98 protein-coding genes and 1 tRNA gene (2 of these 99 only partly in view) are annotated in these 115343 nt (G+C 63.4%); 56 read left to right on the forward strand and 43 right to left on the reverse strand.

Annotated features, from left to right (window positions below):
• Together PI93_RS12065 and PI93_RS12070 are read right to left on the reverse strand one after the other, a co-directional pair.
• On the reverse strand, positions 1 to 608 hold the 5' portion of the coding sequence (locus PI93_RS12065; RefSeq protein WP_039371202.1) for a DMT family transporter. It extends 247 nt beyond the left edge of the window; only the first 608 of its 855 coding nucleotides appear in the window; its start codon is at positions 606 to 608; its stop codon lies off the left edge, out of view.
• A gap of 261 nt (positions 609 to 869) precedes the next feature.
• Positions 870 to 1985: an aromatic ring-hydroxylating oxygenase subunit alpha gene (locus PI93_RS12070; RefSeq protein WP_039371206.1), complete on the reverse strand. Its 1116-nt coding sequence runs from the start codon at positions 1983 to 1985 to the stop codon at positions 870 to 872.
• 227 nt (positions 1986 to 2212) lie between these two features.
• Here PI93_RS12070 and PI93_RS12075 point away from each other — a divergent pair, with 227 nt between their 5' ends.
• The 4 genes from PI93_RS12075 (at position 2213) to folE2 (ending at position 6630) form a co-directional block, all read left to right on the forward strand.
• The gene (locus PI93_RS12075; RefSeq protein ID WP_010806286.1) at positions 2213 to 2482 is read left to right on the forward strand and encodes an exodeoxyribonuclease VII small subunit; all 270 of its coding nucleotides are present in this window, start codon (positions 2213 to 2215) and stop codon (positions 2480 to 2482) included.
• Between the two features lie 118 nt (positions 2483 to 2600).
• The gene (locus PI93_RS12080; RefSeq protein ID WP_144400254.1) at positions 2601 to 3506 is read left to right on the forward strand and encodes a polyprenyl synthetase family protein; all 906 of its coding nucleotides are present in this window, start codon (positions 2601 to 2603) and stop codon (positions 3504 to 3506) included.
• 198 nt (positions 3507 to 3704) lie between these two features.
• Entirely contained in the window at positions 3705 to 5621 is a 1917-nt protein-coding gene (gene dxs, locus PI93_RS12085) for a 1-deoxy-D-xylulose-5-phosphate synthase (protein WP_039371211.1), read from the forward strand.
• Between the two features lie 199 nt (positions 5622 to 5820).
• Positions 5821 to 6630 (forward strand): GTP cyclohydrolase FolE2, encoded by an 810-nt coding sequence (folE2, locus tag PI93_RS12090; protein ID WP_039371213.1) that lies wholly within the window; start codon positions 5821 to 5823, stop codon positions 6628 to 6630.
• An 87-nt stretch (positions 6631 to 6717) separates the two neighbouring features.
• On the opposite strand, the gene tsaD is transcribed toward folE2, so the two are convergent.
• Positions 6718 to 7749 carry a tRNA (adenosine(37)-N6)-threonylcarbamoyltransferase complex transferase subunit TsaD gene (gene tsaD / locus PI93_RS12095; protein ID WP_039371216.1) on the reverse strand — a complete coding sequence of 344 codons (1032 nt, stop codon included), beginning with the start codon at positions 7747 to 7749 and terminating at the stop codon, positions 6718 to 6720.
• A gap of 89 nt (positions 7750 to 7838) precedes the next feature.
• On the opposite strand from tsaD, the gene PI93_RS12100 reads away from it, so the two are divergent.
• The 3 genes from PI93_RS12100 to dnaG all read left to right on the forward strand — a co-directional run bounded on the left by PI93_RS12100 (position 7839) and on the right by dnaG (position 11864).
• Positions 7839 to 9089, forward strand: coding sequence for a BaiN/RdsA family NAD(P)/FAD-dependent oxidoreductase (locus PI93_RS12100; protein ID WP_039371593.1), 1251 nt, complete (start codon positions 7839 to 7841; stop codon positions 9087 to 9089).
• A gap of 372 nt (positions 9090 to 9461) precedes the next feature.
• On the forward strand, positions 9462 to 9911 hold the full coding sequence (locus PI93_RS12105) for a GatB/YqeY domain-containing protein (protein WP_010806280.1): 450 nt from the start codon (positions 9462 to 9464) through the stop codon (positions 9909 to 9911).
• Between the two features lie 69 nt (positions 9912 to 9980).
• Positions 9981 to 11864, forward strand: a complete 1884-nt coding sequence (gene dnaG, locus PI93_RS12110; RefSeq protein ID WP_039371595.1) for a DNA primase — start codon at positions 9981 to 9983, stop codon at positions 11862 to 11864.
• Positions 11865 to 11878: 14 nt separating this feature from the next.
• Here dnaG and PI93_RS25080 read toward each other — a convergent pair whose 3' ends face one another.
• The gene (locus PI93_RS25080; RefSeq protein ID WP_191623420.1) at positions 11879 to 12376 is read right to left on the reverse strand and encodes a hypothetical protein; all 498 of its coding nucleotides are present in this window, start codon (positions 12374 to 12376) and stop codon (positions 11879 to 11881) included.
• Between the two features lie 193 nt (positions 12377 to 12569).
• Here PI93_RS25080 and rpoD point away from each other — a divergent pair, with 193 nt between their 5' ends.
• On the forward strand, positions 12570 to 14552 hold the full coding sequence (rpoD, locus tag PI93_RS12115; RefSeq protein WP_236105587.1) for an RNA polymerase sigma factor RpoD: 1983 nt from the start codon (positions 12570 to 12572) through the stop codon (positions 14550 to 14552).
• Positions 14553 to 14580: 28 nt separating this feature from the next.
• Positions 14581 to 14656: transfer RNA gene (locus tag PI93_RS12120), tRNA-Ile, on the forward strand.
• Positions 14657 to 14741: 85 nt separating this feature from the next.
• Here the strand turns inward: PI93_RS12120 and PI93_RS12125 are convergent.
• Positions 14742 to 15875 carry an agmatine deiminase family protein gene (locus PI93_RS12125; protein ID WP_039371223.1) on the reverse strand — a complete coding sequence of 378 codons (1134 nt, stop codon included), beginning with the start codon at positions 15873 to 15875 and terminating at the stop codon, positions 14742 to 14744.
• Between the two features lie 158 nt (positions 15876 to 16033).
• On the opposite strand from PI93_RS12125, the gene PI93_RS12130 reads away from it, so the two are divergent.
• Positions 16034 to 16918 (forward strand): LysR family transcriptional regulator, encoded by an 885-nt coding sequence (locus tag PI93_RS12130; RefSeq protein ID WP_039371226.1) that lies wholly within the window; start codon positions 16034 to 16036, stop codon positions 16916 to 16918.
• Positions 16919 to 16936: 18 nt separating this feature from the next.
• On the opposite strand, the gene PI93_RS12135 is transcribed toward PI93_RS12130, so the two are convergent.
• Positions 16937 to 18292, reverse strand: coding sequence for an MFS transporter (locus PI93_RS12135; RefSeq protein WP_052240709.1), 1356 nt, complete (start codon positions 18290 to 18292; stop codon positions 16937 to 16939).
• A 113-nt stretch (positions 18293 to 18405) separates the two neighbouring features.
• Between PI93_RS12135 and PI93_RS12140 the strand changes: the two genes are divergently transcribed.
• From PI93_RS12140 to PI93_RS24990, 5 genes are all read left to right on the forward strand, one after another.
• Positions 18406 to 19416 (forward strand): asparaginase, encoded by a 1011-nt coding sequence (locus PI93_RS12140; protein ID WP_052240710.1) that lies wholly within the window; start codon positions 18406 to 18408, stop codon positions 19414 to 19416.
• Between the two features lie 27 nt (positions 19417 to 19443).
• Positions 19444 to 20154, forward strand: coding sequence for a GntR family transcriptional regulator (locus PI93_RS12145; RefSeq protein WP_052240711.1), 711 nt, complete (start codon positions 19444 to 19446; stop codon positions 20152 to 20154).
• Between the two features lie 226 nt (positions 20155 to 20380).
• A complete protein-coding gene (locus PI93_RS12150; protein WP_080759216.1) occupies positions 20381 to 22267 on the forward strand; it encodes a methyl-accepting chemotaxis protein in 1887 nt (628 codons plus the stop codon).
• Positions 22268 to 22462: 195 nt separating this feature from the next.
• Complete coding sequence (locus PI93_RS12155; protein WP_039371229.1) at positions 22463 to 22819, forward strand: GFA family protein; 357 nt, start codon at positions 22463 to 22465, stop codon at positions 22817 to 22819.
• Between the two features lie 308 nt (positions 22820 to 23127).
• Positions 23128 to 24723: a methyl-accepting chemotaxis protein gene (locus tag PI93_RS24990; protein WP_052240712.1), complete on the forward strand. Its 1596-nt coding sequence runs from the start codon at positions 23128 to 23130 to the stop codon at positions 24721 to 24723.
• A 210-nt stretch (positions 24724 to 24933) separates the two neighbouring features.
• On the opposite strand, the gene PI93_RS12165 is transcribed toward PI93_RS24990, so the two are convergent.
• Positions 24934 to 26430, reverse strand: coding sequence for an acetyl-CoA hydrolase/transferase family protein (locus PI93_RS12165; RefSeq protein WP_039371232.1), 1497 nt, complete (start codon positions 26428 to 26430; stop codon positions 24934 to 24936).
• 195 nt (positions 26431 to 26625) lie between these two features.
• Between PI93_RS12165 and PI93_RS12170 the strand changes: the two genes are divergently transcribed.
• Complete coding sequence (locus tag PI93_RS12170) at positions 26626 to 27543, forward strand: LysR substrate-binding domain-containing protein (RefSeq protein WP_039371236.1); 918 nt, start codon at positions 26626 to 26628, stop codon at positions 27541 to 27543.
• On the opposite strand, the gene PI93_RS12175 is transcribed toward PI93_RS12170, so the two are convergent.
• Positions 27482 to 28039, reverse strand: a complete 558-nt coding sequence (locus PI93_RS12175) for a hypothetical protein (RefSeq protein ID WP_039371239.1) — start codon at positions 28037 to 28039, stop codon at positions 27482 to 27484. The genes PI93_RS12170 and PI93_RS12175 overlap by 62 nt on opposite strands.
• Positions 28040 to 28339: 300 nt before the next feature.
• Here PI93_RS12175 and PI93_RS12180 point away from each other — a divergent pair, with 300 nt between their 5' ends.
• Together PI93_RS12180 and PI93_RS12185 are read left to right on the forward strand one after the other, a co-directional pair.
• Complete coding sequence (locus PI93_RS12180) at positions 28340 to 29893, forward strand: EAL domain-containing protein (protein ID WP_158453266.1); 1554 nt, start codon at positions 28340 to 28342, stop codon at positions 29891 to 29893.
• 330 nt (positions 29894 to 30223) lie between these two features.
• Complete coding sequence (locus PI93_RS12185; protein ID WP_039371246.1) at positions 30224 to 30490, forward strand: hypothetical protein; 267 nt, start codon at positions 30224 to 30226, stop codon at positions 30488 to 30490.
• Between the two features lie 129 nt (positions 30491 to 30619).
• On the opposite strand, the gene PI93_RS12190 is transcribed toward PI93_RS12185, so the two are convergent.
• Positions 30620 to 31246, reverse strand: coding sequence for a hypothetical protein (locus PI93_RS12190; RefSeq protein WP_039371249.1), 627 nt, complete (start codon positions 31244 to 31246; stop codon positions 30620 to 30622).
• A gap of 680 nt (positions 31247 to 31926) precedes the next feature.
• Between PI93_RS12190 and PI93_RS12195 the strand changes: the two genes are divergently transcribed.
• Together PI93_RS12195 and PI93_RS12200 are read left to right on the forward strand one after the other, a co-directional pair.
• Positions 31927 to 33282 carry an MFS transporter gene (locus PI93_RS12195; protein WP_039371253.1) on the forward strand — a complete coding sequence of 452 codons (1356 nt, stop codon included), beginning with the start codon at positions 31927 to 31929 and terminating at the stop codon, positions 33280 to 33282.
• A 175-nt stretch (positions 33283 to 33457) separates the two neighbouring features.
• On the forward strand, positions 33458 to 34666 hold the full coding sequence (locus PI93_RS12200) for a multidrug effflux MFS transporter (RefSeq protein WP_039371610.1): 1209 nt from the start codon (positions 33458 to 33460) through the stop codon (positions 34664 to 34666).
• 62 nt (positions 34667 to 34728) lie between these two features.
• Here the strand turns inward: PI93_RS12200 and PI93_RS12205 are convergent, their stop codons facing one another.
• A complete protein-coding gene (locus PI93_RS12205) occupies positions 34729 to 37089 on the reverse strand; it encodes a cytochrome P450/oxidoreductase (RefSeq protein ID WP_039371255.1) in 2361 nt (786 codons plus the stop codon).
• A gap of 432 nt (positions 37090 to 37521) precedes the next feature.
• Between PI93_RS12205 and PI93_RS12210 the strand changes: the two genes are divergently transcribed.
• The 3 genes from PI93_RS12210 (at position 37522) to PI93_RS12220 (ending at position 41159) form a co-directional block, all read left to right on the forward strand.
• Positions 37522 to 38325, forward strand: a complete 804-nt coding sequence (locus tag PI93_RS12210; protein ID WP_039371614.1) for an IclR family transcriptional regulator — start codon at positions 37522 to 37524, stop codon at positions 38323 to 38325.
• 237 nt (positions 38326 to 38562) lie between these two features.
• On the forward strand, positions 38563 to 39426 hold the full coding sequence (locus tag PI93_RS12215; protein WP_039371258.1) for a 4'-phosphopantetheinyl transferase family protein: 864 nt from the start codon (positions 38563 to 38565) through the stop codon (positions 39424 to 39426).
• 128 nt (positions 39427 to 39554) lie between these two features.
• A complete protein-coding gene (locus tag PI93_RS12220) occupies positions 39555 to 41159 on the forward strand; it encodes an ABC transporter substrate-binding protein (RefSeq protein ID WP_052240713.1) in 1605 nt (534 codons plus the stop codon).
• Between the two features lie 57 nt (positions 41160 to 41216).
• On the opposite strand, the gene PI93_RS12225 is transcribed toward PI93_RS12220, so the two are convergent.
• The 4 genes from PI93_RS12225 to PI93_RS12240 are packed head-to-tail and all read right to left on the reverse strand — an operon-like array spanning position 41217 to position 46002.
• Entirely contained in the window at positions 41217 to 42107 is an 891-nt protein-coding gene (locus tag PI93_RS12225; protein WP_039371262.1) for an NAD(P)-dependent oxidoreductase, read from the reverse strand.
• Positions 42104 to 43849, reverse strand: a complete 1746-nt coding sequence (ilvD, locus tag PI93_RS12230) for a dihydroxy-acid dehydratase (RefSeq protein WP_039371265.1) — start codon at positions 43847 to 43849, stop codon at positions 42104 to 42106. The genes PI93_RS12225 and ilvD overlap by 4 nt, the downstream gene beginning before the upstream one ends.
• 48 nt (positions 43850 to 43897) lie before the next feature.
• On the reverse strand, positions 43898 to 44677 hold the full coding sequence (locus tag PI93_RS12235; protein ID WP_039371267.1) for an SDR family NAD(P)-dependent oxidoreductase: 780 nt from the start codon (positions 44675 to 44677) through the stop codon (positions 43898 to 43900).
• Positions 44674 to 46002: an MFS transporter gene (locus tag PI93_RS12240; protein ID WP_039371271.1), complete on the reverse strand. Its 1329-nt coding sequence runs from the start codon at positions 46000 to 46002 to the stop codon at positions 44674 to 44676. Before PI93_RS12240 ends, PI93_RS12235 begins: the two co-directional genes overlap by 4 nt.
• Positions 46003 to 46282: 280 nt before the next feature.
• Here PI93_RS12240 and PI93_RS12245 point away from each other — a divergent pair, with 280 nt between their 5' ends.
• The 4 genes from PI93_RS12245 (at position 46283) to PI93_RS12260 (ending at position 49773) form a co-directional block, all read left to right on the forward strand.
• Complete coding sequence (locus PI93_RS12245; protein ID WP_039371273.1) at positions 46283 to 47248, forward strand: LysR family transcriptional regulator; 966 nt, start codon at positions 46283 to 46285, stop codon at positions 47246 to 47248.
• Between the two features lie 397 nt (positions 47249 to 47645).
• Complete coding sequence (locus tag PI93_RS12250) at positions 47646 to 48227, forward strand: hypothetical protein (RefSeq protein ID WP_158453267.1); 582 nt, start codon at positions 47646 to 47648, stop codon at positions 48225 to 48227.
• Positions 48228 to 48641: 414 nt separating this feature from the next.
• The gene (locus PI93_RS12255; protein WP_039371276.1) at positions 48642 to 49445 is read left to right on the forward strand and encodes a MetQ/NlpA family ABC transporter substrate-binding protein; all 804 of its coding nucleotides are present in this window, start codon (positions 48642 to 48644) and stop codon (positions 49443 to 49445) included.
• 166 nt (positions 49446 to 49611) lie between these two features.
• Complete coding sequence (locus tag PI93_RS12260; RefSeq protein WP_158453268.1) at positions 49612 to 49773, forward strand: hypothetical protein; 162 nt, start codon at positions 49612 to 49614, stop codon at positions 49771 to 49773.
• A 28-nt stretch (positions 49774 to 49801) separates the two neighbouring features.
• Here the strand turns inward: PI93_RS12260 and prpR are convergent, their stop codons facing one another.
• Positions 49802 to 51898: a propionate catabolism operon regulatory protein PrpR gene (prpR, locus tag PI93_RS12265; RefSeq protein ID WP_236109290.1), complete on the reverse strand. Its 2097-nt coding sequence runs from the start codon at positions 51896 to 51898 to the stop codon at positions 49802 to 49804.
• A 341-nt stretch (positions 51899 to 52239) separates the two neighbouring features.
• On the opposite strand from prpR, the gene prpB reads away from it, so the two are divergent.
• From prpB to PI93_RS12295, 6 genes are all read left to right on the forward strand, one after another.
• Positions 52240 to 53130, forward strand: coding sequence for a methylisocitrate lyase (gene prpB / locus PI93_RS12270; protein ID WP_039371279.1), 891 nt, complete (start codon positions 52240 to 52242; stop codon positions 53128 to 53130).
• Between the two features lie 28 nt (positions 53131 to 53158).
• Positions 53159 to 54310 (forward strand): bifunctional 2-methylcitrate synthase/citrate synthase, encoded by a 1152-nt coding sequence (prpC, locus tag PI93_RS12275; protein ID WP_039371282.1) that lies wholly within the window; start codon positions 53159 to 53161, stop codon positions 54308 to 54310.
• A gap of 130 nt (positions 54311 to 54440) precedes the next feature.
• Positions 54441 to 57053 carry a Fe/S-dependent 2-methylisocitrate dehydratase AcnD gene (gene acnD, locus PI93_RS12280; protein WP_039371284.1) on the forward strand — a complete coding sequence of 871 codons (2613 nt, stop codon included), beginning with the start codon at positions 54441 to 54443 and terminating at the stop codon, positions 57051 to 57053.
• Between the two features lie 11 nt (positions 57054 to 57064).
• Complete coding sequence (prpF, locus tag PI93_RS12285) at positions 57065 to 58255, forward strand: 2-methylaconitate cis-trans isomerase PrpF (protein ID WP_039371287.1); 1191 nt, start codon at positions 57065 to 57067, stop codon at positions 58253 to 58255.
• A gap of 24 nt (positions 58256 to 58279) precedes the next feature.
• On the forward strand, positions 58280 to 59728 hold the full coding sequence (locus PI93_RS12290; RefSeq protein WP_039371291.1) for a bifunctional 2-methylcitrate dehydratase/aconitate hydratase: 1449 nt from the start codon (positions 58280 to 58282) through the stop codon (positions 59726 to 59728).
• Positions 59729 to 59818: 90 nt separating this feature from the next.
• Complete coding sequence (locus PI93_RS12295; RefSeq protein ID WP_080759240.1) at positions 59819 to 60619, forward strand: aminoglycoside phosphotransferase family protein; 801 nt, start codon at positions 59819 to 59821, stop codon at positions 60617 to 60619.
• A 32-nt stretch (positions 60620 to 60651) separates the two neighbouring features.
• Here PI93_RS12295 and PI93_RS12300 read toward each other — a convergent pair whose 3' ends face one another.
• The gene (locus PI93_RS12300; protein ID WP_039371296.1) at positions 60652 to 61803 is read right to left on the reverse strand and encodes a glycerate kinase; all 1152 of its coding nucleotides are present in this window, start codon (positions 61801 to 61803) and stop codon (positions 60652 to 60654) included.
• Positions 61804 to 62355: 552 nt separating this feature from the next.
• Between PI93_RS12300 and PI93_RS12305 the strand changes: the two genes are divergently transcribed.
• The 4 genes from PI93_RS12305 to glpK all read left to right on the forward strand — a co-directional run bounded on the left by PI93_RS12305 (position 62356) and on the right by glpK (position 67103).
• Positions 62356 to 62859 carry a hypothetical protein gene (locus tag PI93_RS12305; protein ID WP_039371297.1) on the forward strand — a complete coding sequence of 168 codons (504 nt, stop codon included), beginning with the start codon at positions 62356 to 62358 and terminating at the stop codon, positions 62857 to 62859.
• Positions 62860 to 62989: 130 nt separating this feature from the next.
• Positions 62990 to 63853, forward strand: a complete 864-nt coding sequence (locus PI93_RS12310; RefSeq protein WP_236105583.1) for a DeoR/GlpR family DNA-binding transcription regulator — start codon at positions 62990 to 62992, stop codon at positions 63851 to 63853.
• A gap of 179 nt (positions 63854 to 64032) precedes the next feature.
• Positions 64033 to 65571 (forward strand): glycerol-3-phosphate dehydrogenase, encoded by a 1539-nt coding sequence (glpD, locus tag PI93_RS12315; RefSeq protein ID WP_052240714.1) that lies wholly within the window; start codon positions 64033 to 64035, stop codon positions 65569 to 65571.
• A 29-nt stretch (positions 65572 to 65600) separates the two neighbouring features.
• Positions 65601 to 67103 carry a glycerol kinase GlpK gene (gene glpK / locus PI93_RS12320; RefSeq protein WP_039371300.1) on the forward strand — a complete coding sequence of 501 codons (1503 nt, stop codon included), beginning with the start codon at positions 65601 to 65603 and terminating at the stop codon, positions 67101 to 67103.
• Between the two features lie 745 nt (positions 67104 to 67848).
• Here glpK and PI93_RS12325 read toward each other — a convergent pair.
• The gene (locus PI93_RS12325; RefSeq protein WP_039371303.1) at positions 67849 to 68553 is read right to left on the reverse strand and encodes a fumarylacetoacetate hydrolase family protein; all 705 of its coding nucleotides are present in this window, start codon (positions 68551 to 68553) and stop codon (positions 67849 to 67851) included.
• 76 nt (positions 68554 to 68629) lie between these two features.
• Positions 68630 to 69049 (reverse strand): VOC family protein, encoded by a 420-nt coding sequence (locus PI93_RS12330; protein WP_039371306.1) that lies wholly within the window; start codon positions 69047 to 69049, stop codon positions 68630 to 68632.
• Between the two features lie 189 nt (positions 69050 to 69238).
• Between PI93_RS12330 and PI93_RS12335 the strand changes: the two genes are divergently transcribed.
• Complete coding sequence (locus tag PI93_RS12335) at positions 69239 to 70174, forward strand: LysR family transcriptional regulator (RefSeq protein WP_039371310.1); 936 nt, start codon at positions 69239 to 69241, stop codon at positions 70172 to 70174.
• Here the strand turns inward: PI93_RS12335 and PI93_RS12340 are convergent.
• From PI93_RS12340 to PI93_RS12355, 4 genes are read right to left on the reverse strand one after another with little or no spacing between them, the layout of a single operon-like run.
• Positions 70159 to 71688, reverse strand: coding sequence for an efflux transporter outer membrane subunit (locus PI93_RS12340; RefSeq protein WP_052240715.1), 1530 nt, complete (start codon positions 71686 to 71688; stop codon positions 70159 to 70161). The genes PI93_RS12335 and PI93_RS12340 overlap by 16 nt on opposite strands.
• Before the next feature lie 7 nt (positions 71689 to 71695).
• Positions 71696 to 72838: an ABC transporter permease gene (locus tag PI93_RS12345; RefSeq protein WP_039371314.1), complete on the reverse strand. Its 1143-nt coding sequence runs from the start codon at positions 72836 to 72838 to the stop codon at positions 71696 to 71698.
• Positions 72835 to 73827 carry an ABC transporter ATP-binding protein gene (locus PI93_RS12350; RefSeq protein WP_039371317.1) on the reverse strand — a complete coding sequence of 331 codons (993 nt, stop codon included), beginning with the start codon at positions 73825 to 73827 and terminating at the stop codon, positions 72835 to 72837. The genes PI93_RS12345 and PI93_RS12350 overlap by 4 nt, the downstream gene beginning before the upstream one ends.
• Positions 73824 to 74765, reverse strand: a complete 942-nt coding sequence (locus PI93_RS12355) for an HlyD family secretion protein (protein ID WP_224786227.1) — start codon at positions 74763 to 74765, stop codon at positions 73824 to 73826. The genes PI93_RS12350 and PI93_RS12355 overlap by 4 nt, the downstream gene beginning before the upstream one ends.
• A gap of 240 nt (positions 74766 to 75005) precedes the next feature.
• On the opposite strand from PI93_RS12355, the gene folE reads away from it, so the two are divergent.
• Positions 75006 to 75572: a GTP cyclohydrolase I FolE gene (gene folE / locus PI93_RS12360; protein WP_039371320.1), complete on the forward strand. Its 567-nt coding sequence runs from the start codon at positions 75006 to 75008 to the stop codon at positions 75570 to 75572.
• Between the two features lie 78 nt (positions 75573 to 75650).
• Here folE and PI93_RS12365 read toward each other — a convergent pair whose 3' ends face one another.
• The 5 genes from PI93_RS12365 to PI93_RS12385 form a co-directional block, all read right to left on the reverse strand.
• Entirely contained in the window at positions 75651 to 76214 is a 564-nt protein-coding gene (locus tag PI93_RS12365) for a YbhB/YbcL family Raf kinase inhibitor-like protein (RefSeq protein ID WP_039371323.1), read from the reverse strand.
• Positions 76215 to 76225: 11 nt separating this feature from the next.
• On the reverse strand, positions 76226 to 76414 hold the full coding sequence (locus PI93_RS12370; RefSeq protein WP_144400259.1) for a hypothetical protein: 189 nt from the start codon (positions 76412 to 76414) through the stop codon (positions 76226 to 76228).
• On the reverse strand, positions 76398 to 77396 hold the full coding sequence (gene cydB, locus PI93_RS12375) for a cytochrome d ubiquinol oxidase subunit II (RefSeq protein ID WP_039371326.1): 999 nt from the start codon (positions 77394 to 77396) through the stop codon (positions 76398 to 76400). Before cydB ends, PI93_RS12370 begins: the two co-directional genes overlap by 17 nt.
• 40 nt (positions 77397 to 77436) lie before the next feature.
• On the reverse strand, positions 77437 to 78891 hold the full coding sequence (locus PI93_RS12380) for a cytochrome ubiquinol oxidase subunit I (protein ID WP_039371328.1): 1455 nt from the start codon (positions 78889 to 78891) through the stop codon (positions 77437 to 77439).
• A gap of 254 nt (positions 78892 to 79145) precedes the next feature.
• Positions 79146 to 79817 (reverse strand): DUF1345 domain-containing protein, encoded by a 672-nt coding sequence (locus PI93_RS12385; protein ID WP_039371331.1) that lies wholly within the window; start codon positions 79815 to 79817, stop codon positions 79146 to 79148.
• 584 nt (positions 79818 to 80401) lie between these two features.
• Here PI93_RS12385 and PI93_RS12390 point away from each other — a divergent pair.
• Complete coding sequence (locus PI93_RS12390) at positions 80402 to 81790, forward strand: MFS transporter (RefSeq protein ID WP_039371334.1); 1389 nt, start codon at positions 80402 to 80404, stop codon at positions 81788 to 81790.
• 259 nt (positions 81791 to 82049) lie between these two features.
• On the opposite strand, the gene PI93_RS12395 is transcribed toward PI93_RS12390, so the two are convergent.
• Positions 82050 to 82748, reverse strand: a complete 699-nt coding sequence (locus PI93_RS12395) for a TetR/AcrR family transcriptional regulator (protein WP_039371336.1) — start codon at positions 82746 to 82748, stop codon at positions 82050 to 82052.
• A gap of 226 nt (positions 82749 to 82974) precedes the next feature.
• On the opposite strand from PI93_RS12395, the gene PI93_RS12400 reads away from it, so the two are divergent.
• The 6 genes from PI93_RS12400 to PI93_RS12425 all read left to right on the forward strand — a co-directional run bounded on the left by PI93_RS12400 (position 82975) and on the right by PI93_RS12425 (position 88906).
• Positions 82975 to 83427 carry a VOC family protein gene (locus tag PI93_RS12400; protein ID WP_236105581.1) on the forward strand — a complete coding sequence of 151 codons (453 nt, stop codon included), beginning with the start codon at positions 82975 to 82977 and terminating at the stop codon, positions 83425 to 83427.
• A gap of 52 nt (positions 83428 to 83479) precedes the next feature.
• Positions 83480 to 84583 (forward strand): alkene reductase, encoded by a 1104-nt coding sequence (locus PI93_RS12405; protein WP_039371339.1) that lies wholly within the window; start codon positions 83480 to 83482, stop codon positions 84581 to 84583.
• A 114-nt stretch (positions 84584 to 84697) separates the two neighbouring features.
• A complete protein-coding gene (locus tag PI93_RS12410; protein WP_039371340.1) occupies positions 84698 to 85450 on the forward strand; it encodes an SDR family NAD(P)-dependent oxidoreductase in 753 nt (250 codons plus the stop codon).
• An 87-nt stretch (positions 85451 to 85537) separates the two neighbouring features.
• Positions 85538 to 86860: an MFS transporter gene (locus tag PI93_RS12415; RefSeq protein ID WP_080759220.1), complete on the forward strand. Its 1323-nt coding sequence runs from the start codon at positions 85538 to 85540 to the stop codon at positions 86858 to 86860.
• A gap of 81 nt (positions 86861 to 86941) precedes the next feature.
• The gene (locus PI93_RS12420; RefSeq protein WP_039371640.1) at positions 86942 to 87826 is read left to right on the forward strand and encodes an NAD(P)-dependent oxidoreductase; all 885 of its coding nucleotides are present in this window, start codon (positions 86942 to 86944) and stop codon (positions 87824 to 87826) included.
• Between the two features lie 117 nt (positions 87827 to 87943).
• Complete coding sequence (locus PI93_RS12425; RefSeq protein WP_039371343.1) at positions 87944 to 88906, forward strand: LysR substrate-binding domain-containing protein; 963 nt, start codon at positions 87944 to 87946, stop codon at positions 88904 to 88906.
• Here PI93_RS12425 and PI93_RS12430 read toward each other — a convergent pair.
• Both PI93_RS12430 and PI93_RS12435 read right to left on the reverse strand, forming a co-directional pair.
• Positions 88852 to 89658 (reverse strand): class II aldolase/adducin family protein, encoded by an 807-nt coding sequence (locus tag PI93_RS12430; protein WP_039371346.1) that lies wholly within the window; start codon positions 89656 to 89658, stop codon positions 88852 to 88854. The genes PI93_RS12425 and PI93_RS12430 overlap by 55 nt on opposite strands.
• A gap of 190 nt (positions 89659 to 89848) precedes the next feature.
• Positions 89849 to 90673, reverse strand: coding sequence for an isocitrate lyase/PEP mutase family protein (locus PI93_RS12435; RefSeq protein WP_039371348.1), 825 nt, complete (start codon positions 90671 to 90673; stop codon positions 89849 to 89851).
• Between the two features lie 356 nt (positions 90674 to 91029).
• Between PI93_RS12435 and PI93_RS12440 the strand changes: the two genes are divergently transcribed.
• The 4 genes from PI93_RS12440 to mnmH are packed head-to-tail and all read left to right on the forward strand — an operon-like array spanning position 91030 to position 94852.
• The gene (locus PI93_RS12440; RefSeq protein ID WP_236105870.1) at positions 91030 to 91572 is read left to right on the forward strand and encodes a cytochrome b; all 543 of its coding nucleotides are present in this window, start codon (positions 91030 to 91032) and stop codon (positions 91570 to 91572) included.
• Positions 91573 to 91580: 8 nt separating this feature from the next.
• The gene (locus PI93_RS12445; RefSeq protein ID WP_201278448.1) at positions 91581 to 93074 is read left to right on the forward strand and encodes a glycosyltransferase family 2 protein; all 1494 of its coding nucleotides are present in this window, start codon (positions 91581 to 91583) and stop codon (positions 93072 to 93074) included.
• A 24-nt stretch (positions 93075 to 93098) separates the two neighbouring features.
• Positions 93099 to 93752 carry a tetratricopeptide repeat protein gene (locus PI93_RS12450; RefSeq protein WP_052240717.1) on the forward strand — a complete coding sequence of 218 codons (654 nt, stop codon included), beginning with the start codon at positions 93099 to 93101 and terminating at the stop codon, positions 93750 to 93752.
• Positions 93749 to 94852, forward strand: coding sequence for a tRNA 2-selenouridine(34) synthase MnmH (mnmH, locus tag PI93_RS12455; RefSeq protein ID WP_039371356.1), 1104 nt, complete (start codon positions 93749 to 93751; stop codon positions 94850 to 94852). The genes PI93_RS12450 and mnmH overlap by 4 nt, the downstream gene beginning before the upstream one ends.
• On the opposite strand, the gene PI93_RS12460 is transcribed toward mnmH, so the two are convergent.
• From PI93_RS12460 to PI93_RS12510, 11 genes are all read right to left on the reverse strand, one after another.
• A complete protein-coding gene (locus PI93_RS12460) occupies positions 94788 to 94961 on the reverse strand; it encodes a GyrI-like domain-containing protein (protein WP_080759221.1) in 174 nt (57 codons plus the stop codon). The two genes, mnmH and PI93_RS12460, sit on opposite strands and share 65 nt — an antisense overlap.
• Before the next feature lie 91 nt (positions 94962 to 95052).
• A complete protein-coding gene (locus PI93_RS12465) occupies positions 95053 to 97419 on the reverse strand; it encodes an acetamidase/formamidase family protein (RefSeq protein ID WP_039371359.1) in 2367 nt (788 codons plus the stop codon).
• Positions 97420 to 97524: 105 nt separating this feature from the next.
• Complete coding sequence (locus PI93_RS12470; protein ID WP_039371363.1) at positions 97525 to 97716, reverse strand: DUF1427 family protein; 192 nt, start codon at positions 97714 to 97716, stop codon at positions 97525 to 97527.
• A gap of 10 nt (positions 97717 to 97726) precedes the next feature.
• Positions 97727 to 97966 (reverse strand): XapX domain-containing protein, encoded by a 240-nt coding sequence (locus PI93_RS12475; protein ID WP_052240718.1) that lies wholly within the window; start codon positions 97964 to 97966, stop codon positions 97727 to 97729.
• Between the two features lie 36 nt (positions 97967 to 98002).
• Positions 98003 to 99031, reverse strand: coding sequence for an acetamidase/formamidase family protein (locus PI93_RS12480; RefSeq protein WP_039371366.1), 1029 nt, complete (start codon positions 99029 to 99031; stop codon positions 98003 to 98005).
• Between the two features lie 276 nt (positions 99032 to 99307).
• On the reverse strand, positions 99308 to 100621 hold the full coding sequence (locus PI93_RS12485) for an MFS transporter (RefSeq protein ID WP_407945363.1): 1314 nt from the start codon (positions 100619 to 100621) through the stop codon (positions 99308 to 99310).
• A 136-nt stretch (positions 100622 to 100757) separates the two neighbouring features.
• A complete protein-coding gene (locus PI93_RS12490; protein WP_052240719.1) occupies positions 100758 to 102170 on the reverse strand; it encodes a UbiD family decarboxylase in 1413 nt (470 codons plus the stop codon).
• A gap of 1 nt (position 102171) precedes the next feature.
• On the reverse strand, positions 102172 to 103215 hold the full coding sequence (locus tag PI93_RS12495; RefSeq protein WP_039371372.1) for a porin: 1044 nt from the start codon (positions 103213 to 103215) through the stop codon (positions 102172 to 102174).
• 102 nt (positions 103216 to 103317) lie between these two features.
• Positions 103318 to 104982, reverse strand: coding sequence for a urocanate hydratase (locus PI93_RS12500; RefSeq protein ID WP_039371375.1), 1665 nt, complete (start codon positions 104980 to 104982; stop codon positions 103318 to 103320).
• Positions 104983 to 104990: 8 nt separating this feature from the next.
• A complete protein-coding gene (locus tag PI93_RS12505) occupies positions 104991 to 106082 on the reverse strand; it encodes a DUF917 domain-containing protein (protein ID WP_039371379.1) in 1092 nt (363 codons plus the stop codon).
• Positions 106083 to 106329: 247 nt separating this feature from the next.
• The gene (locus tag PI93_RS12510; RefSeq protein WP_080759222.1) at positions 106330 to 107289 is read right to left on the reverse strand and encodes a LysR family transcriptional regulator; all 960 of its coding nucleotides are present in this window, start codon (positions 107287 to 107289) and stop codon (positions 106330 to 106332) included.
• Between the two features lie 113 nt (positions 107290 to 107402).
• Between PI93_RS12510 and PI93_RS12515 the strand changes: the two genes are divergently transcribed.
• Together PI93_RS12515 and PI93_RS12520 are read left to right on the forward strand one after the other, a co-directional pair.
• Positions 107403 to 108758, forward strand: a complete 1356-nt coding sequence (locus PI93_RS12515) for a dihydroorotase (protein ID WP_039371382.1) — start codon at positions 107403 to 107405, stop codon at positions 108756 to 108758.
• Positions 108759 to 108777: 19 nt separating this feature from the next.
• Positions 108778 to 110088 carry a Zn-dependent hydrolase gene (locus PI93_RS12520; protein WP_052240720.1) on the forward strand — a complete coding sequence of 437 codons (1311 nt, stop codon included), beginning with the start codon at positions 108778 to 108780 and terminating at the stop codon, positions 110086 to 110088.
• A gap of 10 nt (positions 110089 to 110098) precedes the next feature.
• On the opposite strand, the gene PI93_RS12525 is transcribed toward PI93_RS12520, so the two are convergent.
• Together PI93_RS12525 and PI93_RS12530 are read right to left on the reverse strand one after the other, a co-directional pair.
• Complete coding sequence (locus PI93_RS12525) at positions 110099 to 110596, reverse strand: cupin domain-containing protein (protein ID WP_236105580.1); 498 nt, start codon at positions 110594 to 110596, stop codon at positions 110099 to 110101.
• Positions 110597 to 110722: 126 nt separating this feature from the next.
• Positions 110723 to 111613, reverse strand: a complete 891-nt coding sequence (locus tag PI93_RS12530) for a LysR substrate-binding domain-containing protein (RefSeq protein ID WP_224786225.1) — start codon at positions 111611 to 111613, stop codon at positions 110723 to 110725.
• A gap of 173 nt (positions 111614 to 111786) precedes the next feature.
• Here PI93_RS12530 and PI93_RS12535 point away from each other — a divergent pair, with 173 nt between their 5' ends.
• The 4 genes in view from PI93_RS12535 to PI93_RS12550 are tightly spaced (at most 22 nt apart) and all read left to right on the forward strand, a layout consistent with a single transcriptional unit that may run on beyond the window.
• On the forward strand, positions 111787 to 112854 hold the full coding sequence (locus tag PI93_RS12535) for an ABC transporter substrate-binding protein (protein ID WP_039371390.1): 1068 nt from the start codon (positions 111787 to 111789) through the stop codon (positions 112852 to 112854).
• Between the two features lie 22 nt (positions 112855 to 112876).
• Positions 112877 to 113956 carry an ABC transporter ATP-binding protein gene (locus PI93_RS12540; protein WP_039371392.1) on the forward strand — a complete coding sequence of 360 codons (1080 nt, stop codon included), beginning with the start codon at positions 112877 to 112879 and terminating at the stop codon, positions 113954 to 113956.
• Positions 113953 to 114891, forward strand: a complete 939-nt coding sequence (locus tag PI93_RS12545; RefSeq protein WP_236105578.1) for an ABC transporter permease — start codon at positions 113953 to 113955, stop codon at positions 114889 to 114891. The genes PI93_RS12540 and PI93_RS12545 overlap by 4 nt, the downstream gene beginning before the upstream one ends.
• Positions 114892 to 114903: 12 nt before the next feature.
• On the forward strand, positions 114904 to 115343 hold the 5' portion of the coding sequence (locus PI93_RS12550) for an ABC transporter permease (RefSeq protein ID WP_039371393.1). Its footprint extends 376 nt past the window's final position; the window shows 440 of its 816 coding nt (coding positions 1-440); its start codon is at positions 114904 to 114906; its stop codon lies beyond the right edge, outside the window.

The following is a 115343-nucleotide window of genomic DNA, read 5'->3' on the forward strand; positions in this document are numbered from 1 at the left end:
CAGGATAGCGGATGCATGCCTTCGATGGCGACCCAGCCGAGACCCAGCAGCACGCCGCCGAGCGAGAAATAGAAGACGATGCGCCAGTCGGGTTCGCCTGCCGCGCCAAGCTCCTTGACCTGCATGTAGGCGACTGCGGAGAACACACCCGAGACAACGCCTGCGACACCGCCACCCCAAGCCTGACTGTCGATGGTCGGCTGGAGCAGCAGCGCCACCCCGACGAATCCGGCAAAGATCGCGGCGACCAGGCGGAAATCGGTCCGCAGGCTGCCCCGCATGGCGGCAGTCGCCATGACGATCAGCGAAATCCAGATCGGCGACATGTAATTGAGCGTCATCGCCGTTGATAGCGGCAATTGCGTGAGCGAATAGAACCAGAGGCCGAGCGAGATGACGCCGGCCGTGCTGCGTTTGACGTGCGACCCAAGGTGTCGGGTACGGATCGTCTGACCTCGCAGGCCCGCGATCGCCAGCAAGACGATGACGCCGATAAGGCTGCGGTAGAGAACGATTTCGCCGGTGTTGTATTCGTTTGCCGCCAGCTTGATGAAGAGCCCCATCAACGTGAACATGAAGGCGGAGACCAACATCCAGAGCGATTGCATGGCGAATTGTGGCCGATGGACGGCGAAGAAGCGCGTTTTGTGCGGAACGCGGGCGACTCGTGCGGCATCAGTGGTTGCCGTGCGGTCATATCTGAAGCATGGCAACGATTCTAACGAAAACGGCGGACCGATGGTCCGCCGTTCCGTGAAAATTCGGCAAATATTTAATTCAGTCTCGCCGCCGCCACATCGTCGCCGGACAGGACTTCAGCCGGACGTTTCTGCATTCTCACTCGGTGAGAGGCTTCTGGGCCGAAGCGTTCAGAAGTCGCCCATCTGCCGACGCAGGAACTCGTGGAAATGTTGCATGCCGTCTTCCATCGGGCTCTGATAAGGGCCAACCTCAGACACGCCGCGCTCGAACAGGGCGCGACGCCCGGCGTCCATGCGCTCGGCGATCTCGTCGTCCTCGCGGGCCGTCTCCATGTACGCGGCACGCTCCGCTTCGATGAATTCGCGTTCAAAGAGCGCAATTTCCTCGGGGTAATAGAATTCGACGATGTTCGTCGTCTTCTGCGGACCGCGCGGAATGAGCCACGACACCACGAGCACATGCGGATACCACTCGATCATCAGATGCGGGTAGTACACCATCCAGATCGCGCCGAAGTCGGGGGGGACCCCTTCGCGGTAACGTAGCAGCACGTCGTGCCAGTCCCGATAGATCGGGCTGCCCGGCTTGGCGAGGCCTTCGTGCACGCCGACCGTCTGGACACTGTACCAGTCGCCGAACTCCCAGCTCAGGTCTTCGCACGAGACGAAGCTGCCCAGTCCCGGATGGAACGGCACGACATGGTAGTCCTCGAGATAAACCTCGATGAACGTCTTCCAGTTGTAGTTACATTCGTGCACTTCGACGTGATCGAACATGAAGTTCGAAAAGTCGAGATGGTGCTTCACGCCCAGGCGGGCGAGATCGGCTTGCACGTCGCGGCCTTCGGCTTCGAACAGCAGCCCGTTCCAGCGTTGCAGCGGGAACTTGCCGAGGTTCAGGCACGGCTTCTCCGGGAAATGCGGCGCGCCGAGCAGTTCGCCCGTCGTGTCGTAAGTCCAGCGATGGAGCGGGCACACGATGTTGCGTGCTTTTCCGCGCCCATTGAGCATGACCGCCTGGCGATGACGGCAGACGTTCGAGAGCAGTTCAATGCCGCTGTGCTCGCCCGCGCCATTGCGGACCAGCATGCGGCCTTCCTGCTCAGCCGGCAGGGCGAAATAGTCGCCCGTTTCCGGCACCATCAGTTCGTGACCTACGTAACGAGGCCCGTGTTTGAATAGGACTTCACGTTCGCGTGCGAGGAGCGCCTCGTCGAAATACGTGTAGACCGGCAATTGGCTCGAGGCCGGTTTCAATTGCAAAGCGCTGCTTAGATTGGACATTCCCACTCCCGTCGAGCTTGAAAGCAGTGAACAACCCAACCATCGAAAAATCGATTTAGGGAACCGACGATTATACCCGGTATGCACTGTCGGGGGCTGCTAAGTCCATGATTTGCGTTAAATATTGTCCGAAATTTGTCATCGCGAACGGTTTTCAGGCAATTTACGCTCTGCGAGCTGGCGCGCTTTTGCCGTAAAATGGAACATTCGACCTGAATTTTGCGTTTATGGCCAAGACTGCAAAGTCGCAAGACGCGGCGCCCGAGGTGCCGCAGGACCTGCCCGAGACCTACGAAGCTGCGCTCGCCGAGCTGGAAAAGCTTGTAGGGCGTATGGAGGGCGGTGAGCTGGGGCTGGAGGAGTCGCTCGGCGCCTACCGGCGCGGTGCTGTGCTCGTGAAGTACTGCCAGGGCCTGCTCGAGAAGGTGGAGCAGCAGGTCAAGGTGCTCGAAGGCGAAACGCTCAAACCGCTGGAGGCGGCGCGCGACGACTTCTGAACGACGTCTGGCCATAGGGCAATATGGCGACACGATAGCGCGACCTACGACCCAAAGCGTTCCAGGTTGGCCCCCGGGGCGACTCAATAACACGCACGGCCTGAAGGGCACGTGCAGGATGAAGACGATGGCGGATCAGAATATCAAGGCCTGGATGCAGGCCGTGCAGGCCCGTGTGGAACAGGCGCTCGACGCCGCGCTGCCCAAGGCAGCCGATGGCGGCTCGGCGCGACTCAACGAATCGATGCGTTATGCGGTGCTCGGTGGCGGCAAGCGGGTGCGCCCGCTGCTGTGCTTTGCCGCCGGCGAAGTGACGCAGGCCAGCGAGACGGCCCTCGATCGTGCGGCTTGCGCCGTGGAAATGATCCACGCCTATTCGTTGGTGCATGACGATCTGCCGTGCATGGACGACGACGATCTGCGCCGTGGCAAGCCAACGGTACACGTGCAATATGACGAAGCGACCGGCCTGCTCGCAGGGGACGGTCTGCAAACGCAGGCGTTTGCATTGCTTGGCGAAGCCACGGCCGATCTGAGCGCTGCGCAATCGCTTGCCCTGGTGCGCGAACTGGCGCTGGCTTCGGGGGCGCTTGGCATGGCTGGTGGTCAGGCTATCGATCTGGAGAGCGTCGGCATCAAGCTCACGCAGTCGCAGCTGGAAAACATGCATCGCCTGAAGACGGGGGCATTGTTGCGCGCCTCGCTGCGTATGGGAGCGATCTGCGGCCGTGCATTGTCTGACGACGAAACGGTGGCGCTGGATGCCTATGCCGCAGCCGTGGGGCTGGCCTTCCAGGTTGTGGACGATATTCTCGATACCACGGCCGATTCGGCCACGCTCGGCAAGACGGCGGGCAAGGATGCCGCCAATGACAAGCCGACCTACGTGTCGCTGATGGGCCTCGACGGCGCGCGTGCCTACGCAGAAAAGCTGCGTGCCGACGCGCACGCGGCGAGTGTGTCGCTTGGCAATGCGGACCGGTTGCGCGCTTTGGCCGATTACGTGGTCGATCGCATCAACTGACCGGCAGATTGGCCGGACTGGCAAGTTTCGAGGCGGCCTCCGAGCAGGACAGGATCACGGGATCCGGGGGCGGTTGCAGTAAACATAAGTAAGGGGCAAGGAGGGTCGGCGCGATCTCCCCACAGAACGCACCGGCAGGAGATCGGATCCGCTCACTGGGGGAGCTGCCCGATAAAAACGCCTATCTATGGAACGACGATGTACGAACTTCTAAATACCATCGATGACCCGGCCGCGTTGCGGCGTCTGGAGCGTCGCCAACTTGCGCCGTTGGCCGAAGAGCTGCGTGCCTTCGTGCTCGAAAGTGTGTCGCGCACGGGCGGCCACCTCTCGTCCAACCTCGGCACGGTCGAGCTGACGATTGCGCTGCACTACGTGTTCAACACGCCGGAGGATCGCATCGTCTGGGACGTGGGCCACCAGAGCTACCCGCACAAGATCCTGACCGGCCGTCGCGATGCGATGGGGTCGCTGCGTCAGCTCGGCGGTATTTCGGGATTCCCGAAGCGCGACGAATCGCCGTATGACACGTTCGGCACGGCGCACTCGAGCACGTCGATTTCGGCGGCGCTCGGTATGGCGCTGGGGGCGCGCACGAAGGGTGAGAACCGCTTCGGCATCGCCGTGATCGGCGATGGTGCCATGACGGCCGGTATGGCGTTCGAGGCGATGAACAACGCGGGTGTCCACGAAGACGTGCCGCTGCTGGTCATCCTGAACGACAACGACATGTCGATTTCGCCTCCGGTGGGCGCGCTCAACCGCTACCTCGCCCGTTTGATGTCGGGTCGATTCTATGCGGCGGCAAAGAAGGGCGTGGAGAAGGTGCTGAGCGTGGCGCCGCCGGTGCTGGAACTGGCGCGCAAGTTCGAAGAGCATGCGAAGGGCATGGTTGTTCCCGCCACGATGTTCGAGGAGTTCGGCTTCAACTACATCGGTCCGATCGACGGACACGATCTCGAATCGCTGATTCCGACGCTCGAAAACATCAAGAATCTGAAAGGCCCGCAATTCCTGCACGTCGTCACGCGCAAGGGGTACGGCTACAAGCTGGCCGAGGCCGATCCGGTGCTGTATCACGGCCCCGGCAAGTTCAATCCGGCTGAAGGTATCAAGCCGAGCACGAGCAGCAAGAAGACGTACACGCAAGTGTTCGGCGACTGGCTGTGCGACATGGCGGCCGCAGATAAGCGCGTCGTGGGGATTACCCCGGCCATGCGCGAAGGCTCGGGGATGGTCGAGTTCGAGAAGCGCTTCCCGGATCGGTATTACGACGTCGGTATCGCCGAGCAGCACGCGGTGACGTTCGCGGGCGGTATGGCGACCGAAGGCCTCAAGCCGGTCGTGGCCATCTACTCGACGTTCCTGCAACGTGGCTATGATCAGTTGATTCACGACGTCGCGCTGCAAAATCTGCCGGTCGTCTTCGCACTGGATCGCTCGGGTCTTGTTGGTGCGGACGGTGCAACGCACGCGGGTGCCTACGACATCGCTTATCTGCGCTGTATCCCGAACATGGTGGTGATGGCGCCGTCCGACGAAAACGAATGCCGCCAGATGCTCTATACCGGCGTGCAGATCGACGGCCCGTCGGCGGTGCGTTATCCGCGGGGTGCGGGCACGGGCGCGGCCATCGAGCAAACGATGACGGCATTGCCGATCGGCAAGGGCATTGTGCGTCGTGAAGGTCAGGCGCAAGCCGGGCGTCGTGTGGCGATTCTGGCGTTCGGCAGCATGGTGGCGCCGGCGCTTGCCGCGGCCGCGCAACTGGACGCCACCGTGGCCGACATGCGCTTCGTCAAGCCGATCGACGATGAGTTGATCGCACGTCTGGCTCAGACGCACGACTACCTCGTGACGGTGGAAGAGGGCAGCATCATGGGGGGCGCAGGTTCGGCGGTTGCCGAATCCCTGCTCGCCGGTGGGGTTACTCGACCCGTACTACAATTGGGCCTGCCCGATCGCTTCATCGATCATGGCGACCCGGCGGCGCTGCTCTCGGGCGTGGGGCTCGACGCGGTGGGCATCGCGAAGTCGATCTGTGCACGCTTCGACCTGCAGCCGCTGGAGGCCTCTCAGGCCGCCGGCAAGGTCGCGACGAAGCTCGTCGCCTGAACGTCCGGTAGTCCTGAATAGTCGAACGATCCGGCTTGCACGCCGGATCGTTTCGTTTTGCGTTACGTATTTTCCATCCCGTGCCGGGGCTCTCCGGCACGTTCCCGATGACTCTCGCCGGGGGCTTGCGAGCCGTGCGTCGGATACGTTTGCCCATTGCCTCCCCCCAAGTCGGCTTGCCGGCAAAGAAGGAAACTAGATGAATCAGATGAACCCCGCTTTCGTCATGCCGGACGTGCAGAGCACCGTCGATACCCGGCAGATTCCGATTCAACGCGTTGGTGTGCGCGGTGTGCGTCACCCGCTGTCGGTGCGTCTGGCCGATGGCGACGCGCAAGCCACTGTGGGCTTGTTCAATCTCGACGTGCATCTGCCGGCCGATCAGAAGGGCACGCACATGTCGCGTTTCGTGGCGCTGCTCGAAGCGCATCGTGCGCCGATGGACGTCGCAGGTTTTCGCGCGATGCTCGGCAGCATGCTCGATAAGCTCGAAGCCGAGGCTGGCCGAATCGAAGTGACGTTCCCGTACTTCATCAACAAGACAGCGCCGGTCTCGGGCGTGCAGAGCCTGATGGACTACGAGGTGACGCTCACCGGCGATGTGCGCAACGGGCAGACGCGTGTATGGCTCAAGGTGCTCGTGCCGGTCACCAGCCTGTGCCCTTGCTCGAAGAAGATCTCCCAATACGGTGCGCATAACCAGCGGTCGCATATCACCATCGACGCTGAAATTGCGGGCGATATCGCCGTTGAGGATCTGGTGCGCATGGCTGAAGAGGAAGCGTCCTGTGAATTGTGGGGGCTGCTCAAGCGTCCGGACGAGAAGTACGTGACGGAGCGTGCCTACGAGAATCCGAAGTTCGTCGAGGATCTGGTGCGTGATGTGGCAACACGCCTGAACGATGAGTCCCGTGTTGTGGCGTATGTGCTCCAGGCGGAGAACTTCGAGTCGATCCACAATCACAGCGCTTACGCCGTGATCGAACGCGACAAGCGCGTGGCGGCTTGACGTTATCACGTCGCCCTTGTGGCGACGTAACATGAAAAAACCGCTCTTCGGAGCGGTTTTTTTATTGGGCGTTTGCCGTGCGAGGCATTAGACGTTTCGCACGATATCGGCGAGATCCCAGCGCGGGCGAACGGTGTAAGCGTATTCGCTGTCGGCCTCGTCCGGCCAATGCTTGAGGCGCATGGCGCCAGCGAAGGCAATCATGGCACCGTTGTCCGTGCAGAACGCCAGGTCGGGGTAATGCACGCGATAGCCGCGCCGACGCGCGGCTTCGTTGAGTCCGGCGCGCAATTGCGCATTGGCCCCGACACCGCCGGCGACGACCAGCGTCTTCATGCCGGTCTGCTTGAGAGCGGCCATCGACTTGGCGACAAGTACGTCGACGATCGCGTCGACAAATCCTCGTGCGAGATCGGCCTTTTCCTGCTCGCAGACATTGCCTGCGAGGTTGCGAACTTGCGTGAGCACAGCCGTTTTCAAGCCGCTAAAGCTGAAATCGAGATTGCCGGAGTGCTTCATCGGGCGCGGCAGGTCGTAGCGGCCTGGTGTACCGAACTCGGCCAGGCGTGAAACTGCCGGGCCGCCGGGATAGCCAAGTCCCAACAGTTTGGCCGTCTTGTCGAAGGCTTCGCCTGCGGCGTCGTCCAGCGTTTCGCCCAGCATGGCGTATTGGCCGAAGGCGCGCACTTCCATCAACTGCGTGTGCCCGCCGGAGACCAGCAGTGCGATGAATGGGAAGTCGGGGGCGTCGGGAGCCAGCAGGGGGGAAAGCAGGTGGCCTTCCAGATGATGCACGCCGACCACCGGGCGATCGAGCGCGAAGGCGAGGGCGTTGGCGACACTGGCGCCGACCAGCAGCGCGCCGGCGAGTCCGGGGCCTTGCGTGTAGGCGATGGCGTCGACGGCGCCGAGCGTCTTGCCCGCCTGGGCGAGCACTTCCTCGGCGAGGGGCAGCGCGCGACGAATATGGTCGCGAGAGGCCAGTTCGGGCACCACGCCACCGTATTCGCGGTGCATGGCAATCTGCGAATGCAGTGCGTGCGAGAGCAGGCCGGCCTCGGTGTCGTAGAGGGCGAGACCAGTTTCGTCGCAGGAGCTTTCAATGCCTAGAACCAGCATGGCGAGAGGGAGTACGCGGAGCGTCAATAGAAGGGATAACCCTGAAGTATACCAGTCGACCTCTTCCCCCGCCGGTTACAATGCGCGCCATGGAAAAGTTCGATGTAGCGATTGTGGGTGCTGGCGCGGCCGGCCTGATGTGCGCGGCGGTGGCCGGGCAGTTGGGGCTGCGCGTGGTGCTCATCGATCATGCGACGCGCCTGGCGGAGAAGATTCGGATCTCGGGCGGCGGACGCTGCAATTTCACCAATATCAACGCCGGGCCAGCCAATTACTTGTCCGAGAATCCGCGTTTCTGCCGCTCGGCGCTGGCCCGCTATACGCCGCGCGACTTTCTGGATTTGCTGGGACGTCACCGTATCGCCTGGCACGAGAAGCATCGTGGGCAGCTGTTTTGCGACGAAAGTGCGGAAGACGTCATCGAAATGCTCCGCAAGGAGTGCGCGGCAGGTCATGTGCACTGGCGAATGCCCTGCGCAGTCCATACGGTTGCGTACACAGAGGCCGGCGGGGCACATCGCTATCATTTGACGACCGATGCAGGGCATATCGCGGCTAAAAGGCTTGTGATTGCGACCGGCGGCCTGTCGATTCCGAAAATCGGCGCGACGGATTGGGGGTACCGCATGGCCCGTCAATTCGGGCTGGAGATCGTCGAGCCGCGTCCTGCGCTGGTGCCGCTCATGTTCGACGCGTCGACATGGGCACCCTTTGCGGGTCTGTCGGGTCTGTCGCTGGAGGTCGAAGTCGGCACAGGTAAGGGGAAGGACGCCGGGAGTTTTGTCGAGGATCTGCTGTTCACGCACCGCGGGTTGTCGGGGCCGGCCATCCTTCAGATCTCCAGCTTCTGGACGCCGGGACAGCCAATTACCCTGAATCTGGCGCCAACGTCGGACATCGAGGCGGCATTATTCGAGGCGAAGGCTGCGTCGAAACGTCAATTGGCCAACTTGCTGGCGCAATGGGTGCCGGCGCGACTGGCTGACGCGTGGGTCGCCAATAGCGGACTTTCGCCGCAGGCGCGCGTACAGGAGCTGCCGGACAAGGCGTTGCGCTCGCTGGCTCAGGCTTTTTCGGGCTGGACGCTCAAGCCATGCGGGTCCGAAGGCTGGCGCAAGGCCGAAGTCACGCGAGGCGGGGTTGATACGCGGGGGCTATCGTCCGCAACGATGGAAGCCCGCAGTCAGCCGGGGCTGCATTTCGTCGGCGAAGTCGTGGACGTGACGGGGTGGCTCGGCGGCTACAACTTCCAGTGGGCCTGGGCGTCGGCAGTGGCTTGTGCCCGGGCGATGTCCGAAAGCGTCAAGGCCGGACGCGCGGGAGAGGACGCGCTGTCATAGACGGCCACTCTCGCGCTGTGATACGCTCTCACCTTCGTGGAGACGACGCATCAGTGGTTGTTTTCGGGACGTTTGTGACGACAGTTCAGGACGCCTCCGAAGTATTTGCCGGTGGTTTGCGTCTGACACGTCACCAGCCGAATGGGTGTCGAGCCCTGGGCCGGGGGCGGGTCCAGGTCTCCGGCGAGCCCGCTTGTGATCGCGTCCGTGATCGTCTCCCCAAGCGGGTTTTTGTGCTTTCTGCGCCCCGTTCGTCGCTGCGCCAGTTCATCGGCTGCGGTCGCATACGGTGAGCGCCTGATGGCGGTCGTCCTTTTCTTTGGGGCGGCATGCACTACACTGAAACGTATTCGAATTCCGGAACCCCTGCTCATGAGTCTGAAAGAACGCATCAACGAAGACATGAAGACGGCCATGCGCGCCAAGGCCGCCGACAAACTGGGGACCATCCGGCTGCTGCTCGCGGCAATCAAACAAAAGGAAGTCGACGAGCGTATCTCTCTTGACGATGACGCGGCGGTTGTCGCCATCGTCGACAAGCTGATCAAACAACGCAAGGATTCCATCAGCCAGTTCCAGGCTGCCGGCCGTACCGATCTGGCCGACAAGGAGGCTGCCGAACTCGAAGTGCTCCAGGTCTACATGCCGCAGCAGCTTTCGGCGGACGAAGTCGCGCAGGCGGTCAAGGCCGCCGTGGCGCAAACCGGCGCTGCCGGTCCGCAGGACATGGGCAAGGTCATGGGTGTGCTCAAGGGCCTGTTGGCCGGTCGTGCCGACATGACGGCCGTGTCCGCGCAAGTGAAGGCGGCGTTGGCTGCGTAATCCGGTGGTGCGGCAACTTGCCGTCGCTTGGGCGACGGTGCAGCACCGCATCGCGATGGCATCGATCCAGTGATTCCCCAGTCGTTCCTGCAGGACCTGCTCAACCGCGTCGATATCGTCGAGGTGGTGGGTCGCTACGTTCAGTTGAAGAAGGGGGGCGCGAACTTCATGGGGCTGTGCCCCTTTCATAACGAGAAGTCGCCCTCATTTACGGTAAGTCCCACCAAGCAGTTCTATCACTGCTTCGGGTGTGGCGCGCACGGCAGCGCGATCAGCTTCCTGATGGAGCATGCCGGACTCGGATTTGTCGAAGCTGTCGAGGAGTTGGCCCGCAACGTCGGGCTGGATGTGCCGCGTGAGGCGCCGCTGCCCGGCGCGCCGGCACCTGCTGCGCAACGTGCGCAAACCCTCGGTCTGGTCGACGTGATGACGCGGGCCTGCGACTATTACCGCAAGCAGTTGCGGGGTGCGCCGGTCGCCATCGAATATTTGAAGCGACGTGGCTTGACGGGCGAAATCGCCGCGCATTTTGGCCTGGGCTACGCCCCGGATGGCTGGCAGAACCTTGAGGCCGCATTTCAGGATTACCGCGACGACCAGTTGCTCGATGCCGGCCTTGTCATCGAGAGCGAGAAGGGCGAAGCGGGCGGCGCAAAGCGACGTTATGACCGTTTTCGCGACCGGATCATGTTCCCGATCCGAAACACGAAAGGGCAAGTGATCGCTTTCGGCGGACGGGTGCTGGACAAAGGCGAGCCGAAATATCTGAACTCGCCGGAAACACCGCTTTTCAGCAAGGGCAGTGAGCTGTACGGATTGTTCGAGGCACGCATCGGTATTCGCGATGCGGGCTATGTGCTGGTGGTGGAAGGCTATATGGACGTGGTCGCGCTGGCGCAGCTTGGCTTCCCGCAGGCGGTGGCCACATTGGGGACGGCATGTACGCCGATGCACGTTCAGAAGCTGTTGCGCCAGACCGAGACGGTGGTGTTCAGCTTCGACGGTGATGCCGCAGGCCGCCGCGCGGCACGCCGCGCGCTGGAAGCCTGTTTGCCGCATGCAGACGACAACCGGAGCTTCAAGTTCCTGTTCTTGCCGAGCGAGCACGATCCAGACAGCTACGTGCGTGAGCACGGCGCGGACGCGTTTGCCGACGAAGTGTCGCGCGCCATGCCGCTGTCGCAGTTCCTGATCGGCGAGGTGACGGCCGGCAAAGAGATGCATCAGCCCGAGGGCCGGGCGCGCGCGTTGTTCGAGGCGAAGCCGCTGTTGCAACAAATGCCGGCAAACGCGTTGCGGGGACAGATCCTGCATGCGCTGGCCGAGCGGGTGGGCAGTTCGATCGAAGAAGTCGCTGAGTTGTGCGAGTTGCAGATCGGCGCCGCGCGCCGTCAGAACACGTGGGACAAGGCGCCGGCCAAGCGCGAGAAGCGTCGCGTGGTGGGCACCGAGCATCGGGCATTGCAGAATCTGCTGATGTTTCCGGTGCTTGGGAATGAATTGACGGAAGAAGAGACCAAGATTTTGCTGGATGGGCGTCAACATGCCGAGATCTTCTCGGAAGTGCTGGCGCATTGCCGCGAGATGGGGGCGCAGGCCGAGTTTCGTTTCATGTCAGACCGGCTGCGGACGTCACCCAATTGGGCAAGCTTCGACGACATCATCCGCGAAATCCTGGCCTTCGAAGAGAATGCCCGTGACCTGTTGTTGTTCGACCCTGCCGATGAGGCGCAGGCCGAGCGTCGCGAGGAGCAGATTGCACTGCGGCTCACCGAGCTGCGAAGCGCGATTCGGCGCTTGCAGTACGACGGGCTGTGCGAGGCATTGGAGACGATTTTCAAGCGGCCGTCATTGACGTCCGATGAATTGCGCCACGCTCAGGCGCTGTCGCGGCAACGCGACGAATTGAAGCGGCTGCTGGCTCCGGTCGGCACAGGAGGCGCGCGAAGTTGAGGTAAGCCCGCGTGCTATAATGGAAAGTTTTCAGTGGGCTGTTTTCTGGCAAGCGAGATCGCTATGGCAAAGATGACAACGACCAGCGGAAAAAAGACGGTTATCCCTGCACCGAAGGCAAAGCGCGCCACAAGCGCGGCGGCGGCATCAGGTGGGAAGGGGGCGTCTCGTTCTGCGAAAGCTGGCGTTGCCGTAAAAGCGGGCGCGGTTGCGCAAGCCACGAAGAAGACAGCCAGCCAGGCAAGTTCGGCGAAGCGTACTACGCAAGTAAAGGCAGCCGCCGGCGCAAATAAGACGACCGGCAAGACGGCTGCGAAGGTGACCGATGTCACCAAACGCAAGAGTGCGACCGCCGCGAAGGTGGGGGCTGCGAAAGCGGCCAAGCCGACGGTGAAGTCCGAGCCGCCCGTCAAAGCGACGAAGACGGCAACGACCGCGAAGGCGACGGCAGGCGGGAAACCGCAGGCCCGACAACCCGCTGAAAAAAGCGCAAAGAGCGCAACTACCGCCAAGGCGTCGACCTTGGCGGGCCGCAGTACACCTGCAACGCGAGCCCCACGCAAGACCGGGGCTTCACGCAAACCCGAGGCAGTGGATGTCACGCCGGCAACAGTGGAACCGCCCGTCTCCAAGACGCGTGGCAAGGCCGCGAAGACCGCCGCTCCGGGAGTGCAAAACGTTGCAGCGAATACTAATGATCAACCCGTGAACGAAGATCAGACCAAAGTGGAAAAGCAGAAGGCGCGTGATCGCCGGGCAAAAGAGAAAGCACTGCTCAAGGACGCATTTTCCTCGCACCAGCCCGGTACGGCCGAGGAACTTGAGGAACGTCGCGGCAAACTGAGGACACTGATCAAGCTGGGCAAGGAACGTGGCTTCCTGACCTTTGCAGAGATCAACGACCACCTGCCCGACGACGTGGTGGAGGGCGACGCGCTGGAAGGCGTGATCGCAACGTTTAACGACATGGGCGTGGCCGTCTACGAGCAGGCGCCGGATGCTGAAACGCTGTTGCTCAACGACAATGCGCCGAACGCTGCAACGGACGACGAAGTCGAGGAGCAAGCGGAAGCGGCCCTGTCGACGGTCGATTCCGAGTTCGGTCGCACGACCGACCCGGTGCGTATGTACATGCGCGAAATGGGGACCGTCGAGCTGCTCACGCGCGAAGGTGAAATCGAGATCGCCAAGCGGATCGAGGAAGGCCTGAAGCACATGGTGCAGGCGATTTCTGCGTGCCCGACGACGATCGCCGAGATCCTGGCCATGGCCGAGAAGGTCGAGCGCGAAGAAATGCGCATCGACGAAGTGGTTGACGGCCTGATCGATCCGAATGCGGATGCCGTTGCGGCAGCCGCCTCCGAAGACGAAGATTTCGACGCGGATGCGGACGCAGACGCGGAAGAAGAGGAAGAAGAGTCGGACGAGGAAGACGACAGCAACAGCGGTGGCGGTGCTTCGGCTGCGCAGGTCGAGCAGCTCAAGCGCGACGCGCTCGCCAAGTTCTCCGTGATCGCCGAGTGGTTCGGCAAGATGCGCCGTGCGTTCGAGAAGGAAGGTTATCAGTCGAAGCCGTATGTGAAGGCTGGCGAAGCCATCCAGATGGAACTGATGACGATTCGCTTCACAGCACGCACGGTCGAGCGTCTGTGCGACACGCTGCGTTCGCAGGTGGACGAAGTGCGTAACATCGAGCGTGCGATCCTGAACATCGTGGTCGACAAGTGCGGCATGCCGCGCGCGGATTTCGTGCAGCGTTTCCCGGGCAACGAAACCAATGTCGACTGGATCTACACCGTGGTGGCCGATAACAAGGCCTACAGCTCGGTGGTGGAACGTAACGTGCCGGCCGTGCGAGAACTTCAGCAGAAGTTGATCGACTTGCAGGCACGCGTGGTGTTGCCGCTCACGGAACTCAAGGACGTCAATCGCAAGATGGCGGAAGGTGAGCGTCGTGCCCGCAAGGCCAAGCGTGAGATGACCGAAGCGAACTTGCGTCTGGTGATCTCGATCGCGAAGAAGTACACGAACCGTGGTCTGCAGTTCCTGGATCTGATTCAGGAAGGCAACATCGGCCTGATGAAGGCGGTGGACAAGTTCGAATATCGTCGCGGTTACAAGTTCTCGACGTATGCCACGTGGTGGATTCGTCAGGCGATTACGCGTTCGATTGCGGATCAGGCACGTACCATCCGTATTCCGGTGCACATGATCGAAACGATCAACAAGATGAACCGGATTTCGCGTCAGATTCTGCAGGAGACCGGTGTTGAGCCGGATCCGGCAACGCTGGCCGAGAAGATGGAAATGCCGGAAGACAAGATCCGCAAGATCATGAAGATCGCGAAGGAACCTATCTCCATGGAAACGCCGATCGGTGACGACGACGATTCGCATTTGGGCGATTTCATCGAAGATACTGGCACGGTAGCGCCTGCTGACGCCGCATTGCATGGTAGTATGCGCGACGTCGTGAAGGACGTGCTTGATTCGCTGACGCCGCGCGAGGCCAAGGTGCTGCGCATGCGGTTCGGTATCGAGATGAGCACGGACCATACGCTTGAGGAAGTGGGCAAACAGTTTGACGTGACGCGCGAGCGTATTCGTCAGATCGAAGCCAAGGCGCTGCGCAAGCTGCGTCACCCGAGCCGTTCCGACAAGCTCAAGTCGTTCCTCGAAGGCAATTGATTGCTGCTGAGCGAGCGCCGGTAGTTAAGGGCCGTTAGCTCAGCGGTTAGAGCAGGGGACTCATAATCCCTTGGTCGCTGGTTCGAACCCAGCACGGCCTACCAAGAAGTAAAGAAAAGCCCTTGACGGTGACGTCAAGGGCTTTTTTATATCGACTCCCACCGAGCGCCCGCCTCTACGCGTGGCGCATCAAACCGGTTGCTGCTGCGTCGTGCAGTGAATGCCGCCGCCACCATTGGCAATCCCATCGATGTTGAGCTGCACGATTTCGTGTTTGGGAAACAGATCGCGTAGCTTGTCTCGCGTACTCCTGTCGGTCTGCGTGTCGCCGAATTGCGGCGCGATGATCGCACCGTTGCACACGTAGAAGTTGATGTACCCGGCGGCAAACGTCTCCGACGCGTAGGCGCTGCGCACATGGTTCGGCCCAGGTAATACGACCACTTGTAGCTTGCGGCCGGTAGCATCCGTCGCCTGCCGCAAAATCTCAAGATGGCGAACCGTCACCGCGTGGTCATAGGAGGCGGTATCGTTCTCGAGGTGAGCGACGACGACCCCGGGCCGCACGAACCGCGCGTAGAAATCGGTGTGACCGTCGGTGATGTCCTTGCCGGCAATGCCCGGTAGCCAGATGATCTTGCGCACGCCGAGAAGACGTTTCAATTCCGTCTCGCACGCCGACTTGCTGACACCCGGATTGCGATTCCGGTTAAGTACGCAGCTCTCCGTGATGATGGCCGTGCCTTCGCCGTCGACTTCGATGGCACCGCCCTCGAGCACGAGCGGCGTGTTGAGCAAACGCTCGCCGACGTTTCGGACAACGAACCTGGCCACCATGGCGTCGTCCCTGTGTGCCTGCTTTGCTCCCCAGCCGTTGAAGTTGAAGTCGACACCCGCCTTTTCGCCATTGCGCGAGCGAACGAAGACGGGCCCCGTATCCCGTATCCACAGATCGTCGATGGGCTGCACGATCAGGTTGACGGTGCTGCCGCACATGCGCTGGGCGTCGTCGTAGTCCTTCTCGCCTACCAGCATATTGACCGGCTCGAAGCTGCCGATGCTTTTCGCAATACGGGTCAAGCTTTCGCGCGCCGCCCGTTGCAGACGACGACCCCAGAGGGCTTCGGGGGCCCCGAATGCCATCCATGTGGCGGCATGACGTTCGCCCTCATCAGGCATGATCCATTCGATCTCATTACCGTCCGAATTGCCCTTGGGGCCCACCTTCGCCGACCCGGCCAGACTGCCGCCCGCCGTCCCGGCGAAGAGCGTCGCGCCCGACGCTGCGATGCCTCGTTTCAAAAAAACACGTCTCGTTTGCATGGCCCATTCTCTGACGATTGCCGCACGGCTTTGCCATCGAGTGACCGCTTGTGCGCAGGCGAGTCTGGCAGTTCACGCAGTTTGAAGCCCATCACCAATAAAGAAAAACGAGATTTCTTGCTATTATCAATTAATTTTTCTCATATCTTGAGGCGGCAATGGCTCACCAGCGAATTCCGTCGCTCAAGTTGCTCATGGGGTTTGAGGCGGCTGCTCGCCATGGCAACTTCTCGCGCGCGGCGGACGAGTTGCATGTCACCCAATCGGCGATCAGTCATCAGGTGCAGCAATTGGAGGAAGAGGTCGGGCAGCCACTGTTCCGCCGGGTGGGGCGTGGCGTGGAGTTGACCGTGGCGGGCGAGGTGCTCCGGCGAAGCGTCCAGCGCTCGGTGGGGACGCTGCGCAGCGGCCTCGATCGCATCGCCACTTATCTGGACCCGGGGCTCGTCGTGATCGCCGCTCCCGCCGAGTTATTGCACGGCTGGCTGAGTCCACGCATCGATCAGCTACTGGTGCGGCATCCGGCGCTTTGCCCGATGTTATCGACTGACGAATCGGCGCGATTCATCGACGAGACCGACATCGACATCGCGATTGCCGATCGGCCGCTGCAACAAGCCGGTCTGATGGAAGTGCCGTTTCTGAAAGATGAGTGGGTGGTGGTCGCCAACGATGGGCTGGCTGCACGATTGGCGGACCTCCCGGCAGCCAGGCATCCCGAGCATGCGTCGCTGATTTGCCTCGAAGAGAGTTTCACGCGGGACGATACGGCTGCGCTCTTTCGCCATCAACTCGCACCGTTTCGCAAACACGTCATTTATGACGACGAACGTCTCCTGCTCGATGCGGCCTTGCGCGGTCGTGGCATCGCGTGCGTCTCACGTCTGGTGGCCGACGAAAGCCTGACGCAGGGACGGCTGCGCGTCCTTGCCGACTATCCGCGCATCGAGGGCACCACGTGGTGGGTGTCCCGGGTCGCCGGCGAGCCCCGCTCGCCGGTGGTGACCGATGTGTTCGAGTGGTTGATCGCGAGCGCGCAGTAAGTCAGCGCGCAAGCCTCATCAAGCCGACACCGGCTTCGTATCTCGGCGGCCGGTATCCGGCCCAACGCCTGGGCGTACCTGAAGCATCGCAAACACGCCGACGGCGGTGGCCACGGCGGTCGCCACGAACATCGACGAGTAGCCGTACTTGGCCGACAGAATGCCGGCGAGCGTCGGCGCGAGCACGGCTGCGATATTCGCGATGAAGTGCATCAAACCACTGAACGTACCCACGCGCGTGGGCGCCGTGTCGATCACCACAGCCCAGTACACCGAGTTCGGCAGCGCGTTCAGCGCATTACCGAGCGTCATCAATGCAATCACGGCCCACACGCTGGTCGCCTGCGAGACCATCAGGAAGCACAACGTCGTGCAGGTCAGCGCGGCCGCAGCGAACCAGCTACGTGCGATGACCAACTTGCCCGTCTTGCGATACAGCCAGTCGGAAATGCGTCCGCCGAGCAGCACCGTAATGCACGCGCCCGTCCAGGGAATCATGCCGATGTACCAGAGCGACGACAGCGTGAAATGAAACTCGTCGGCGAGATATTTCGGCGTCCACGTCAGCAGCATGAAGTTCACGTAGATGAACGCAAAGTAGCCGATCGAGTTGAACACCAGTGTCTTGCTCTTGAAGAAGCTCCACCACGGCATATCGCTCGCGGCAGCGGCGGCAGACGGGTTTTGCGCCGGACGTCCCGCCTGAATCAGCGCCACTTCGGCGGCGTTCACACGCGGATTGTCTTCCGGACGGTTCGTATAGACACGCGCAAACAGTGCGATCAGCACGAAGCCCGCGATACCGAGCACGATATACATCGTGCGCCAGCTATCGGTAAGCAACAGCAAACCGACGGCGACCGGTGCGGTGAGCAGGGCGCCGAGCGGCGTGCTCAGCAGCCCGATGGACACCGCGAAGCCGCGCTCCGACGGCGATGCCCATGCCGCCATCGTCTTGTTGATGATGGAGTAGGCGGGGCCTTCGGCAAAGCCGAACAGTACGCGGATCGTGGCGAAACCGGTCAGGGCCGAGCCGCCGAGCACGGCGATCCCGAGATCACCTGCCCAAATCATGGCGATGGCGAATGCCGACCACGCCACACCGGCAATGACCCACACCTTCTTGGCGCCCACGCGGTCGGCCAGTGCCCCGCCGAACAGCGCGCCGAACATATAGCCGTAACCGAAGTAGCCAAGGACCGCGCCCCAGCCGGCCCGATCGAAACCGTATTCCGACGTGATTTGCGCGGCCGAGTACGAAATCGCGCCACGGTCGATGTAGTTCACGAGGGCGATCACCACGATCAGCGCGAATACCGCGAACCGGTAGCGGGTCGCCCCGGCGGCCGGATGGCCCACAGTGGTTGGTTCCATTGACGTCTCCTAAGTGTTGGGTTTTCTGCGAAGCACCCGATGCCCTTCGCAAACGATTGTCGATTATATATAATGCACAATGCATATCAACTGAAATCAAAAACCTGTCCACCATGCCCAATTCGCTTCCCGTGGTTGCTGTCGCTTCGCTTGGCGGCACGATCAGCATGACCCCGTCAGACGCCGCCGGCGGCGTCGTGCCGACCCTCGACGCCACGCAACTGGCCCGCTCGGTCCCTGGTTTGTCCGATGTGGCGACCATCAAGACGGCGTCGCTTCGTCAATTGCCCAGTGCTTCGCTGGGGTATGCCGACCTGATGGATGCACTCGCGTGGGCCGAGCAGCAGATTGCCGACGGCGCAAGTGGTGTCGTGCTGACGCAGGGCACCGATACGCTTGAGGAAACGGCGTTCCTGCTGGATCTGTTCTGGAAGTTGCCCGCGCCGCTGATCCTGACCGGCGCCATGCGTGCGCCACAAGCGGCGGGGGCCGACGGTCCCGCCAATTTGCTGGCGGCGGTGCGCACGGCCGTGCATCCCGACAGCGTTGGTCGCGGGGTCCTCGTGGTGATGAACGACACCGCCCACTACGCCCGTTGGGTGAGCAAGGGCGACGCGCTGGCGGTGCAAGCTTTCGTGTCGCTCGATGGTGGTGTCGCCGCGCGGCTTGTCGAGGGACGTCCGACATTCTTTCATGCCCGCCAGACACGTCCGCAACCGCTGTCGCGACCCGCAGGCGTCTGGCCCAAAGTGGCGATGGTGACGGCCGTGCTGGGTGACGACGGCGAACTGGCGGAGGTGGCAGTCCGGGGCGGCTACGAGGCGCTGGTGATTGCGGCGCAGGGCGCGGGTCACGTCTCGTTCGGATTTGCGGAACGGATAGGTGCGCTGGCAGCGCAGGTGCCGGTGGTGATCGCCAGCCGTGCGGCAAGCGGCTCGACGGCATCGCAGACTTATGGTTATGTCGGGGCGGAAATCGACCTCGCCCGGCGGGGTGCACACCTGTGCGGATGGCTCTCGCCGCTCAAGGCGCGCTTACTGGTGACGGCGTTTCTGGCCTCGGGTGTAGCGCCCGGTGCGGTTGGAGAAGCGCTGGCAAATTGGAGTAAACTCACGCGTCAATAATCTACACACGGCACCCCTTTGAAAAGCATGTCCTCCGCATCTGCCAGCGTGTCCGGCACGACTGGCACGTCGGGCCGTCGCCGGCTCACGGCATATCAATATGCCATCGAGACACTGCGTACCGAGATTCTGCAAGGGAACCTGAAGGCGGGGGACCGCCTTCGGCAGGACGATCTCGCACGCCGTCTCGAGATGTCGACGACGCCCGTGCGCGAAGCGCTGCGCACACTCGTCTCGGAAGGACTAGTGTTTTTCGACGTCCACCGCGGTGCCGTGGTGCGGGGTCTCACGATCGAGGACGTCAACGAGTTGTATCGTCTGCGCAAGACGCTGGAACCGATGATGGCCGAGCAGGCGCTGACCACGATTCGGGAAGACGACATCGCGCAGGCGCAGGCGTTGCACGCCGAGATGCTGGCGACGTCGGACGTCGCCAAATGGACCGAGCTGAATCAGGCGTTTCATGCGGCGCTGTGGGCGTCGCAAGACAATTCACGTCTGGCGCATCTGATCAAGACGTTGCGCGATGCTTCGGGGCCCTACATTGCGCTGTCGCTCTATATGCGTCCCATACACGTCGATGTAAGCAATCAGGAGCATCAGAAGATGCTCGACGAATATCGTGCCCGCGACGTGGCAGCCATCCGGCGCCATACGGAAGACCATCTCGACGCCACGCTGCGCATCATCGTCAAGGCCATCGAGCAGACTGAAGCCGAAGCTGCGGCCAACGACTGACGCCGAAGTCCATTCCGGGCCAATAGACGGCAGGTAGGTAGGAGCACGAATGAACAGAATGGTCAGCCGAATGCGGCTGGCCTTTTGCAATTTCGGGTTAACACCTAAAGTTTTGGCGGGGCGGGCCGTAAGTCAGAGGGTGGACCTCCACCTCGTGGAGTCGGTGGCCTGGCGCCGGCTCCTGTCTTTTGACCCCCCTAGCCGCAGGCCTGCCTGTCCCGACCGCATGACAGTATCTTCGCTTAGAACACGCATCATTCTGATCGCGTGTGCCACCGTTATTGGTGCACTGATCCTCTCCGGCATTACCACATACGTCATCGTGCGCAGCAGCATGATGTCGACCATCGCCAACACGCTCGACGCCGTGGCGCGCGGCAACACGCTTGCCGTGGAACGCTGGGCAGCGGCCAAGGGCCAATCGGTCGTAGGCACCGCCGCCGCCGTCGAAAAGGGCGAGCAGGGTGTGGCGTTGACCAAACTGCTTGGCGCTACGAACGGTTTCCCGATCTCAAGCATCGGCTGGAGCGACAAGTCTTACTTCTCCAGCGGCCCCACGCCGCCCGATTACGATCCGACCGCACGCCCCTGGTACAAGGGCGCCACGGGCGCCGGCAAGCTGACGGTGGTCAAGCCCTATGCCGACATCGCTTCCGGCAAGCTCTACGTCTCGTTCGCCGCGCCGATCCTGCGCGACGGGCAAACGCTCGGTGCCGTGAGCGGCGCTGTGCCGCTCGACGCCGTGCAGGAAGTCGTCAAGGCCGTGCATCCCACGCCTTCGAGCCTCGCGTTCGTGGTGTCGCGCGACGGCCTCGTGATCGCTCACCCCGACGAGAAGCTCATGCTCAAGCAGTCGAGCGACCTCGCGCAATCGCTCACGCCTGAAGCGCTAGCAGGTCTCGAACGCGCCACCGAGCCGTTGGAAGTCGAGCTTGGCGGCGCTGCCAAACTGCTCAAGGTGCAGCCCGTGCCGGGCACCGACTGGCTCTTCGTCGTCGCGCTCGACAAGGCCGAAGCGACGGCTGGTCTGTCGCGCGTGCTGAGTGCCACGATCATTACGTTGATCGTGCTGACGCTGTGTGCCATCGGTATCGCGAGCTTCTTCACGTCGCAGGCGTTCCGCCGTCTGTCGCAAGTGCGCGACGCGATGGATACCATCGGTTCGGGCGGTGGTGATCTGACGCGCCGTCTCGATGTCGTCGGTCACGATGAAGTTGCGCAGATCTCGCGCTCGTTCAATGCGTTCGTCGACAAGATCAGTACGGTCATGATCGACGTGCGTGCCGGTGTGCACGGCATGACCTCGGCGACGAGCGAGATCGAGATGGGTAACCGTGATCTGTCGCAGCGCACGGAAGCCTCGGCGGGCACGTTGCAGGAGACCTCGGCGGCGCTGACCGAACTCACGGCGAGCGTCAAGCAGACGGCCGAAGCGGCCGAGCACGCCACGCGTCTGGCAAACGAAGCCAGCGAAGCCGCAGCGCGTGGCGGCGAGGTGGTGACGGGGGCTGTCACAACGATGAGCGAGATTGCGAAGTCGTCGGAGCGCATTACCGAGATCATTAGCGTGATCGATGGCATCGCCTTCCAGACGAACATTCTCGCGCTGAACGCCGCAGTCGAAGCCGCACGGGCAGGGGAGCAGGGCCGTGGCTTTGCCGTTGTCGCAGGCGAAGTGCGCACGCTGGCACAACGCAGCGCTGCCGCCGCGCAGGAGATCAAGGCGCTGATCGAAGCGTCGGTGCAGAACGTCACGAGCGGCACGCAACGCGTGCAGGCGGCGGGCAATACGATGGGAGACATCGTCGACGGGATCTCGCGTGTGCGTCGTCTGATCGGCGAGATCCATAGCGCCATGACCGAGCAAAGCACCGGCATCAGCCAGATCGATCGCAGTGTGGCGGAAATGGATCAGTCGACGCAGCAGAACGCAGCGTTGGTGGAAGAGTCTGCGGCGGCTTCGGCCATGCTTAGCGAGCAGGCGCGTAATCTGGCCGATACGGTCGCGCTGTTCCAATTGCGCGAACCTGGCCGCCATGGCGTCACGGTGGTTCGCAGCCACCCCAATGGCTCGCGCGATTCGCATCGCGACGAACCGGCGCTCGCCGCCTGAGCGAGCGTTCCGCGGCGCTAACGCTCCCACTCCCTCCTGAGCGAGGCCGGCACGACCGCTGCCGGCCTGCGCGTTGCTTCCCCTCTCGTCGGATTTTGTCGCAGAATAGATGCCACATCCGGCGGGCATCGTTTCGCAAACGTCGTAGTCTCGATTCTCGCTGGCCAAGATCCCAACATCATGAGGAGATGCGCCATGGCGAATCAGCAATACTCAGGCGGATGCCATTGCGGCGATTTGCGATTTACTGCAAATGTCGATTTGTCCAAAACAATTGCGTGCAATTGTTCGATCTGCAAAAAGCGAGGATTGATTCTCGCTTTTTCCCCAATTGCGGAATTCTCGCAAACCGCGGGTGTAGGGAAAGCGCGCGAATATCTTTTCAATAAGCATGTCATTCGTCACCAGTTTTGCCCGACATGCGGTGTCGAGGCCTTTGCGTTCGGCGAAATGCCGGACGGTGCGAAAATGGCCGCCGTCAATGTTCGCTGCATCGATGGCATTGATCTGGATACGGTGCATCCAGCGCCATTCGACGGTGCAAGCAAGTAGGCCGTGCTGGATCGCCTTGCGAGTCACGCCGCGTTGCAGGACGCCGTGACTCCCGAAAGCGTTTTGCGAAATATCCGTGCAAATAGATGAATAAATATATCTTCACGGATATTTTTGAGAGTTCGGAAATGATCGGTTTGTGTTGTGAAACCGGCATTCGAATCAATGTGTTAAGTGCTCTGTTTTTTCGCTCCCGGAATGTTTTGAAAGCCATTGCGTGAGAATCGAGGGTTTATTGGCTCAAGATTCTTGAATGGTCACCCGTTATGCCGTGCGATTGTTGTCGTTTTATCGCATAGGGAGCGGGCATGAAGTTCTTGGGTAGTCTCAAAATCGGCACACGGTTGACCATCGGGTTTGCCATTACGTTGGTTCTGCTGTGCATCGTGGGTGGCATGGCGGTGTTCCAGGCGTCGCGCATTTATGGCGGTACCCGCGATCTGGCCGACAACTGGCTGCCCAGCGTGCAGACGCTCGGTACCGCACAGGTCGCGGCCAACGCAGCGCGCCGCGCCACGCTCGCCACGCTGCTGACGACGGTCGACAGCACTCGGGCGGACGAAACGAAAAAGCGCCAGGCGTCCATCGATCTGATGAACAAGACGCTCGACAGCTACAACAGCATGGTGGCCTCGGACGAAGACCGTCGCGCGTATGACGCCGTGCGCGCCGCCTGGGCAAGCTATCTCGAGGTCGATAACCGTGTGGCCGATCTGGAAAAGGGCGATGACGCAGCCAAGGAGCAGGCGCGCACGCTTGTGATGACCGACGCCGTCAAGCGGTTCGCGGTGCTCAGCGACAGGCTCACCGAACACGTGGCGGTGAACCGTGCCGGCGCACAGGCGGCGAGCGAGGCGGCCGCCAACAACTATCACACCGCTTTTATCGCTGCCGTTGTGCTGATCCTGCTGGCACTGGGCGTGAATATCGTGATTGCGCTGGTCATCACGCGCTCGATTACGGTGCCGATCGGTCGCTGCGTCGACATCGCACAGACGGTGGCCCGGGGCGATCTCAGTTCGCGTATCGACGTGCACGGCAAGGACGAACTCGCGCAATTGCTGGGGTCGCTGCGCGATATGAACACGAAGCTGGCGCAGGTCGTGGGGCAAGTGCGTCATACCAGCGAGAGCATTGCGACGGGGTCGGCGCAGATCGCCGCCGGCAACACCGATCTGTCGTCGCGCACCGAACAGCAGGCGGCGTCGCTGGAGGAAACGGCGGCGAGCATGGAGGAACTGACGACCACCGTCAAACAGAACGCCGACAACGCGGAGCAGGGTAATGTGCTGGCAACGAACGCGTCGCATATCGCCCAGCGCGGCGGCGAGGTGGTGCGTCAGGTGGTCGAGACGATGCGCGAAATTTCCGAAGGGTCGGCTCGCGTCTCGGACATCACGAGCGTGATCGAAGTGATTGCGTTCCAGACCAACATCCTCGCGCTCAATGCCGCGGTGGAAGCGGCGCGCGCCGGAGAGCAGGGCCGCGGCTTCGCGGTCGTCGCCGGGGAAGTGCGCACGCTCGCGCAGCGCAGCGCCAATGCGGCGAAGGAAATCAAGGAGCTGATCGATGCGTCGACGCGTCAGGTCAGCGACGGTGCAAAACTCGTCGCCGAGGCGGGTAGCACGATGGACGAGGTGGTGCACGCCGTCAAACGCGTGACCGATCTGATGGCGGAGATTGCCGCCGCGTCGACCGAACAGCGCACGGGCATCGAGCAGGTCAATCAGGCGGTGATGCAGATGGATACCGTGACGCAGCAGAACGCCGCGTTGGTCGAAGAAGCCTCGGCCGCCGCACAATCGATGGCAGCGCAATCGGGCGGTCTGCGTGAACTCGTGTCGATCTTCACGCTGGAGGGGGCGGCAAATCAGGGGCATCGCGCGCAGCGACTGTCGGCCTGAACGCCCGTCGTCGGGCTGCAAAAAGGTAGGAGGTAAAAGGCGGCTCGCCAGCGATCGCCGGCGAGCCGCGAATGCCTGAACACTCTCACCAGCGTTCGGCCCACAGGACCGCATGCGTCCCATGTTCTTCTCGGCATCGACCTTGACCATCGATGCCGGTCAATCGGCGTCCGGCCGCCCGCCCCCCGGCGTCGGCAACCGGCGCCGATGTCATTTCCCTGCCAGCATCGAACCGCGTTCGCGCAAGTTGACGTGCATGTCGAACGCGCGTTCCAGCGCGTGCGGCGTCTGACCGCCGTAACGCAGTGCGTCGCGGTAATAGTCGCGCAGGACTTCCCGATAGCTCGGGTGTGCGCAGTGATCGATCACCAGATTCACGCGCTCGCGCGGGGCAAGCGTGCGCAGGTCGGCCAGACCTTGTTCCGTCACGATGATGTCCACATCGTGCTCGTTGTGATCGACGTGCGGCACCATCGGGACGATGCTCGAAATCTTGCCGTCTTTGGCAATCGACTTGGTGGCGAAGATCGCCATGCGAGCGTTGCGGGCAAAATCGCCCGATCCGCCGATACCGTTCATCATGTGCGTGCCGCCGACATGCGTGGAATTCACGTTGCCGTAAATGTCCGCTTCGAGGGCTGTGTTCAACGCAATCAGCCCCAGTCGGCGAATGACCTCCGGATGGTTGCTGACCTCTTGCGGACGCAGCACGAGCTTGTCGCGATAACGCTCCAGATGTTTGAATACGCGGTCCTGCACCGCCTGGGACACCGTGATCGACGAGCCCGACGCGAATACCATCTTGCCGGCGTCCATCAGCTCGAACGTCGAGTCCTGGAGCACCTCGGAATACATCGTGAGGTCGTCGAACGGCGAATCGATGAAACCCGTGAGCACCGCATTGGCGATGGTGCCGATTCCGGACTGAATCGCGGGCAGCGTGCGTGGCAGACGACCACGCGAGACTTCATGCTGGAAGAATTCGATGAGATGGCCGGCAATGCGCTGCGTGTCGGCATCGGCCGGCAGGGCATTGGAGGCGCTGTCCGGCGTGTCGGTAATGACGATGGCGGCGATTTTCTCCGGCGCAATTTTCACCACATTCGTGCCGACACGGTCACGCACGTCAACGATGGGCAGCGGCGCGCGATGCGGACGTTGACCCGGAATCCAGATGTCGTGCATGCCCTCGAAGGCTAGCGGTTGCGCGAGGTTGATCTCGACGATGACCTTTTCTGCGAGGATCGCGAAGCTCGCCGAGTTGCCGACCGACGAACTGGGTACGAGCCCGCCGTCTTCGGTGATGGCAACCGCCTCGATCACCGCCACGTCGAGCTTGCCGAACTGGCCGGTGCGCAGGAACTCGACCGTCTCCGACAGATGCTGATCGACGAACATCACCTCGCCGCGATTGATGGCGCTGCGCAACGTCGTGTCGACCTGAAACGGCAAACGCTTGGCGAGCACACCCGCTTCGGTCAGCGTCTTGTCGGAATCGTGCCCCAGCGATGCCCCGGTGATCAACGTGATCTTCATCGGGTGGGCCTTTGCGCGCTTGGCCAGCGCGATCGGCATGTCCTTGGCGTCGCCGGCGCGGGTGAACCCGCTCATGCCGACCACCATGCCGTCGCCAACGAGCTTTGCAGCGTCGTCGGCGCTCATCACCCGGTCGCGTAGCGACGCCAGGCGGATGCGGTCTTCATACATCGTGAGGCTCCTCGTCTCTCTTATTCGAATCTCTTGATCTCTTGGCGCGGTGACCCGCCATGCGGCCCTGAGCGCTTGACTCGAAGTGTATTGACCCGTCGGTCACATTTCCAATATATTGAACACGTCATTTTCATACTTTTTATGTATTATTGGTGCGAACCCCGGCGGGGCCGGGCTGACAGGGGAGTCGTGATGGAATTGCGGCATTTGCAATATTTCATTGCCGTGGCCGAAGAGCGCCATTTCACGCGAGCCGCCGCGCGTGTCGGGATTCAGCAACCGCCGTTGAGTTTGCAGATACGGCAGTTGGAAGCGGAGCTGGGCGGCCCGCTGTTCGTGCGGTTGCCGCGCGATGTGGTGCTCACGGCGTTAGGCGAGGCGTTTCTGCCGGAAGCGCGACAGATTCTGGAGCGGGTGGAGCGCGTCAAGCGCCGCATGCACCAGATGTCGCGCGGCGAGGCGGGACAGATTCGTATCGGGTTCGCCGGCGCGACCTACTTCGAGCCGCGTATTCCCGCGTGGATTCGCGACTTCCGTGCGCGGTATCCCGACGTGCAACTGCATCCGCAACAGAGCAATACGGCGAGTCTGCTGACGGCGTTGGAGAACGAAGCGATCGACGCCGCGTTCGTGCGCACACCGTTCGACGTGCCGCCGGGCATCGTCAGCATGCCGGTGGTCGATGAACCGATGATGCTGGTGTTGCCGCTTGGTCATCCCATGTGCGCGCACGAGCATGTGCCGCTGGCGGCGCTCGCTCAGGACGAGTTCATTTTGCTGCCGCGCGAGATCAGCCCTGCGCTGTACGACCGCACGATCGCGGCCTGCGAGGCGGCGGGCTTTCGGCCGAAACTGGGGCAGGAGGCTCCGCAGATCACATCTATCGTGCCGATGGTGGCGGCGGGGTTTGGGGTGTCGCTGGTGCCGGCGTCGGTGAGTCAGATTCGCACGCCTGGAATGGGTTTCTGGCCGATCGATGGCGAGGTGCCGCACGCGCCGATCAGTCTGGCGTATCGCGCAGACCACCGTTCGGCCGCGCTCGACAGGTTTATTGCGATGTTGCCTGCAGATGCGCAAGACAGTGACGGCATCGCACGGCCTCACGCTTGATCGTCTCGGCGCAGAAGGGACATGGTTTTTCGTCTGCCGTTGGGCTCGCGCTTTCGTTGACGGACGGGCTTTGTGCCGGGTTGAAGGCGCGGTGTTCGGGGGCGGTGCCGAGCGCGGGTTTGATCGGGGCCAGGACCATGCCTGCGCTGCCGCGGTGGGTGCTCGGCATATCGGCGTAGGCATCGTAACCACGCTGGCCGGGGCTGGAGACGGCATTGTCGCGGGTGGGCAGCCAGCCGTTGGCGCGCAGTTTGCCGACGAGCAGCGGGTGGATCATCAGCGAATAAAGCAGGCAGGTGAGTGGCAGCGAGATCGCCAGCGCAGATTCCCGCCAGATCAGGGCGGGGCCGATGGCGAGGGCGGTCCAGACCAGCGCATGCCATGCGAAGCCGTATGCCAGCAGGTAGAGGGGGCCGAGAAAGAATGCCGCGATGCACGACAGGTACGTGATCTCGACGACATCGCCGCTCGCCGGATTACGGAATTTGTTCGTCATGGCAGGGCCGTGGGGGGAGGCAGAAGGTGGAACGGTACGCCAGCGCCGACCCCCTTTCGTCCTACTGCCGAAGGCCGGCCGAGTGCTCGCCGACTGCCGCCTAATGCCGGCTCGGCCGCACTCACCGGATCATCCGGCCACAGATGGCGGCGCATGAGATCGGTAGCCTGCGTTACCCCGTTTCCGGCTTGCGCCATGTGGGCCAAACGTGTGGCAATCCGATCTATCGGACAGACGGTGCGATACACTGGCGGCCATGCCCCTGTGGGTATACGGGGCGTTACGCGGACGCGATTCTCCATGCAAACGCTTAGAGGACTGACTCGCTGGTTGCCGGTACTGACGGGTGCCATTGCGGGCATGTTGGTCATGCTGTTGGTAGGGCAGATCGTGCAGACCCGCATCGATGATTTCCGCCTGCGTGCCTACGTGCAGGAAATCATGGGCTTCATGGGCGACGCATCGGTGTCTAGCCGCGATGCGTTGCTCAGCGCGATGTACAGCGGCGCGGTGCCCTGCACCGATGCCGACATTCTCGCGCTGCGCCGCGTCGCGATGCGCAGCCCCTACTTCCACGACATTGGCCGAATCCACGGCACCAAGTTGTTATGCTCGGCAATTGCCGGGCGCCTCGATCCGGAGCCGGAGCTGCCGCCGCCAAGCCATGAAACACGTAACGGCGTGAAGCTCTGGCACACGCTCACGGGCCTCGTGACGCCCGGCGTGCAAGTCAGTGCCACGGGCATGGGCGACGTGGTGGTGTTCAGCCCGCCGGTATTGCCGGAGCGGCTCGCCACGCCGCCAGGCGGCTTTGCCTCGGTGGCGTCCACGAGCGATATGCGTTTTCAGTTCTGGCGGGCAGGGATGTTCGAGGATCAGCAGCGTATCAAGCTGGGGGCGACGTCACGCTGGCTCGATATCGGATCGTTGCGACGCTACTCCGAGTGTTCCGGCCGGGTAGACGTTTGCGCCTCGGCCATCTACGTGTCGTCGCGAATCGTGACGAATCCGCTGGGCCTCGTGCTGGCACTCTCGATTGGCGCGGGGGCGGGCGCATTGGTGGGCATGTCATGGCGTTCGCGGCGGCGCTACCGGATGTCGATCGACTGGGTGACGCAACAGGCCGCAGAGTCCGGAGGCATTCACGTCGTTTATCAACCGCTGGTGCGCCTGCGTGACCGCAAGATCGTCGGCGTGGAAGCGCTCGCGCGCCTGAACGACAGTGCCGGCGCACCGATTTCGCCGGACATGTTCATTCCGATTGCGGAGCGGCGGGGCGTCATCGGGCTGATTACGCGACAGGTCGTGCGCCGCGCATTGATCGACATGCATGGACGCGCGCTGGCCGATCCGGAGTTTCACATCAGCATCAACCTCGCGGCGACGGACATCGTCGACAGCACATTCCATACGTATCTGAATCAGATGTCGGCCTCACTGCGGGTGCCGCGTGCGCAGATCGCACTGGAGGTCACCGAGCGTTCGACAGACAGCATGACGCGGCTCAGAGAGGCGCTCGATCGTTTGCGTGTCGATGGATATCAAATTCACATCGACGATTTCGGGACAGGTTTTTCGAACCTCGCCTATCTGTCGACGCTCAACGTCGACGCGCTGAAGATCGATCGCATGTTCACGCAGGCCATCGGCACCGATACCGTGGGCAGCGCCATCGTCGATCAGATCTGCAAGATGGCAGCGTTACTCAAGGTCGAGGTGATTGTGGAGGGAATGGAGACCGAGGCGCAGGCGAACTACATGCTGGCGCGGTATCCCGAGGCGATCGGGCAGGGATGGTTGTTCGGCAAAGCGGTGCCGGCCGACGATTTGCCATCGGAAGCCGGCGACGTCTGAGGAGGACGAGTGAGCGATTTTCTCAGCGATAACCCTGAGATTTTCGTGTGTTGGGAAGGCCGTCGAGAGGTGCGTTGGATTGTCGGCAGTCAGCAGAAAAAATTTGCGGCGCATCAGGCAAATTACCGAGAATAACGACAACGATTCGGGACTAGATTGAAATCACCGTGGTCCTGATGTGCCCCCGACCTCCACGGACTATCCGGCTCGCTGCTATGGCGGGCCGCTTTTTTTTCCTACCGTTTGTCGGGATTGTTGAACATGTTACGATTTCCCAAAAAACAGCGTTGGCAGACAGTTCCATAGCTGTCGTACTACCGAAGGGGACATATGACTGATTCGTATCATTTTTCGTGGCGTTACGTCAGCAATACGCCACCAGGGCGTCCGTTCGAACTGGCCGGGGCGATCACGCCGCGTGCCGACGAACGCTTTGACGGGGCCGTCGATGCTTATTGCGATGGGCACTATATCGGCCGTTGCGAGTTCTCGAGTATCGACGCGCACGACGCGTCTGAAGCGGCGGAGCAAATCCGAAAACGCATCGAGGTTCGCATCGAAGATCGCGTCGCCCGCGAAAACGCAACGTCGCACTGACGTCTGCACGCCGATTTTCCCTCCTGAGCGCCAGGCATCGAATCACGTTGAAGGCCACGCCAGGCGTTGCGCGTGGCCCAACATCAATGCGCGTATCAAACGCTTGCCGTGTCCACGGCAGGTGGTCGTTCAGCGCCAGCGATAGCAGCAGCGTCCCCCCCAGCCACCCCAGCCGCGTCCCCAAGAAAACGAAAACGATACGTTGCTAACCCAGGGCGACGGGCCGAACGCCGGGTAAACCGGTGCGTAAGCCGAATACACCGGATAGGCCGTGTAAGCCGTGTAAGCAGGGTAGGCCGAATACGCGGGGTATGCCGGGTACGTCGAATAGGTCGCGTAGCCTGGGGCCTGTCCATAGGGGACGTTCGCTGATGGAGCCCGCGACGTCGGCGGCGGCACATAATCGAGCGGCACCGGCGAGCCGTTCGGATAAACGGGCGCTCGCGGCGTCTGCTGCGCCGGCGGCCGGTAATCCGGTGGCACGGGCGAACCATTCGGATAGCTTTGACGTGCCGCGGTGCCAGCCGCCGGCGGGGGCAACGTCGAAGACGGGGCGACCGGCGTGGCAGAGACGTTCGGCGTTGGCACCGGCGCGCTCGACACGTCGACGGCACCGGGCGCCCCCGGCGCGGCACGCATCGCTTGCGGTGCGACAGGGCTCGGAGAGAGCGCGAGTGCACCGCCCGGATACTGCACGACATAGCAGCCGGCGAGCGGCAAAACACAAAGCAGGGTGGCGAGTGGCACGAGTTTCATGGAAACGAGTGTAGCGCAGGAGGGCGTGGCTTCAGCGATGTCGGCGCCGCGCTTGCCTTACGGTCTATTGCCGCGGGCGCAGGGCTGGGCAGGAACGACAGGCAAAAAAAACGGCCAGCAATTTGCTGGCCGTGAAATCCACCAGGAGGAGGTGGAGGAGACAGGTGCAACTATATCAGGGAAATCCCTAGACGGGTTAACCTTTGCTGAAAAAATATGTAGAAAAACCACAAGTGCGACAATTCGTCGCTTTTTTGCCTACCGATCTCTCAATTTCCCGCCCCGTGCCCCGCCCCGCATAGCGTTTGGGTGTATTGCCCAAACGTCATTCCATTCTCCATATGGAGAAAAACCACAGATCCCCGCGCGACAGCGCGCCCCAAAACGACGCAGGCCCCCTCCGGTGTCGTTCGGATCGTTGCGCGCAGCGGGGCACGCATCCCCCGGGAATCTAAGTGTTAACACCAAGCATTGAATTACGTTCGGCGATATAAACTTCCGCAAAGCGTAATTTTGTGTGTGTGAGACCTTGGCAATCCCAAACGCCGACCCGACGCACGAAATGCCCTGCATGCCCGACCGGGGCAGCGTGGGTGCCTGGCATGAGGCAACGACTGGAGAAGCCGGCGCCTCGACCGGGTACGCAATGACACGAAGTTGCGAGAACGTTTGGAGACAGGATGAAAGCAGCAGATGTGAATGTGGGCAATCTGATCGACAACAGTCGACTGGGCGCCTATCAGTGGTGGGTGATCGCGTTGTGCGCGATGTGCCTGGTGGTGGACGGTTTCGACGTTCAGGCCATGGGCTACGTCGCACCGGTGGTGATCCGCGAGTGGGGCATCGCCAAGGAAACGCTCTCGCCGGTATTTGGCGCAGGGCTGTTCGGCATGCTGGTCGGGTCGCTCACGTTCTCGGCGCTGGCGGACAAGCTGGGGCGTCGCCCGGTGCTGATCGGCGCGACGCTGTTCTTCGCCGTGTGCATGATCTTCACGGGCTTCGCCAACACGATCACGGAGTTGGTCGTCTGGCGTTTTGTCGCGGGTCTGGGGCTGGGTTGCATCATGCCGAACGCCATGGCGCTGGCCGGCGAGTACAGCCCGCGACGCATTCGTGTGTCGCTCATGATGATGGTGTCGTGCGGTTTCACGCTGGGCGGTGTGGTCGGTGGCCTCATCACGGCCGCGATCATCCCGAGTCTGGGCTGGCGTGCGGTGTTCTTCATCGGCGGTGCCATTCCGCTGGTGCTCGGCGTGCTGATGTGGATTTCGCTGCCCGAATCGATTCAATTCCTGATGTTCAAGAAGAGTGACCGCGTGCGTATTCGCAAGCAGTTGCTGCGCGTGTCGCCCAGCGCCAACGTGCCGGTCGACGCCAACTTCGTGCTCGATGAGCAGAAGGCGAAGGGCGTGCCGTTCATCGAACTGTTCCGGGACGGCCGCGCGCGCGTGACGGTGCTGCTCTGGGTCATCAACTTCGCCAACCTGCTCGACATGTATTTCCTGTCGAACTGGCTGCCGACGGTGATTCGTGATGCCGGCTATTCCACGCAGGTTGCTGTGATGGCGGGCACTGCCTTGTGGGCCGGTGGCGTGATCGGTACCTTGCTGCTTGGCCGGGTGATCGACCGCGTGGGCTTTACCAGCGTGCTGGCGGTCACGTTCCTGATTGCCATTGCGGCAACGGCGGCGATCGGGAATCCGGTGGTGATGGTGTCGATGGTCGCGGTGTTCGTCGCTATCTTCTTCGCGGGCTTTTCGATCATCGGCGGGCAACCGGCGCTCAACGCGCTGGCCGCAACCTACTACCCGACGTCGTTGCGCTCCACGGGCATCGGCTGGAGCCTCGGTATCGGCCGGATCGGCTCGGTGCTCGGCCCTGTGCTCGGCGGTGCACTGATGCATCTGCAGTGGTCGTCGTCGTCGCTGTTCCTCGCGGCGGCGGTGCCGGCATGCGTGTCGCTGATCGGCGTGTTGGCGATTGCCCGCACGCAGCGCAGCGACGGAGGCAACCTGCGCACGGCAACGGCCAGCTAACCTCACTGACGGCGGTGTTTCGCGTCCACAGACCGCGTCATAAGCAGCGGTTAAGGGTCCGATAACCATCGAGTATGAAAGTGCGACGCCCGCCGGCGGTATCATGGCGGGCGTCGTTGTTTTCGCGGCGTTTCCTACGGCGCGGCAGGGCTCGCGCCGAATCATCACAACGATAATGACAACGACGTCCGAACTCTCTCCTGCGTTGCCGTCCGAGCGTGTGTTGCTCGGCATTCTCGGCCTGTTCATGATGATCGCGCCGGCGTCCACCGACATGTATCTGCCGGGGCTCGTGACGATGCGTCACGAGCTGGGCGCAAGTGCTGCGGCCACGCAGCTCACGCTGTCGTACTTCTTCCTCGGTTTCGCTTTCGGGCAACTCGTCTGGGGGCCGCTCGCGGATCGCTTCGGGCGTCGCCGGCCGATGGCGGCGGGGATTGCGCTATACATCTTCGGCTCGATCGGCTGTGCGTTTGCCGACAGCATGGATCACATGATGATGTGGCGTTTCGTGCAGGCACTCGGGGGATGCGCCATGCCGGTCATTGCCCAGGCCATCGTGCGCGACGTCTATGGGCCACGCAACAGCGCGCGCGCCTTTTCGATCATGTTGCTGGTGATGAGTGTGGCGCCGATCGTGGCGCCGCTCATCGGCGGACAGATGCTGCGCTTCACCACGTGGCGGGTGATCTTCGGCATTCTCGCCATGTTCGGCGTGGTGGCGATGTTAGCCTTGTGGCGTTTGCCTGAAACCGGCGCCGTGCATGCGCGCCAGACGGGCGGACCGCGCGCCGTGGTGGCGTCGTACCTGCACCTGCTGCGCGATCCGCATTTCGTCGGCTACATGGTGGCGGGCGGGGCGGTCTTCGGCGCGTCGTTCACCTACATTACCGGCACGCCGCTGGTGTACATGGAGTACTTCCACGTTTCGCCGCAGTTCTTCGGGGTGCTCTTCGGCATCAACATCGTCGGCATGGCTTCGGTGACGATGTTCAACTCACGCCGCGTGGGGCAGATCGGTCCCTATCGGTTGATGCGCATCGGCATCATCGGGTGCGCGATCGTCACGTCGGTGCTGTGTGCGACGGTGTGGCTCGGGGTCGCCTTGCTGCCGGTGATGGTCGCGTTGCTGTTCCAGTTCATGTCGCTGCGCGGCATCATCACCGCGAATTCGGTGGCAGGGGCGTTGGCCAATCATCCGACGCGGGCCGGCGCGGCAGCGGCGCTCGTCGGCAGCGTGCAATACGGCTTCGGCTTCGCTGCGGGCGGTTTGCTGGGCTGGCTCAACGACGGTTCTCCGCGTCCACTCGCGACGGTCATGTGCGGATTCGCGGTGCTGGCGCTCATCGCGCTGCTGACGATGCTGCGCAAGCCTCAGCACTGAGAAAAAAAGGGGCGCAGTGATGAACTGCGCCCCTTCGTGTTTCCGTCATCGGATGCGGCTGCTTACAGTGCCAGCACCAGTTTCTTGCCACAGGCGCGCGAGCAGCACGACATCATCTTCGTGTTCGCGTCGCGCTCAGTGCGTGTGAGCACCACGTCGCGGTGATCCACGTCGCCCTCCAGCACCTGCACTTCGCACGATCCGCACAGCCCTTCCTCGCAGTCGCTCTGCACGTCGATATTCGCCGCGCGCAGTGCCGTGAGCAAGGTCTGATCCGCCGGCACCGTGACCGTAATGCCCGAATCCTTGAGCGTGACCTCGAACGCATGCTCCTTCTCGGGGTCCAGTGTGCCCAGCTGCGACTGGAAGTGCTCGACGCGCAACGTGTCCTCCGGCCAGTGCGTGCAGCATTGCGCCAGACTATCGAGCATGCGCACCGGGCCACAGGCATACACCTGCGTGCCTTCCTGCGGCGTGGCGAGCAGACGGGCGTAGTCGGCGCGCTGCCCCTCGTCCTTCACCCACAGATGCAGACGCTCGCCATGCAGCGTCTGAAGCTCGTCGATCAGCGCCATCGTGCGACGGCTACGGCCGCTGTAATGGATGTCGTAGTCGATGCCCAGCGCCTTCGCACGTCGTGCCATGGCGGCGATCGGCGTTATCCCGATGCCTCCCGCCACGAAGATCGCACGCGATGTCGTTTCATCGAGACGGAAGTGATTGCGCGGGCCGCGAATGCGCAACCGGTCGCCGATGTTCACTTGCGTGTGGACCCAGTTCGAGCCGCCTCGGCCCTCGGGCTCGTGCAGCACGGCGATCTCGAAGGCGCTGGCGTCCAACGGGTCGCCGCACAGCGAATACTGGCGCGAGAGCCCCGTCTCGCCGCATTCGATGTCGATATGCGAGCCCGGTGCCCAGCGCGGCATGGCGCGGCCGTCCGGCGCAACGAGACGAAGTTTGACGATACCCTCTGCGACCGGGGTGACCGACTCGACCACCACCGGACGCGTCACGCTATGTCCCGACGGTTCACCGATGCGCACAGGCGATTGGCGGGTCAGGACGGTGGCGTCGTGTCGCTCCGGATTCTGTGCCGGGTCCCATTCGACCCAGACATGTTCAGGGCCGCGGAACGACGTATTCGGCACATACGTGAACGACTGCTCCGCGAGTTTCATGTGCGGCAGGCGGCGGGTGAATTCCTCGAGGAAAATCTGCATTTCCATGCGCGCGAGGTTCTTGCCCATGCACTGGTGCGAGCCGTAACCGAACGTGAGCTGATCGCTGGCATTTTCGCGGCGAATGTCGAACAGGTCGGCATCGGCGAAGTGTGCTTCGTCATGGTTGGCGGACGACGTGACGATCAGCAGCTTCGAGCCTGCCGCAATGTCGATACCGCCGATGTTCACGTCCTTCGTGGCCAGGCGACGCCATGCGGCGACCGAACCGTTGTGACGCAGACACTCTTCTACGGCGTTCGGAATCAGCGACGGGTCTTCGCAGATCTCGCGCCAGACGTCCGGGTGCTGAAGCAGCAGTTTCATCGCGTTGGCAGTGGCATTGGCCGTCGTCTCGTGCGCCGCCACGATGCCTGCCATCATCATCGAATGCAGATACGAATCGGTGACGACTTCCGGGTAATCCTTCTGCTTGCGAATGCCGTACTGCATCCAGCCCGGGCCATCCGGGTTCTGACGCATCTTGTCGAGAATCTTGCCCGCAAGTTGCCAGAAGTTGCCCACCGCGTGGGCCACGGCGACTTGCTCTTCGGGCTTCGGGCGTCCCCATGTGTTGACGGTGTGCGCGATGGAGTACTCGCGCAACTTGTCCATGTCCTCTTCGGGCACGCCGAGGAAGTGCAGCGCCACGGTGAGCGGCACTTCCCACAGCATCTGATCGACGAGATCGGCGCGACCATCGTTGATGAAGCGGTCGACGTACTCGCGCGCAAGTTGGCGCACCAGCGGCTCGTGATGCTTGAGATGCTCGGGCGTGAACGGCTCCATCAACACGCGACGACGCGGCATGTGCGCCGGTTCGTCTTCATTGACGAGCGTGCGGTTCAGGGCAAATCCGTAAGACGCGAGCACGGCATTCGCTTCCGGTCCCGTCGGGGTAATCTTTTCCAGCGCAATCGACGGGCTGAAGGTGATGTTGTCGCGGAAGATCGCCTTGATGTCGTCGTATCGCGTCACCACCCAGTAGCCGAGCTTCGGGCTGTAGAACACCGGCTCCTGATCGCGCGCCCAGCGCACGTATTCCGGCGGGTCTTGCTGGTAGCCGTCTTCAAACGGATCGAATTCCGCGGCGCGTGCGCTCACCGGGCAGCCGTTAGGCGCCTTGGCTGGGGTGGTCTGATGAAACGGGCAGCCGCCGGCGCTTGCGGCGGTGGTGTCGGGGGTGGGGGAAATCGTTTGGCTCATCCGTTCACGCTCTCTGGGTCGGGTGCGGCAACGGCCGTGCAGGGCTCGCGGCGACACACGCAATGAAACAAGTGTAGAGGAGCGGCTCGCGACTGGGCAGCGTGTGCGTGATCGCACGGACACCCGAGTGTGGCGGGACGTCTCCTCATCCCGATGTGATAGGCCCCGGTTCGCGCAGGGTGACTGACAACCTCGCGCCCGGAGAGCGTTCACATTCTCTGAATCTGTTAAGCGTAAATATAATACGCATTGCGTAAATTAGTGGACTGGGGTTAACCTCTAGAGCGAGCAATGGCGGGCGACAGCGATTTGCATCATAAAATCTCGCCGATGACCACTAGCAAACGACCTACAGCAGGCCGCCCGCGTAACGCGGCTGCGCCTTCCGACGTGACGGACAGCCTCGCGGCGTCCGACACCGATGCCAACGACATGCCGCGTGAGCGCGGTCGCCGACAACGTGTCCAGTCAGCCGAAACCGGCATGGTCGTGCTCAAGGGACTGGCCCGTCTGGGCGGGCGCGCGAGCCTCACCGCCCTGGCGTTGCATGTGCAGCAAAGTCCCGCCAAGGTGCATCGCTATCTGATGAGTCTGGTGGAAGAGGGCCTCGTCGCGCAGGACGCCGACTCGCAGCACTATCATCTCGGGCTCGAAGCGATGCTTATCGGCGTGGCCGCCATGCGGCAGGCCGATCCGGTGCGGGCAGCCGAGCCGGCGCTCGTGCGTCTGCGGGAAGCGTTCGACGTCACCTGCTTCATCGCCGTCATGGGCAACAAGGGGCCGACCATCGTGCGATTCGAAGAGCCGGGTCTGCCGGTGACGATCAACGTGCGCATTGGTTCTGTCATGTCGGTGCTCTGGTCGGCGGCCGGCCGGGTCTTCCTCGGTCTGCTCGACGATCCGCAAGTGCTGGCGATGGCCGAAGCCGAACTGGCACACGCGTCGCCGGATCACCGTGCACAGCTTGATGCGACGGATCCGATTGGCGCCCTCCGGGCGTCGGTGCGTGCAGCGCAGGGTGCAAGCGTTCGCGACACCAACCTCACGGGCATTAGCGCATTGGCCGCGCCCGTCTTCAACTATGACGGGCGCCTCGTCGGCGTCATCACGGCATTGGGCGCGACTGGCGGATTCGACGCCAGAATGGATGGCCCCATTGGCGAAGCCGTGCGCCGCGAAGCGCTGGCGGCCAGTCATTCGCTGGGGTATCGTCCGCCGCTGCCCGCCAGCGCCTGATCCGTCGGCGGTTCCCAAGCCGCCGTCCGCCCACGGCAGCCGCATGGGCGGCTGCCCTCCATATGGCATCTCATTGGCCCATCGTCACACCCATTTCAGCGCGTTTCTGATGCGTCCTCCCATGGATCCTTGTGCTATTATTTGATAATGATTCTCATTATCAAATAACCGGCCGCCGATGCCTTTGCGAGCACACGCAAGAATCGTCATCGGAGACCTCGCCTGTGGAGGTCGTCAATGCTGATGTTGAAACGAACGGTGGATCCGACGCCGCGCGTCGCGTCGATTCCAACGCCTTCCATGACGTACTTGCCACTAGGGCAGTTCGGTCAGGGGACGCGCAAGCTGACCGGTGGCGCGCAGCATCGCGCGTTGGCCAGCAGCGATCGGGAAGCGGCGGCGTCTCCCGGCGGGCCCGCTTTTCCGCAATGCAGTGTCGACGAGCTGTGGCTGTGGCGTTTTCTGCTCGCCGGGCGTCCGTTCGGCGCGACGGGGGCTGCGGCTGGCGGGCCTGACGATGGCGCAACGTGGTTGTCGAGCGCGGAGCATGCGCTCGCGCGCCGTCTGCCGCGCCCGCAGATGCGCCATCGCTTTCTGTCGGAGCGGATCGCATTGCGCTGGATCTTCGGCCGCTGGTTCCATTGCTCTCCCCCGCAAGCCCCTGTTCCCACGCCTGCGCCCGGCGGCTCGCCGCTCGAATGCGACGGACCGCACGGCAAGGTGTGGGTCGATATGGCGCACGCGGGATTGTGGCTGTTCGTTGCCATGGGGCAGGGCCCGGTGGCACTGGCTGCGCATGCGCCGACACCGGTCGGGACGGATGGACCGGACGGCATGGCGCGGATGAGTGCACAACCGGGCGACCCGTTCGCCGTGGCGCGCGACGCCGCGCATCGCTCATGTCTGGCGCGGCTGGCGGGCGAGGGGGAAGCGCTGGCGTCGGGGGCGGCGATGCCGTTGTTGGCGCATCCTTATGCGAGCGTGCCGTATGCGGGCCGCACACGGTATCTGTACGACATGTCGGTCAGCTCCCGGTTGACCGTGGTGGTCGCGCGCGACAGCATCGTCCACCGCATGCGGGCCTTCGGTTGGCAGAACTGACGTTCGGCTTCGGGATTCGTGACTTCGGATATATGCATATGGGCCCGTGCAAAGGCAGTTATCCTGAATTTGCGCTATTCTGATCCGCTGTTTTTTCAATCGTCATCGACTTCCTGGAGAAGAAGCTCATGCGCCGTCGCTCGCGTCGTAATCTCGCTGCAGTTCTGACTGTCCTTTCCCTGCCGTTGGTGCCTCTCCTGGCGCACGCAAAACCGTTGACCGTATGCACCGAAGCCAGCCCTGAAGGTTTCGACGTCGTGCGCTACAACTCGCTTACCACGACCAACGCCTCCGCCGATCCGGTGTTCAACCGTCTCGTTGAGTTCGATGCCGCGCAGGCGAAAGTCGTGCCGAGTCTGGCGACCAAGTGGGAAGTCAGCCCTGATGGCCTGACGTACACGTTCACGCTGCGTCCGAATGTGAACTTCCATAGCAACGACCTGTTCAAGCCGACGCGCGCCTTCAATGCCGACGACGTCGTCTTCACGTTCGATCGCATGCTCAACGACAACGCACCGTGGCACAAGCTCACGCCGTCGGGCTTCCCGCATGCGCAATCGCTCTCGCTGGGCAAGTTGATCAAGTCGGTACAGAAGGTTGACGACAATACGGTGCGTTTCACGCTGTCCGAGCCGGATGCGGTGTTCCTCTCGATGCTGTCGATGGGGTTCGCATCGATTTATTCGGCCGAGTACGCGGACAAGCTCATCGCGGCCAGCAAGACGGATGAGCTGAATGCGCGTCCGATCGGCACGGGGCCGTTCGTTTTTCGCAGCTATCAGAAGGACAGCGTCGTTCGCTACGACGCGAACACGTCGTACTTCGGCGGCAAGCCGGCTTCGGAACGCCTGATCTACACGATCGTGCCCGATGCCGCCGTACGCGCCCAGAAGGTCAAGGTCGGCGAGTGCCAGATCGCGCTCTCGCCGAAGCCGCTCGACGTGCAGGCCGCGCGCGGCGACAAGGCGCTCAAGGTCGTGGAAACGCCCGCGTTCATGACGGCGTTCGTCGCCATCAACACGCAGCACAAGCCGTTGAACGACGTGCGTGTGCGTCAGGCGCTGAATCTGGCGTTCGACAAACCGAGTTACGTCAAGCAGGTCTTCGAGGGCACGGCCACACCGGCGGTCAATGTGTATCCGCCGAACACGTGGAGCTATGCGAAGACCGTGGCGGACTATCCGCACAACATCGAGAAAGCGAAGAAGCTGCTTGCCGATGCCGGCTTCCCGCAAGGTTTCGAAACGACGATCTGGACGCGTCCTGCCGGCAGCCTGCTCAATCCGAACCCGCGTGTGGGCGCCGAGATGCTGCAAAGCGATCTGGCGAAGATCGGCGTGAAAGCGCAAATCAAGACCGTGGAGTGGGGGGAGTTGATTCGCCGCGGCAAGGCCGGCGAACACGACTTGCTGTTCATGGGCTGGTCGGGGGATAACGGCGACCCCGATAACTTCCTCACGCCGCAGTTCAGCTGCGCGGCCGTCACGTCGGGCACGAACTTCGCGCGCTTCTGCGACGCCAATCTCGACAAGCTGATCAGCGACGGCAAGCGCACGGCCGATGTCGCCACGCGCACGGCCAAGTATCAGGCGGCGCAGAAGACGATCAAGGACGACGCGCTGTGGATTCCGCTGGCCCATCCGACGGCCTCGGTGATTACGCGCTCGGACGTGTCGGGCTATCAGGTGAGCCCGTTCGGCCGCCAGAACTTCGCCACCGTGCAGGTCAAGTAAGCCTTACGTGAGGCTGGCCATGCTCGACAATGGGCATGGCCAGCCTCATGCACACGATCACCCTTGCGGCGAACTCTCTGCTTCGCCGATCCGGAAAATCTGAGACAGATCCCAATCCGCCATGCCGCGTTGCGCGGCGTCACTCAGCAGACGACGCACCTCCGGCAGCACGCGCTGCACCGTAGCGCTTGTGTGAGCCAGTTCTGCAATCGCATCGAGATCCTTGAGCATCACGCGAACCGTGCCGGTGGCATGCGCCGGCGGGGTCACCATGCGCGGCCACAACGTTTGCAGCAGCACGGAATCGGCCCAGCCGCCTTGCAGTGCCGACGGTACGGCCGACGTGTCGATGCCGCTGCGCTTGGCGAGCAGGAACGCCTCGGCGAGCCCTGCGAGCGTGGTGGCGACGATGGCCTGATTGGCGAGCTTGGTGGTCTGGCCTGCGCCGGTCTCGCCCATGCGTGTGACGCGTGAAGCAAATGCGCGCAGCACCGGCGTGACCGCTTCGATCGCCTGCGCCGGGCCGCCGGCCATGATGGCGAGCGTGCCGGCCTCGGCGCCCGCTGTGCCACCGGACACCGGTGCGTCGATCCACACACTGCCGGTCGCCTCATGCCAGCGCCTGGCGAGCGTGCGCGTCAATGCGGGCGAGAGCGTCGAATGGTCGACGAGAAAGCGCGGCGGCGGGCTCGCGTGCACGAGCCCATGCTCGCCGAACACCACGTCTTCCACGGCCTTGCCGTCGCCAAGGCAGAGCAGGGCGATGTCGACGCATTCGCCGAGCGCCTGTGGCGTGACGCAGGCCATGGCGCCAGCATCGGTCAGGGCCGTCAGCTTGGCCGCCGAACGGTTCCAGACGGCGACCTCGTGTCCGGCGGCCAGCAGCCGCTGCGTCATGGGTTCGCCCATGCGGCCGATGCCGCAAAAGCCTACGCGTGGGGTAGTCATCGATTCGGGTCCTTGTCGGTTGACGTCTCCCCGAGTAACGCTTCGTAAGGCCATTGCACGGCCCCCGAATGCGTGACGGCGCCCAGCTTGGCCGGGCGCACGAGGGCTTCGTACTTCTCGAGCACGCCACCCAGACGTCCGCGCACGAACGGCGGCGTTTGTGCCGCCCGCGCGGCGAGCGCCTCGTCGGAGAGTTCGACGTCGAGCTTACCCTTGATGGCGTCAATGTGGATACGGTCGCCGTCGCGCAGCAAACGGATCGGTCCGCCGGCCGCCGCTTCCGGGCCAACGTAGCCGATGCACATGCCGCGCGTCGCCCCGGAGAAGCGCCCGTCAGTGAGCAGCGCCACCTTTTCACCCATGCCCTGCCCGTAGATCGCCGCCGTCACACTGAGCATTTCACGCATGCCGGGCCCGCCCTTGGGGCCTTCGTTGCGAATGACCAGCACATCGCCCTCGCGATACGTGCCTGCCGCGACCACGGCCATGCAGTCCTCCTCCGTTTCGAAGACACGCGCGGTGCCGGAGAAGACCAGTTGCTTGAGCCCGGCTGTTTTCAGTGCGGCGCCATCGGGGGCGAGGTTGCCGCGCAATACGACCAGTCCGGCGTTCGGCGAGAGCGGTTCGGTGTGCGGCTTGACGACGCGGCCGTCCGGGCCGGGAAACGCCCGTAGCGCAGCGTCGAGCGTCTCGCCACTCTGTGTGAGCGTGTCGCCATGAATGTAGCCGCCTGCAAGCAGCGCGTTGAGGACAGCGGGCACCCCGCCAACATGATGCAGGTCGACTGCCAGATAGCGGCCACCAGGCTGCATGTCGCCGATGAGCGGTGTGCGGGCGAGCACTTCGGAGACGTCGTCGAGCGTGAAGGAAATGCCGGCTTCATGCGCGATCGCAGGGATGTGCAGCATGGCGTTGGTCGAGCCGCCAGTGGCGGCCACGGCCGCGCAGGCGTTTTCCAGACTCTTGCGCGTGACCAGATCGCGCGGCAGCGGCCCGCCATTGCGCAGGGCGCGCATGACGTTCTCTCCCGCGCGCCGGGCGATGGCAATGCGCTCGCTATACACCGCCGGCACCATCGCCGAGCCCAATGGCGCGAGACCGAGCACTTCCGCGACCATCGCCATCGTGTTCGCGGTGAATTGTCCCGGGCACGAACCGGCGGTCGGCGTGCAGCGCTTTTCAACGCCGAGCAACGTCTCGGCGCTCATGTCGCCGCGTTGCGCCGCACCGACCGCTTCGATGGCCGTGAGGATTGTGGCTTGCGTGCCGTCCGGCGCCACGCCCGGCAGCATCGCGCCGCCGAACAGAAACACCCCGGGGACATTCACCCGCACCATGCCCATCAGAATGCCGGGCAGTGTTTTGTCGCAACCGGCCACGCCGACGAGGGCGTCGTAACAGTGCGCGCGCACGAACAGCTCGACGCTGTCGGCAATCGTCTCGCGCGAGACCAGCGAGAAGCGCATGCCCGAGTGATTCATCGAGGTGCCGTCCGACACCGAGATCGCCGAGCCGCGAATCGGCACGCCGCCCCCGGCCGCCACGCCCAGCCGGACGTTGTCCGAAATCTGGTTCAGCGACATGGAGCAGGGCGTGTTTTCGCCAAAAGTGTCGACAATCGCGACGAACGGTTTGTCGATGGCGGCGTCGTCCAGACCGGTGGCGCGCAGAAACGCGCGGTGCGGCGTGCGCGTCACGCCTTCGGTCACCGTGCGTGAACGGTGTTTGTGCAGATCTGTCATGGGGACTTCCTTATGTTGTTTCTCGCCTGATGCGTCCGATGCTGTCGCTCAGGTGTTCAGCAGCAAACCGTTTTCGATGGCGAGCACCTGACCGGTCATCGCCGGTGCGTGGGCCGCGAGGAACCAGGCGAGGTCGGCGATTTCCGACGGCTGCGAGACGCGCTTGAGCGGCGCGTTCTCGCGCATGCCGTCGACTACGCGGGCGTAAGCGTCGTCGCCGAGCACCCGTCGCAGCAAGCCGTCGTCGACCATGCCCGGCGCGATGGCGTTCACGCGTACATGCGGGGCGAGATTGCGCGCGAGCGAGAGCGTGAGCGAGTTGACGGCGCCCTTGGACGCGGCATAGGCGATCGACGACCCGGTGCCGTTGAGCGACGCCAGCGACGAAATGTTGATCACGGCGGCCGACGAAGCCCCCGCAGAGCGTTCGCGCAGCAACGGTGCGGCGGCACGCGTCATCTGGAACATGCCGATCAGGTTGACGCGGTAAATGCGCTCGAATTCGACGTCGTCGATGGCGTCGAGGTCGCCGTGCGGGATCACGCGCGTGGTGCCCGCGCTGTTCACGAGTGCGTCGAGCCGTCCCCACTGCGCGCCGACGGCGTTCGCCATGCGACGGCATGCGGCGTCGTCGCCGACGTCGGCATCAATGACGAGCGTTTGCGCACCGGCGTCGCGGCATTGCGCGGCGACCGACTCCGCCGCAGCGCGGGTGCTGTCATCGAAGTTATTGATGGCCACGGCCCAGCCATCGCGGGCGAAGCGCAGGGCAGTGGCGGCGCCGATGCCGGTAGCGGCGCCGGTCACGAGGCAGACGGGAAAACTCATGCGTGACTCCGTTGTGGCTTGAGCGACAGCACGATGCAGGCGCCGCCGATCAACGCACACGCCAGCACGATCATGCCGGGCAGCAGTTGGCCGGTGCTGTCCTTGAGAAAGCCGATGACATATGGGCTGACGAAGCCCGCCAGATTGCCGGTCGAGTTGATCAGCGCGATGGCCGCTGCCGCACCGGCGCCGCCCATCATGGCCGTGGGAATGCCCCAGAAGACCGGCGCAATCGAATTGATACCGATGGCCGCGACGATGAGTGCTGCCATCGACCACCACAAATGTTGTGCGAGCAACACCGAGGCCAGCATGCCGGCCGCGCCCAGCAAACAGCACACAGCGACATGCACACGGCGTTCGTTACGACGGTCCGCGTGGCGCGCCACGAGAATCATGGCAACGGCGCTCACGAGCGAGGGCACGGCGGAGAGCAACCCGATGTTGCCCAGGTTGGCGACGCCGGCCGCGCGGATCATCGTCGGCAGCCAGAACACGAGACCGTAATTGCCCATCGCGATACAGAAGTACAGCAGACCGAGCAACCAGACCTTGCCGTTACCGAACACCTCGCGCACGCTCTGATGCGCGCGGGTGCTGTCGTCGGCCGCGAGATCCTGCGCGAGCAGACGCTTCTCGTCTGCGCTCAGCCACTTCACTGCTTCGATGCGGTCCTGCAACACGAAGAAGGCGGCGATCCCGACGAATAGCGAGGCGATGCCTTCGATCAGAAACAGCCATTGCCAGCCAGCGAAGTCGTGCAGGCCGCCAAAGCGTTGCATGATCCAGCCGGACAGCGGCCCCCCGATGGCGCCGGACACCGGAATCGCCACCATGAACAGCGCGATGATCTGCGAGCGTTTGTTCGAGGGAAACCACTTCGAGAGATACAGCACGATGCCGGGGAAGAAACCGGCTTCGGCCACGCCAAGCAGGAAGCGCAGCACGTAGAACGACATCGGGCCCTGCGTGAACATCGTCAGGCAGGAGATGATCGACCAGGTGACCATGATGCGCGCGATCCACATGCGTGCGCCGACGCGATGCAGGATCAGGTTGCTCGGCACTTCGAAAATGAAGTAGCCGAGGAAGAACACGCCCGCGCCGGCCCCGTAGACGGTTTCGGACAACGACAGGTCCGCGAGCATCTCCAGTTTTGCGAAGCTCACGTTCACGCGGTCGATGTACGCGACGATGAAGGCGAGAAAGAGGAACGGGATGATGTGCCAGGTCAGCTTGCGATACAGCGCGTCGCGCTGCGTCGGGTCCAGGGCGGCATTCGCGCCGGCATGCGGCCGCGCGCCGCCGGAAAGGGACGTGCTCATGGGTGTTGTCTCCGTGGATGCGTGCCATTCGGCACGTCGAGTTATTGGGCAGCGTGGCGCACGTTCGGTTATGCGGTGGCGGCTCGATGAGGAACGGCAAGGGGCCATTCCCGACTGAGCGATACGCCATGAGGCTGCCCGCGCGACAGTGCTGCTCGATCGAAGGGTAAGGCGTGGGCAGGCGCAACGGCAAATCACACTTTGCGCTCGCGACATTACCATTTGGTTATGATGTTGGCGTTCTGCCCTTGCCCAACGCTACGGACTCTTCACGCCCGCCATGTCAACGACCGATACCTCGATAGAACGCTTTTTCCGCAGCGGCCTGAAGCTGGGCCATCTGCGCATACTGGTGACGTTGGGGGAATTGCGGCAGGTCACGCGCGTGGCGGCGGCGTTTCACGTCACGCAGCCGGCAATTTCCAAGCAGATCGCGGAGATTGAAGAGGCGTTGGGCGCTCCGGTCGTGCGACGCGTGGGAAATGCTGTCGAGCTGACCGGCATCGGGCGTGTGCTCGTCGAGCGAGGCCGAGAGATTCTCCGGCAGATCGAGCTGGCGCGACGTGATGTCAGTGCGCTGAGCGCCGGCACGGCGGGGCATGTGCGCTTCGGTGCCGTGGTCACGATTCCCCAACCGTTGATCGCGCATGCGGTCGAGTTGTTCACACGGCGCGCACCGAATGCGTCGTTCTCCTTCGTGGAAGCCACGCTCGACCGTCTGCTCAAAATGATGGACGAGGGCAATCTCGATCTGGCGCTCGGACGCAATCGCGTGACCGGTCACTTGCCCGTCATGCGCCATGAATCGCTGCACCATGAGCCGTTCGTGTTTGTGGTCGGCACGCGGCATCCGCTGGGCGGGCACGACACTGCCGACAGGCCGGTCACCTGGGACGATTTGCAGGACGTTCGCTGGATCACACCGATGCGTGGATCGCCCGCGTTTGCGACGATGGTGGAAATCCTCGCCGAACATGGGGTGACGTTGCAGCGTCCGGCGATCGAGTCGAGTTCGTTGGCATTGAATCTCGCGTTGCTGCGAGGCGGCGATTTTGTCTCGATCCTGCCACTGTCACTTGCCCGGCGTTATGTGCAGCGCGGTTCGATGCGTGTGCTGCCGCTGCCGCCACTCGGCCCCTTGGGCGAGGCGATTCTCTACTGGCGCGAAGACACCACCACCCCTGCCGCGCAGCTCTTCGCCGCGTGTTTGCGTGAGTCCTCGGCCGAACTGATCGACGCGAACTGAGGCGATTGGCATGTTTGGCGCCGCTGTCCCTCGACACTGCCTGGCGCGCATGCGTTGCGCGGCGGCGCTTCGTGGAACGGCTTTGCGTTGTAAGCGTTTCAAGAACGATACATTTTCGGCGGGTGGCGCTTCGGTGTCTCGCAAATTGAGTTATTAGTTTCTTTTAAATCAATTGGTTAGGTCGTCTGGCACGGAATTCGCGTATGTGAATCGTGTATGGCGAAGCGCCAACCCGGAATTTCCGCAGGCAGTTGGCAAGGTGTCCCTGTGCATCAACGCACGGGCCGGCCCGCTATTGCCCGCGTTTTTCGCTGATGCGCTTACGTCGTAACGCAGAACCTTCTGGCGGGGGTCTGTGTGTTCCGAAGTGAGGGTACGCGTGCGCGGGGAGGGGACCATGAACGGGTTCAAGGCGACTTTGGTGGGAGCAGCGGCGGTAGCCATGCTGTGTGGTGTTTCGATCGACGCGTCGTATGCCGCCGGAGGTGGCGGTGGGCGCGGTGGCGGAGGCGGTATCGGTTTCGGTGGCGGCGGTGGATTGGGGGGACTTGGCGCGTTCGGCGGCCCGGGCGGGACAGGAACGGGGGTAGGTGTCGGTGTCGGGATCGGCGGTGCCGGCGGCTGCGGTTGCGGTAGCCACGGCGGCGGCCCCGGTGGTGGTCCTGGCGGTGGTCCCGGTGGCGGCCCCGGCGGTGGTCCCGGTGGCGGCCCCGGCGGCGGCCCCGGCGGTGGACCCGGCGGTGGACCCGGTGGTGGCCCTGGCGGTGGCCCCGGCGGCGGAGGAACTGGGGGTGGCCCTGGCGGCGTTGGCGCCAGCAGTGGCGGAGGTGGGGGCGTGGGTGCCTCCGGTCCTGGCGGACGCGGCATTGGTGGCTCGGCCGGTGGTAACGGGCTTGCCGCCTTCGGTGGTCCCAGCGGTTTCGGCGGTGGTGGGGGATGTGCAATGAACGGCCAGAACGGCGAGGAGCCGTGCCCCTGAGCCAGTCGTGGGCAGCCTGCACGCGCTCGGCACGGCGCGTGCAGGGTCTGTTCTGCAATGCAACGGTATAGCGAGTCTCACAGGTTGATCGTCGGTTCCTGATGCGACCGGCTGGCGGCGGTTGCTGCCAGCCGTGCCACCCCCCCGGCCCGTGATCAGGTTGTTCTCCCGGCGACGAGCCCCCTCGGTGAACCGAGGGGGCTTTTTTTATCATTTGCCCTGGCTATCGAAACGAGTGGGGGATATGGAAATGCCGATTATGTATTTCGCGTAAACCCGCATCTGTGGCAGCATCCGGGGTCTGGGTTGCGAGAGGGGCCGAGGGCTCCCCGTCACCGCTGCGGGCTCATCAGGCTCGCGTGATATCGAACAGGCGCTCAACAGGCGTCACATAAGCAAAAGGAGAATTTGCACATGCTGTCCCGTCAACTGATTAACGCGTTCCTCGGCGCTACGTTTGCGCTGGCATCCCTCGGCGCCACGGCCCAGACGGCCGACAAGCCCCTGAAGGTCGGCACGATGGCCGGCTCGGACGCGCAGATCTTCGAAGTCGTGAAGAAGGTTGCGCATCAGCGTGGCCTCGAAATCAAGATCATCGAGTTCAGTGACTACGCACAGCCGAACGCCGCGCTCGACGCGGGCGACCTGGACGCCAACGGCTTCCAGCACAAGCCGTTCCTCGACAGCCAGATCAAGGATCGCGGCTACAAGATCGTGAGCGCTGGCCTTACCTATGTTTCGCCGCTGGGCTTCTATTCGAAGAAATTCAAGTCGCTCAAGGATCTGCCGAACGGCGCGAAGGTCGGTATCCAGAACGACCCGTCGAATGGCAATCGCGCGCTGCTTCTGTTGCAAAAGGAAGGCCTGATCAAGCTGCGTGCCGGTCTGGAAGGCAAGAATGCCACGCCGCTGGACATCGCCGAGAACCCGAAGAAGCTGAAGATCGTGGAACTCGAAGCTGCCCAATTGCCGCGCGCACTGCCGGATCTGGACGCCGCGTCGATCAACACGAACTTCGCAGCGCAAGCCGGTCTGGTGCCGCAGCGTGACGCCATCGCCATCGAAGATCTGAAGGGCCCGTATGCCAACCTGATCGCGGTGCGCGTGCAGGACGCGAACAAGCCGTGGGTCAAGCAACTGGTCGACGCCTATCACTCGGACGAAGTGAAGAAATTCATCGAAACGCAGTTCAAGGGTGCGCTGATTGCGACGTGGTAAGCACTGAAACCGCTTTCGATGCGCATGATGCGCATCGTTCGAGGTCCATGAAGAACCGGGGTTTCGACCCCGGTTTTTTTATGCCGTCCGGGTGTCGAGATCGGGACGCAGGTATGAAAACGGTTGACTAGAATGGAAGCATCATCCGGACCGACAGGAGGCCGCCATGTCCATGCTCAACGTTTCGATGATGCTTGTGGCGCTGCTCGTCGGCTTCGCCATCGGTATGGTTGTCGATCACTTCTGGGTGACGCATCACGACGAGCCGGCTGAACACAAGCGCCTGGACTGGCACGCGATGTGGGACCGCATCCGTCACCAGCATTGACAAGCGTTTTAGGCTGCTTCGATGACATTCAGTCGTCCCGCGTGTCGCGAAGTTTGCGCCAGAGGGTCGAGCGACTGATGCCGAGCGCCTCGCAGGCGGCGCTGCGATCCCCCCCGCAGGCCGCCAGCGTGGCGTGAATGCGCTCGAGTTCCTCGGCGGCGCGCCGAGCGCGGCCCGACATGGGCGGCACCGGGTCCGCGCGCTCCCCGGTCATGTCCATTCCGGGCGACGCATGTGAGTCGATTTTCCGGCCGCTGTTCGCTTTTGAAACATCGGATGGCGCTGCGCCGAGCTCCGGGGCGATCTCGATCAATCGCGCATGACCGATTTCGCGGGCGTCGACGACGTCTGCGCACACGACCGCAATGCGCTCCAGCAAATTCTCCAGTTCCCGCACGTTCCCCGGCCAGCGATAGGTGGCGAGCAGCGGCAGCAGCGATGCCTGCAGCGCATCGACGCTCATCCGCGCCCCGGCGCGGGCGAGGGCGCGTTCGAGAAAGAGGGGAGTGAGGCGTGGCAGGTCTTCCATGCGTTCGCGCAGCGGCGGCAAGACCATTCGCAAAATGTTGAGCCGGTAGTACAGGTCTTCGCGGAACAGGCCAGCGGCGACTTGCTGACGAAGATCGCGGTGCGTGGCGGCAATCACGCGCACATCGCAGGGGACTGGCTCGGTCGCCCCCAGGCGCAGGACTTCGCGTTCCTGCAAGACCCGCAACAGCCGTGTTTGCAACGGCATCGGCATCTCGCCGATCTCGTCGAGGAAGAGGGTGCCGTTGTGAGCGGTCTCGAACAGTCCCGCCTTGCCGCCGCGCCGGGCGCCGGAGAAGGCGCCGTCTTCATAGCCGAACAGTTCGCTCTCGAGCAGCGTCTCCGGAAACGCGGCGCAATTGATGGCGACGAAGGGGTAGTCGCGCCGGCGGCTGGCGTTGTGAATGCCTTGTGCGAGCAGTTCCTTGCCGGTACCGCTCTCGCCGTGAACGAGCACGGTCGAATCGGTTTGTGCGTAACGGCGTGCCAGCGTGCGCACTTGCATCATTGCCGCCGAATCGCCGATCAGGTCGTCGAGCCGGTAGCGTGCCACGAGATGACGCGGGCGATGGCGCGAGCGAAGCGAACGATCCACGCGCGCGAACGATTGCGAGTCCTGGCAGGTGAGCAATGCACCTGTGAGCGTGCCCTGATCGAGCAGTGGAATTCGGTTGATGACCCATGTCTTGCCCGCCATCGAGACGATGGCTTCAAGCTCGGCGCTCGCGCTTTCCAGCGTGCGGGCAATATCCAGCGCGGGGGCAATCGCGTCCAGCGGGCGACCCAGCGCGTCGGCAACCGTCACGCCAAGCATGCTGGCCATCGACGCGTTGATGGCTTCGATGCGGCCGTTCAGATCGACTGCCGCCACGCCTTCGTGCAGGTGTCGCAGTACGGTGTCGAGCCGCTCGCGGCGTTGCGCCTCGATGCGGCCGAAACGCGCCACTTCGAGCGCAGTATCGAACGCTGCGCGCACCGAATCCTGCGAGTAAAGAAACACGCCTGTCAGTCCTGCCCGCTCGGCCAGCTCGGTCACGAGGCCGGGGCCGACGATGACCTGCATGCCTTCGTCGCGCAACCGGTGTACGAGGTCTTCCGCATCGTGCGCATCGAAATACGCGTGTTGGGCAATATCGAGGTGAAAGGCGCTCTTGAAGCGCTCGAACTCCTGGGCTGGGCGCGCATAAGACACCAGCGCGATCCGTGATGCGGGCGCGGGGGATGGCAGCGCACGACGCGCACGCGCCAGCGCATGCATCACGTCGAATCCGGTGACTTTCACGAGCACCACCGGCAGTGCGACGCGCTCGCGCAGAAAGGCACCATTCGATCCCGCAGCGACGATGCCGTCGACGCTACCCGGGGGTAAGCGTTCCAATGCCTCGATGACCGCGTCATACCCCTTGTCGATGATCTGCACGTCGGCTTGCGCGGCGTAGTCCGGCACGATATCTCGGTACAACTCGCCGAGCTTGCTGATGCCCACGGCCCAGATAACGGGCTTGCGTATGGCGAAGACCGGTTGCGCGAGTGCCGCGCGAACGACGCTGGTGCTCGATACGGGGAGGCGGGGTGGTAAATCGGTAGCGCTGGGCATGGCGTAGCTCGTCGGCGAACTGGCGGCGCGGGAATAGCGCCGCAGCAGGAGGTCCCCGAATCGTAGCATGATGCGACGCAATGTTTCATAATGAGTTTCAAAATGAAACGTCATGCGACGCGCATGCGATGACTCGCGCGACAACCGGCTTGACGTCAACGTCACACCCGCGAAGAATTTCCGCTGTCAAATGAACATCTTAGGTACGTCGTGCCGATGCTCGCGTCGGCTGATGTGCCCGGCTGGCACGGCCATTGCTAATGAAGTCACCGCAACTTAACCAACGTGCGATTCGGCAGGCTCAGGCCGCCGGTCGCGCACGACACGACCGAGGGACTCAAGTGACGCAAACCATTCGTTCGGCCGGCGCCGCCTTCCGCGAGGCCGTCAAGACCGAGCAACCGTTGCAGGTTGTCGGCGCTATTAATGCCAACCACGCTTTGCTTGCCAAGGCGGCCGGTTTCAAGGCGATCTATCTGTCCGGTGGCGGCGTGGCGGCGGGTTCGCTCGGCCTGCCCGATCTGGGCATTTCCACCCTCGACGACGTGCTCACCGATGTGCGCCGCATTACCGACGTCTGCGATCTGCCGTTGCTGGTCGATGTGGATACCGGTTTCGGTCCGTCGGCGTTCAACATTGCGCGCACGGTGCAGTCGCTCATCAAGTTCGGCGCCGGGGCAATGCACATCGAAGATCAGGTTGGCGCGAAGCGTTGCGGTCATCGTCCGGGCAAGGCCATTGTGAGCCAGCAGGAGATGGTCGATCGCATCAAGGCCGCGGTCGATGCCCGTACCGACGAGAACTTCGTCATCATGGCGCGCACCGACGCGCTGGCCGTGGAAGGCCTTCAGGCCGCCATCGATCGCGCCTGCGCGTGCGTCGAGGCCGGGGCCGACATGATCTTCCCGGAAGCGATGACCGAACTGCCGATGTACCGCCAGTTCTCCGACGCCGTGAAAGTGCCGGTGCTTGCGAACATCACCGAATTCGGCTCGACGCCGCTGTTCACGGTGGAAGAGTTGAAGAGCGCGCAGGTCGGCCTGGTGCTGTATCCACTCTCGGCCTTCCGCGCCATGAACAAGGCAGCGGAGAACGTCTATCACACGATTCGACGCGACGGCACGCAAAAGGCCGTTCTCGACACGATGCAAACGCGCGCCGAACTCTATGAGAGCATCGGCTACCACGCTTACGAACAGAAGCTCGACGCCCTGTTCGCACAACAGAAATAACCGAATCCCTGATCCTGGAGGAATGAGCATGAGCGAGACGACTGCCACTGGCCTCAAGCCGAAGAAATCCGTCGCCCTGTCGGGGGTGACCGCCGGCAATACGGCCCTGTGTACCGTGGGCCGTTCGGGCAACGATCTGCACTACCGCGGCTACGACATTCTGGATCTGGCCCAGACCTCGGAGTTCGAGGAAATCGCGTATTTGCTGGTCTACGGCAAGCTGCCGAGCGTGGCGGAACTGCGCGGTTACAAGGCCAAGTTGAAGTCGCTGCGCGGCTTGCCGGCCGCCGTCAAGGACGCCCTTGAGACCATTCCCGCTGCCGCGCATCCGATGGACGTGATGCGCACTGGCGTCTCGGTGCTGGGCACCGTGTTGCCGGAGAAGGACGACCATAACGTGCCGGGCGCACGCGACATCGCCGACCGACTGATGGCAAGCCTCGGCTCGATGCTGCTGTACTGGTACCACTACAGCCAGAACGGCGTGCGCATCGATGTCGAGACGGACGACGACAGCATCGGCGGGCACTTCCTGCATCTGCTTCACGGCGAGAAGCCGTCGGACCTGTGGGTGCGCGCGATGCACACCTCGCTGATCCTGTACGCAGAACATGAATTCAATGCGTCGACCTTTACGGCACGCGTGATCGCCGGCACGGGGTCGGACATTCACTCCGCGATCACCGGCGCCATTGGCGCGCTGCGCGGTCCGAAGCACGGCGGTGCGAACGAAGTGGCGTTCGAAATTCAGAAACGCTACGACTCGCCCGACGAAGCCGAGGCCGACATTCGCGCGCGCGTCGAGAACAAGGAAGTGATCATCGGCTTTGGCCACCCGGTCTATACCGTGAGCGACCCGCGCAACAAGGTCATCAAGGAAGTCGCACACGAACTGTCGAAGGATCAGCAGAACACGAAGATGTATGACATTGCCGAGCGTCTGGAGTCGGTGATGTGGGACGTCAAGAAGATGTTCCCGAATCTGGACTGGTTCAGCGCCGTGAGCTACCACATGATGGGTGTGCCGACCGCGATGTTCACGCCGTTGTTCGTGATTGCGCGCACGTCGGGCTGGAGCGCGCACATCATCGAGCAACGTATCGACAACAAGATCATCCGCCCGAGCGCCAACTACACGGGCCCGGAAGATCAGAAGTTCGTGCCGATCGACAAGCGCTGAGATCGCTGGGCCGGGCATGCTTTGCCCGGCCGGCGCGGGGTGGCGCTGGCTGGATCTGCGTCGCCGCCCCGCGCATCGCTCAGGCACATTGTTTGACCACCGCCACAGGCCGGGCCGACACTTTCCTCACATGATGAATACCGAATACCGCAAAACGCTGCCTGGAACGTCGCTCGATTATTTCGACGCCCGCGCGGCTGTCGAGGCCATTGCACCGGGCGCCTACGACACGCTGCCCTACACCTCGCGCGTGCTGGCCGAAAACCTCGTGCGCCGCTGCGATCCCGCGACGCTCACCGATTCGCTCAGGCAACTGATCGAGCGACGCCGCGATCTCGATTTCCCGTGGTTCCCCGCACGCGTGGTGTGCCACGACATTCTCGGCCAGACGGCACTGGTCGATCTCGCCGGTCTGCGCGACGCCATCGCGGCGCAAGGCGGCGACCCGGCGCTGGTCAATCCGGTGGTGCCGACGCAACTCGTTGTCGATCACTCGTTGGCCGTGGAGTGCGGTGGCTTCGATCCGGATGCGTTCGCGAAGAACCGCGCCATCGAAGATCGCCGTAACGAAGACCGTTTCGACTTCATCAACTGGACGAAGAACGCGTTTCGCAATGTCGACGTGATTCCGCCCGGCAATGGCATCCTCCACCAGATCAACCTCGAGCGCATGAGCCCGGTGATTCAGGTGACGGACGGTGTGGCTTATCCCGACACCCTGGTGGGCACCGACTCGCATACGCCCATGGTCGATGCCCTGGGCGTGATCGCCATCGGCGTGGGGGGACTGGAGGCGGAGAGCGTGATGCTCGGCCGCGCGTCGTGGATGCGTCTGCCGGATATCGTCGGCGTCGAGTTGACGGGCAAGCCGCAGCCCGGCATTACGGCAACCGATATCGTGCTGGCGCTGACCGAGTTTCTGCGCAAGGAAAAGGTGGTGTCCACCTATCTCGAGTTCTACGGCGAGGGTGCGGCGAACCTGACGCTGGGCGACCGCGCGACGATCTCGAACATGGCGCCTGAGTTCGGCGCCACTGCGGCGATGTTCTACATCGATTCGCAGACGATCAAATACCTCAAGCTCACCGGCCGCGACGACGCGCTGGTGGCATTGGTCGAGACCTACGCGAAGCAAACGGGTCTGTGGGCCGACAGTCTGACGAAGGTGCAATACGAGCGCGTGCTCACGTTCGATCTGTCGAGCGTCGTGCGCAACATTGCCGGCCCGTCGAATCCGCACAAACGGGTGCCGACGAGCGAGCTGGCCGCCCGCGGCATCAGCGGCAAGGTCGAGAACGAACCGGGCCTGATGCCCGACGGCGCGGTCATCATCGCGGCGATCACGAGCTGCACGAACACCAATAACCCGCGCAACATGATTGCCGCCGGCCTGTTCGCGCGCAATGCCAACCGTGCGGGTCTGGTGCGCAAGCCGTGGGTCAAGAGTTCGCTGGCGCCGGGCTCGAAGGCCGTCACGCTGTATCTGGAGGCCGCCGGTCTGTTGCCGGAACTCGAAGCGCTCGGCTTCGGTGTCGTCGCCTACGCCTGCACTTCGTGCAACGGGATGTCCGGGGCGCTCGATCCGGTGATCCAGCAGGAAATCATCGAGCGCGATCTGTACGCCACCGCCGTGCTCTCGGGCAACCGCAATTTCGACGGCCGCATTCATCCGTATGCGAAGCAGGCATTTCTCGCGTCGCCGCCGCTGGTCGTGGCCTATGCCATCGCGGGCACGATCCGCTTCGATATCGAGAAGGACGTGTTGGGTGTCGATGCCGATGGCAAGCCCGTGAAGCTTGCCGACCTGTGGCCGGCGGACGAAGAGATCGACGCGATCATCGCGAGCAGCGTCAAGCCGGAGCAGTTCCGCCGCGTGTATGAGCCGATGTTCGCGGCGTCTGTGCAGCACGGCGAGCCGGCCGAGCCGCTGTACAACTGGCGTGAGATGAGTACCTACATCCGTCGTCCGCCGTACTGGGAAGGTGCGCTTGCCGGTGAGCGCACGTTGCGCGGCATGCGCGCACTGGCCGTGCTGGGCGACAACATCACGACCGATCACCTCTCGCCGTCGAACGCGATCATGGCCGACAGCGCAGCCGGCGAGTACCTCGCGAAGATGGGACTGCCGGAGGAAGACTTCAACTCCTACGCCACGCACCGCGGCGATCACCTGACGGCGCAGCGCGCCACGTTCGCCAACCCGACGCTCAAGAACGAGATGGTCGTGGTCGACGGGCAGGTCAAGGCGGGTTCGCTGGCGCGCATCGAGCCGGAAGGCAAGATCACGCGCATGTGGGAAGCGATCGAGACGTACATGGCGCGCAAGCAGCCGCTCATCGTGATTGCCGGGGCCGATTACGGTCAGGGGTCGTCGCGCGACTGGGCGGCCAAGGGCGTGCGTCTGGCGGGCACCGAGGCTATCGTTGCCGAAGGATTCGAGCGCATTCACCGTACCAATCTGGTTGGCATGGGCGTGCTGCCGCTCGAATTCAAGCCGGGCACGAACCGCAAGACGCTGGGCATCGACGGTAGCGAAACGTTCGACGTGATCGGTAAGCGCACGCCGCGTGCGGACCTCACGCTGGTCATTCATCGCCAGAAGAAGGACGGAAGCCACGAGCGCGTGGAGGTGCCGGTGACCTGTCGTCTGGATACGGCCGAAGAGGTGTCGATCTACGAGGCGGGCGGGGTGTTGCAGCGCTTCGCGCAGGACTTTCTGGAATCGTCGCAGGCGGCTGCCTGAGGAGAGACGTGATGGCGCATCAGCCACAAATCCGTATTCCCGCCACCTATATGCGTGGCGGTACCAGCAAGGGCGTGTTCTTTCGCTTGCAGGACCTGCCTGCTGCCGCCCAGGTGGCGGGGCCGGCGCGCGACGCACTGCTCATGCGTGTGATCGGCAGTCCGGACCCCTACGGCAAGCAGATCGACGGCATGGGCGGCGCGACGTCGAGCACCAGCAAGACGGTCATCGTCGCGAAGAGCGAGCGGCCCGGGCACGATGTGGATTATTTGTTCGGTCAGGTGTCGATCGACCAGAAGTTTGTCGACTGGAGCGGTAATTGCGGCAATCTGTCGGCGGCCGTTGGCCCGTTCGCGATCAGCGGCGGGCTGGTGGACCCCGCGCGGGTGCCGCGCGCCGGCGTGGCCATCGTGCGTATCTGGCAGGCCAATATCGGCAAGACGATCATTGCGCATGTCCCGATGACAGACGGTGCGGTGCAGGAGACGGGCGACTTCGAACTCGACGGCGTGACGTTCCCGGCCGCCGAAGTTCAGCTCGAATTCCTCGATCCTGCGGCGGAGGAAGACGGCGAGGGCGGGGCCATGTTCCCGACCGGGCATCTCGTCGACGATCTCGAAGTGCCCGGTGTGGGCACTTTCAAGGCGACGATGATCAACGCCGGCATTCCGACCATTTTCCTCAATGCGGAAGATATCGGCTATCGGGGCACGGAATTGCAGGACGCGATCAACGGCGATCCGAAGGCGCTCGCGATGTTCGAGACCATTCGTGCGCATGGCGCGATCCGCATGGGCCTGATCAAGGAGGTGTCGGAGGCCGCGACGCGCCAGCACACGCCGAAAGTCGCCTTCGTGGCGAAGCCGGCCGGCTATACGGCGTCGAGCGGCAAGGCCGTGAATCCCGGCGACATCGATCTGCTGGTGCGTGCCCTGTCGATGGGCAAGCTGCATCATGCCATGATGGGCACCGCGGCAGTCTGCATTGGCGCTGCGGCGGCGATTCCGGGCACGCTGGTCAATCTGGCCGCCGGTGGCGGCGAGCGCAATGCCGTGCGTTTCGGGCATCCGTCGGGCACATTGCGGGTCGGGGCGGAGGCGAAGCAACAAGATGGCGAGTGGACGGTCACGAAAGCCATCATGAGTCGCAGCGCCCGTGTGCTGATGGAAGGTTGGGTGCGAATTCCCGGAGACGCGTTCTGAGCACGTGATCACAGGAGGTCGTCGATGTCTGCTGGCATCTCGAATGTGCGTCCCTCGCCCGACAAGGTTCTCTCAGACATTGTCGACTACGTCCTGACTTACGAGATCCGCAGCGATCTCGCCTTCGACACCGCCCGCAACTGCCTGATCGATACGCTCGGCTGCGGTTTCGAAGCGCTGTCCTATCCCGCCTGCACCAAGCTGTTGGGACCCATCGTGCCGGGCACGGTGGTGCCGAACGGCGCGAAGGTGCCTGGCACGCCGTATCAACTCGATCCCGTGCAGGCCGCGTTCAGTCTGGGCGCGATGATTCGCTGGCTCGACTTCAACGACACCTGGCTGGCTGCCGAATGGGGGCACCCGTCCGACAATCTCGGCGGCATTCTAATGACGGCCGACTGGCTCTCGCGCACGGCGGTGGCGCAGAGTCAGCCGCCGCTGACCATGCGTCATGTGCTGGCTGCCATGATCAAGGCGCATGAGATTCAGGGGTGTCTGGCGCTGGAGAACTCGTTCAATCAGGTCGGCCTCGATCATGTCGTGCTGGTGAAAGTCGCGTCGACGGCGGTTGTCGGCGAAATGTTGGGCCTTTCCCGCGACGAACTGATCAATGCACTTTCGCTCGCCTTCGTCGATGGGCAGAGTCTGCGCACGTATCGTCACGCGCCGAACACCGGCAGTCGCAAGTCGTGGGCGGCCGGCGATGCGACGAGCCGCGCCGTGCGGCTCGCGCTGATGGCACGTACCGGCGAGATGGGCTATCCGTCGGTGCTTACCGCCAGTACCTGGGGCTTTTACGACGTGCTGTTCAAGGGCAAGCCGTTCACGTTTGAGCGTCCCTACGGGTCGTATGTAATGGAGAACGTGCTGTTCAAGATCTCGTTTCCGGCGGAGTTTCACGCGCAGACCGCCGCAGAGGCCGCGATGACATTGCATCATCAATTGCAGGCAATGGGACGTAGCGCGCAGGAGATTCGCTCAGTCAGAATCCGCACGCATGCGGCGGCGATTCGCATCATCGACAAGCAGGGGCCACTCGCCAATCCCGCAGATCGCGATCACTGCATTCAGTACATGGTGGCGGTGCCGCTGTTGTTCGGGCGTCTGACGGCGGCCGATTACGAGGACGCGGTCGCGGCCGATCCCCGTATCGACGCGTTGCGCGCGAAGATCGTCTGCGAGGAAGATCCGCAGTTCACCCGCGACTATCACGATCCCGACAAGCGCTCGATTGCCAACGGACTGACCGTGACTCTGAGCGACGGCACCGCGCTCGACGAAGTGCTGGTCGAATATCCCATCGGCCATATGCGCCGGCGTGCGGAGGGAATTCCGCTGCTTGTGGAGAAGTTCAAGACGAATCTGGCGCGGCGGTTTGCCGCTCGCGCGCAATCGCGTATTCTCGACGTTGCGCTCGATCAGCAACGGCTCGAGGCGATGCCGGTGCACCAGTTTGTGGACTTGATGGTGTGATCTGGCGCCGAGCGCAGCCCCATCGATCACCCGCAGCGCCAGTGGCGCCTCAACGTCCGCCAACCGCCCCTACGCCCGATGGGCACGGACATGTTCGAACCGTATCTGAAACGATGGCGCCTCACCCGCGACGGCGAGGCGTTTACCTCTCATGCCGGCCAATTGCTGCCTGTGCGTCAGGGGCACACGCCTGCCATTCTCAAGATCTCGCATGAACCCGAAGAAATCGCGGGGGCGAATCTTATGGTGTGGTGGGGCGGCGACGGTGCCGCGCCTGTGCTGGCGCACGACGGTGAGGCGCTGCTGATGGTGCGGGCACAGGGCTCGGCGTCGCTCGCGGAGATGTCCAGAACGGGCCATGACGACGATGCAACCCGCATTCTTTGTGCGACCGTCGGACACTTGCATCGGCCGCGTGCCGGGCGCCGGCCGGCGCTCGCGACGTTGCATGACTGGTTCGGCGCGCTGCTGGCGTCGGCGCCGGGAGGGCCGTCCATCCTGCGTCATAGCGCGAATGCCGCGCTTGCGTTACTGAACGCGCCGCGTGACGAAGTCGTATTGCATGGGGATGTGCATCATGCCAACGTGCTGGACTTCGGCGACAGAGGGTGGCTCGCCATTGATCCGAAAGGACTCTACGGCGAGCGCGGCTTCGACTATGCGAATCTCTTCTGCAATCCCGACGACGACACGGCACTGGCGCCCGGCGTCTTTGCGCGGCGCGTCGAGATCGTGACGCATGCTGCCGCCATCGAGCATCAACGGCTGTTGCAGTGGGTATTGGCGTGGGCAGGGCTGTCTGCCGTCTGGCACGCTGAGGATGGCGGCGATGCCCGGGGCACGTTGGCGGTAGCGCGGCTGGCCGCTGCCGCGCTGGGCATCGTCGAATAAGGCAATCGCCGTGATGAGATGACGCGTGCGTCTCAGCCCTTGTGGGTATAGCGCAGGCGGGTCATCTGTTCCGCGCTGTCGGTGAGCAGGCCTGCGGCATCGGCAATCGCCTTTTCCAGCGTGGTCGGGCCGAACGTCAGCGAGAAACATCCCGAGAATACACGCGAGAGGCTATCGAGCGCGCTGCGATCGATGGCGCCCGAGAGCAGCGATGCGCTCGCACCTGCCTTGATGGCCACCTGCGCGGCAATCATCGGTGTCTTGCCGGAGAGCGTTTGCCCGTCGCTACGGCCTTCGCCGGTGATGAGCCAGTCGGCACCTTCCACCGCCTGCGGCAGGCCGACGCGCTCGGCGACCACCTCGGCGCCGGAGCGGAATTGCGCACCGAGCAAATGCAACGCAAAGCCGAGACCGCCTGCGGCGCCGGCACCGGCACGGCTCGCCGCTTCGTTGGCGTTGAACGCGCGATGGGCATGGCCGGCGAAATGCGCGATGGCGCGATCAAGCGGTTCGACCTGGGCTTCACTCACACCCTTTTGTGGTCCGAAGATTGCCGTCGCGCCTTGCGTGCCGTTGAGCGGATTGTTGACGTCGGACATGGCGATCAGCTCGCAGTCCTTCAGGCGGGCGTCGAGCCCGTTCAGATCGATCGATGCAACGCGATGAAGCGCCGCGGGCACCGGCGGCACGGCTTCGCCCGATTCGTCGAGCAGGCGCGCGCCGAGACCGACCAGCAGACCGGCGCCGCCGTCGTTCGTGCTGCTGCCGCCCAGACCGATGAGCACACGGCGTGCGCCGGTATCGAGCAGTGCGCGCAGCAGTTCGCCGAGGCCCACCGTCGAGCGCTCGGCCACCGGCGTCTGCATGCCGACGGGGTCGGTAATGCTCACCACATTGGCGCTCTCCAGCACCCCCGTGCCGTCGGGCATGATGCCGTACTCGGCCGTGACCGACGCCTGACCTGCGCCGCGCACGGACAGCGGCACCCGGCGCCCGCCGGCGGAGAGCAGGGCGTCGAGCGTGCCTTCGCCGCCGTCGGCCATCGGACGCAGCCGCAGATCGGCCTGCGGCAACACCCGGGCAATGCCGGACGCGATGGCGCGCGCCACTTCCGGGGCACTCAACGAACCTTTGAACGAATCGGGGGCGATGACGATGATCGGGGCTTGCGCATTGCTGGACATGGAAATCGGGACAGTCGCAAAAAGTGGATACGGGTTGGCTGGATTCACGTGCGCCACGGGTGTCGATCAGCCCGCTTGTTGTTATCGCTTATGGCGTACCGGCCGGATGGTCGATCCAGGGCCCGGTGGACGGGATGGCACGTCGGCTCGCAGCAGGGTCGTGCACGAGGCGGTGCGGCGCAGTGTGACAGAAACATGCAATATACGCGATTCGGGCCAGCGCGCATTGCGTGAATTGCCATGCTATGAATAACACGAGTAAGATGAGCGCCAACTGGCGGTGTGTCGCCCGATAGGCCGCATGGCCCGCAATGCAAGGCGCGGGGTGTGCGCGTGGGGCGTACCGGCATCACCAGAGCAGAACGAACAATACGGCGCGAGCTGTGGCCCGACCCGGATGCAGAAAGACATCGCGTGGCCAGTAGCCGACCATCCCTCAGCGATTGGGCGCCGGAACCAGATACTAGGTTGTCGACACGACGATGCCCGGCTGGCGGCGGCGGCCGGAAGACATGGCGCGTGCGACAGTCATTTGCAAGCGTGGAGCGGGGCATGAACCGGGGCAAAGACAGGAATTCCGGCACGACGCGTGGGGCGCGGCGCAGTGCCACTGGGGCGGTTGCCGCAGCGAGCGTGGCGCTCGTTGTGTTGCTGGCCGCATGCGCGCAGACGGCGCCCGTCGCATCGCGCGACGATCCGCCGGTCGGTAGCGTTGCCGACGTTGCACCGGAAAATGTAAAAGTCGAGACGTTGCCCGCCTATCGCGACACGATAGACGACGCGCGCAGCAACGGCGCCGTCTGGCAGGGGGCCTCGAAAAAGGCATTTGCGAGCGTGAGTGCCTGCACGGCGCGTCTCTGGAAGAAGCAACTGCCTTACGCCCGTCTGCAACGGCAAAAGGCCGGCACGGGCCAAACGCTCCAACTCTCCTCGCAGGACGACGGCATTCTCGCCGTTCTCGATCTCGCACCGCACAAGCCGGGCAGCCAGGGTTCGCTCTATCTCGGGTCGACCGGCCCGCAGTCGCTCGCCGACGCCGTGCGTCAGTGCCTCTGATCGCCACGGCCCGGCGGTAGTCGCCGGGCGTCATGCGGTTGTCACGGCGGCGTCATACAACGACGGGGTATCATGACGACGAACATGCCGCCGGCCGGGCGGCATGAGGGTTTTGACTGCGTGCGTACCGATGTCCCATACCGAATCCTCTGAATCCGTCGATGCTTCATCCGTCGATGTCACCTCCGTCGATACCTCAGGGGCGCCCACCGCGACAGGAGATGCGGCGCAGGCCTCGCTGAACCCGCGTCAGCAGGCGCTGTTCGACGCGGTGCGCCGCGACGGCTTCCTCACGGTCGACGAACTGGCCGCACGCTTCGACGTGACGCCGCAGACGATCCGGCGCGACATCAACTCTCTGGCCGAACGCAAGTGGGTGCGCCGCTACCATGGCGGCGTTGGCCTGCCGGGTGGGGCGGAAAACGACGCGTACGATGCCCGGCAGACACATCTGGCCGACGAGAAACGCCGCATCGCGGTACGTCTGGCGGAGCAAATCCCCGATCACGCCTCGATCTTCATCAATCTGGGCACCACGACGGAAGCCGTGGCCCGGGCGTTGTCACGCCACCGCGGTTTGCGCGTCATCACCAACAATCTGCACGTCGCCGCCATGATGAGCAGTTACGCCGATGCCGAGGTGATCATCACCGGCGGCGTAGTGCGCGCCCGCGATCAGGGCGTGACCGGCGAGGCTACGCTCGACTTCATTCGCCAGTTCAAAGTCGATTTCGGCATCGTGGGGATCTCTGCCATCGACGCCGACGGCACGCTGCGAGACTTCGATTATCGCGAAGTGCGTGTTGCCGAGGCGATCATCGCGCAGTCGCGCACCGTATTTCTGGCCGCTGACCACAGCAAGTTCGGTCGCCCCGCGCTTGTCCGGCTCGGACACCTGTCTCAGGTCGACGCGCTGTTCACCGATCGTCCGGTGCCTGAAGGCATGGCGCAGGTGATCGCCGAGGCGGGCACGGTGGTACACGTCGCGGACTGACGCGGCTCGCGGAACAAGATTGGCGCGAATTCGCACATCGAGGCAAGGAAATGCGCGAATTCGAAACTCAATTGACGTGATCTGTTAAAATTCGAATATCGATGTTCGAAAACGAACATCGATAACGAACAGTTTCGACCTTTCTCTGATTTGACGCCCATCACCCCGGGAGTGACGACGTGCAGACATCCGCCCATTCACCATCGGACAATCTCCTTGCACCCTACGACTTGCTGGTCGTCGGCGGCGGGATCAATGGAACGGGCATTGCGCGCGATGCCGCGGGGCGCGGTCTGCGGGTATTGCTCGTCGAGCAGGATGATCTGGCATCGCATACCTCGTCGGCGAGCACCAAGCTGATTCACGGCGGGTTGCGCTATCTCGAGTATTACGAGTTCGGTCTGGTCCGCAAGGCGTTGCAGGAGCGTGAAGTGCTGTTGCGCGCCGCGCCGCACATCATGTGGCCGCTTCGCTTCGTGATGCCGCATATGCCGAACCTGCGTCCGGCGTGGCTGATTCGTGCCGGGCTGTTCCTCTACGATCATCTGGCACGGCGAGAAATACTGCCGGGCTCGCGCGGCATCGATCTGCGCCAGCATCCGGCCGGTGCGCCGTTGCGCCGCGATCTCACGCGCGGTTTCGTCTACTCGGACGGCTGGGTGCAAGATGCGCGTCTGGTCGTGCTCAACGCGCAGGATGCCGCCGAGCGCGGCGCCACGGTTCTCACGCGCACGCGCCTCATCGGCGCGGATCGCGGCGAGCACATGTGGACGGCACAGATCGAGACGCCCGACGGCTCCCACCAGACCGTGCGCGCGCGGGCCATGGTGAATGCGGCCGGGCCCTGGGTCGGTCATCTGCTGGGTGAGGTGCTGCGCCAGAGTGCAACGCACCGCGTGCGCATGGTCAAGGGCAGCCATATCGTGACGCGCAAGCTGTTCGATCACGATCACGCCTACATCTTCCAGAATCCGGACAAGCGCATCATCTTCGCGATTCCGTATGAGCGCGACTTCACGCTGATTGGCACAACCGATATCGAGTATCACGGCGACCCGGCGCACGTTGCGATCAACGATGACGAGATCGCTTATCTCTGCAAATCGGCCAGCGAGTATTTCACCCGGCCGATCGTGCCGGGCGATGTCGTCTGGACTTATGCGGGCGTGCGGCCGTTGATGGAAGAAGAGGTCTCGAACCCGTCGGCCGTCACGCGCGATTACAAGCTCGAGCTGGATGCCTCCGCCAAGCGTGCGCCGCTGCTGTCGGTATTCGGCGGCAAGATCACGACGTACCGTCGTCTCGCGGAAGAGGCCATGTCGCACCTGCACGGCCCGCTGGGCTTCACGCATGGCGACTGGACGGCGGGCGCGCCGCTGCCGGGGGGCGACATGGCCGAGCCGGATGCCGGCGCCTTCGAAACATCGCTGCGTGCGCAGTTTCCGTGGCTACCGCAGGCGCTGGCGCATCGCTACGCGCGCACCTACGGTACGCGCACGCATGTGCTGGTGGGCGATGCGACCTCGCTCGACGGGCTGGGGCAACACCTCTGCGGCGATCTGTATGAAGCCGAACTGCGCTATCTTGTGCAATACGAATGGGCGCGCACTGCACAAGACGTGTTGTGGCGCCGGACCAAACTTGGTCTGCACGTCGGAAAGGACGGCGAAGCCAGCGTGCAACAGTGGTTCGCGCAGCACATGGAAATGGCTGCCTGACGTTCACACAAAAACAGGAGACAAGCGCAATGGCAGGAGGCGGCTACATCCTCGCGTTCGATCAGGGTACGACCAGTTCGCGAGCATTGCTGTTCGACCGCGATGGCCATGTCGTGGCAACCGCACAGAAAGAATTCCGTCAGATTTATCCGCACCCCGGATGGGTCGAGCACGATCCGCGCGAGATCTGGTCGACGCAGGCCGGCGTGGCTGCCGAAGCATTGACGCATGCCGGTGTGGGTGGCAGCGACATCTCGGCCATCGGCATCACAAATCAGCGCGAGACGACCGTTGTCTGGGACCGCCGCACGGGCGAGCCGGTATATAACGCCATTGTCTGGCAGGACCGCCGCACGGCCGATTTCTGCGATGCGTTGCGTGCGCAGGGCAAGGAAGCGCTGGTATCGAGCCGCACCGGGCTGCGCATCGACTCCTATTTTTCCGGCACCAAGATTCGCTGGATTCTCGATAACGTCGAGGGGGCGCGCGAGGCCGCCGACGCCGGGCATCTCGCGTTCGGCACGGTCGATAGCTGGCTCGTCTGGCATTTGACGGGGGGCAAGCTGCACGTCACGGACGTGTCGAATGCGTCGCGCACCATGCTCCTCAACATCCATACGCTCGCGTGGGACGACGAGCTCCTCGCATTGCTCGGGGTGCCGCGCAGCATGTTGCCCGAGGTGCGCTCGTCGAGCGAAGTGTTCGGCCACACGGCCACGCCATTGTTCTCGGTGCCGGTGCCGATTGCGGGTATCGCGGGCGACCAGCAGGCGGCGCTCTTCGGCCAGATGTGTCTTTCACCGGGCATGGTGAAGAACACCTACGGCACGGGTTGCTTCATGGTGATGAACACCGGCAGTCAACCGCAGGCATCGCGTCACAACCTGCTCACGACCGTGGCGTGGAAGATCGGCGAACGGGTGGACTATGCGCTCGAGGGCAGCATCTTCATCGGCGGTGCGGTCGTGCAGTGGTTGCGTGACGGACTCGGCATCATTCGCCACTCGCGCGATGTGGAAGCACTCGCGACCAGCGTGCCCGATGCCGATGGCGTTGTGCTCGTGCCGGCGTTCGCCGGACTCGGCGCGCCACATTGGCAACCCCATGCACGCGGCACGCTGTTCGGCGCCACGCGTGGCACCACCGCCGCACATGTGGCGCGGGCCGCACTCGACAGCATCGCCTTCCAGACGCTCGACGTCTTGCGCGCCATGGAGGCCGACGCCGGTCTGCATGTGTCGGAGTTGCGTGTCGATGGCGGCGCGGCGGCCAACGATCTCCTGATGCAGTGGCAGGCAGATTTGCTGGGGGCCGATGTAGTTCGCCCGAAGGTGATCGAGACGACAGCGGCGGGTGCCGCCTATCTCGCCGGACTGGCCGTCGGATTTTGGCCGGACATCGACACGCTGCAACGTCAGTGGCAGCTACAGCGACGGTTTTCCCGCAAGCTCTCCGAGAGCGACGTGACCCGTGCCGTGAGCGGCTGGCAGCGCGCGGTGCGTGCGGCCAAGGTCTGGGCGGAAGAGGGCTGAAGCCACCTGACGAGGGTTGGCTTCAGCGCAAGGCTCTCCCGGGCGCCACATGGCGGCGATCGCCAGCGGCATCGTGCCGCCGGTGCCGCCAACTCGCACACCGCTCACGCGGATGACGGCGGGCCGACTTGGCCGGGCTCGCAGGCGCGAGCGACCGGACGCAGGGACTTAGGGCGCAAGGCCCGGTTCGGCGCATTTGCATGATCCCCTCCCTGAAGATTTCCCATCGTCCGACATGAATCGGTCACCGGTGCAATCCGTCCGCGTCCGGGGCGCTCCCGGCGAGGGATAGGCATCGGGCGTGCCGGGGCCATGTGGCGTTCATGGCTTGATTCCCGAGGCGGTCGACCCGGGCGAGGAGACTTCCCCGGAAGCGGACGGCTTGCCCCCTCATCAATGCGAGAAGCATGCCAATCGATGCAACTCATTGAATCGACAGGAAAGTTCGTTGGTTGAAACAGCGTGTTCGCTGTCCTTCGAACGAAAACGTTTCAGGAATGAAAGGCTGGGTGGGGGAGAAACACGGGAAGTGACAGCGTGTTGCAAAGCGCCTGCCGGGGCGCGTGAGTGCCGCACCGGTGACGGCAAATTAGGCAATGCACTTGACACTCAATGCCGGCGGGCGTTTGCGCCGCCGGCCGAGGACTTATGCAAAGGGTTATCAACAGTTGCTGTGGATATCCTTGCCGACCGGTGCAGGGGCCGTAAGATCGTCGCCACGATGATCGGACGACGAATCAAATCGTCAGGCCGCGGGCTTCTTGCCGACGGTGAAGGCAATCTCTCCCACACCGGCTACGCCGGCGCTGACCTTGTCGCCCGGTTCGAGCGGCCCGACGCCAGCCGGCGTGCCGGTGAAGATCAGGTCGCCTGCGGCGAGCTTCACGCTGCGCGAGATCTCGGCGATCAGATCGGGCACCGACCAGATCAGTTCGTTGAGATCGCCGGTCTGACGGGTTTCGCCGTTCACGTCGAGCCAGACGCGGCCTTCCTTCGGATGCCCCACTTCCGCCACAGCGTGCAGCGGGCCGCAGGGTGCCGAGGCGTCGAACGCCTTGCCCCAGTCCCACGGACGACGCGTGTCTTTGGCCTGCTGCTGCAGGTCGCGACGCGTGAGGTCGACACCCACTCCGTAGCCCCACACGAGCGACAGTGCCTGGCGGGCATCGACGTTCTCGCCGTCGGCACCAATGGCCACGACCAGTTCGATCTCGTGATGCAACTCGCTCGTGAGCGGCGGGTAGGGCAGCGTGCCTTCGGCCGCGACCACGGCGTCAGCCGGCTTCATGAAGAAGAACGGCGGCTCGCGATCCGGATTGCTACCCATCTCGCGCGCATGCGCAGCGTAGTTGCGGCCGACGCAGAACACGCGGCGCACGGGGAAACGGGCGTCGCTGCCTGCGACGGCGACCGACGCCTGAGGCGGCGCCGAAATAACGAATTGGCTCATGAGAAGACTCTCGGCTGAAACGAAACAATAACTAACGATAGACAAGCGCCGACACACGACGGCGCCTTGAACCGCATTACTTGGCGAAGACCTGCGACAAGTCGGCGAACGCCTTGAACTCCAGTGCGTTGCCGGCCGGGTCGTAGAAGAACAGCGTTGCCTGCTCGCCCACCTGTCCGGCGAAGCGAATATGCGGTTCGATCACGAAACGGGTGCCGGCGGCGCGCAGGCGGTCGGCCAGTGCGTGCCAGGCGGCCATGTCAAGGATAACGCCGAAATGCGGGACAGGAACCTCGTCGCCGTCGACCGGATTCGTGATGCGCTTGCCGGCCTCGTCCGGCGAGAGATGCGCGACCAGTTGATGGCCGAAGAAATCGAAGTCGATCCAGTGATCGGAACTGCGGCCTTCGGGGCAGCCCATCACGCCGCCGTAGAAGCGGCGGGCCGCTTCGAGGTCGTCGACGGGAAACGCGAGGTGAAAGAGCGGTGTTGCCATGTGGACTCCGGTGCAATGTGGGGTTGAGCGAGGTGCGAATGTCGCGACGTCTCGCAGACGTCCTTTTTTCCTTGGCTATCGGCGCGTGAACACTGACAACGGCCGCACCGATTTGCTGTAAATTCTATCCATCGATAAAAATAATCAAAAACGAATAATTCGACCGCTCAGTCACAAAATTTTCGATCAATGATCCGTTACCTGAAAACCTTCGTCACGGCAGCCGAAACCGCGTCGTTCTCGGCGGCGGGGGCGCGTCTCGGACTGACACAGTCGGCTGTGAGTGCCCAGATTCAGCGGCTCGAGGACGATCTCGGCGTGCAACTCTTCGAGCGGACCGGCCGCGCCGTGTCGCTATCGGACGATGGTCGCCGTTTGCTTGCACAGGCGCAGGGCGTGATTTCGGGGTATCAGGCCATGCGCGGCGAGGCCGGGGCGCATGACGGTCAGGCGGCGCTCGCACCGATTCATGTCGGCGCCATCCTCACCGTGCAGCTTGGTTTGCTGCCGGGAGCGGTGCAACGCTGGACGGCGCTCGGTGCCATGCCGCATCTGAACATCGTGCCGGGCATGTCCGTGCAATTGCTGGGGCAGCTCGACGCAAAAGAGCTTGATCTGGCCGTGATGATCCGACCGCGCATCGGCGTGCCGGCCGATATGAAATGGCTCACGCTGATGCAGGAGCCCTATGTCGCCATCGCACCAAAGGGCACGTGTGGCACGGTGGCCGATTGGGCGATGGCAATGCCCTTCGTGCGCTACAACCGACGCTCCTACGGCGGCGATCTGGTGGATCGATACCTGCGGCGGCATCGGCTGTGGGTGCGAGAAGGCGTGGAGCTGGACGAGCCCGAGGTCATTGTTCGGCTGGTGCGTGCACGATTGGGATGGTCGATCGTGCCCGCGACGCTCATCGGCCTGCCGGTCGATGCCCATGCCGCAGCGAAAACGGCAAAGGCCGGCAAAGGCGGCGGCATGCTCGCGCAGGGCGTTCAGGTGCTGTCGTTGTCCGGTGCACCGCTCACCCGCGAGCTTGGGGTGCTCGTGCGTCAATCGGCGCTCAAGCGTGCGCCGGTCGCCACGCTGATGAAGTGTCTCGCCGACGAGGCTCAGTCGCTGGGGTAGGGATTGGCCGTTGCGGCGGGGGCATCGGCCGTTGCCCCACCGAGCGCCTGCCAAAGGGCCGCCGTGTCCGTCAGACGTGCGCCCTGGGCGTCGAGCCGGGCACGCGTGGCGTCGAGTGCCTGACGTTGTGCGTCGAGCAGCGCGAGATGGCTGATGCCGCCCACGCGGTATCGCTCGCTCGCAATCCGGAACGCGGCTTCCGCGCGCCGCGCCGCGTCGTCCCGTGCGGCGAGTGTGCTGGCGTCCGCCTCCAACGCGCGCATCGCGTCGGCGACCTGTGCCAGGCCGAGCAGGACGGTGTCCTGATACGACGCCAGTGCCGCGTCATAAGCGGCGACGGCGGCGCGCCGTTGTGCGCGTAACTCGCCGCCGCGAAACAGCGGTTGCAGCAGATTCATGCCGATGTTCCAGATGTTGATGCCGTTGCCCAGATCGGCCGTTCGCATGCGCTGGGTGCCGAAGCTGCCGGAAAGGGTGAATTGCGGATACAGATTCGCCGTCGCCACGCCAACGTCGGCACTGGCTTTGTGCAGCAGCGCTTCCGAGGCGCGAATATCCGGGCGTCGCCGGGCCAGTGTCGATGGCAGGGAAACGGGAACCGCGCGCGGCAGGTGCAGGCTGTCGAGATCGATGACGGGCGACGTGAACGCCCCGGGCGGCTGACCGGTCAGCCGCGCCAATTGATGATCGTACTGGGCGATCTGCAAGCGCAGTGCGGGCAACTGCGCTTCGGTCTGCGCCACGAGTGCGGCCTGATTCTCGACGTCCAGTGTGGCGACGCCGCCGGCACGTTGACGCGAACGCGTGATATCGAGCTGCGCGCGCTGAGCGCTCGCCATGCCTTCCAGCGCCGAGAGTTGCGCCCGTGCGCTGGCTTGCCGCAAAGCGGCCGTCACGACATTGCCCGCAAGGGAGAGCCGGGCGGCCTCCGCTTCGAAGCGTTGATAGTCGATCTGGGCGGCCAGACCTTCCAGTGCCCGTCGGTTGCCGCCGAACACGTCCAGCGTGTATGAGACATCGACACTCGCGTTATACAAGGTGAACGGCCCGGGACTCGGCACGCTGGTGATGCCGAACGACGCCAGATCGACTTGCTCGCGTGTGGCGGAGAGTTTCAGATCGGCAGAGGGCAGCAATCGCGCGCCTGCCTGCGCGCGGTAGTCTTCTTGCGCCTGACGCAGCTTCGCCTGCGCCTGCCGCAGCGTTGGGCTATCGGTCAGCGCTTGCGCGACGAGCGCGTCGAGCGCAGGGGAGTCGAAACGTGTCCACCAGCGCGACGGTACATCGTCCCCGGCGACGAGGGTTTGCGCGGCGCCCTGCGCGCCCTCGGTGCCGAGGGTCGTGGCCGACTGAGTACCGGTGGTGTATTGCACAACGTTGGCGGGCTCAGGCGTGTGGAAGTCCGGCCCGACCGCGCAGGCGGCGAGTGTGGTGCTGAGCCCGAGGGCAAGCCACCCTCCGAACGTCAGGCGGTGGGTTGCACAGTGACACGTCGCACGTCGGGCAACTCGCATGATGGCCTCAGTCGAGCGTTCGTTTGTAGAACTTCACGGCCACCGTCATCAGTACCGCGGAGAACACCAGCAGCGGCCACAGGTCGTGCCAGGCATCGCCCCAGCCATTGCCCTTGAGCAGAATGCCGCGAATGAGCCGGTTGAAGTAGGTGAGCGGCAGCACGTTGCCGATGGCCTGGGCCCACGCCGGCATGCCGCGAAACGGAAACATGAAGCCCGAGAGCAGCATGTTCGGCAGGAAATAGAACACGGTGAGTTGCATGGCCTGCAACTGATTCTGCGCGAACGACGACAACGCGATGCCCACGGTCAGATTGGCCGCGATGAACACCAGTGCCGAAAGATAGATCGCGATCACGCTACCCTCGAAGGGCACGTGAAAGACAAAGCGTGCCGCGATGAGAATGATGCTCGCCTGAATCAGGCCGATGGCGATGTACGGCACGATCTTGCCCGTCATGACCTCGATGGGCAGCACGGGTGTCGCGAGCAGGTTCTCCATCGTGCCGCGTTCGCGCTCGCGCACGATGGCGAGTCCGGTCATCATGGCGAGCGTCATCGTCAGAATCACGCCCATCAGGCCGGGAATGATGTTGTATTGGGTGATGCCTTCGGCGTTGTAGAGCCGGTGTACCTGCACGTCGAACGCACCCTGGCCGCCGGCCAGCGAAGCGAGCGGGCCGGTCAGATCCTTCTGCGCGACCGACTGTGCGATGGCAGGCAATGCCCCGAGCGCAGAGGCCATCGCCATCGGGTCGGTCGCGTCGGCCTCGACAAGGACAGCGGGCCGTTCGCCTCGCAACAACCGCCGCGTGAAGTCGGCGGGGATATTCAGCACGAACTGAACGCGTCCCTGCGCCAGCGCGGCGCGCCCCGCGTCTTCGCTCGTGAGCGTCTCCGTGAAGTGGAAGTATTCCGAGTGCTCCATCGCCGCGACCAAGCTGCGCGTGAATTCGCTGTCGTCGGCCACGATTGCCGCAGTGGGCATGTGTTTGGGGTCGGTATTGATGGCAAAGCCGAAGAGCGTCAGTTGCACGAGCGGCACGCCCACGATCATCGCGAAGGTCACGCGGTCGCGGCGCAGTTGCAGAAATTCCTTGCACACAATGCTCCACCACCGCGCGATGGAAAACCCCAGCGGCGCGCTCATGCGTCGTCTCCGAAGTTGTCCTTCGCGTGGCTCATCAGATAGATGAAGACATCTTCCAGACTGGTGTCGATGGGCGTGACACGCAGTCCGTGTGTCGCGGCAAGTTCATGCAGCAGCTCGCCCAGTGCATCGGCGTCCTGCCCGCTCACATGCAACGCGCTGCCGAACGCGACCGTCTGCGCTACAGCGGGTTGTGCGCGCAGTTCGCGCGCAAGATCGACGAGATTGTCCCCGTGGACGGTCCATGTCGACAGATGCTGGCTATCGATGACCTCGGCCGCCGTACCCTGCGCGAGCAATTCGCCGTAGGAGATGTAGGCGAGCTTGTGGCAGCGCTCGGCTTCGTCCATGTAGTGCGTGCTCACGAGCACGGAAATGCCGCGCGAGGCCAATTCGTGCAGTTCCTCCCAGAAGTCGCGCCGCGCGGTCGGGTCGACGCCTGCCGTCGGTTCGTCGAGGAGCAGCACCTGTGGCTCGTGCAACATGCACGCCGCGAGCGCGAGTCGCTGCTTCCAGCCCCCCGAGAGCGAGCCGGTCAACTGCTTTGCGCGGCCCTTGAGCCCGAGCCCTTCGATCGCCCGATCGACGGCTTCGCGCCGGTTCGGCATGCCGTACACGCGCGCGACGAAATCCAGATTCTCGCGAATCGTGAGATCTTCCCAATACGAGAAGCGTTGCGTCATATAGCCGACGTGGCGCTTGATCTGCGCACTCTCGCGCACGATGTCGAAGCCCAGACAGGTGCCGCTGCCCGAGTCGGGCGTCAGCAGGCCGCACATCATGCGGATGCAGGTCGTCTTGCCGCTGCCGTTCGGGCCGAGGAAGCCGAAGATCTCGCCGCGCCGAACTTGCAGCGAGACATCCTTGACGACGTGCTTGTCGCCAAAGTGTTTGTTCAATCCGTTCACGTCGATGGCGAGTTCGCCGTTGCCCCCGCGAGGGTTCTGCGACGCCGTCGTGCCGGGCGGAGGCGTATCGCGGCCGTTCATTGGCGCGTGACCTGCACGGGCTGCCCCGGATTGAGCTTGGTGGCGTCGGCCGCAGCGGGGTGCGCCTCGATCATGTAGACGAGTTTGTCGCGCGTGTCGTTGCTGTAGATGACCGGTGGTGTGTACTCCGCCTGATGGGAGATGTAAGTGATGCGGGCGTCGACACCCGCGCCACAGCCGTCGCAGCCGATATGCACCGTTTGCCCGGCACTCAACCCGCCCAGCGCGGCTTCGGGCACGAAGAAGCGGACCTTGATGTTGCCCGGAGGCAGCAGCCGCACGACAGGGCTGCCTGCCGCTACCCATTCCCCTACGCGATACATCGTGTCGTACACGCGCCCGGCAGCACTCGCGCTCGGACGCTTCTGCGCGAGTTGCCAGTCGGCCTGCGTGAGCGAGGCGCGCGCCGCGTCGACCTGAGCGGCCTGTGCCTGCCGCTGCGCCTGGCGACCCGGCAGTCTCGCCACAGCGAGGCTGCTTTGCAGTTCCTGTACGCGGGCGGTGCTGCTGCGGGCGTCGGCACGGCTGGCGTCGAGTTGCTCGCGGGAGATGCCGCCTGCGGCGTATTGCGCCTGATCGCGATCGAACTGAGCGACCGACTTGTCGCGCACGGCGATGGCCTGTTTGAGTTGTGCTGCGGACACTGCGATCTCGTCGGGGCGCTTGCCGGTATCGAGATCGCGCAATTGCGCTTCGGCGCTGGCGAGCGTTTCGCGCGCGTGCGATTGGGCGGCCAGCTCGAAGGTGGACTCAAGCGCGAAGAGGGCGTCGCCCGCCTTGACCTGCTGGCCGCGCGCGACCGACAGCGTCTGGAGCGTGCCGGCCTGAGAGGAGGCGACGTAGACGAACTCGCCTTCCACATAGCCCTGCCACGGCGCAGGGCCGCGATCGCCGCAGCCGGCCAGTGCGGCCAGTGCGACGGTAATGGCAAGAGTCATCGCGTTAGTGCACATGCGAGTGTATGCCTGCATGACACGCCTCGTGCGTTGCGGTTGTCCGCTGCCACCTTAGCGCAAAAGCGCGGGGGCGGGCAATCCGGGAATGCGGGGCCGTCGGGGGGGGGGCGACATGCGCCCGAAGGGACTCTCTGCTATTGTGCGCACATGTCCGGCGGCGCACGGGGCGCGCAAGCCGTAGCGGCGCAGCGCACCGGACCTCATGCAAGGAGCTTGATTGATATGTCTCACGACACGTTCGACGAAAACGACTGGAAGCGATTCCTGAAACACATCGGCGAAGACCCGGACCGCCCCGGCCTGCACGAAACGCCGTCACGTGTGCAAAAAGCATGGCGTCAATGGACGGCCGGTTATGGTCAGGACCCGGCTGAAGTGCTCAAGGTCTTCGAAGACGGGGCAGAGCAGTACAACGAATTGATCGTGGTGCGTGGCATTCCTGTCTACAGTCATTGCGAACACCATCTCGCGCCGTTCTTCGGCAAGGCGACCATTGGTTACCTGCCCAACGGCAAGATCGTCGGCTTGTCGAAGCTCACGCGTCTGGTTGACTGCTTCGCCCGCCGTTTGCAAGTGCAGGAGCGTTTGACGACGCAGGTCGCCGAGGCGCTGATGACGCATCTTCAGCCGAAGGCGGTAGGTGTGGTGGTGTCGTGCCGTCACATGTGCATGGAAAGCCGTGGCATTCGCACGGCGGGCGAGGAGACGGTGACCTCGGCCATGCTTGGCGAGTTGCAGCCCAATCTGGCGCTGCGCACCGAGTTCCTGGCGCTGGCTCGCGACAAGTAAGTACGCGGCGGCAAGCGGACAAAGAAGAAGCGCTGGCGGGAATCCTCCCGCCAGCGCTTTTTTATGACGTGGGCCGTGTTATCGGCCGTAGCGCGCCACGATGGTCGAGCCGTTCAGGGTATGACCGGCGAGCGCGGCGGACAGGCCATTGGCATCGAGCCCTGCCGGCAACTGACCCGGTTCGATATCGGTGGCCGTCACGGTGATGATGTAATGATGCGGCGTGTCGCCGACCGGCGGGCATGCGCCGCGATACGCTTGCGCGCCACTGACGTTCTTGCCGACGGTAATGCCCGGGCCCGTTTCGTTACCCGCACCGGCGGCGAGCGACGAGACCGTGGCCGGAATGTTGTAAGCGAGCCAATGCACGACACCGCCGCCCTTCGCGCCGTCGGGGTCCTTCATCGTGACGACGACGCTGTGCGTGGCTTGCGGCAAATTTTTCCATTCGACGGGCGGGCTGACGTTCTTCCCGCCGCACTCGCCCAACCCGGCATGGATCGCGGGCAGCAGGCCGCTGTCTGCGAACGCGCTCGACGAGACGCTCATGCCTTCGGCACGCGCCGTCCCGGCGGCGAGCGCCATGGCGATGGCCGCGGCACTTGCAGCACAAATTGCGACCGGGGATGAAAGCCGTTTCATAAGCATGCCTCCTATTTGGCAGATGCAATGATGAGTTTGAATGGTAGTGCAAGCAGTGTGGTACCCGCGACACCTGCACACCATAGCGCGATAAACCATCCCCAGCGAATCAGGCCCTGCTGCCACGCCGGGCGTACCGCTACCGCCTGCTCGCGGTGCTGGCGCACCGAGGGACGCACGAGATCAGTGATAGTGCGCATCGTGTGTCACCTTGCCGCGAAATACCCAGTAGGCCAGCATCGTGTAAGCGATGATGACAGGAATGATGAACGCTGCGCCCCACAGTGTGAATGACAGACTCGAATGCGGTGCGGCGGCGTCCCAGAGCGTGATGCCCGGCAGAATCGCGTAGGGATAGGCGCTGATGAGCAGGCCGCTGTAGCCGAGAAACACGAGGCCGATGGCGAGCCAGAACGGGGTGGCGTCGTGTGCCTGACGCAGCACGCGACGCATGACGAGGGTGGCGCCCGCCACGAGGAACGGTACCGGCAGGCAGCGCCAGAACCATGCGTCGTCGAACCAGCGTTCGGCCACGAGCGGCAGTCGCAGCGGGGTCCACAGCGAGACGATGGCCATGGTCGCCACGAGCGCCAGTGTCAGCGGCCACGCCAGCACGCGCAGGCGGCGCTGTAAGTCGCCCTCGGTCTTGCCGATCAGCCAGCACGCACCGAGCAACGCGTATGTCACGAGCAGGCCCAGGCCGGTGAACAGATTGAACGCCGTGACCCACGCGAAGGCGTCGCCCGCGAACTGACCGTTCTCGACCGGTATGCCGGAGAGATACGCGCCGAGTGCGACACCCTGAAAGAACGTGGCGCCCGCCGAGCCTCCGATGAACGCCAGATCCCACCACTGACGAGTGCGGCGCGACTTCCCGCGAATCTCGAAAGCCACGCCGCGAAAGATCAGACACACCAGCATGAACACCAGCGGCAGATACAGCGCCGAGAGCAGCACCGAGTACACCATCGGGAATGCGGCGAGCAGGCCCGCGCCGCCGAGTACGAGCCACGTCTCGTTGCCATCCCAGACTGGGGCGACGGAGTTCATCATCGTGTCGCGCTCGCGCGCATCGGGGAAGAACGGGAAGAGAATGCCGATGCCGAGGTCGAAGCCGTCGAGCACCACGTAGAGAAACAGGCCGAGCGCGATGATGGCGGCCCAGGCTAAGGTCAGATCCATGAGAAGTCTCGTTAAGGTCGATGTCGTGTCGGGCCGGCGATCAGGTGGCGTGCGCGCGGTCGGTGTCCATCCGTCCGGACAAGCCGGATACGGCGGGCGCAGCGTGCGCGGCGGGCGGTAGGCGATGTCCGTCATGCGGCGCATGATCGTTGCCGGGAGCCGTCGACGGATCGCCGGGCAGCACCGGGCCGCCGCGCAGAATCTTCAGCAGGTAATACACGCCGGTGCCGAACACCAGAAAGTAGGCCAGCACGAGGATCAGCAGCGACACTTGCACTTGCTGCGCGCTCACCGGCGACATGGCGTGTGCGGTCCGCATCACCCCGTAGACGACCCACGGCTGGCGCCCGGCCTCGGTGGTGACCCAGCCGGCAAGCAGTGCAACGAATCCGGTCGGCGAGAGCACGAGCATGGCGCGAGCGAAGTTGCGCGATGTGAAGAGCGTGCCGCGACGGCGCAGCCAGACGGCGGCAAGGGCTGCGGCGATCATCGCGAGGCCGAGACCGACCATGATGCGAAAGCTCCAGAACACCAGAGGCACGTTGGGGCGCTCGTCCTTTGGAAACTCCTTCAGACCGCGAATCTCACCGTCCCAGCTATGGGTGAGGATGAGGCTGCCCAGATGCGGGATTTCGAGCGCGTAGCGCGTGGTCTCGGCTTCCATGTCGGGCCAGCCGAACAGATTGAGCGGCGTGCCGCCGGTCTTCGTTTCCCAAAGCCCTTCGATGGCGGCGAGCTTGGCGGGCTGATGTTCGCGCGTGTTCAGCCCGTGGAGATCGCCCACGAAGGCCTGCAACGGTGCGAAGATCAGCAGCAGCCACATGGCCATCGAGAACATGGTCTTGACGGCAGGATCGCGGCGCCCGCGCAGCAGATGCCATGCACCGGTGCCCGCCACGACCAGCGCGGCCACGACGAACGCCGCGATGCTCATGTGTGCCAGACGGTACGGGAAAGATGGATTGAAGATCACGTCCCACCACGAGAGCACGACCACGCGGCCGTCGACGATTTCGTAACCCTGCGGTGTTTGCATCCAACTGTTCGACGCGAGAATCCAGAACGTCGAAATCAGCGTGCCGATGGCGACACACAAGGTGGCGGCGAAGTGCGCACGGGGGCTCACCCGATTCCAGCCGAACAGCATGATGCCGAGGAAGCCGGCTTCGAGGAAGAACGCGGTCATGACCTCGTAAGTGAGTAGCGGGCCGGTCACCGCTCCGGCGAAACTCGAAAAGCCCGACCAGTTGGTACCGAACTGATAGGCCATCACCACCCCCGAGACCACCCCCATGCCGAAGCACACGGCGAAGGCCTTCGACCAGAAGCGGCAGAGATCGAGATAGTGTGGCTGACGTGTTTTGAGCCAGAGACCTTCGAGAACGGCAATGAAGCTGGCCAGACCGATGGAGACGGCGGGGAAAACGATGTGGAACGAGACCGTGAACGCGAATTGCAGGCGTGCGAGGTCGAGGGCTTCCGGAACGGCAGTCATGTTGCGCTCTATGTATGCAAATAAACCCTGTCATGTATGGCGTATTGATAGACTAATCGCCATTTATTTGCATGCATATTAGGAGATGCTGCGACGCAGCACGCGTGACAAGTCGTCACATGTGGCGCATTGACGCGGCATGCTTCGGTGCGGCCATCGGTGCTATTTGTATGTTTCTAAAGAAGATTATGTCGGTATCCCGTGCGACGTCATGTCGCACGGGGCGAGGTGTGGGGAGCGGCGCGCGGCGTGGCTTAGCTGAGCAGCCCGGCGCCGATGTTGATCGACAGACCGAGCACGGCCAGATTGAAGAAGAACGAGAGGATGGCTTGTGCCAGCGTGGCGCGCCGCATGCGGCGTGACTTGAGCGCGACGTCGGCGGTCTGCGACGCCACCGCGATGGTGAACGAGAAGTACAGGAAGTCCCAGTAATCCGGATCGCAGTCACGGTCTGGCCACGCCAGCGCGTAGGGCGACTCGGTGTCTGTGAAGTACAGCCGTGCGTAGTGCAGCGTGTAGATCGTCGGTACGAGGAACCAGCCGGCAATGAGCGTGGCGGCCGCGAACAGCACATGTTCGGACGTCTGGTGCGGGCTGCCGGATTTGGCGCTGGCCAGAATGTGGATGATGGCGACCACGCTGGCAATGGCCGACAGGCTGACGACCGTGAGCACGATGGCGGCGCTCTGGTCTTCCTGTTCTGCGAAACGCTCGATGCTGCGTTTGGGCGCGGTGACCATCATGAACCAGATCATCGCGAGGTACGACCACGCGCCCGCGTTCCAGCCGATCAGGGTTCGGGTGATGGGACTGAACTCGCCCTTCACTGCAAGCTGAACGAACAGACCGGCGAGCACGCCGATGGCAATGGCGATGAGTAGCCGGGGGTGAAAGCGAACCAGGTGCGGGAAGAGCTTGGCATTCATTGGCAATGTCCGGACGATGACGGCGAGCGGTTCGATTATCCACTAACGCCGTGCCCCGTCGGGTCTTTGGGCGAACCGCGAACCGCATAACTCGCAACCGCCGCCGGACGCGATGCTGGTGATGGAAGTCGCCGAGGGGCTGCGGCCGTTCGGTGGGCCCCAGATGCGGCTAAGTTCCGACTGTCCTGAAATTGCCCTGAACTATCAAGTGAGCGCACGTTAATGGTGCGCCGCCGCATCGCGATGCGGCATTGTGCCCGTTGTCATGCCACCGCATGGGGGCCGCGCCACCGGTGTGTGCTCTGGCACTAATCGCCTTCACGCGCTCCTCCCTTTCGCAAACCGCCGCAGTATGGACGTCTGCGGCGATGCCGCCTTCGTTGAACATCCCCTTGGCACACCACTTGCTAGTCATTGCGCAAGGCCAACGGTGGCCGAGTGAAGACAAGCGAATTTTCTGCACCGCATGCATACCCCCGCGCGAGCGGGGACTTCGGGGCAACGGCGTCCCGAAGCCATAGGCCTGTTCACAGGCGTAAGGCTTCGGGACGCTTTTTTTTCGGCATTCGAACACGAGGGTATCCATGAGCACGCTCACGCAATCGTTGAAAAGTGGCAACTGGCGCGCGCTGGTTGCGTGTTTTCTCTACTTCGACACCGGTTTCACCGTCTGGGTGATGCTCGGACCTCTGGCCCCGTTCATCGGCAAAGACATTGCGATGACACCCGCACAGACCGGCTTTCTCGTGGCCGTGCCGGTGTTGGGGGCGGCGATTCTGCGCGTCACGCTGGGCAATCTGTATCAGGCCTTCGACGGTCGCAAGATTGCGTTGATGGGGCTCACGCTCTCGGCCATCCCGTCGGTGGTGCTGTTGCTGATGCCGGGAACACCGTCGTACACGCTGCTGCTGGTGCTGGGCGTGTTCCTCGGTATCGGCGGGGCAAGTTTCGCGGTGGCGTTGCCGATGGCGGGCAGCAACTACCCGCCGAAGGTACAGGGTCTGGTGCTCGGTCTTGCGGCGGCAGGCAATGTCGGCGCGGTGCTCGACGGCTTCATGTTCCCCGGACTCGCCGAGCACTACGGGTGGGCGCACGCGGCGGGGGCTGCATTGCCGCTGCTCGCGCTCGCTGCGCTGGCGCTGGTGTTCTGGGCCAAGGATCAGGGCGTGAAATCGGGCAGCGCAACGCGCGCATTCACGAGCTTCTTCATCACCGTGTTCGGCCTCATTGCCCTCGTGCTGTGCGTGCATGCAGGCGCATTCGGGGAAGGCAAGGCCGGCGTGCTGTTGCTGCCGGTGCTGGGGGCGTTGCTCGCGATTGCCGTCCTGCCGCGCCATTATCGCGGTGTGCTGGCCGAGCGCGATACGTGGGTGATCATGCTGGTCTACAGCATCACGTTCGGCGGTTTCGTCGGCATGTCCTCGTATGTCACGACATTGTTGATTTCTCTATACGGCATGGCGCGTATCGAAGCGGGCCTCTTCATGTCGTTGCTCGCGTTCCTCGGCGCCCTGGTGCGTCCGATCGGAGGTCTGGTCGCCGACAAGATTTCCGGTGTGCGTGCCCTGGTGCTGCTGCTCGCTGCAATCTCGGCCATCGATCTGATCTTCGCCGCATGGATGCCACCACAAGGTGCCGGTATCGCACTGCTCGTGCTGGTCTACGTGTGCTTCGGCCTTGGCAATGGCGCAACGTTCCAACTCGTGCCGCAACGCTGGCAGGGCAAGACAGGCCTGATGTCCGGGATCATCGGCGCTGCGGGTGGCATCGGCGGGTTCTATCTGCCAGTGATCATGGGCATCGCGAAGGAATCGACGGGCAGCTATCAGATGGGCTTTGCCACGTTCGGTGCGCTGGCGGCGCTGGCGTTCGTGCTGGTTCTCGCGCTGCGCACGCACTGGATGTCGTGGGCATTGCCGAAGGAGGTGGCGGGTGGTGCGGTCCTGGCAGGCGGCGTGGCGCACGTCGAGTAAGGTTGGCCAAGAAGCGGTTGCGCAATCGTTTTGGAAAAGATCTTAAACATGTCTTGCGCGTCGACGACGAGGGGGCTGCCGAGCTTGCGCCGGTCCGTGGAATTCGGGCCGGTTTTTCTTCGCCGGCGTGGCGCGAATCGCCGAGTTGTCGACAAGAGCGCGCGTCAAATCGATGCCGCCACACCGAGGCGAGCAGGGCGCTTCGCTCCGGGCCAGATATCGAGGGGAGCTCAAAGCCGCTTCGCCAATCACAGAACGACTAGGCGCGCAGCGAAAGCAACACCTGGGGCGTGCCTGTGAGGAATGCGTCTACGCGTAAATCGATGATGCGGTCCAGGTCCTTGGGCGCGGGCTGCTGGTAGACCCACTTGCGCACGCCGATATAGAAAATGCTCGAGTGCATGGCCCAGATCAGTTCGATTTCGTCGTCTTCCTCCTGAGGCGACGCAGGATCGGGAATCTTGTATTCATGGCGCATCTCGCGCGCCATGACCTTGAAGTGGCGCTCCTTCAGGCGATCGAGATACTTTTGATTGATTCCCGGACGAGAGAGTCCGGCGAAGATAAAAATTCGTACCCACTCACTGCGGAGAATGAAGCGGGCGTAGTCCCGGAAATAGCGCTTCATACGCTCAGCAAGTGTCGACGACCTGTCGGCGAGCCACTCCTCCCAGTCGGGATTCCAGCGCCGCACGAACACCTCCTCGTAGACACGGTCGACCAGCGCATCCTTGGTCGGAAAGTACCGGTAAAGCAATGGCTGCGTAACGCCGAGTTCGCGCGCCAGATCTCGCGTGCTCGCTTCAAATCCGCGGCTGGCGAAAAAAGAGATCGCGCTTTGAACGATCTGATGCTCGCGATCTTCGGGCGCAAGACGTCTCGTTGCGGGGGCGGCCCCGGAGTTTCCGATTTCCTTCGATCCGGCCTCAGTCTCGCTGGTTTGCTGAGGTTTCTTCATGGCGGCTCCGTTCGGGTGATCCTGGTTTTAGTTGGCTAATTTATCACAAAATAACTTGAGATCTCTCGCGTGAGCCTTTGCCGCTTGTAGCTCTCGGATGAAATCCATGCGTTAACGTCAAATAATTCCGAGGTTTTGTCCGGGTAACCCCTTGGTTGACATGCTTCCGTCCAACATCTAATTTATCAATCGATAATTAATGATTGTCCAAGGGGGCGAAATGGCAATGCTCGGACTGGATCACTTCACGCTTCGCACCGCGAAGCTGGAAGAAACCAAGGAATTCTTCATGAAGGTGGCGGAGTTGCACGTAGGGCCGAGACCCGCATTCCAGTTTCCTGGCTATTGGCTCTACAGGAATCAGCAGCCCGTGGTTCACCTCGCTCAAGCCGACGTCGATGCAGATGAGGAACTGTCGCGGTATCTGGGGGAACGCCCGAGTATCGGCCCGTCGGGAAGTGGTGCGCTGGATCACATCGCATTTCGCTGTGAGGGACTGCCGGATTTTGAGCAGCGGTTGCGCGCGCTGGAGATCGCTTATCGCGCGCGCACTGTCCCCGACCTGAGAGAGCACCAGATTTTCGTCTCCGATCCCAACGACATCGTCGTGGAGTTCATTTTTTCAAGTGAGGAGCTTGCCTCTTGGGTGTCGGACGACGCCGGCGTTTCCATTCCCTGACTTGCACTTGAGCGTGCACCTTTTTTCAAATCAAAACCTAGACGAAAGCATCATGACGACCTCGAAAAAACTACTCAGCCCGTTTTCCCTGGGGCGCCTCGTCCTGCCAAACCGGATCGTGATGGCGCCGCTGACCCGCAATCGCGTCGGTCCCGGCAACGTGCCGACTGCCATGATGGTGAAGTACTACGCCCAGCGAGCCTCGGCCGGCCTGATCATTTCCGAAGCCACGCAAATCAGTCCGGAAGCTCAGGGCTACGACCTCACGCCGGGCATCCATTCCGCCGAGCAGATTGCTGGCTGGCGCGAGGTCACGGATGCGGTGCATGAGCGCGGCGGACGGATCTTCCTCCAGCTTTGGCACGTCGGTCGTGTGTCCAACGTTGCGCTCCAGCCCGGCGGCGTCGCCCCGGTGGCGCCGTCGGCGATTCAGGCGCAGGCGCGCACATGGGTCGCGGGTGACTTCGTCGCGACCTCCCCCCCGCGTGCGCTGACCCTAGAAGAGATTCCCGATGTCGTCGCCAAGTATCGGCGCGCCGCCGCCAATGCCATTGCCGCCGGATTCGATGGCGTGGAACTGCATGGGGCCAACGGTTACCTGATCGACCAATTTCTGCGCGACGGGTCGAACCACCGCACGGATGCCTACGGTGGCTCGATCGAGAACCGCGTTCGCTTTCTGCGGGAAGTGGCGCAAGCGGTTGCCGACGAGATTGGCGGTGATCGACTCGGGGTACGGCTCTCGCCCGTCACCCCGGCCAATGGCGCTTTCGATTCCGATCCGTTGCCGCTGTTCTTCCATGCCGTTGAAACGCTCAACACGGTTGCCCCCGCGTATTTGCACGTCATCGAGGGCGAAACACGCGGCGCACGCGATTTCGGTCCCGCGCTCGATTACCGAAAGATCCGGCAAGCCTTCCGGGGCGCGTATATCGGCAACAACGGCTATGACTTCGGCCTGGCCGAGCGCGCGGTCGGTGATGGAGCGACGGATTTGGTCGCGTTTGGCCGCGCCTACATCGCCAATCCGGATTTGGTCGAACGCTATGCACACGGGGCGCCGCTTAACGAGCCTCACGTCCCCAGCTTCTATGGCGGTGATGATGCCGGCTACACCGATTACCCCCAAATGGACGACATCGTGAGCCGCGCCTGAGTGCGCGTGAGTGAGTTTCGGTCGCGTACGCGCTGGCCGAGTTGATTTCAACCTTTCGCGGCGAAGGCGTATTCGCTGACGCCACGACAGAGACACCCAAGAGAGCATTCGAAAATGTTGTTAGACGGATATACCTGTGTCATCAGCGGCGCCGGCACCCCTCGGGGCATCGGCCGGGCAACGGCCATGTTGTTTGCCCAGCAGGGGGCCCGCATCGCGGTCCTGGATCTGAACCTGGCAGATGCGCAGGCGACTTGCGCCATCCTGCCTGGCACGGGTCACAAGGCGTATGCCTGTGACGTGCGATCTCGTGAGCAATGTGAGGCCGTTTCCACGGCGATTCTCAGCGATTTCGACGCGGTCGACGTGCTGATCAACAACGCAGGCATCGCCTCGCCGGATCGCTTCATGGATATCGACGATGCCACCTACGAGCGCGTGCTCGACATCAACCTGCGTGGCACGTTCTTCATGAGTCAGGCGTTCGTGCCGCATTTCAAAACCCGCCAACGTGGCGTCATCGTGAACATGTCTTCCGTGGCTGCGCAGCGCGGCGGCGGTGTATTCGGCGGCGCTCACTATGCGGCGTCCAAGTCGGGGGTATTGGGGCTGACCAAGGCCATGGCGCGAGAGCTGGGGCCGGCGGGCATTCGGGTGAACGCGATCTGTCCGGGAATGATCGATACCGACATCACACAAGGTGGCATTCCGGCGGATCGCCGGGCGATGCTCCTGGCCCAGACGCCGCTTGGACGGGCAGGCGAGGCATCCGAGATTGCCGGTTGCTGCCTGTTTCTCGCAAGCCCTCTCTCCTCATACGTGACCGGCGCAGAGATCGATGCCAACGGCGGCAGCCACATTCATTGAGTCATTGAGCGACGGGGCATCGCTGCCCCGCGCTCATGACCAACACAAAACAAAACACACGATAAAGAACTACCAGGAGATGAAGACATGGACGCGATCGACCCGGACAAGCTATTCAGGAAAACAGCGTGGCATATATTGCCCGTGCTGATGTTGGGATTCTTTCTTGCCTACCTTGACCGCGTGAATGTCGGGTTTGCAAAACTGGAGATGGCGCCTGCTCTCGGATTCAGCGATGGGGTTTATGGCTTCGGTGCCGGTGTCTTTTTCCTGGGATATTTTCTCTTCGAGGTGCCCAGCAACGCCATTTTGCATCGCGTCGGTGCGCGTCGATGGATCTCCCGGATCATGCTGACGTGGGGGCTGATCTCGGCCCTCACGATATTCATCCAGACACCCACCCAGTTCTACGTGATGCGTTTTCTGCTCGGACTTGCCGAGGCGGGTTTCGCGCCTGGCGTCATCTACTACACGAGCCAGTGGTTTCCTGCGGCATACCGTGGCCGGGCCTGGAGCATCTACTACACGTCGCTCGGGCTCGCGGGTGCGGCAGGCGGCGTGATGTCGGGGCTGATCCTCTCGAAGATGTCCGGTATCGGTCATTTGGCGTCGTGGCAATGGCTGATTTTGCTGGAGGCCGTGCCGACGCTACTGCTCGGCGTCTACATCTTCTTCTTTCTCAACGAGAGAATCGCGACCGCGAAGTGGTTGTCGGCGCATGAAAAGCAGTATCTGACGGACGTGCTTGCACAGGAGAACCGCCAAAAGCTGTCGATCGGTTTCGGCAAGCTGATGCGTAACAGAAAGCTGTGGCTGCTGATCTTCATCTACTTTTCCTATAACTCGGCGCTGTACGCGATCAGTTTTTGGACGCCGACGCTGGTGCAATCGATGGGCGTGAGAGATCAATGGTCGATCGGATTGTTCTCCGCGCTGCCTGCGCTGTGCGCAACGGTGAGCATGGTGGTTTTCGGTTACAGCTCGGATCGATGCCGAGAACGCCGGTGGCATCTGGTGACGGCATTTTCCATGGCAGCTACCGGTTTGCTGATCGTGGTATGGGCCCGTCATCCCGCATTGGGCATCGCCGGACTTTGTCTGGCGAGTATGGGCGCGATGTCGGTCCCGACATTGTTCTGGAACATTCCCACGGCGATGCTTGCCGGCGCCACGGCCGCCGCTGGTATTGCGACGATCAACGCCACGGGCAATCTTGCCGGCTTCCTCTCCCCTTACATGATCGGTTATGTGAAAGAGACGACCGGCCGCGCCGATATCGGTATGTTCGTCATTGTCGGGCTTCTCTGTCTGGGAATAGTGGGACTGCTGCGAACACCGAAGCAAACGGCGAGCGTGTCGGGAGTGCCGATTTCCGGCACGGGGCTGAACGTTGAGGGTACGGCAAACTGACAATCTCGCTGGGAATGACATGGATGGCGCGGCGGGCGGAAACGGCCCCGTCGCATCACCTCAGACACGTTGGAGATGACGATGAGCAGAGTCGGATTTGTCGGGCTGGGCGATATGGGCCTGGCCATGGCGCGCAACCTGATCGGACAGGGGCACGAAGTGATCGGGTTTGACGTTCGGGAGGCGCCCGGGAAGTTGCTGGTCGAGGCGGGCGGTCGGTTTGCGCTGTCTCTGGCCGATGTCGGCAAGGTGGCGGATGCCGTGTTCGTCATGGTGATGAACGAAGAGCAGATGCGGGCCGTCGTCCATGGCGAAGGCGGGCTGATAACGGTGATGCGGCCCGGCTCGACGGTGATAGTGACGTCTACCGTCAGTGATACTGCCGTACAGGAATTGCAGGCGAGGTTGTCGTCGGCCGGCATTCATCTGCTCGATGCCCCGGTGAGCGGCGGTCAGTTCGGTGCCGAAGCGGGGACGCTGGCATTGATGGTGGCGGGGCAGGCAGCGGTGCTCGAGGAAAACCGTCCGCTACTGGCTGCCGTCGGGCGGACGATCACCCACGTCGGCGAGGAGATCGGGTTGGGGCAGGCGACCAAAGCGGCCCTGCAAGCATTGATCGGCGCCACATTTGCGGCGCTTTGCGAGGCGATGGTGCTGGGGCGGAAAGCGGGTATCCCCGGTGACAAGCTGGCCGAAGTGTTCTCGGAAAGCGTCGTGGGAAGCCCATTGGTCCGAAATACGACGAACATGATTCTCGCGCGCCGCTTTTCGGCGTCGGGCGCGCATGTGGGAACGATCTACAAGGATCTGGGGATCAGCATGGGGCTGGCCCGGCGCCATGGCGTAGCAATGTTCACAACGAGTGCCGCCTACGAGGTCATGCAGGCAACCATCTCGATGTATCCGGAAGGGGATATCTGGGCCGCCACGCAACTTCTGGAGAAGATGGCCGGGTTGGAGGGGTAAGGCTCGCTCGTCCAGCCGCTCGCGGCCCGTCGATGCTCTGGCATGGCGGGCCGCTTTGTTTCCCCGGAACGCTTCGCATAGACTGTCGGGCTAGTTCGTATTCCCGCAGGAGACACCATGCGACTGGGCGTTCCCAGCCTCTCGGCGTTGCAGGCCTTCGAGGCCAGCGCGCGTCATCAGAATTTCGTCCAGGCCGCGCAGGAACTTGCGCTCACGCACGGCGCCGTCTGCAAACGCGTTGGCGAACTGGAGAAGCATCTGGGTGTGGCGTTGTTCGAGCGCGTGAAGCAACGGCTCGTACTGACCCCGGCCGGTGCGGAGTATGCCAAGCGCATTCGGGTGCATCTCGATCAGATTCGACGCGATACGCTCGACGTCGTGCAGCAGGGGCGCGAGACGGAACTGGAAATTGCCGTCGGCGTGACCTTTGCCGCGCAATGGCTGATTCCACGGCTCGACGATTTTTATGCGAACACGCGCGATGTTCGCCTGCACATTCTCGGGCGCGATCAACCGGTGTTCTTCGACGATTCCGCGTTCGACGCCACAGTCTACTTCAGCACGCGGTTATGGCCCGGTATGCCCGGCAGTGCCCTTATCACCGATGATGCGCTCCTGCTCGTCGCAGCACCGCGTTTGCTGCAAGGGCAGACGTCGCTCTCGCTGGAACAGATCGCCGCGCTGTCATGGATCTGCCCGCGCGACCTGCCGCGTGTGTGGGACGACTGGTTCGCGTCGGTGGGGGTATCCGACGCCTCTGGGGTCGGCATGGACATCAAACCCGCGCGTAGCGCGCAGCGTTACGACATGTTCATCATGGCGATCAACGCGGCGGTTGCGGGACTTGGCGTGGCGTTGCTGCCCCGCGTGCTGATCGAGCGCGAACTGGCCAGCGGCGCGCTGGTGCAGGCGCACCCGCATACGCTCGCCAATCCGCAAACCATCTACTTTTCCTATCCGGCGCAGCGCCGCGACTGGGCACCGTTGCGTCAGTTCGACGCCTGGTTGCGTCGGGCGGCCGAGGCCTACCGGGTCGCCAGTACCGACAAGTCGGGACTTTCGCGCAGCACCTGTTCGTAGAGGCCCTGATAGCCCAGCCACGCCACATAGTCCGAGCCGAGCAGACGATGCACCTCGCGGGCTTCGCTATCGGTGAGGACTTCGAGCGGGCCGGCGGCTTCGGCGAGCAACTGCACTTGCGCGCATCGCTCCATCGCCAGAAATCGATAGGCGGCGGCATCGACGGACGAGCCCACGGTCAGCAACCCGTGGTTGAGCAACACGGCGGCGCGCTTGTGTCCCATTGTCTGGGCGATACGGCGACCTTCGTCGGCACCGAGCACCAGCACGTCGCCGCGAAACAGCACGTGGTCGTCATAGAAGAGGCACGCTTCCTGATTGATCGGGGCCAGCGCCCGCGTGCGGGCAGAGAACGCGCGTCCATGTGTCGTGTGCGTGTGTGCGGCCGCCGTCACGTGGGGCAGGGTGGCGTGAATGCCGGCGTGTATGGCCATGGCCGCAGCGTTTACCGGGCCTTCGCCGTGATGCAGTCCCCCCGTTTCGTCGACGAGAATCAGATCGTCCGGATGGATCGACGAAAAATGCTGCGCGTAGCGATTGACCCAGAAGCGGTCGTGAAACTCGGGGTCGCGCACGGTAATGTGGCCAGCGATGCCCTCTGCAAGACCGAAGCGGGCGAAGATCCGGAAAGCGACGGCGAGACGCAGCTTCCGGTCGGCGCGCTCCTCCTCGACGTTATCGAAAACGCGTGGCTTGGGCAGCGGTGCGCCGAGCGGCGTGGGAATGGCAAAGGCCTCGTGCGGCGTGTTCATGGGGGCGACTCCGTCTGATGGGAACGCCGTGCGAGCCGCATTCGGAGGACGTCGCGACGCGGCGCATCGGCTGACAGCGCATTGTCCCGGGCGGGTTGCGCTGCGTCCATCGACGAAAAGTCACTGGTCATGTCCTTGCCGCACCGATTGCCGTCATCTATCGCGCCTCCTGAGCCCCAACGCGTAGGGATTATTCGCCGCGCCCGAACAGCCCGTTGAGTGTTGCGCCGCTGGCAGCGCCGTCGAAGCCGTCGAAACGACCTTGGGCGAGGGCTGTGGCGGCGTGGATGAAGCCACCCCATGCCGCCCGGGCAAGCGCGCCGCCGACACTCACGCGGCGCACGCCCAGATCGGCCAGATCTTCCAGCGTCAGCGGTGACGTCGCCCCGATCAGCACGTTGACCGGTTTGGGCGCCACGGCCGTGACGACCGCCCGGATTTGGTCTGCCGACTGAATGCCTGGCGCATACAAGCAGTCGGCGCCCGCTTCGGCATAGGCTTGCAGCCGTGCGATGGTGTCGTCGAGGTCGGGGACCCCGGCGAAGAAGTTTTCGGCGCGGCCGATGAGGAGTGTGTCGCCCCCCGTTTCATCGATGGCGCGGCGTGCGGCTTTCATGCGTGCGACAGCTTCGTCGAGCGCGAAAAGCGGTGCGTTGACGTTACCCGTCGAGTCTTCGATGGACAATCCGGCAACGCCGGTCGCCACGGCCATCTTGACGCTTTGCGCTACCTCATCCGGCGTCTTGCCGAAGCCGCTTTCGAAGTCGGCATTGACGGGCAGGTCGGTGGCGTCGACGAGCGTTTGCAAATGGGCGAGGACGGTGTCGCGCGTTACTCCGTTGTCGGGGCGTCCCGTTGACCAGGCGAAGCCCGAACTGGTCGAGGCGATGGCTTTGAAGCCGGCGTGTTCGAGATACCGCGCGCTGCCGGCGTCCCACGGATTCGGGATCACGAAGCAACCGGCAAGATGGAGTTCTCGAAAGGCGGCGCGTTTTTCGGCAGTGCTGCGTGGCATGGCTTGTCTCCTGAATGGCGCGCAGTTGGCTGACGCGCTGCGCACGGAAAACCGATCATCGCGGTTTTGCGTCGGGCTCGCAAGACAGGTTCGGCGCCAGAGAGACGAAATGCCGACTGTGAGACGTTTTTCCGTGCCGAGCCCCAATATGGGGCTGAACGTGCGCTGTAACCGCCCGTAACCATCTTTTTTACGGCAACGCGGGAATAAGCGCGATTCAACCCGCGTTATGCAATCATCTCCACTGTGATTTCAGGATCTCCGACGTGAATTCTCTGCCCCCCTCAGTTTCTTCGGCGTCTGCGCACAATGCCGGTGTGGCGCGACACGAAGACGCCAAATACACCCGTGTGGCGATGCTGCTGCATTGGGCCGTGGCATTGTTGATGCTTGGCAACGTCGCCATCGGCCAGACCATCGCGTTGCTGTCCGACGCCACGCTCGAGAAGATCGACGTGCGTTTCTGGATCGATCTGCACAAGTCCATCGGCATCACCGTGCTGGGCCTCGCGATCCTGCGCATACTGTGGCGCGCAACGCATCGTCCTCCCGCACTTTCGCAGGTGTTCGCGTCGTGGGAGCGCACGGCGGCGCATCTCGTGCACTGGTTGCTGTATGTCGTGATCTTCGCGCTGCCGCTCTCGGGCTGGGCGCACGACTCGGCGTGGGTGGCGGCATCGACGCATCCGCTGGTGCTGTTCGGCAGCGTGCCGTTTCCGCGCATGGGTTTCCTGATGGCGATGAGCGATGCGAGCAAGGACTACTGGCACGATGTGCTGGGTACCGTCCACACTTACTGCGCTTACAGCCTGTACGTGCTGCTGGCGTTGCATATCGGTGGTGCGCTCAAGCATCAGTGGATCGACCGTCACCCGGTGCTTGGCCGGATGTTGCCGTGAGCGCCGACATGACGATGACGACATCGCGGCTCGAAGCCGCGCGCGAGGCACACTCGCCGCGCTTCACACTGCCGCCGACGCCGCTGGCCAGTTGGCTGGTGCACACCGGTGTCGCAGTGCTGTGGTGTCTGTTGTTCGCGCAGGCATTTTTCCTCAAGGGGGTGTTTGCCTGGGGCACGGGCGTGGCCTATGTCGTGTATGACACCGTGCTGCTCGCGTTCGTGTTCTGGCAGGCATGGCGCCTGACGCGTCCCGATCCCGAGGGCATGGCGGCGCTTGCCGGTCGCGATGTCGCCAACGTTCGCCTGACGCTTGGCGTCGTGGTCGCGGCGCACAACGAGGCGGCGGCGCTACCGGTCACATTGCGTGCGCTCATGGCCGGGCGCAAGGTGCCCGACGCTATCGTGATCGCCGACGATGGCTCGCAGGACGGCACGCTCGCGCTGCTCACCGGCGAGTACGGCCTCGCCGACCCCGGCGTTGGCGGGCTCAGTGCACCGAGCCCGAGATATCCGAATCTGCGATGGCTCCGTGTGCCGCATGGCGGTAAGGCGCGCGCACTCAATGCGGCGCTGGTAGGCTTGGACACGGACATTGTCATGACCGTTGACGCCGACACATTGCTCGACGTCGAGGCTTGTGCTGCGATGCATGACGCCTTTGCGCGTCGGCCGAAACTGGTTGCCGCCACCGGCGTGCTGACACCTGTGTGCGGCACCACGGCGAGTGCGCGCGTGCTTCAGTGCTTCCAGACTTACGAGTACATCCGTAACTTCATCTCGCGTTTCGCGTGGATGCGCGCAGACGGCCTGCTGTTGATTTCGGGCGCGTTCGCCTGTTTCCGTCGCGAGGCGGTGTTGGCGGTGGGTGGGTTCGATCCGGCGTGTCTGGTCGAAGACTACGAGCTGATCCATCGTCTGCGCCGCTATTCGGTCACGCACGGTTTGGCGTGGGAGGTCCGGGTCGTCGGCGGCGCACAGGCGATCACCGATGCGCCGGGTACGCTCACGAGCTTTCTGCGTCAACGTCGCCGTTGGTTCGCGGGCTTTCTCCAGACGCAATACTGGTACCGCGACATGGTCGGCAACGGCCGCTACGGCAATCTGGGACGCTGGATGCTACCTGTGAAGGCATTCGACACGCTCCAGCCGATCTATGGGCTCACCGCGTTTGCGCTGCTCGTCACGTTTGTATGCGAGGGGCATTACGGGGTGGTGTTGCCGGTGTCGGGCATCATCCTCGGCAAGATCGTCATCGATCTGGGCTTTCATCTCTGGTCGGTGCATGCCTATCGACGCTGGACCGGGCATCGCACGGGCACGAGCCTCGGGATGGCGTTCGTCGCGGCGGTACTGGAGCCGTTTTCGTTCCAGTTGATGCGTCATGCGGGGGCTGCGCTGGGGTGGGGCCACTTCCTGAGCGGACGCCAACGTTGGGGTGTTCAGGTGCGACGCGGTATTCTGTCGGGCGAGCGCGAGACGGAGGTGTCCCGCGACAGGTGATTTTCCGGCAGTGTCCTTTTCCCGATGATTCGATCTTTGACGTGGTTGGCCATGGTGTGCGCGCTCGGTGGCGTGCTGAGTGCGGCGGGGTGCAGTACGACTGAGCGCAACCCGCCGGGGCCTGCAGGGCCCGATTACGCGGCGCTGGGTGGCGCAGCGGAAGTGCGCGGCGACTGGGACGGTGCGCGTCGCGCCTTCGGGCAGGCCGTCCTCGTGGCCGACCAGTCTGGCTGGCCGGCGTCGCAACGCGCGGCCATTCACTTCGACTACGGCCGGGCGCTAGGGGTGACTTGCTACTACACCGAAGCAGAGCGAGAACTGAGCCTTGCCTACGACCTCGATATTCTGACGGCGCGCTACCGGTATCCTGCGCTGATCGAACTGGCGCGTCTGTCGCTGGTACAGCGCCAGTTTGCGCAATCGGCGAAGTACTTCGGCCGGGCGCTGGGTTCCCTCGACCGCATGGAGGCAGCACGCAAGGTGCCTTATGCCTATGTCGAGCTACTCGACGATTACGCGCTGGCGTTGGGCGGCGCAGGCGATGCCGAGGGCGCCACGCGCATCATCGACCGCGCGGCAAAGGTGCGCGCCGGTCTGGGCGACAGCCCGCCGGGGCAAGCGACATCGCGTACACCATATGGCACGCATTGCGGGCAACTGGCGGCGGGGGCACGATGAACTTCCTTCGCGACTCACTGGAAAACATTGGCGACTTCGACGAGATCATCGACGTTCGCACGCCCCTCGAATTTGCCGACGACCACATACCCGGCGCCATCAACGTGCCGGTGCTCAGCAACGAAGAGCGTGTCATCGTCGGCACGATGTACACGCAGGTGTCTCCGTTCGAGGCCTCACGTGTGGGGGCGGCCATGATCGCGCGCAACATCGCCACCCATTTAGAGACGACGTTCGCCGACCGGCCGCGCCATTGGCGCCCGCTCATTTACTGCTGGCGAGGAGGTTCGCGTTCGGCATCGATGAACGTCATGATGAACATGATCGGCTGGCGAGCGCGTCAACTCGAAGGGGGCTACAAGGCTTACCGTCGGGATGTCGTGGCGTCGCTCGAGGCGTTGCCGCCGACGCTGCGATACATCGTGCTGACGGGGCACACGGGCAGCGGCAAAACGCGGCTGCTGAACGCGCTGGCGGAGGTGGGCGCGCAGACGCTCGATCTCGAGGCGCTCGCCAGACACCGTGGCTCCTTGCTCGGCGCGATGCCGGACGTTCCTCAACCCTCGCAAAAATCGTTCGACACCTCGTTGATCGGCGTGTTGCGCGGATTCGATCCGAAGCAGCCGGTATTCGTCGAAGCAGAGAGCCGCAGGATCGGGCTCGTCACGCTGCCCGAATCGCTGATGACGTCGCTGCGCGGGGCGACGACCTGCGTTGAAGTGAGTGTTTCCCTGGATGAGCGTATCGACCTGCTGATGCAGGAGTATGGTCATTTGCTGACGTCTCCGGGGCAGTTCCGGACACAACTGCTTCGACTGGTGCCGCTGCATGGCCGCGCGGTCGTCGATGAATGGCTGGCGCTGCTCGACGGCGGACAGCACCGCGAACTGTCGGAAGCGCTCATTACCCGGCACTACGATCCTGCCTATTCCCGAAGCGCCCGCAAGATATTGCCGGGGATGGCGAGATCCATCCCGTTCGGCTTTCACCCGGGGGCACAAGACCTGCGCACGCAGGCGCAGGCCTTGCTTGCCCTTACTTCACCGGCAGGCAGATCCGGGTCTGCAACTGCGCCGCAGGCGTCGAGCGGGGATCGTTGAGATACTGCTCGAACATCGGGAAGTCGGCGGGCTCCAGCCCGCTGTTCGGCAGCCATTCCAGCACGGGCGCCATGCGTTGGGCATATCGAAGGCGGGTCTCGGGTTTCATTTGCGCTCCTTGGACGCCAATGTATCGACAGACGATTTGCCGATTTTGCGGTGATGCGCAGCGCGTGGGCGGTCTGCAGCCTGCCGTCCCCCTAATCGGTGAACATCCCCTTCCGAATGATGGCGTGAACCCCCCAGTTGCCGTTCACGACCTGCGTCACGCCGAAGTCGACGGACACCGAGAGGATGGCCGTAGCCTCGTCTTCGGTCAGTCGCTTGACCTGCATGAGAAAGCGCCGTGCCTTGAGGAAGGCGTCGCGCAGGGCGCTGTCGAGCGTTGACTTCATGTAGATCTGGCTTTGCGCCTTCTGCCCCAGTTCGGCCAGATGATTCGGCGAGCTGAATCCGTGAATGATCCACTCCGTTGGCGTCTCGACTAAGGGATACGTCAGGTCGGCGAACGGCGCGTCGGCATCGATCGCCGCTTTCTTGTGGAGGATCAACTGGAGGTTGCCGGTGAGCGAACATTCGATCGCCGTGCCGCCAAGCTCCGCATCGCCCTGTGACGCATGCGGATCGCCGATGGAGAGTAGCGCGCCGGGCACGGCGACCTTGAGGAACACACTTGCACCTCGCGTCACGCGCCAGTTATCGAGATTGCCGGCATAGCTTGATGGTGGAATGGAATCGATGAGGCCGTCCTGCGCAGGCGCCACGGCGAGCACGCCGAAGTGGGGCCGCAGCGGAATCTCCACGTGCCTGAGCGTGCGGTAGTTCTTGGTAATGCGGGTGTGGTCCACCGGCACGCCAGGATAATCGATAGTCGGATGCACGACACCAAACGGATCTTGCTGCGGTGTCCAGCGAAAGCTGTAAAGGGCGCGTGCCACGTCGCCGTCGCCATCCTCATGACAGTCGATCTCGAAGACCGTCACGACCTCACGCTCGCGCGGCGAGGTGAGCATGTCCTGATAGTGAAAGCCCCACCATGTCGACGCATGGCTGCCGAACGCCTTGCCCGCGTACTCGGGGTTGGCGCTGGGCCGTGGACGCAGATCGAGAATTCTGACCTCCAGCACGTCGCCTGGCATGGCGTCTTCGACCGCGATGGGGCCTGTGCAGATGTGAACGCCGAACCCTTCGCCGGCACCGCGTCCGTAGACCGACGCATCCATCGGCCCAGCCCCTCGCCGGTCGACATTCTTTTGCGTGGGCGTCCAATGAAATACGCTCTCGGCGCCGGGATCGCCCTGCACCATACGCGCCCAATCGTCGGTCGCATGTTGCGTCAGGGTCTCGATCGTGACCGTGTCGCCGGAGTTGACCGTCAGCACCGGTGGAAGATCGCGGCTCAGATACCCCCAATGCACCGTGTCACACGTTGCTCGCAGATAGTGGTGCTGACCGGTCTCGTGGGGAAGGGCGCGGTAGGGATCGACGTCGCCTGCCATCACGTCGCCGCTCGGCGCACGCAGCCCCGTGTGGGCCACGGCGGCTGCCCGTTGTGCGAGGCCGGCCGGTACGTCGGGGTGTCCTCGCGAGATTCGCGCGCGCTCCGGCAGTACGCGCGAGCGCATCGCCTGATCGCGGCTGGCCTTCGGCGACAGACCGAATCGCTCACGAAATGCCTGACTGAAATACGACGGATCGTTAAAGCCCCATCGATAGCAGATGTCCGACACCGACAACTGGTCGTAGGCCGGATTCTGCAGATCGGCGTAACAGCGTTGCAAACGGCTTTGCCGCAGGTAGGAGGAGAAGCTGTGTCCCGAGCCTTCGAAGAGTTTTCGCAGGTAGCGGTCCGACACATGCTCGTCTTTCGCGATGGCGCACAGTGACAGATCGGGTTCTGCCAGCCGCGCCTGAATCCGGTGACAGATGCGAGCGAACACAATCGAGCGCGATGTCGACAGCCCTGAGGTCGCTGGTGGCTTGATGGCAGCGAGCGCCGACGCAAGGCATTCCAGAATCACGTTCTCGACGGGTTCGAGGGCGTGGGGATCGGGGGACGGCATCGACTCGAGCTGCGCGGCGAGCGCGCTGAGTAAGCCACCGAACAGGCGCGCAACGTTCTCGGGCAGTTTGCCGGCATGAACCGGTGGCGCACTGCCCAGCCGCGGCGCAATGAGCGCATGCCGAATGTGTACCGACACCAGTCGAAACGGCGTCTTGGCAACGAGGTCGGCGCTTTCGGCGCCGGGGATGCAGGCAATGTCGCCGGACGCGAGCGCTACACCGTCGACACGTTGCGCTGTGCTCAACTCGGCCTGACCGTCGAGCAGCATGATGAGAAGGAAGCCGCGCTCGCCCCCCGCTCTGGCGGACACGATCTGCGGCGTCGACGAAATCACGGAGAGTTCGATGCCCCCCGGCGTGCGATGCGTGAGCAAGGTGCCATGCAGCGGCTGGTCGGGCGAGGGCGACCGGAAGTGCAGACGCGCGTCGAGCAGACGGGCCTGCCACGCAGGCCCGCGCTGATCGTAGGCATAGGATTCGGTAGAGAAGTGCGCGCGATCCAAAACCCGTCCTCCTTCGGTAATGACAATGACGGCACCCCGGCGCGGCGCCGAGTGCGGGCGCCGCGCCGGGGATGGCGTCGACCAGGCGTCAATAGTGCAAGCCCGCTAACCGAACTGCAACTGTCCCCGCATCGCGGCCACGAAAACAAAGCCGATGAACGTGCCGACGATGGCGAAGATCCCACCAAGCACATTGGGTGCGGGAATGGGGGCGCGCACGCTCGTGTACAGCACACCGGTCACCAATCCCACGGCGGCGGCTTGTAACTCGGTGGCGCCAAGGGTGATTTCTACCATGACGGCCTCCTCAGGAAGAACGGGCGGTGAGTGTTTCATTGGCCCCTTCGGCCGGCGGGCGCCCCAACGTGACCGACCGGCGCCACGCGTTCACGATCAGATAGCCGAGGTACGTGAAGATGATGGCGAAGATGCCGCCGAGCACGTTCGGCGCGGGAATGGGCAGATTGAGCCAGGAATACAGCGTCCCGGTGACCAATCCGACGATCAGGGCGACAAGCTCGTTGCGCCCGATGTAGACGTAATGCATGGCGGGTTCTCCTGTTGCGGTGCGGCGCCGGACCGATTACGACTTCGTCGACTTGGGCGGGAAGATGCTGCGCGGCATGGTGCAGTGCACCCCTTGCGTGCCATCGACTACCTGCGTGACGCCGAAGTCCGCGGCCACGCTCATGAGCGAGTAGGCGTCGTCGCGCGACAATCCCTGCTGTTCCGTGAGCAACTGGATCATGTCGCGTGCGGCGTTCTTGCCCGCTTCGTCCAGATCCTGATGGAAGCCGTGAACGATCCAGCAGTCGGGCGTTTCCAGCAGCGGCGAGGGGAACTCGAAGTCTTTGCGCAGCACGACCTGGAACAGCACGTTGAGCGAGGCTTCGATGGCTGTGCCGCTGACTTCGCCGTCGCCTTGCGAGATGTGCGGATCGCCGATGGAGAACAGGCCGCCGTCGACCTGCACCTTGTAGTACATGGTGGCCCCGGCGCCGATGCGCCAGTTATCGATGTTGCCGCCATGCAGGCCGGGTTCGACGGTCGTGACACGGCCTTGCGCGTCGGGGGCGACGCCCGCGGTGCCGAGGTGAGGGCGCACGGGCACGCGCACGCCGGCGAGTGCCGGCTGTTTGCAGCATTCGCGGTGATCGACGATCTTGCCGGGTGTGGTGAGCTTGCCCGGATAGTCGAAGGCGAAGAGGGCGTGGGCGGTGTTCGAGCGGTTATCGAGCTCGTAGATCGTCACGCGTTCCTTCTGGAAATCGTCGTACAACTGGCCCCAATGGGCCGCCACGTTGGCACCGAAACGAAAGCGGGGAATCATCTGAAGGTAGCGGACTTCTAGCATATCGCCCGGCTTCGCCCCTTCCACGTAGATCGGCCCGGTCATGATGTGTACACCGGGGTTACGGTCTTCGTGAGGGATCTTGTCGTAGATGGCGCGCACGGCGTCGTCCATCATCAGATCGGGGGCGTCGCCCGCGTGATGCGTTACCGCTTCGGCGCGAATGAAATCGCCGCTCTTGATGGTCAGCGCCGGTGTTTGCGTTGCGTCGAAATAGCCCCAATGCACCGTGTCGGGACGTGCGGGAAGGTCGTGAAGCATGCCATGTCTCCTATGAATTTTTGTCGGACTGCCCGCAAACACTGTTCACGGTGAAGTCATGGTAGTGCCCGACAAAAACGCACAATTAGGAGCGTTTGCCACCTTCTCTATTGCTGGGAGGAACTAACGTTTACCCCGGCCTGCCTCGCCGGACATGGCATCGCCGAATTTCGCCCCCTCAGAACGGCTTGATCAAGCGCGGCGGCATCGCAGGCAGGTGCCCGAAATGCAACGGAGCGTCGTTTGACGACGCCCCGTGGCCGGCCCGTTGGCGACTCAGTCGTGTCGCTTCTCCGGCATGAGGGAGATGGCGACGAGGGTGACGAGTGCCGCACCCATCACATACAGGGCGGGGGCGAACGACACGCCTGTGGTGTAGGTGATCCACGTCAGAATGGCCGGCGCAAACCCGCCCAGCAGCGTCACGGCGGCGTTGTACGACAGCGACATGCCGGAGGAGCGCACGGCGGTGGGGAAGATCTCCGAGAGCGCGGCGGGCGCCACGCCGACGAATAGCGAGATCATGGCGCAGAAGGCCGATTGCACAACGATCAGCGTCGCCGTGGTGTGCGACGTACCGAGCCACATCATCAGCGGATAGACCCCGACGAGCAGCGCAATGGCGCCAAAGCGCAACATGGTGCGGCGGCCGATCTTGTCCGAGAGTGTGCCTGACATGACGCAACCTGCCGTCAGGAAGAAGTTGCCGATGAAGGCTGCGGTGAATGCCTGCGAGCTGCTGAACCCCATCGACTTCTGCACGTAGATCGGCATGAAGATGATGAGTGCGTAGGGGCCGGCGGCCCAGAGCGTCGACAGTCCGAAGCCGACGAGCAAACGCGCCGGATGGTCGCGCAGCACTTGCATGAGCGGCATCTTCTTGGCGGCGCCAGCCTGCTTCATGCGCTGTGCTTCGCGCTTGAAGTGCGGCGTTTCGTCGAGGGCCTTGCGCATCCACAGACCGACGGGGGCGATCGCCAGACCGATGATGAACGGAATCCGCCATGCCCACTCAGTGATCTGATCCTGCGTGAAGATCGTGGTGACGAGTGTGGCTACCAGTGCGCCGAAGATGTTGCAGATGCCCATGCTGGCTTGCAGCCAAGACGCATACTGTCCTTTCTTCTGCGCCGGGGCGTGCTCGGCGAGGAACGCCGTTGCGCTGCCGACCTCACCGCCAGCCGAGAACCCTTGCAGCACGCGTCCGCAAACGATCAGCAGCGGGGCGCCGATACCGATGGCCGTGTACGGCGGGGCGATGGCGATGAGCAGTGTGCCGAACGCCATGAGCATGATGGTGAGCGTGAGGGCGGCCTTGCGGCCCTTGCGATCGCCATAAGAGCCGATGAGTAGCGCACCGAGCGGGCGAGCCACGTAACCGAGTCCGAACGCGAGAAACGACCCCATCAACTGCACGGTCGGATTGTCGTTATGAAAGAAGTTCTGCCCGATGTAGACCGCGAAGAGCGCATAGATGGTGAAGTCATACCACTCGAGTGCGTTACCGGCAGACGCGGCGATGATGGCGCGGCGTCCCGCATGCCCTTTTACGGCTTCGGCACGGGGCAGGGGCTCGGCGGCCGGGTCGATAAGCACGTCTTTCATGAGAAGGTCTCCAGGCGAATGTCTTTCCGGCAGCGAACGGGCGCCGTCGGGAGTGTCTTGATGTTAGGGAAGTGCGCGGGTAACGTCGTGCGACTTAATATTCGGGGCGCATAACACCACGTTAAGGGTCGAGGGGCGGGTCGTCGGCGATGCCCGGGACGCTCACACCGCTCGCCGCGATCCGTTGCGCGACGCGGTGCATGACGTCGGGTGGCGGGACCGCCCGCGTCCAGTCTGGCCGGTCGCCAGCCTTTCGGGTCGCATCGATACCCAGTTTGGTGGCCACGCCGCCCTGTTTGATCGGCTCAGAGCGATCGGTGCGCACGCCGGGCGCGATCAGCAAGTCGCGGTCGGGGCGCATGCAGGCGGCTATCGCCCACTCGACCTGCGACGGATTCCACGGATCGATGTCCTCGTCGACGATCGTAATGTTCTTGATCAGATTGACGCTGCCCCACAACGCGAACATCGCCTTTCGCGCGTCGCCCGGACGGTGCGCGTTCAGACTGACGACTGCGCTCAACCGCCCGCAGCCTCCATGTCCGACGGCCACCTCGCGCACTGGCACGGCGACCGCCCGGAGCGTGCGCGCCAGCCCGGCGGCAATGGCGACCCCGCCGATCAGCGTGTGCTCGGGGTAATAGCCGGGTTCGATGATCTGAAACAGGGCGTCGTTCCGTCGGGTGAGGCAGTGAAAGGTCGCCACAGGACCGCTGCCGTAGGGCTCGTACATGCCGTGAAACTCGGACACCAGCACTTCCTCGTGCTGTTCGTCGATGTCGAGCGTGCCTTCGAGCACCCATTCGCACTGGGCGGGCACGTCAAGACCGATGGTCTTGCATGCGACCGTGCGCACCGGTTCGCCGAGCAGGGCGCCTGCGCATTCCAGCTCATCGTCACCGAGCCGCAGATAGAGCGCGGCAGCGATCAATACGGCCGGGTGATTGCCGACGGTCACGGCAATCGGCAACGTTTCGCCGCGGGCCTTGGCCTCGCGTGCCATCACCGCTAGGTGATGGTTGGGAGCAATGCCGACCATGCCGCGATTACCGCTGAGCAGCTTGACACGTGCGAACGAGACATTGCCTTTTCCGGTGCGGCTGTCGCGCGCGAAGATGACGCCCGCAGTGATGTAAGGGCCGGTCTCCTTTGCAAAGAAGACAGGGGCCGGGATCTCGCGGCGCAAATCGGGCGTGTGCACGACCGTATCCTGACATGGGCCATGCGCGACCCGCTCGGGGGCGATGCCTTGTTCGATGGCCGCGACGATGCGGTGCTGCATCTCACTGCGCGAAACGCCGAGGCCGAGCGCAATGCGATCGACCGAGTTCAGCAGGTTGCCGATGGCAGCCGTGTCGTGGCCGGCGATCTGGTCGAATTGCACGGCCGGTCCTTCGGCCAACTGCGCCAGCCAGGCCGAAATTTCAAAGCGGGTGTCGACGGGCTCGTCCACGCGCAGCAACTCGCCTCGCTGTGCGAGCGCGCCAACGAACGCGCGCATCGACTGATGCTCAGGGGTGTGGTGTGTTGTCATCTCAGAAGGCCATGCGCATACCGACACCCGCTGTATTGCCGCTGGTGTAGCCCGTTGCGCGATCTTGCATGTAGGCAGCGTAAAGGTCGGTGCGCTTCGACAGGCGGTAGTCGTAACCTACCGACCACGTCGAGCGGATCGGATCGCCACGGCCGTGGCTCTTGGCGTACATCCATGATGCCAGCAGTGCGCCGTTGCCAATCGGCACCGAAGCGCCGATCTGCCCGCTGTGCGTGTTCAGGTCGCCGCTGTCGATGCCGTCGTGGAGATACTGATACAACGCCGTGATCTTCACGATCGAGAAGTCATAGCCAACGGCCGCCATGACTGCGGATTGCAGGGTGAACCCGGCAATTTGCGATGTCAGGTCGCCGGGCGTCTTGTCGTAGCGAACCTGCTGATAAGCGACGGTCGCCGAGAACGGCCCGTGCGCGTAGATGGCGTTGCCACCCCACTGGTTCTGACCTTGTGCGCCAGCTTTGTTGCCGGTGCCGTAGATGAGACTGGCCTGCCAGTCGTTGCCACCCGGCGAGGTGTAAAGCAGGGAGTTGTTCCAGCCGTTGTCGCCCGCGAGCCCCTGTCCGGAGACGCCTTTGTACAGGTGGTTGAGCACCGGGGAGAAGCCGAACGATGTGGAGAACGGATTGAAGCGCAGCGCAGACACGTAGTAGGGCGTGGTGTTACGGCCCAGCAGGAACGAGCCGTAAGGCGTGGCGAGACCAACGTAAGCGTTGCGGCCGAAGAACGTGTCACCCGCAAATCGGCCCGTATTGCCGTTGTTCGGCTGGAAGAACGCTTCCAGAGCGAAGACCGCCGCGTAGCCGTTGCCAAGGTCCTCGCGTCCGCCCATGCCCCAGAAGCTGGTCGACATGCCTCCCGGGTTCACGGCCCACGCGCGTTCCTTACCCAGACTCTTCTGCGCTGCGACGTATTCGTCGATCACCCCGTAAAGCGAGACGCTCGACTGTGCCGACGCGACCTGGCTCGTGCCTGCTGCCGCAAGCGCCAGGCCTGCCCCGATCCACCAACGTGTGATTTTTTTCATGACTTTTTAATTAGTAATATTAATTAAATATTCGCGAGAATCGAAATTGCTTATGACGAAATCGGGGCGCCGGGCGGGGGAACACCCGGCTGTAGTGGTGCGTCAGTCCGGCGTGGCTGATGAGGCGGTCGTGTCGATGCGGCCGATCCCTTTCACGCGAACTTCGTCGAGCGCTTCCTCGTAACCGGCGTCGGCGTAGCGCAAGACGCCGCTGGCGGTGTCGTTGGTCATCGACAAGCAGAGGCGCTCGTCCGCCTTGGTTGTGCCGTCCGCGACCACCGTCACCCCGGCGCTGGTCATATAGCCGCTGTACCCACCACCGCCCGAATGAATCGCGACCAGATCGGCGCACGACGCGCAGTTGAGCATGGCATTGAGCAGTGGCCAGTCGGCAATGGCGTCGGAGCCGTCGCGCATGTTCTCGGTCATGATGTTCGGATGCGCCATGGCACCGGCATCGAGATGGTCGCGCGTGAAGGCGACCGGGGCGCTCAGCTCGCCGTCGCGCACCATGCGGTTGACTTCGAGTGCGAGGGCGGTGCGCTCACCATGGCCGAGCCAGCCAATGCGGGCGGGCAGACCTTCGAACGGCACCTGTTCGCGGGCGAGTCTGATCCAGTTCGCCACGATCTGGTTATCGGCAAAGCGCGTGAGCAGGAAGTCGTCGATCTTGCGGATGTCTTCCGGATCGCCCGACAGGGCAATCCAGCGGAACGGGCCAATGCCGCGTGCGAAGAGCGGACGCAAAAATGCTTCGGTGAAGACCGGGATGTCGAAGGCGCGGGCGACGCCGCCATCCCTGGCGTGCGTGCGGATCAGGTTGCCGTTGTCGAACACCACGGCGCCTTTGTCCAGGAATCCCAGCATGGCGCCCACGTGTCGGACGATCGACGCGCGGCTCGCGTTCATCAGCGTCTCGGTGTCGTTCTTGCGCATCTGCGCCACGGCGTCGAGCGTGTAGCCGGCGGGAACGTAGCCGTAGACCAGATCGTGCGCCGAGGTTTGATCCGTCACGATGTCGGGCACGATGCCGCGAGCAAGGATCTCCGGATACACATCGGCAGCATTGCCTTGCAGTCCGACGGAGATCGGCGCGCGGCGCGCCTGTGCATCGCGAATCAGGGCGAGCGCGTGGTCGAGATTGTCTGCCCGGCATTCGAGGTAGCCAGCTTTCAAGCGCTTCTCGATGCGCTCCGGATTGATCTCGACGGTGAGGATGGCCGCGTTCGCCATGCGTCCGGCGAGGGGCTGCGCGCCGCCCATGCCCCCCATGCCGGCAGTAAGAATGAAGCGGCCGTGCAGATCCCCATTGAAGTGGCGCTCGGCAATGCGAGAGAAGATCTCGTAAGTGCCCTGAATCACACCCTGAGAGCCGATGTATTGCCAATCGCCGGCGGTCAACCCGCCCCAGCAAATCAGATTGTCCTTCTCCCAGCGGTAGAAGTTCTCGGCGCGAGCCCACTGCCCGACCATATTGCAGTTCGCCATGATGACGATTGGCGCGCGATCGTGGGTTTGCAATACGCCGATGGGCTTGCCGGACTGCACGATCAGCGTCTGGTCGTCTTCGAGCGTGAGCAGGGCGCGAACCATGGCGTCGTGCGACGGCCAATCGCGCGCGGCGCGGCCCATTGCGGCATAGACGATCAGGTTGTCGGGGTCCTCGCCGACCGCGAGCACATTTTCGAGCAGACGAAGCAACGCTTCCTGCCGCCAGCCTTTGCAGCGCAGCGTGGTGCCATGGGGAATGGGGAAATCTCGTTTCATGCGGTGCCTCAGCTTGCCAGCGCGTAATCGGTGAAGTTCATGCCAAGTGCCTGCTCGACGACGGCGTAGACCGATGCGTCGCGCACGCTCGACGAGAGCGGAATCTCGCGTTTGTGCACATGCAGGACCGCGATTTCCATCCCTTCGCGTAGCGTGCCTGCGGACACCGGGTTGCCGTCCATGTCGAGCGTGGTGATGACGTCGGGGTAGCAGGCCACTCGCTCGCCGTGTGTGTTTGTCACTGCCATGTGTTCGTTCATCACATGCACGACGAGGCGGTTCGCACCGTCGCCGATCTCGACCGTACCGATGTCGAACGCTTCCTGTGTGTAGGCGAGCGTGTTGCGCACGACCTTGCCCGATCCGATGATGGCGCCACGCGTTGCCTGGCAAATGGCATCGATCACGTGAGCACCGCCCCTCGGCTGGGCGGCGAGAATCGCTTCGCCCAGCGAGAGCGCCATGCTGATGCCGCCGAGCGCTGCGTGGCGGCGCACGTAGTCGGCGCGGATCGGGTTGCGGCAACTGGCGATGAATCCGCCCGCCATGTCTGCGGCCTTGCGCAGTACCGGAGAGACTTTGCCGGTCGCGCCATGCACCGTCAGCTCGATATAGGCGTGATTGGCGCGATTGCCGCCCACGGCGCTCTGGATCATCGGAGAGGGGCTGCCGGCGAGGCCGAGCGATCCCATGTCGCCGGTCGGGTGCGCCCGGACATCGCCCACGGCATCGATGACTTTGGTGCCGAGTACGGCCGACGGCAGCCATGCGTTGAGCGTGCTCGACATACCGTTCTGGCCGATGATGAGGCCATAGAGCGATTCACCGAGCGCGTCCTGCACCCGCTGGGCAGCCTTGACATAGTCGATGCCGAGCATCTCCCAGTCGGTCAGTCCGCCTGGCGCACCGATGGCGGCAGCGGTAGCGATCCAGGCGTCGTCCGCGACTTCGTCCATCGTGACCAGTTCGGGGCGGCCGAGGGTCACGGCCATCGTGCCAAGCTGACGGCCATGGTCTGCCCAGCCCCCCCCGCCGCACGCAAACACCGAGCCGCCGAGTACGGCGGCTTCGACATCTTTCAACGTCAACACTCGTCCCATCCGAATACCTCTCCTCGTTCATTGGCAACGCCTGAAGCGCGTTGTGTCGAGAGGATTATGGGAAGGCTCGTAAATAATGTCGTCGCATCATTTATACGCACCATATAACCCTATGTTAAGGGTTCGCTCTCATGGCGCAGCACCGCGTCGGGCGCTGAAAGGCCCGTGGTGTAAGCGTTCTCGGACATCGGAGTGAATATGAGGCGCGCGGCGTGAGGCCGGGCTTACGGGGATGGCCGGCGCGACGTCAGTTCACGTTGGCGTGATCGTCGCCATCGGCGTCGTCGGCCTCAGTTGCGTCGGTCGGGCCGTGACGGCGCCATCCGGCGTCTAGCGCACGCAACACGCGAATGAACTCCTGTGCGAGACGCGACAAGGGTTCGAGCTGGAGATGAAACACGTTGACCGGCACTTCCACCGTATCGACGATCGGCACGGTGACGACATCCGTCCACACCGGTCCCTTCACGGTGATTTCGTCGACGAGCGCGACTCCCGCCGCGGCTTGCACGAGCGCGCAGGCAACGTGCGCCTGCTGCACTTCCACGACGGGCTCGGGCTGACCTTCGGGGCCGCCGAACATGCTTCGGATGAGCATGCCGAACGGAATGTCGGGGCTATAGCCGATGAGCGGTTCGCGGGCGATTTCCTCCATCGTGACGCTGCTTTTCGTACTGAGCGGATGCGAGGACGGCACCGCCGCGACGATCCGGTTTTCGTACAACGGAAGCGTTGCCAGACTCGGGTGATCGATCGGCATGTAGGCCACGCCGATTTCGACTTGCTGGCTGAGCAGCGCTTGCAGCATCACGCTTGGAATCAACGTCTGCAAGACCACACGCACTTCCGGATAGCGTCGACGGAAAGCGGCAATGGCGCGCGGCATGAGCGATTGCCCGAGGCTGGGGCTGCAAGACAGGCGCAACTGACCCTCGCGGTTTTCGGCCAGATTTTCGGCGACCTCGTTGACACGCTGCACGCTCTGGTAGAGGGTCGTCACTTCAGTGAACAGGCGGCGTGCTTCGGGGGTGGGGTAGAGCCGGCCCTTGACCCGCTCGAACAGCGCGAACCCGAGCCGTTGCTCGGTGTAGGCAATCAACCGACTGACCGCGGGTTGGGAGACGAAGAGGAGCTTGGACGCGCCGCTGATCGAGCCGCTCAGCATGATGGCCCGAAAGACTTCGATCTGGCGTAGGTTGAGTTTCATGCCCGCTTCAAACCCTTAACTTTGTGTTAATCGTTGCGCATATTTAAGCATAAGACGTTTTGCCAAACCACTCATTACACTGGCGCATAACTTTTCAACCCGCCGGAATAACGATGAGCGATTTTGATTGGGTGATGCGTGGCAACGTGGTCGATGCCGACGCAATCGTGATGGACGGATGGCTGGCGGTGCGCGACGGCAAGATCGCAGCACGTGGCCGGGGCGAGGCCCCATCGTCGAAGGAACGGATCGATGCGCGCGGGCAATGGATCATCCCGGGCGTGGTCGACGGGCAGGTGCATTCGGGCAGTCAGCGCGATCAGGAAGGACTGGGCTGGGCCTCGCGCGCTGCGGCGGCTGGCGGTGTGACCGTCATGGTCGATATGCCTTACGACGATCCGGAGCCGGTCGCGTCGCGGGCCCAGTTGGATGCCAAGATCGCCGAGGTCGAGCGCGATTGCCACGTTGATGTCGCGTTGTTCGGCACGCTCAACGAGACGCATGGTCTCGACGCGGCGGCGGGTCTGATCGACGGTGGCGTTTGCGCGTTCAAGTTCTCGACGTTCGAAGCGACACCGGGGCGTTTCCCGCGCGTCGAAGAGGACATGCTTTACGAAGCGTTCCGCCGCATCGCGCCGTCGGGGATCGTGTGCGGTGTGCACAACCAGATGCAGGACCTCACACGCAAGAACATCGCGCGTCTGACCGAAGCCGACGACACGGGCTGGGATGCTTTCCTGCGTGCGCATCCACCGCTCATCGAAAATCTCGCCACTGCGCTGATCTATGAGATTGGCGCGGAAACCGGCGCCCGCGCCCACGCAGTGCATGTGTCGACGTCGCGCGGCTTCGAGATTTGCAATATGTATCGGCAGGCCGGACACCGGGCCAGCATCGAGACCTGCGTGCAATACCTGATGCTCAACCATGAGGAGCACACGCGCCGCTTCGGCGCCAGGACGAAGCACTATCCGCCGATCCGCCCGAAGGCAGAAGTCGATCTGCTGTGGACGCACATGGCGGCGGGCGATTGCACGTTCGTGTCTTCCGATCACGTGAGCTGGGGGCTGGAGCGTAAAGGCAATCCGAACGTATTCCGCAATTCGTCGGGTGGACCAGGGCTCGAGACGTTGTTGCCCGCGTTCTGGACCGGGTGCGAGGAGCATGGTATTTCGCCCACGATGGTGGTCAAGCAACTGTGTCGCAATCCGGCCCGGCACTTCCTGCTCGACGACCGCAAAGGCTCGCTCGAGGTGGGCGCCGACGCCGACGTCGTGATTCTGCGCCCCGAGCGCTACGCCTACGACCCGTCGACCAGCCTGTCGGCAGTGCAATGGAGTTCGTTCGAAGGCCGCGAGTTCACGGTGCGCGTTGCCGGTACCTGGTGTCGCGGGCAGCAGGTTTATGACGGTGCGGGCATCGTCAATCGGAAGGGCGACGGGCGCTTCCTGCGCCCGCGCAAGGCGTGAGCGCACGCGGGAGTCATTGATGTCAGAAGTCATACAGCAGGCGACGCCGAATGCCGTCGCGAACGTTCCACCGCTCAATGCCGAGCGGCTCTGGTCGCGCGTGGAGACGCTCGCGACGATGACCCGGCCAGATGTGCCATGGACCCGGCGCGCCTTTTCACCCCTGTTTACGGAAGCTCGCGTATGGCTGCGCGCCGAGATGGAGGCTGCCGGACTTGAAGTGCATCAGGATGCGGGCGGCAATCTGATTGGGCGCATGCCGGGACGGAGCCCCTCGCGCGCACCGCTCGTCACGGGATCGCATTGCGACACCGTAGTGGGGGGGGGCCGCTTCGACGGCATCATCGGTGTGCTCGCGGGTATCGAGGTCGCACATACCTTGCATGAGCAGGGCGTGGTGCTGGAGCATCCGTTCGAAGTGATCGACTTCCTCTCCGAGGAGCCCAGCGACTACGGTATCTCGTGCGTGGGCAGTCGCGCCATGTCTGGCGTGTTGTCTGCGCAAATGCTCGACGCGCGCAATCCTGAGGGGGAAACGCTGGCTGACGGTATCCGGCGGATTGGCGGCGATCCTGCGCGATTGAGCGCACCGTTGCGGCGTTCGGGCGAGACGGCGGCATTCGTCGAGTTGCATATCGAGCAAGGCCCGGTACTCGAGGCGCGAGGCTTGCCGATTGGCGTCGTGACGAACATTGTTGGCATTCGTCGCGTGCAGTTCTCGGTGCACGGTCGCCCCGATCATGCGGGCACGACGCCGATGGATATCCGTTGCGATGCGCTTGTTGGCGCCGCGCGAATCATCGACGCCGCGCACCGACTGGCAAGCGACGCGAGCAGCAATCCCCATTACGTAGTGGCGACCATTGGGCGTATTGCCATGACACCCAACGTGCCGAATGCCGTGCCGGGCAGCGTGGACATGGTGTTGGAAGTGCGCAGCGACAACGACGACATCCTCGCGCAGTTTCCGGAGCAAGTGCTGGCGAGCGTCGAAGCGGATCTTGACGCGCTCCGGGTGCGTTGCACGAGTACGCCATTGAGCCGTGCGCAACCGACAGACTGTACCCCTGTGGTCATGGACGCCGTCGAACGCGCGTCGCATCGGCTTGGCTATGCATCGATGCGACTGCCGAGTGGGGCGGGGCACGATGCCGTCTATCTGGCGCCCACCGGCCCTATTGGCATGATCTTCATTCCCTGCCTGAACGGGCGTAGTCACTGCCCGGAGGAATGGATCGAGCCGTCGCAACTGCTCGATGGCACACGCGTGCTGTACGAGACGATTCGTGAGCTCGATGGTGTCTTGGCGCGCAACGACGCAAGTCGTTGAGCGATACCGCTTACTGGGAGATATGCGATGGCGCCTCGGGATCGTAGACGGCGTACAGCTTGGTGTAGCCATTCGACTCGAACACGCCTGTCCAGCCTTTGGGCAACGTGACGGCTTCGCCTGGGCCGGCTTCGACAACGCTGCCGTCGGTCGACGTGAACTTTGCGCCACCGCTCAGGAAAACCAGCAACTCGGTGTACGGATAGCCGGGCGCCGAACGGATGTCCTCCCGCACTGGCCCGGATTTGAATACGCCCGTCTGAAAGGCTTTATCGCCCGAGGTGAAGGTGTTGACGTCGATGGTGTCGTTGCCGTCTTCATTCTCTTGCACGGCGTCGGCGCGGTCGAATATCGGACCGGCGAGTTCCTGGCGGGACGCTTTGATGGGGTGGAGCGTCTCGGCGCGAGCGCCGCTCAGGAACAAGGCGAGCGTGATCAGTGCGGCGGCAGCGCGCGCCGTCCGGTAAGTCCTGCGATGCGGCATAAAGTTGTCTCTCTCGTTTTTCATAGGCCGACAAGTATCGGCGCGCCGTTGGGCGTCCGGTCGAGGGCCGGGCGAGAGCATATCAATCGCGGCGGGCGTCGGGCAAGGCCCACGTGCGCGGCAGTTGCCGCGGCCGGCCATGGCGCAGGCTTAGTCGCCGAACTGCGCGATCATGCGCTGCTTCGTATAGTCGACGAAGGCTTTCGCGAGTTGCGAGGGCGGGTGTTGCGTCGAGGTGACGAGCGAGAAGCCGGACAACACGGTCGGCTCGAACGGTTTGACAATCACGCGCCCCGCCGCGTACCGGGCCGTGATCTGATCGATGATCGCCACGCCCGCGCCATGTTGCACCAGCACGCAAATCGCTGCGGACAGTTGCGATTCGGCACTCATCACCCGGTCGATCTGGCGTTCGGCGAAGATGCGATCGATATACATCCGCCCGTCGAACTCCTTCGGGTACGACACGAACGACTCGTCGCGCAAATCTTCCGGGTAGATGACCTCGCGGTCTGCGAGACGATGGCCCAGCGGAAGAATGCACCGCATGGGGGCGCGATGCAGTGTCTCGACGTTCACGCCCGCATGGGTTAGCGGATGCGCGATGAAGCCGACGTCGCAACGGCGTCCGACCACCATGTCCACCACGATGCTCGACGCGTGAATCAGCAGTGTCGTGCTGATTCCCGGATGCTCGCGCATGAAGCCGGTCAGGGTCGTGGGCAGGAACTCGAGCGCGAGGGCCGGCGCGCCTGCGATGTGCAGTGATCCGCGCCGCAGCGACTTGATCTGTTCTGCCGTCTGCGCAATGCGGTCGATGCCTGCAAACGAGCGCTCCACCTCCTCGAACAGCACCATCGCTTCGGGCGTCGGGTTCAGCCGGCCGTTGATCCGGTCGAATAAGGAAAACCCTACGTCGGCCTCCAGATCGTTAATCAGGCGCGTGACCGCCGGTTGCGAGATATGGAGCATGTCGGCCGCGCGAGTGACCGTCTGACGCAGGATCAGCGCGCGAAATGCCTCCAACTGCCGGATCTTCATCGAAGCCTCGTCTGACCCACCCCATAACATTTGCGTATGGTTGGGTAAAAAAATGTGATTTGACCGTGAGTGTGTCGAAAACGACTCTACGAAAACCACGCAATAGTTTCATCTTTTTTCGTAATGTCGGGCCATAACATCACATAACACTGCATCACGCAAGGAGCTTCTCGATGAAGACTGTCGTTCCCCAAACGCTTCGCAAGCTTGGCCGCGCCGCCGCTGTCTCGGCCGGTGTCGCCGGATTGGTTTTCGGTGCCACGACCGCTCATGCCGACACCACGCTGTACGTCGGCGCCTATGGCGGCTCGTTTGAACAGATGCTCAAGAAGGACGTCATTCCCGGCTTCGAACGGGCGAACCCCGGCACCAAGGTGGTGATCGTGCCGGGCGATTCGACGACGACTCTTGCCAAGCTGCAGGCGCAAAAGGGCAAAGCCGGCATGGACGTGGTCTTCCTCGATGACGGTCCGATGTATCAGGCCATTCAGATGGGCTTCTGCGGCAAACTCGCCGATGCGCCGGTCTATCAGGATCTGTACGACATCGCGAAATTCAAGAACGGCAGTGCCGTGGCCGCCGGGTTGATCGCCACAGGGATTGCCTACAACACGCGTCTGTTCCAGTCGAAGGGCTGGCCTGCGCCGACGTCGTGGAAGGAACTGTCCGATCCGAAGTACAAGGGCAAGCTCGTGATGCCGAGCATCAAGAACACTTACGGGCTGCATGCGCTGCTCGTCGAGTCGAAGCTCAACGGCGGCAGCGACACCAACATCGATCCGGGCTTCCGGGAAATGGAGAAGATCGCGCCCAACGTGCTGTCGTTCGATCCGTCGCCGGGCAAGATCGCCGAGTTGTTCCAGGCGGATGAAGTCGGTATCGCCGTGTGGGGCAACGGCCGCGTGCAGGCGCTTCGTCAGCAGGGCATTCCGGTCGAGTTCGTGTATCCGAAGGAAGGCGCGGTAGCGCTGGGCATGGGGATGTGCGCGGTAGACAAGTCGGCTAACGACGCGCTCGCCCAGAAGTTCATCCAGACGATCCTCTCGCCGCAGACGCAAGCCATCCTCGCCGAAAGCCAGGGTGTGGCGCCCTCGAACAAGAAGACCCAACTGTCGATGTCCGTCGCGGCACGCGTGCCGTCGCCCGCGCAGATCGACAAGCTCGTGCGTGTCGACTGGGACGTCGTCAACGCGAAGCGCGCTGAGTGGACGCAGCGCTGGAACCGTCAGATCGAGCGTTAAGGCGCAGGAGATCACAAGCGTCATGAGCACACCATATTTGCGTCTCGAGCAACTCGGCAAACGCTTTGGCGACACCGTCGCGGTCGAGGGTGTCGATCTCTCGATCGCACAGGGCGAATTCATTTCGCTGCTGGGCCCGTCCGGCTGCGGCAAGACCACGACGTTGCAGATGATCGCGGGGTTCGTCGCTCCGAGCACCGGCCGAATTCTGCTCGAAGGCCGTGACCTCACGCCGGTCCCACCGGAAAAGCGCGGGCTCGGTATCGTGTTCCAGAGCTACGCGCTGTTCCCGCACATGACCGTGGCGCAGAACGTCGCGTTTGGTCTCGACATGCGCCGCGTGGATGCCGGGCAAAAGCAACGCCGTGTGCAGGACGCTCTGGAACTGGTGCACCTCGGCCAGCACGCACAGCGTTACCCGCGCGAGCTTTCGGGGGGACAGCGTCAGCGTGTGGCGCTGGCCCGGGCACTGGTGATTGCGCCGCCCGTGTTGCTGCTCGACGAGCCATTGTCGAACCTCGACGCCAAGCTGCGCGAGCAGATGCAGGACGAGTTGCGCGCCATTCAGCGCAAGGTCGGCACGACCACCATCATGGTCACGCATGATCAGGCCGAGGCACTTGCCATCAGCGATCGGGTGGTGTTGCTCAACGCGGGACGTGTGGTGCGCATCGATACGCCGCACGATGTCTACGAAGACCCGCGCGCCACGTTTGCCGCGCATTTCATCGGACAGACCAATCTCATCACGGGGCTGCTCGATGTGCGCGGCGGCGTGGCCGTGCTCGATGCGCAGGGGCACCGGCTCGCCGTCTCCCCCGCGCATGCCGGCCCGGTGTCGGCGGAGGGCGCCAACGGCCCGGCAACGTTCAGCCTGCGACCCGAACGCATTCGTCTGACGTCGGCAACGGCGGGGCGCCTCGCGGGTCGCGTTGGTCAGCGCAGCTTCCACGGTAATCACTGGGTGCTCACGGTGTCCACGGCGCTGGGCGAACTGCGGGTGCTCGTGTCGAATGACGGTGTCGTCGCAGCGAACGACGGCGAAGCGGTCGGGCTCGATTGGGCCGACGACGCGCTGCGTCTCGTGCAGGAGGGCGCATGAATGCCGCGACGTCTACGCCTTCGGGTGCCTCTGCCGTGCCGGACATGAAAGCGAGCGCAGCGGTCTCCCCCGAGGTTGCCAGCCAGCGGCGCGCTGCCTGGGCGCTGGTCACGCCGGCGACGATGTATTTCCTCGTGCTGCTGGCGGTGCCGCTCGTCCTGACGTTCGTGCTGAGCCTGCACGGCTTCGACCCGAATCTGGGCGGGATTCTGCCGACAGTCTCCTTGCAGCATTACGTCGACATTCTCACGGACAGCTACTTCTACGAGATATTTCTGCGCACGCTGCTGCTCTCCGTCGGGGTGACGCTGCTGTGCGTGCTGGTGGGCGTGCCGGAGGCGTACTTCCTGTTCCGCATGCGCGATCCGTGGCGCTCGCTCTGTCTGGTGCTGGTGCTCGGGCCGTTGCTGATTTCGGTCGTCGTGCGCACGCTGGGCTGGTCGATTCTGCTGGGCCGCGAAGGGCTGGTGAATACAGTGCTCGCAAAACTGGGGCTGATCGATCATCCGTTGCAGATGCTGTTCACGATGGGCGCGGTTACGGTGGCGCTGGTGCATGTGCTCGTGCCGCTCATGGTGCTCTCGGTGTGGACCTCGCTCACCCGGCTCGATCCGGCCGTGGCGCATGCGGCGCGCTCGCTCGGCGCCGGGCGGGCGACGGTAATGTGGCGTGTGGTGCTGCCGCAGATCACGCCGGGCATTCTCTCCGGCAGTCTGATCGTGTTCGCACTGACGGCAAGCGCCTTTGCCACGCCCGCGCTGATCGGCGGCCGACGCCTGAAGGTCGTGGCGACCACGGCCTACGACGAGTTTCTCGGCACGCTGAACTGGCCGCTCGGCGCTGCCATCGCCATCGTGCTGCTGATCGTCAATGTGGCCATCGTCAGCGGGTATAACCGCGCACTCGAGAAGCGCTTCACGCGCCGTCTCGGCTGAGGAGGCGGGCAGATGAGTACGCAAGATTCTCAATACGACCGCAACGGTGTGGCGGCGCTGACGTTCCATGTGCTGTTTCTGGTCTTCATCCTCGCGCCGCTGGTCGTCGTGTGTCTGGTCGCGTTCACACCGGACAATTTTCTGTCGATCCCCACGCAGCACTTTTCCCTGCGCTGGTTTTCGTCGCTGATGAGCGACGAGGACTTCCAGTCGGCACTGCGCACGAGTTTGTGGCTGGGCGTGACGTCGGCCACGGTGTCGACCGTGTTGGCCGTGCCCACGGCGATGGGGCTGGCACGCTACCGCTTCCCTGGGCGCGATGCGATCAACTCGTTCCTGCTCTCGCCACTGATGATTCCGCCGGTGGTGCTGGGCATTGCGTTCCTGCGGCTGTTCACGCTGCTCGACATGGGCGGATCGTTCGCGAGCCTGGTGGCCTGCCATGCGTTGCT

Source organism: Pandoraea fibrosis (genome assembly GCF_000807775.2).
Classification (GTDB): domain Bacteria; phylum Pseudomonadota; class Gammaproteobacteria; order Burkholderiales; family Burkholderiaceae; genus Pandoraea; species Pandoraea fibrosis.

Bases quoted from the DNA above. Each gene is read 5' to 3' on its own strand.
- PI93_RS12070 (WP_039371206.1), bottom strand. From the start codon at position 1,985: ATGTCCAATCTAAGCAGCGCTTTGCAATTGAAACCGGCCTCGAGCCAA.
- PI93_RS12075 (WP_010806286.1), top strand. From the start codon at position 2,213: ATGGCCAAGACTGCAAAGTCGCAAGACGCGGCGCCCGAGGTGCCGCAG.
- PI93_RS12080 (WP_144400254.1), top strand. From the start codon at position 2,601: ATGAAGACGATGGCGGATCAGAATATCAAGGCCTGGATGCAGGCCGTG.
- dxs (WP_039371211.1), top strand. From the start codon at position 3,705: ATGTACGAACTTCTAAATACCATCGATGACCCGGCCGCGTTGCGGCGT.
- folE2 (WP_039371213.1), top strand. From the start codon at position 5,821: ATGAATCAGATGAACCCCGCTTTCGTCATGCCGGACGTGCAGAGCACC.
- tsaD (WP_039371216.1), bottom strand. From the start codon at position 7,749: ATGCTGGTTCTAGGCATTGAAAGCTCCTGCGACGAAACTGGTCTCGCC.
- PI93_RS12100 (WP_039371593.1), top strand. From the start codon at position 7,839: ATGGAAAAGTTCGATGTAGCGATTGTGGGTGCTGGCGCGGCCGGCCTG.
- PI93_RS12105 (WP_010806280.1), top strand. From the start codon at position 9,462: ATGAGTCTGAAAGAACGCATCAACGAAGACATGAAGACGGCCATGCGC.
- PI93_RS12125 (WP_039371223.1), bottom strand. From the start codon at position 15,875: ATGCAAACGAGACGTGTTTTTTTGAAACGAGGCATCGCAGCGTCGGGC.
- PI93_RS12130 (WP_039371226.1), top strand. From the start codon at position 16,034: ATGGCTCACCAGCGAATTCCGTCGCTCAAGTTGCTCATGGGGTTTGAG.
- PI93_RS12135 (WP_052240709.1), bottom strand. From the start codon at position 18,292: ATGGAACCAACCACTGTGGGCCATCCGGCCGCCGGGGCGACCCGCTAC.
- PI93_RS12140 (WP_052240710.1), top strand. From the start codon at position 18,406: ATGCCCAATTCGCTTCCCGTGGTTGCTGTCGCTTCGCTTGGCGGCACG.
- PI93_RS12145 (WP_052240711.1), top strand. From the start codon at position 19,444: ATGTCCTCCGCATCTGCCAGCGTGTCCGGCACGACTGGCACGTCGGGC.
- PI93_RS12150 (WP_080759216.1), top strand. From the start codon at position 20,381: ATGACAGTATCTTCGCTTAGAACACGCATCATTCTGATCGCGTGTGCC.
- PI93_RS12155 (WP_039371229.1), top strand. From the start codon at position 22,463: ATGGCGAATCAGCAATACTCAGGCGGATGCCATTGCGGCGATTTGCGA.
- PI93_RS24990 (WP_052240712.1), top strand. From the start codon at position 23,128: ATGAAGTTCTTGGGTAGTCTCAAAATCGGCACACGGTTGACCATCGGG.
- PI93_RS12165 (WP_039371232.1), bottom strand. From the start codon at position 26,430: ATGTATGAAGACCGCATCCGCCTGGCGTCGCTACGCGACCGGGTGATG.
- PI93_RS12170 (WP_039371236.1), top strand. From the start codon at position 26,626: ATGGAATTGCGGCATTTGCAATATTTCATTGCCGTGGCCGAAGAGCGC.
- PI93_RS12175 (WP_039371239.1), bottom strand. From the start codon at position 28,039: ATGACGAACAAATTCCGTAATCCGGCGAGCGGCGATGTCGTCGAGATC.
- PI93_RS12180 (WP_158453266.1), top strand. From the start codon at position 28,340: ATGCAAACGCTTAGAGGACTGACTCGCTGGTTGCCGGTACTGACGGGT.
- PI93_RS12185 (WP_039371246.1), top strand. From the start codon at position 30,224: ATGACTGATTCGTATCATTTTTCGTGGCGTTACGTCAGCAATACGCCA.
- PI93_RS12190 (WP_039371249.1), bottom strand. From the start codon at position 31,246: ATGAAACTCGTGCCACTCGCCACCCTGCTTTGTGTTTTGCCGCTCGCC.
- PI93_RS12195 (WP_039371253.1), top strand. From the start codon at position 31,927: ATGAAAGCAGCAGATGTGAATGTGGGCAATCTGATCGACAACAGTCGA.
- PI93_RS12200 (WP_039371610.1), top strand. From the start codon at position 33,458: ATGACAACGACGTCCGAACTCTCTCCTGCGTTGCCGTCCGAGCGTGTG.
- PI93_RS12205 (WP_039371255.1), bottom strand. From the start codon at position 37,089: ATGAGCCAAACGATTTCCCCCACCCCCGACACCACCGCCGCAAGCGCC.
- PI93_RS12210 (WP_039371614.1), top strand. From the start codon at position 37,522: ATGCCGCGTGAGCGCGGTCGCCGACAACGTGTCCAGTCAGCCGAAACC.
- PI93_RS12215 (WP_039371258.1), top strand. From the start codon at position 38,563: ATGCTGATGTTGAAACGAACGGTGGATCCGACGCCGCGCGTCGCGTCG.
- PI93_RS12220 (WP_052240713.1), top strand. From the start codon at position 39,555: ATGCGCCGTCGCTCGCGTCGTAATCTCGCTGCAGTTCTGACTGTCCTT.
- PI93_RS12225 (WP_039371262.1), bottom strand. From the start codon at position 42,107: ATGACTACCCCACGCGTAGGCTTTTGCGGCATCGGCCGCATGGGCGAA.
- ilvD (WP_039371265.1), bottom strand. From the start codon at position 43,849: ATGACAGATCTGCACAAACACCGTTCACGCACGGTGACCGAAGGCGTG.
- PI93_RS12235 (WP_039371267.1), bottom strand. From the start codon at position 44,677: ATGAGTTTTCCCGTCTGCCTCGTGACCGGCGCCGCTACCGGCATCGGC.
- PI93_RS12240 (WP_039371271.1), bottom strand. From the start codon at position 46,002: ATGAGCACGTCCCTTTCCGGCGGCGCGCGGCCGCATGCCGGCGCGAAT.
- PI93_RS12245 (WP_039371273.1), top strand. From the start codon at position 46,283: ATGTCAACGACCGATACCTCGATAGAACGCTTTTTCCGCAGCGGCCTG.
- PI93_RS12250 (WP_158453267.1), top strand. From the start codon at position 47,646: ATGAACGGGTTCAAGGCGACTTTGGTGGGAGCAGCGGCGGTAGCCATG.
- PI93_RS12255 (WP_039371276.1), top strand. From the start codon at position 48,642: ATGCTGTCCCGTCAACTGATTAACGCGTTCCTCGGCGCTACGTTTGCG.
- PI93_RS12260 (WP_158453268.1), top strand. From the start codon at position 49,612: ATGTCCATGCTCAACGTTTCGATGATGCTTGTGGCGCTGCTCGTCGGC.
- prpR (WP_236109290.1), bottom strand. From the start codon at position 51,898: ATGCCCAGCGCTACCGATTTACCACCCCGCCTCCCCGTATCGAGCACC.
- prpC (WP_039371282.1), top strand. From the start codon at position 53,159: ATGAGCGAGACGACTGCCACTGGCCTCAAGCCGAAGAAATCCGTCGCC.
- acnD (WP_039371284.1), top strand. From the start codon at position 54,441: ATGATGAATACCGAATACCGCAAAACGCTGCCTGGAACGTCGCTCGAT.
- prpF (WP_039371287.1), top strand. From the start codon at position 57,065: ATGGCGCATCAGCCACAAATCCGTATTCCCGCCACCTATATGCGTGGC.
- PI93_RS12290 (WP_039371291.1), top strand. From the start codon at position 58,280: ATGTCTGCTGGCATCTCGAATGTGCGTCCCTCGCCCGACAAGGTTCTC.
- PI93_RS12295 (WP_080759240.1), top strand. From the start codon at position 59,819: ATGTTCGAACCGTATCTGAAACGATGGCGCCTCACCCGCGACGGCGAG.
- PI93_RS12300 (WP_039371296.1), bottom strand. From the start codon at position 61,803: ATGTCCAGCAATGCGCAAGCCCCGATCATCGTCATCGCCCCCGATTCG.
- PI93_RS12305 (WP_039371297.1), top strand. From the start codon at position 62,356: ATGAACCGGGGCAAAGACAGGAATTCCGGCACGACGCGTGGGGCGCGG.
- PI93_RS12310 (WP_236105583.1), top strand. From the start codon at position 62,990: ATGTCCCATACCGAATCCTCTGAATCCGTCGATGCTTCATCCGTCGAT.
- glpK (WP_039371300.1), top strand. From the start codon at position 65,601: ATGGCAGGAGGCGGCTACATCCTCGCGTTCGATCAGGGTACGACCAGT.
- PI93_RS12325 (WP_039371303.1), bottom strand. From the start codon at position 68,553: ATGAGCCAATTCGTTATTTCGGCGCCGCCTCAGGCGTCGGTCGCCGTC.
- PI93_RS12330 (WP_039371306.1), bottom strand. From the start codon at position 69,049: ATGGCAACACCGCTCTTTCACCTCGCGTTTCCCGTCGACGACCTCGAA.
- PI93_RS12335 (WP_039371310.1), top strand. From the start codon at position 69,239: ATGATCCGTTACCTGAAAACCTTCGTCACGGCAGCCGAAACCGCGTCG.
- PI93_RS12340 (WP_052240715.1), bottom strand. From the start codon at position 71,688: ATGCGAGTTGCCCGACGTGCGACGTGTCACTGTGCAACCCACCGCCTG.
- PI93_RS12345 (WP_039371314.1), bottom strand. From the start codon at position 72,838: ATGAGCGCGCCGCTGGGGTTTTCCATCGCGCGGTGGTGGAGCATTGTG.
- PI93_RS12350 (WP_039371317.1), bottom strand. From the start codon at position 73,827: ATGAACGGCCGCGATACGCCTCCGCCCGGCACGACGGCGTCGCAGAAC.
- PI93_RS12355 (WP_224786227.1), bottom strand. From the start codon at position 74,765: ATGACTCTTGCCATTACCGTCGCACTGGCCGCACTGGCCGGCTGCGGC.
- folE (WP_039371320.1), top strand. From the start codon at position 75,006: ATGTCTCACGACACGTTCGACGAAAACGACTGGAAGCGATTCCTGAAA.
- PI93_RS12365 (WP_039371323.1), bottom strand. From the start codon at position 76,214: ATGAAACGGCTTTCATCCCCGGTCGCAATTTGTGCTGCAAGTGCCGCG.
- PI93_RS12370 (WP_144400259.1), bottom strand. From the start codon at position 76,414: ATGCGCACTATCACTGATCTCGTGCGTCCCTCGGTGCGCCAGCACCGC.
- cydB (WP_039371326.1), bottom strand. From the start codon at position 77,396: ATGGATCTGACCTTAGCCTGGGCCGCCATCATCGCGCTCGGCCTGTTT.
- PI93_RS12380 (WP_039371328.1), bottom strand. From the start codon at position 78,891: ATGACTGCCGTTCCGGAAGCCCTCGACCTCGCACGCCTGCAATTCGCG.
- PI93_RS12385 (WP_039371331.1), bottom strand. From the start codon at position 79,817: ATGAATGCCAAGCTCTTCCCGCACCTGGTTCGCTTTCACCCCCGGCTA.
- PI93_RS12390 (WP_039371334.1), top strand. From the start codon at position 80,402: ATGAGCACGCTCACGCAATCGTTGAAAAGTGGCAACTGGCGCGCGCTG.
- PI93_RS12395 (WP_039371336.1), bottom strand. From the start codon at position 82,748: ATGAAGAAACCTCAGCAAACCAGCGAGACTGAGGCCGGATCGAAGGAA.
- PI93_RS12400 (WP_236105581.1), top strand. From the start codon at position 82,975: ATGCTCGGACTGGATCACTTCACGCTTCGCACCGCGAAGCTGGAAGAA.
- PI93_RS12405 (WP_039371339.1), top strand. From the start codon at position 83,480: ATGACGACCTCGAAAAAACTACTCAGCCCGTTTTCCCTGGGGCGCCTC.
- PI93_RS12410 (WP_039371340.1), top strand. From the start codon at position 84,698: ATGTTGTTAGACGGATATACCTGTGTCATCAGCGGCGCCGGCACCCCT.
- PI93_RS12415 (WP_080759220.1), top strand. From the start codon at position 85,538: ATGGACGCGATCGACCCGGACAAGCTATTCAGGAAAACAGCGTGGCAT.
- PI93_RS12420 (WP_039371640.1), top strand. From the start codon at position 86,942: ATGAGCAGAGTCGGATTTGTCGGGCTGGGCGATATGGGCCTGGCCATG.
- PI93_RS12425 (WP_039371343.1), top strand. From the start codon at position 87,944: ATGCGACTGGGCGTTCCCAGCCTCTCGGCGTTGCAGGCCTTCGAGGCC.
- PI93_RS12430 (WP_039371346.1), bottom strand. From the start codon at position 89,658: ATGAACACGCCGCACGAGGCCTTTGCCATTCCCACGCCGCTCGGCGCA.
- PI93_RS12435 (WP_039371348.1), bottom strand. From the start codon at position 90,673: ATGCCACGCAGCACTGCCGAAAAACGCGCCGCCTTTCGAGAACTCCAT.
- PI93_RS12440 (WP_236105870.1), top strand. From the start codon at position 91,030: ATGCTGCTGCATTGGGCCGTGGCATTGTTGATGCTTGGCAACGTCGCC.
- PI93_RS12445 (WP_201278448.1), top strand. From the start codon at position 91,581: ATGACGATGACGACATCGCGGCTCGAAGCCGCGCGCGAGGCACACTCG.
- PI93_RS12450 (WP_052240717.1), top strand. From the start codon at position 93,099: ATGATTCGATCTTTGACGTGGTTGGCCATGGTGTGCGCGCTCGGTGGC.
- mnmH (WP_039371356.1), top strand. From the start codon at position 93,749: ATGAACTTCCTTCGCGACTCACTGGAAAACATTGGCGACTTCGACGAG.
- PI93_RS12460 (WP_080759221.1), bottom strand. From the start codon at position 94,961: ATGAAACCCGAGACCCGCCTTCGATATGCCCAACGCATGGCGCCCGTG.
- PI93_RS12470 (WP_039371363.1), bottom strand. From the start codon at position 97,716: ATGGTAGAAATCACCCTTGGCGCCACCGAGTTACAAGCCGCCGCCGTG.
- PI93_RS12475 (WP_052240718.1), bottom strand. From the start codon at position 97,966: ATGCATTACGTCTACATCGGGCGCAACGAGCTTGTCGCCCTGATCGTC.
- PI93_RS12480 (WP_039371366.1), bottom strand. From the start codon at position 99,031: ATGCTTCACGACCTTCCCGCACGTCCCGACACGGTGCATTGGGGCTAT.
- PI93_RS12490 (WP_052240719.1), bottom strand. From the start codon at position 102,170: ATGACAACACACCACACCCCTGAGCATCAGTCGATGCGCGCGTTCGTT.
- PI93_RS12495 (WP_039371372.1), bottom strand. From the start codon at position 103,215: ATGAAAAAAATCACACGTTGGTGGATCGGGGCAGGCCTGGCGCTTGCG.
- PI93_RS12500 (WP_039371375.1), bottom strand. From the start codon at position 104,982: ATGAAACGAGATTTCCCCATTCCCCATGGCACCACGCTGCGCTGCAAA.
- PI93_RS12505 (WP_039371379.1), bottom strand. From the start codon at position 106,082: ATGGGACGAGTGTTGACGTTGAAAGATGTCGAAGCCGCCGTACTCGGC.
- PI93_RS12510 (WP_080759222.1), bottom strand. From the start codon at position 107,289: ATGAAACTCAACCTACGCCAGATCGAAGTCTTTCGGGCCATCATGCTG.
- PI93_RS12515 (WP_039371382.1), top strand. From the start codon at position 107,403: ATGAGCGATTTTGATTGGGTGATGCGTGGCAACGTGGTCGATGCCGAC.
- PI93_RS12520 (WP_052240720.1), top strand. From the start codon at position 108,778: ATGTCAGAAGTCATACAGCAGGCGACGCCGAATGCCGTCGCGAACGTT.
- PI93_RS12525 (WP_236105580.1), bottom strand. From the start codon at position 110,596: ATGAAAAACGAGAGAGACAACTTTATGCCGCATCGCAGGACTTACCGG.
- PI93_RS12530 (WP_224786225.1), bottom strand. From the start codon at position 111,613: ATGAAGATCCGGCAGTTGGAGGCATTTCGCGCGCTGATCCTGCGTCAG.
- PI93_RS12535 (WP_039371390.1), top strand. From the start codon at position 111,787: ATGAAGACTGTCGTTCCCCAAACGCTTCGCAAGCTTGGCCGCGCCGCC.
- PI93_RS12540 (WP_039371392.1), top strand. From the start codon at position 112,877: ATGAGCACACCATATTTGCGTCTCGAGCAACTCGGCAAACGCTTTGGC.
- PI93_RS12545 (WP_236105578.1), top strand. From the start codon at position 113,953: ATGAATGCCGCGACGTCTACGCCTTCGGGTGCCTCTGCCGTGCCGGAC.